This is a genomic window from Pseudomonas kielensis (genome assembly GCF_030505375.1).
In the GTDB taxonomy this organism is placed as follows: Bacteria; Pseudomonadota; Gammaproteobacteria; order Pseudomonadales; family Pseudomonadaceae; genus Aquipseudomonas; species Aquipseudomonas kielensis.
This window is the reverse complement of record NZ_CP130043.1, coordinates 4,605,003-4,718,947: the sequence shown is the minus strand read 5'-3', so window position 1 is coordinate 4,718,947 and position 113,945 is coordinate 4,605,003. Positions and strand designations below refer to the sequence as shown.

The window sequence follows — 113,945 nt, the reverse complement described above, 5'->3', positions numbered from 1 at the left end:
ACGACTGACGTGGCTACGATGGGTTCCCCCTACCGGAAGAGCCCTGCCATGGAACTGAAATTCAGTCATGTCGATGTACTGGTCAACGACCTCAAGCAAGCCTGTGACTATTACACCCAGATACTGCAGGCCAGGATCTCCCGGACTCTGGTCTGGGAGCGCGGTGGCCTGCACGTGCGTTACGCGATTGCGCTGATCGGCCAGGAACGCTTCATGTTGGTCCAACCGTTGGCGGGGAACCTGAAGGAACTGCTGGACACCGCGGGCGAGGGAATGATTTATCGCCACTGCTATTCAACACCGGACATCGAACAGGCCTATGACGACCTGCTGGCCCGCGGGGTCCAGCCAGAGGATGAAAATGGCCAACCCTTGACTCGCGCCAACCTGCAGTCCCCTTCCGGGACGCGCATCATCTGGCTGCCCAAGCGCTTTGGCCACTTTTCTATCGAGATCCTCGAAGAGCAGGCGCTGGAAGCCTTTATCGAGGCGGCCTTTGCCTAGCCGCCCGTTGCTTTTGCATACCCCCGCACCACCCGCCGGGCCGTCAGGATGCCCACCAGCGGCGCGAGGGCGAACACGCCAAACAGCCAGCTTGCGGCATTCGCTGTGCCCGCGACGCCTCCGGGATCAGTCAGGCCAGCGAGGTTCGCCACCATTCCCGCCAGCGCCGCACCGAGCGCCGTGGCGAACAATTGCACCGTGGTGATCGACGCCGACGCCAGGTCCTGTTCTCCCGCCGGGGCTACCTGGAATATCCGGGTCAGCAGATGGGGCCAGGCCAGGCCGACGCCCAGGCCGATGATGACCAGCGCCAGGCAGATCGGCAGGAGTGCCTGCCAGTCACCGCTGCTTTCGCTGCGCAGCAGAACGGCCAGGGCTGCCATGCCGGCGAATCCAAGCAACGGACCGGCGAGAATCACCCGCCCCACGGCCCGGCCACTTACGCCTGAACTGCCAATCGAACCCAGCGTCCAGCCCGCGGCCATGAGTGCCGCCAGGTAACCGGCCATCAGTGGCGACTGTTGATGGAGAACCTGGAGGAACAGCGGCACGAAGATCTCGCCACTGGTGACCGCGACCGCGAGCAACGACATCGTTGCGTAGAGCACACCGAGCGCCGACGTGATGGAAAATGCACCGGCCGGCAGCAGGCGCTGGCGGGTGCGGCTTTCGATGTAGATCAGCAGGGCGGTGAGGATCGCGGCCGCGCCAAGGCCGAGGATATTCCAGGACAGCCTCGACGCCACGCTGCCGGCCGACACGCAGAGCACCGCCGCCGTCAGCAACACCAATTGGGCCAACGGCAATGGCACGCGCGGCGGTTGGTCCGCGCTGCGTTTGGGCAGTACGCGTGCTGCCAGCACCGCGAACAGTATGGCGACCGGGATCAACGACCAGAACGCCGCCCGCCACACGCCCAGTTGCGCAAAGATCCCCCCGACGGCGGGACCGACCAGGGTGGCCACCCCCCACATGCCGGAGACCAGGGCCATCGCCCGCGGCCATAAGGCTTGGGCGAAGACCAGCCGGATCATGGCGTAGGACAGTGCGAACAACAATCCGCCACCCAGCCCCTGGATAAGCCGGCCCGTGAGCATGACGGCCATGGACGGGGCAAATGCGCAGATCAGCGCACCGCAGGCAAACACCAGTGTCGCGGCAATGTACGCGCCCCGTGGTCCCATGCCCGTCAGCCAGCGCGCCGACAGCGCCGAGCCGAGGATCGACGCCGCGACGAAGAGTGTGGTGTTCCAGGCGTAATAGTCGAGGCCGCCGATGTCCTTGACCACCGAGGGCAGGATGGTGGTGGCGATGTAGACATTGATCGCATGGAGTACCACGCCCCCAGCGAGTGCGAGCGAGCGCACGCCATTGGCCCCCGATAGCAGGTCGGCCCAGCCAGTGCCTGCCTGTGGCGCAGATTGCAAATGATCGTCAGCGGGTCCTTCACACGTGTCCATGTCAGCTCCAGTCAGTGGTCCCACACGCCACCGCGAATGGGTGCTTGCAACGACAAGCCGACCTCCTTATAAAACCTCATCCATAGATGAGGTCAAGAGAAAGCTGCCATGTCGATCGATGTTCGCGTGCCTCTTTCGGTAGGAGAAGTGTCCCGGCGCTGCGGCGTGACGGTGGCCACCGTGCACTTCTATGAAACCAAGGGCTTGATCCACGCCGAGCGCAGCGCCGGCAACCAGCGGCGTTATGCACGGGAAGTACTGCGCCGGGTAGCCATTATCAAGATCGCCCAGCGCGCGGGCATCCCCCTGGCGACCATCAAGGCGACACTGGACCAATTACCGGCCGGGCGCACCTTGACGGCGCAGGACTGGAAACACCTGTCGACGATCTGGCGGGACATGCTCAGCGTGCGAATTCATAGCCTCAGCCAGTTGCGCGATCAACTCGACGGCTGTATCGGCTGCGGGTGCCTGTCGATGGATGACTGCCCGCTGCGCAACCCCGCTGATCGCCTGGGTCAACAGGGCCGCGGTGCGGTCCTGCTCGACCAGGAGCCGCCGGCCCAGGACTGAATGCGGCAACCTGCTCCACACTTGTCACGCTCCCATAGATTTTTTTCATTACAGGCTTTTTCACCGCGGCAATTCCTGAGAGAATATTTGCTAATGATTCTCAATAGCTCTATTTATATCATTAACAATCCAGGAGCCCCCCATGTCGCGTGTTACCCCGCCGTGCTGTTTGAATGCGCCCCGAAACCTTCTGGCCATGGCCATCTGCATGGCTAGCCTGGCGCCCGCCTTTGCCGATGACAGCGGCGCGGTGCAGCAAACCTCCAGGCCGACCACCCTGGAACTGGGCGCTACCGAAATCACCAGCACCCACCTGGGCAGCACCACCGAGGGCACGAGTTCCTACACCACTGGCGCCATGTCCACGGCGACCAAGCTGCCGCTGACCATGCGTGAAACGCCCCAGGCCGTCACCGTGATCACCCGCCAGCGCATGGACGACCAGGCCATGACCAGCATCAACGATGTGGTCAATGCCACCCCAGGGTTGTTCCTCGACTATTCCAGCGGCCCCGGCCGGCAGTCCTACTCGGCGCGCGGTTTTGACATCGACAACCTGATGTATGACGGCATCCCGAGCGGCTATCAAGGCTGGATCGTCGGCGCCCAGCCAAACCTGGCGATGTTCGATCGGGTCGAAGTGGTACGCGGGGCCACCGGCCTGGTGACCGGTGCGGGCAACCCTTCGGCCGCCATCAACCTGGTACGCAAGCGGCCGCTGGACGAGCAGAAAGTCACCCTCACCGGCGCGGCCGGCACGTGGGACAACTATCGCGGCGAGGTCGATGCCTCCAGCCCGCTCAACGACAGCGGCACCTGGCGCGGCCGGGTCGTGACCTCCTACCGCGACGCCAACAGCTTCGTCGATGATGTCGACGAACAGCATGGCCTGTTCTACGCGATCACCGAAGCGGACCTGAGCGACGACACCACCCTGACCCTCGGCTTCTCCAACCAGAAGGACAAGACCAACTACTTCTGGGGCGCCTCGATGATCGGCCTGGATGGTCATCATCTGGACTTGCCGCGCTCCTACAACCCCGGCACTGACTGGGAGAACAAGGATCAGGAGATCAACACCCTGTTCGCCGAAGTCCGCCAGCAGTTGGCCAATGACTGGAAGTTGCAGTTCAACGCCAACTACTCCGAACAGAACGCACTGTTCACCGGGTCCTACCAGTCGCGCTGGGTCAACAACACCCTGGCCCGTACCGTCTACCAGTCCGCCCACGATGAAAACCAGGCCGGCGTCGACGCGTTTGTCAGTGGTCCGTTCGAGGCACTGGGGCGCAGCCATGAATTGGTGGTGGGTGCCAGCAAGCGCATCTACGACATGACCACCCACAATTACTCCCCGTACGACACCAATTGGCCGATCAATGCCGGCAAACCGGACTTCGTGCACACCGACAACAGCCGCGAAGTCACCACCCAGGACGGCCTGTACCTCACCACCCGCCTGAGCCTGGCCGACCCGTTGAAGCTGATCCTCGGCGGCCGCCTGGACTGGTACGACTATGACAACCGCGATGGCGACGGCGACTACAAGGTCACCCGTAACGTCACCCGCTACGCCGGCCTGATCTACGACCTGGACGAGCATCACTCGGTCTACGTCAGCTACAGCGACATCTTCACCCCCCAGAGTTCCAAGGGCACCTCCGGTACGCCGGTCAAGCCAATCGTCGGCAAGAACTACGAGGTCGGCATCAAGGGCGAATACTTCGACGGTGCGCTGAATGCGAGCCTGGCAGTGTTCCGCATCGACCAGGAAAACCGTGCCGTGCAGGTGTACGTGCCCAACTGCCCGCAGGCCACCTGCTATGAGGCCTCCGGCGAGATTCGCAGCCAGGGCATCGACTTCGAACTGCAAGGCGCACTGACCGAGAACTGGCAGGTGGGCGGCGGCTATACCTATGCCCGCCTGCACACCATCAAGGATGCGGCCAAACCTCAGAACGAGAACCAACGTTACGACACTGACACCCCGGAGCACCTGTTCAAGCTCACCACCCGCTACAGCTTCCAGGGCCCGCTGGAAAAACTGCGGGTCGGCGGCAACGTCTCCTGGCAGAGCCGCATGTACAACGACGTCGCCCTGCAAGATGGCAGCACCTACCGTCTCGAGCAGGGTGGCTACGCCATTACCGACCTGATGGCCGGCTACCGGGTCAACCAGAACCTGGACCTGCAACTCAACGCCAACAACATCTTCGACCGCGAGTACTACTCGTCCATCTCCAACTCCACCAGCTACGGTGGCGACACCTACGGCACTCCGCGCAACATGATGTTGACCGCCAAATACAGCTTCTAGGTGCCCCAGGCGCAGGGACGCGCACGGCTCAAACAAGCAAGGAGCCGATCTCACCGGGCTCGCTGCTTGATGTTTGAGTCGCACACTGATTCATGGCACTTCATCTCCCCACTCGCGGCCGTCGACGCAGCCTCGCGCTGCTACGCTTTTACAGAGCACCCTCCTCTGCCCAGGTGACTGCCATGAGCACGGCCGCGCTGTCAGAACTCGATGCCAGCGCCATGTGAACCATGGGCGTATTCGGCGGCAACCAACGTCCATTCAGGGGAAGCCAGATGAACGCAACCACAGTGGGCAAATGGGCGGCCTGCCTGCTCGCCCTGCCCTTGCTGCTGACGGTCGGATGCAGCAGCAAAACCAGTCGGACCACCTATGGGAGCGCCAGCCAGGCCTCCAACTGCTATGCCAAGGCGCTGCCCACTGTCGGAGAAGGCGGCCTGGCCTGGGGCTCGACCCTGGGCGTGGCGCGGCAAAAATCCCTGGCCAGTTGTCAACGCTACGCCGGTCGATCCGGGGGCACGCCGCGCACCTGCAAAGTGGTGCTGGCCGAGTGCAAAACCCGCTGACACCGGCGGCCAGCACACGGAGTGGATCGATTCTGCTGCTACGCTTTGATCTACTTCGAATGGATTAATACGATGTATGGGTGCATCCCCCTCCTCACATCATCTGCCTGGAGGCGGCCATGAGCCGCCGGCTGATGGCCGGCCTCACCGTGGCGCTTATCGGCGTGACCAGTTACGCGCTGATCCAGTGGCAGCTGGTCAACCAGCACAAACGCGAGGTGCAGTGCGCAGAGGCCCGGCACGCACTCAAGGAGGTGCAGATTCGGGCGCGGGCATTGGCCGCCGGCTTGTCGCTGGATGCCTACAGCCAGGAGGAGGAAGCCAAGGTGGCCGCGCTGATCAAGGCGCTCGACGCTGCCCGCAATGAAAGCGAGGTCAACGCCGTGATCGGCGCCCATGCGGCCGCCATCGAGGCCGAGGCGGCGGCGATCGATGCGCAGGTGGACACCCGGGGCGACCAGGTCTTCCTCGAACAGCGCCGCATGGAACAGCGCATCACCGTGGACGTGAAACAGGAACTGCAGCGCGCGGCGAAGGCCGTCAGCGTGACCTGTGACTAGCGTCAGGCCTGGCGCGGCTTGCGCCATTCAGCCAGTAGCAGGACAGCGGCCCCGACCATGATGGCGATATCGGCAATGTTGAACACCCCGGTATGCAGCGGCCCCAGGTTGAGTACCAGGTAATCGACCACGTGTCCGTCACGGTACACCCGGTCGATCAGGTTCGACGCCCCACCCAGTGCAATGCAGTACACCGCCAGCGCCTTGCCTGGCGAACTGATCCAACGCGACAAGGCCCAGCCGATCGCCCAGCACACCACAGCACCCACGCCGACGATGAAGATCAGTTGCTTGACCGCCGGTGCCAGGCCGGCCCCCAGGCTCAGGAACGCACCAGGGTTGAGGCTCAAGGCGATATCCAGCCAGGCGAAACTGCCGCCGATCTTGAAGCTCTGCGCCGACAGCGACAGCAGCGCCAGCACCTTGATCCACTGGTCGAACGCGATAAATACCAGGCCGAGCATGACGGCAAACCAGCGATTCGTTGTGACTCGTTCCATGAACAATCCTTGGGCTGACTCTCATGCCTGCACGGGAGGCACGCACCGCCGTTTTGGCAGCGGCGGCAAGATAGCGCAGCTGACGGGTGTCGTCCATTCACCACTAACCTGGCGCGGTCCGTGCTGCGGGCAGCTCAAGCCGCCGAGCCTTCGCCGGCCTTTTCCTTGAGCCAGTCGATCAGCACCTGCACCCGTGGGGGCATGGGGTCACGGTGGGGGTGGACGAGAAAATAGTCGTAGCGCCCCGGCTGGGAAAATCCACCGAACGGCAGGATCAGTTCGCCCTGGTCGATGCGGCTCTGTACCAGGCGCTGGCGGCCGATGGCGATGCCCGCGTGGTTGATGGCCGCCGTCACACACAGGTCGGAACGATCGAACGTCAGCCCGCGTTGCGGCAAGACCTCGAGCAGCCCCTGCTGCCGGGCCCAGAGTTGCCACTCGGCATCGTAGACCGCGTTGTCCCAGGCCAGGGCATCGTGCAACAGCGTGCAGTGGCGCAGGTTGTGCGGCGCCTCAAGCAGGCCGTGGCGCTCGGCATACAGCGGGCTGCAAACCGGCGCGATGGTCTCGCTCATCAAGGCATGACTGGCCAGCCCGGGGAATTCGCCGTTGGCGTACAGCAGCGCGAGGTCGACGTTTTGCGTGCGGAAATCGATGGCGTCGTTGCCGACCCGGATGTCCAGGGCAATGTTCGGGTAACGTTGGTGAAAGTCCGCCAGGCGTGGCACCAGCCAGCATTGCGCAGCCGAAGGTCGGGCATACAGCGCCACCGACCCGCAGAGCTCGGCCTGGGGCGATTGTTGCAGGGCTTCGGACAACTGCTCCATCACCCCTTCGAGGATCGCGAACACGCGCTCGCCCTCCCCGGTCAGGCGTACGCGACGGGTCAGGCGCTCGAACAGGCGCAGGTCCAGGGCTTGCTCCAGGCGGGCGATGCGGTGGCTGACGGCGCTGGGCGTGACGCACAATTCTTCGGCGGCCAGGGCAAAACTCAGGTGCCGGGCGGCGACCAGAAAGGTGTGCAGGTTGGCGAACTGGGAACTGTTGAGCCGGGAGCTCAATCGAGGAGGCAGGTTCAGCATCGGGGCGTTTTTCCGCGGGCGAGAAACCCGGGGCCGCGCGGCCCCGGGTGCAATGGCTAATGTGCGGCCAACAGTGTACGTCCCTGCTCCAGGTACGCGTCCATTTCTTGCGCCGGCACCATGCTGCCGCCCGTGCCCCACACCAGGTGCGTGGCGTTGGCCAGGCGCTGCGCGTCGAGGCCCAAGCGCTGGCGATACCCCTGTTGCTCTTGCAGCACCCGCAGGAACCCGGGCAATCCGGCCAGCGCCGAGGGCTCCAGCTTCAGGCCTTCCTCGGCATGCAGCAGGGCCAGCAGGCGGTACATCTGCTCGTCACTGAGGGTGTAGTAGCCGTCGAGCAAGCGTTGCATCGAGCGCCCGACAAACCCCGACGGTCGCCCCACTGCCAGGCCATCGGCGGCGGTGCGGTTGTCGATGCCAAAGTCATAGACACTGACCTCATCGTGCAGCCCGGTGTACACCCCCAGCAACATGCACGGCGAGTGTGTCGGCTCGGCAAACACGCAGTGCACCGCGTCGCCGAAAATCTGCTTCAGGCCAAAGGCGACGCCACCAGGGCCGCCGCCGACACCGCACGGCAGATAGACAAACAGCGGGTGTAACGCGTCGACCGTAATCCCCGCGGACACCAGTTGGTGCTGCAGGCGACGCGCCGCCACCGCATAACCAAGGAACAGATTGATCGAGTTCTCATCGTCGACAAAATGGCACTTGGGATCGCTCTCGGCCTGCTGCCGGCCCTGCTCGACGGCGACGCTGTAGTCCGATTGATACTCGACCACGGTCACCCCGCAGGCACGCAGGCGGTCTTTCTTCCATTGCCGGGCATCGGCGGACATGTGCACGGTGGCCTTGAACCCCAGGCGTGCGCTCATGATGCCGATGGACAGGCCGAGGTTGCCGGTGGAGCCGACGGCGATGCTGTACTGGCCAAAAAAGGCCCGGGCGGCATCGCTGTCCAGGGTGCTGTAGCAAGCACCCGGCTGAATCAGGCCGCCGGCCAACGCCAGGTCCTCGGCATGCTTGAGCACCTCATAGATGCCGCCCCGGGCCTTGATCGAACCGGAAATCGGCAGCAGATTGTCGGCCTTCAGCCACAATGCGCCCTGCACCGGCAGTTGCTCCTCGGCGCAGAGGGTGGCCTGCAGGCGCGGCAGCGCAATCAGCGGCGACTCGATGATGCCAGCGCTCGCCTGGGTCTCGGGGAACGCCGACTGAATGTAGCTGGCGAACCGCTCGAGCCGGGCGCTGGCGTCATCCACGTCGGCCAGGCTCAACGGCACGTCACCCAAGGCCTGCGCGGTCGGCGCCAGGGCCGGGTTGAACCAGGTGACGGGCTCGACCCGGGTCAACGGGCCAATCAGGGGGTGGCTCTGACACCAGTCAGCCAGGGATTTGTTGTGAATCATGGTTCTACTCCAGACAGTGGACAGCATCGCGGGTGTGCTCAAACCCACTGCGATACCAATAACGTCATACCCAGGGCCACGACCGAGGCCAGCAAGGTTCCAACAGTAAATTTTTCAGCGCCTCACCCAGGTACACCCCCAGGCCCGGCATCGCCCGGGTGGCCGTGAGGCGGGCGGGCGATGGACGACAGCGGCATGCCCGCGCCCGCCCCGACGACAAAACTGGCGAGCATCAGCGCCAGGAAGGAATGAACGCGAAACTTGACCACCAGCACGACAATCAAGCCGATGGCCGCCATCAAAATCAGTAGTAAACCCGCCTCTTCGTGCATGACATCCCCTTGTTATTGTAGTGAGCGCATGAGACCGCGCGGATCGCAGTCCGCGGCGATTAAGCGCCAGGGGGCGGGGGGCTTACAAAGGATGGTTGTTCAATGGATGGATGACGTGGAGTCATCTATGGACTAAGCCGAACGCCAACTGGTCTGGCCGCAGATCGAAAATTGGCTGGGCGAGTTTGGCCATTGGCGCGATATAAATCCGCCACCAAGGGTGCTGTTACCACTTGGGGTCGGCACCGAAGCGGGCAGGAAAGGCTTGGTGCATCGACATTTAACGTGAGCGTTTCCACCGCCATTAAGGATGAGCATGACAGCAGTAAAACAGGCGTTATCGATTCGCCCAGTAGAACAAAGGGACTTCGAGCAGTGGTGCGATTTTTGGGCCAAGTACCAGGCGTTTTACGAGGTAGATGTCGGTTTGGCGACGACCAAGATAACTTGGGCACGCTTCTTTGACAGTGCCGAACCTGTGCATTGCGCGGTCGCCTGCGACGGCGAACGCCTCTACGGTTTCGTCAACTTCGTCTTTCACCGCTCGACCTGGGGCCGCAATGACTTCTGCTACCTGGAAGATCTCTACGTCTGCCCAAGCGCACGGGGCCAGATGATAGGTAAACAACTTATCGAGTATGTGCAAAGGCAAGCGCAGGAAAAAAACTGTGAACGGCTTTACTGGCACACCCAGCAAACCAATCAAACCGCCCAAAGGTTATACGACTGGATTGCCGAAAAACCTGGCGTTATCGAATACCGAATGCCATTGGCTACTGGCGCGTAAAGGGTGCTCGCCTGGGTTTCTGCGGCCACAGGGGTGGTCGCAGACACTAACATCGTCATCAGTGCTCAGTGTGCGAGGCACCGACTTTTAAACAGCATCGGCAGATGACCGAACCCGCTGAGGCCATATCCGGCACTGCCGTTTATGGCCTGCCCCCAACGACGTCGCATTGATTGCGCTGATGATGACTATCAAGCGGCACGCCTGTTGAATTACCAGAACTGATTCCTATAATCGCCTCCCTTTTCCCCCCGCCTGGCTTCAGGCGACATGTCCCTCTGGAATCAACACCATGCCAAGCGCCAGCCAGGCCCCTCGCGACATCCCTGAACATAGCCAACAAAGTGTCAAACAGCAGTGGTTGGCGATTCTCTCCGTCGCCGTGGGTGCATTCGCCCTGGTCACCAGTGAGTTTCTCCCGGTGGGCGTACTCAACGATGTCGCCAGCGACCTGGGCATCAGTGCCGGTCACGCCGGCCTGATGGTGACCCTGCCCGGCATCATGGCCGCCCTGGCCGCCCCCTTGCTGTCGGTCGGGATTGGCGCCATGGACCGTCGATACCTACTGATCGGCCTGACGCTGATCATGATCATCGCCAACTCGGTCGTGGCCTTCGCCAGCGACTTCAGCCTGCTGCTGTTCGGTCGTGTTCTGTTGGGTATCAGTATCGGCGGCTTCTGGGCGACGGCGATCGCGCTGAGCGGCAGGCTGGCGCCCAAGGGCGTTGGCGTAGCACAGGCCACCTCGATCATCATGGTCGGCGTGACCTTGGCCACCGTGCTGGGCGTGCCCGTAGGCACCTGGCTCAGCGGCCTGATGGGCTGGCGCATGACCTTCCTGATCACTGCGCTGATGGGGGTACCGGTGTTACTGGCGCAGATCTTCCTTCTACCGCGCCTGACCCCGGAAAAGGCCATCCGCATCAGTGACCTGCCGGCCCTGTTTATCAATCCACAAGCGCGCGTCGGATTGATCGCGGTATTGCTGATCGGCCTGGCGCACTTTGCCGCGTACACCTACGTCGCCCCCTTCTTCAAACACAGTGCCGGGTTCGACGGACCGACCATTGGTTCGTTGCTGCTGCTCTTTGGCGTGGCCGGGGTCATGGGCAATATTTTTGCCGGCTTCGCCGCCAACCGCAGCGTACGTCATACCCTGCTGCTGGTGGCCCTGATGATCGGCACCAGCACCGCCCTATTCCCCCACTTCGCCACCGGCATGACCGGCGCTGCGATGCTGATCGCGCTCTGGGGCTTCGCCTTCGGCGCCTTCCCGGCCTGCGCCAGTATCTGGATGTTTGTCGTCGCGCCCAAGGATGTAGAACGCGGGATGCCGCTATTCGTCGCCTTGTTCCAGGTGATTATCGCGCTGGGCTCATTCTTCGGCGGGCAGATCGTCGACCAACTGGGCAGCTCGGTACTGCTGAGTCTCGCCACGGCGCTGGTCGGTTGCGGTTTTGTCACGGTGCTGGTGCTGGGGCGTAACATCACCAATAGCCTGGCGGCCCAGCCCTGCTAACCCGGGCCCATTTGCCTCCTGTATTGCCAAGGTGACGCCCTGCGCTGATGCAAGAGCCGGAGGGCGAACCGAGGTACTTGCCACAGGTTCAACCATCTCGATTGTCGGCAATCTCCAAGGTTGCCCGTAGCCCGCCCGATTCGCGGTTCTGCAGTTTGATACTCCCTCCCAAACGGACGGCAATTGCCTGCACGATAGTCAGGCCCAACCCGGCGCCCTGGTCGTTGCCATGACTGTAAAAGCGTTCGAATAACCGTTCGCGATCAGCTTCGTCGATACCTGGCCCCTCGTCTTCGACCGACAGCTCGAGGTGCTCCCCTTTTTTGGCCAGTCGAACCGTGATCGTGCCATGCGGTGGGGAGAAGTTTGCGGCATTGGTCACCAGGTTGTTCAGGGCAATATGGATGGCGGCGGGATCTGCCCTTACCGGCGACAGCGGGCCGCTGACATCGAATGCCAGTTCCAGCCCCCGGCTCAGCAGCCAGGGCGTCAACTGCACCAGCGCTTCGCGAACCGTCGCCTCCAGATCAATGCAGGGCGTTGCAGAAAGCATCGATTGCGGTTCAATTCGCGCCATGGTCAGCAACTGATTGACCAGCCGACTGGTCCGATCCACGCCTTTGATCAAATGCTCGAGGGACTCACGGCGGTCCTCATCGGAGCCCGATTCCATGAGGTTCTGCGCATGCACCCTGAGAACCGCCAACGGCGTGCGCATTTCGTGGGCCGCATCGGCGATGAACCGCCGCTCCCGACCCAGCACTTCCTGGATCTGCGCCAGCATCCGGTTCAGTGCGGCCTGCATCGGTTCCAGCTCGGTGGGCAGGGGCACCATCTGTAGGGGTTCAAGCGAGCCGGAATGCCTGGCACGCAGGGTCCTCGCCATGTTTTCCAGGGGTTTGAGCCCCCAGCCGATCGCCAGCCAGATCACCACCGCCAGCACCAGACTTCCGAGCAGGTTGGGCACCACCGTATGGCGAACGATGCGATCCACCAGGTCGGCACGCACATCGTCACGCTCACCCACCCATATTTTCAGGGCGTATTGGGGGTCATCGAGCATGAACGCTCGCCATTTGCGGCCATTGAGGTCGACCACGTCACTGAAACCGGTTGTGTCCGGGGCAGAGGTGAAGGTCGGCGCACTGGCGGTGTGCACCAACAATGTGCCCTGCGTATTCCAGACCTGGAAAGCGATCTTGCTTTCGTAAGGATGGCCGTCGATCTTAGGCACCGCCTGACTCAACGCCAGATTGAATGCCTGATAAAGCTCGGCGTGTTCCTTGCTGGCCATCGGCATGCGCATGATGCCTTGCAACAGACGAGCGTTCTGAGCCAGTTGGGCGTCATAGACCTCATCAATTTCGTGATTGCTGTCGTGCAGGTTGAACACCGTCATGATCAACAGACCGACAAACAGCAGGCCGAGAATCAGCGTCAGTGTGCGGCGCCGAATCGAGGTCATGGGCGTTCTTCTACCAGGTAGCCGACGCCACGTATGGTACGGATCAGGTTGCTGGAGAATTTCTTGCGCAGGTGATGAATATGCACCTCCAGGGTGTTGCTTTCCGCCTCTTCGCTCCAACCATAGAGCAATTGCATCAAGTGGTCGCGGGTCATCACCCGACCTGGCGGCGACAGCAATTCGTGAAGCAACTGATACTCCTTGGGCGTCAAGGGCACCGGCTCGCCCTGATAGCTGACTTGCTGGGTACCCGGGTTGAGGCTGATGCCGGCGTGTTCGATCAGGAGCTGGGCACGCCCGGCACTGCGCCGCAACAACGCACGCAAGCGGGCCTTGAGCTCGGCCAGGTCGAACGGTTTGATCAGGTAATCGTCGGCCCCGGCGTCCAGGCCCGCGATACGGTCTTCTGTGGCATCGCGGGCGGTGAGAATCAGCACCGGCAGGTTGGAGCCGCTGTCCCTGAGGCGCCGTAGCACTTCAAGACCATCCATGCGCGGCAGCCCCAGGTCCAGCACCGCCAGGTCAAAGGTTTCACTGAGTAGCGCATGCAGGGCACTGCTGCCATCGCGAATCCAGTCGACGGTATACCCTTCTCGGCCCAGGGCTTGATCGATACCTTCTCCCAGCGCCAAGTCATCCTCGATCAGCAATAGACGCACATGCAGCACTCCTGTCAGCCAAGTTTTTTATTCACGTCCAGCAGTAACGCTTCAATCTCCTGGCGCCGTCCCGCGTCAGCGGTTGCCCGCCCGGGCCGTGGTGTCGCTTGCAGGGCTTTTTGCAGCGCGGCCCTGGCTTCGGTGTAACGTTTCTGACGGTAGAGGTGATCGCCCCAGAAGTACAGACTATCGATACCGTTGGGGTTCAGTTGCAAGGCCTGTTTGAGCAACGCCTCTGCCTTGTCGGCATCGCCAAACCCGATAGGCCAGCCGGGCACCCGGTCGTACAAGGCCCCCAGGCTGGTATAGGCCGAGCCTTGCAAGGCATTGGGATCAATAGCCAGGGCTTTCTCAAGGTCGGCCTTGGCCTGTTTGACCTTGCTCAACGCACCCAGTCCACCTTGGGCGCCGGCCCAGCTACTGCTGACAATCCCGGACCATATCCAGGCCTCGGCCACCGACTGGCGCTCATGGGTGAACGCCGAGGCCTGGGCGGCCAGCTGTTCGAAAGCAGCGGTGCGCTGGTCGGCGGGCATTTGATACTGAATCTGCGCCCAGCGTTGCTGGATGCCGCTCAGACGCTGCTCATCAGCCGCATCAAGCGCCCAGACACTTTGGCTCAGGGCCCCCAGAAACAGGCAAGCGAGTAGTTTTTTCATGGTTTGAGGTTCTCGTTTTCGGTTTTCTGACTCAGGCGACGGATCAGCGGCAATTGCTTGCGCAGACCACGATCCACGAGGTTGGGCAGAAGGCTGTTGAGTCGCACGAAAAAGCGCTCCGGCCAGCCCAGGTAAAGGTCGCGTCGGTCACCGGCGATGGCATGGATGACGGCTGAGGCGACTTTTTTTGGGTCGTCGACATTCGCCTTGAGCGCATCGTTCAAGGCCTGGGCCGCGGGGCTGTTCATGCTGGTACGCGTGGCCCGGGGAGCGACGTACAGCACGGCGACCCGGGTGTCCGCCAGTTCCCGGCGCAACGCCTCGGAAAAACCGCGCAAGGCAAACTTGGTGGCGCAGTAACTGGCGTAGCCGGGATAGCCGATGGAGCCATAGGTGGAACCGACATTCACCACCATGGCACTCGTTGCCTGCTTGAGCAGCGGGAGCAGCAGTTTGGTCAGGCAGATCGGTGCGCTGATGTTGACCGCCAGCATCGCGTGGATGTCGCTGTCATCGAGCTGCTCCAACATGGCAAAGTGATTGACCCCGGCGGCGTTGATCAGCAGGTTGATGCCGCCCATCTCTTGCGCGGCGGCCTGCACTTTGCGCCGGTCGGCCAGAAACGTCAGGTCGGCAGTTATCCAGGTCAGTTGCAGGGGGTAACGCTCAAGCAGAGAGGCCAGGGGTTCCCGGTGCCTGGCCACTGCCAGTACCTGCGCGCCACTGGCGCACAGCTGCGCCGCGATGGCCAGGCCAATACCACCACTGGCCCCCGTCAGTACTACGCGAGCCTCAGACAGGCGCATGCTCAACCTCCCCGTCCCGCGGCAAACCTCGGAACATGTCCGTGTAAAGCCGATAGACCACTTTAGAGGCATGGATAACCGCAGCCTGGTCGCCCGGGTCCTCGAGGTTATCCATCAGCCGGCGGTAGGTCTGCATATGTTCGATGTCCAATGAGCCGTGCGAGCTTAGGTAGCTGAAGGCGCTTTCCGGCAAGTCCAGACGCTGGCGAATACTGCCAGCGGCATGGGTCGCCAGGGCGACACTGGTGCCTTCGAGCACATTGACCATGCCAAACAGCCCGACCGGATTGTCTCGGGCAATCAGGTCGTAGAGAAAGCTGACCATCAGTTCGATCGGCATGCACGGACGACCGTCGCGTACAGCCTCCTTGTCGCCCCCACACACAGCGATGTCATTGAGTACCCATTGTTCGTGACCGTACTCATCCTCGATGTATTCACAGACGGCTTTGCGCAGCCACTCCAGGCGCTGCGGCAAGCGCGCACCACAGGCCATCATCAAGGGGACGGTATGACGCACGTGGTAGTAGGCCTGCGCCAGGAATGCCCGATAACTGTCCAGGCTGACCTTGCCTTCGAGCGCGTCGCGGATGATCGGCAGCGCGAACAGCTCTTGACGCTCCTGTTGCGTGGCGTGTTGCAGGGTGTCGAAAAAACTCATGATGCGGATTCCTCAAAGTTGACCGACTCAGTCAGTTGCGCCCGGTAACGCTCGACGATGGCGTCACGACGCGGGCGGCCATTGGCGGTCAGCAGGCCGTTGGCGGGGGTAAACGGTTGATTCAATCGGGTCCAGTGGTGCACCTGGGCATAGTCGGGCAACGTCGCGTTGGCCTCGGACACCGCAAGAGCCAACTCGTCATCCGTACATTCGGGACGATGGGGCCAGAGCAAGGCGTGGTTGTGCGGCATGGCCTCGCCATGGACGAACGCCTGTGCAATGTCGCGCCGCTGGGTCAGCTCGGCCTCAACCCACTCGGGGTTCACATTGCGCCCGAAGCTGGTGATGAACTGGTGCTTCTTGCGCCCCCTGAGGTAGAGAAAACCCTCGGCGTCGAACTCGCCCAGATCGCCACTGGCCCACCATTGCTGGGTATGTGCAGCCTCCCCCAGGTAGCCGAGAAGCACCGAGCCGCGGATCAGCACTTCACCATCTTCGGCCAGGCGGACCTCTACATGCGGCAGCGGGCGCCCCACGCTGCCGGGGCGATGTGCATCGGGTCGGTTCAGGCATACCACCGATGCACACTCAGACAAGCCGTAGCCTTCGTAGATCGGCAGACCGACCCGCTGTGCACGATCCAGCAATGCCCGGGACACTCGCGCCCCGCCGACGGCGGCAAACCGTAGCGATCGGGGGTCGAAGACTTTTTGCTCGGCGGTGTTTGTCAGCAGCAGCAACAACTGTGGCACCAGAATCAGGCTCTGCGGCGCGCGGGCCGCCAGGCAACCAAGCAATACCGGTACATCAACGCCACTGGCACCTTGGATGCCCAGGGTTTTCTGGCTCGGCACGCTCACCGTTGCACCGGCATACAAGGCCGCGTAGCAACCGATGTTTTCCAGCAGAATGGCCAGAGGCAACAGGGCAAGATGATGCTGCGGCTTGCACGGTTCGCTGGCCCGCTCCAGTTCACGGGCAACGCTCAACAGGCTCTCGGCGCTCAGACACACGCCCTTGGGTGTGCCCGTGGTGCCCGAGGTGAACGTCAGTTTGGCCGTACCTTCAGGTAGCCGGTTTGGAGCACAGAACGTACGACGCCAGAATTTGCCAGACTGGGTGTAACCGGCTGCCTGCAGTTCGTCTGCCTGATCCTCTGCGCCAATGACCAGCTCGGCTTGGCTTTGCTCCAGGCAATGACGGCGTTGAGCCGCACTGAAAAAAGGAGCCAGCGTCAGACAGGTGAGGCCTTCAAACAGGATGGCCAGGTCCCAGAGCACTGCTTCGGTGCCGTTGTCCAATGCCAGTGCGACCACCTTGACGTGCTGATCTCGCAGGCACTGCTGACGGTACGCCACCTCAGCATTGAGCATGGCGTAGTCCAGCTTCAGGTCATCCCCCCACAAAGCAATGGTGTGAGGCTGGCTTTCGGCATAGTTACGTAGTGTCTGTTGGAAGCGCAGTGTCTCAGGCGACATGACTGGCCCCCTCGATAGATGATGGCAAGCCGAGGCGATTGAACAGTCCGATGTTGCGCAGATGGGTGAAACCGGCGCGGATGTTGCCGACGTGCACCCACGGCTGGCTCTCGTAATAGCTGCCCCAGCTAAGGCGCTCATCGCCAAGACGTGCCGGGTCGGCAGCACACAACGTCACGGGTTTGAGACCCAGGCGGTGAAAACTGTTGACCAAGCCAACATTCCCGGTAAACGCCACCCACTCCAGTCCTCCCATGGCCAGCAGGTACGTCATCGCAACAATGCTCAAGCGTGCGCTACCGGTGTCGCTAGCGGCCAGGTTGCCGACTTCGGCAATGGCAGCCCGGCCCACGGCTTGGTTGGCCGCTGCGCTGATCAGCGGATCGATGGGTTCGTCCAGATAGCGTTCCAGAAACAGCGGCTCGACACTGGCAAGCCGCACCCCCGCCACGGCACAGAGCGTGCCTGAGGGGGTGCTCATACCGAACAGTTGCGGCATGAAATGGCGAATATCAGCACCGTGAATCTTCCGAAACCGTTCCTGGATGTAGGCTTCGAAGGCAGGACGCAGCGATTCTTCGGGCAACGCTCTGGCCAGTGTCATGGGCGAATTGTCAGCTTGCCCAAGGCGCAGCGGTAAAGGGATGTTCCAGTTAAAGTCGGACATTGGCGGCACGCCTCCCGGATAAGTTAGGGAGGAGTATCGGAGAGCTTTCTTAACGAAGTCTGAAGGTGCTGAACAGACGCCTCGCAGTGCCGTTCACAAGCAGTTCATGAGTGGACGCAGAAGAAAAGCAAACGAGCCGCTCTGGGCTGTCGATTCCGCCTGTTGTCCAAGGATCATTCACCGCGTCAGCGCAACATGATTCGATGATTTGACCCGCATGCACCACACGCTCAATGGTCAGTGACGCGTGTCGACCTTCGATGTCGACGATACGCTGGCCATCCGCCGGGCCGCTTGCACCACCTGATGTGCGCGCACGACTCTAGGGATATAGGTTTTTCTTCGATGAGATCACCCAGATAGTGCGGCGACATAATTTGCACCGCGTACTCGTTGAACACGTCCTGAATATTGGCGTGCAACAGGCTGAGCAATACCGCACGCGGTCGGGGTTGACTCGCAATAGCCTGGGCCACCCGTCGATACTCGGGATAGAAGTCCGACAACTCTGTCTGGCGCGGAGGCTGGCTTATTGTGATCTACACTCTCTGGGCGTGTGAATTGGCGCATCGCCACAGGATTAATGAGTCGCGGCTTAAGTGACAGACCTGAATGCCAGTCAAGTTCATGGTGACAGCCTGCTCACAACTGACGAGGTGGACATGAACAGGAAGTCTAATCGGGGCTGGACAATGGCTGCGGCAGCCGTCGTAGCGGTTTCAACACTTTTCGCCGGGTGTGCGAGCAAGACCGATCCTATTACCCAGGCAGACCAGGCCGATGTTGCCAAGGGTGTGACCGCACCCAGTCTCGAGCAGACCCGGGCGATCGCCGAGGCAGGTTTTATCTACGGCCTGCCGCTGGTCATGAACTACGCCGTGATGAATGAGTTTGCAGTGGACTCCAGTTCCAGTCAGTTCAAGGCCCCCTTTAACCAACTGCACAATGAGCATCGGGTCGCGACGCCCGCTGACACCGCCGTCATTACGCCAAACAGCGACACCCCCTACTCGATAATGTGGGCCGACCTGCGCGCAGAGCCGCTGGTGATCACGGTGCCGGCCGTCTCCAAAAAGCGCTACTACTCGGTGCAACTGATTGACGGCAATACTTATAACTTCGGCTACATCGGCAGCCGGGCGACGGCCAGCGCCGCCGGCAGTTATCTGGTTGCAGGCCCGGACTGGAAAGGGGTGCCGCCCCCTGGGATCGATAAAGTGTTCAATTCCACAACGCCCTTTGCACTGACGTTGATCCGGACCCAGCTGTTCAACCCGGCCGACATGCCGAATGTCGAGAAGGTCCAGGCCGGTTACCAGGTCCAGCCGCTTTCCGCCTTCCTCCATCAACCCGCGCCGCCCGCTGCGCCGAAGCTCGATTTCGTACCGGCTACCACCGCTGGCATCAAGGACAACTTCTTCGAGTACCTGTCGGCCGCGTTGGCGTATGTGCCGCCATCGGCTGACGACAAGGAGATCCGGGCGAAGCTGGCCAGCATCGGCGTAGGCCCTGGCCGAAGCTTCGAATTCAAGAACCTGTCGCTCGAGCATAAAGCCGCGGTCTTGCTGGGGATGAAGGCTGGCGACAAGACAGTTGATACGTTTCTCTCGAGCGGAATGAAAAATATCAATGGCTGGAATGTCGGAGCGTTCTTCGGCGACCAGGCGTTCTACAAGGCCAACTGGTTGATGCGTGCCGGCGCCGCGAAGGGCGGACTGTACGGCAACGACGCCGTGGAGGCGATGTACCCCTATACCCGTACTGACGGCACAGGCAAGACACTCGATACCAGCAAACACAACTACACGCTGACCTTCCCCGCTGGAAAGCTGCCACCCGTCAATGCCTTCTGGTCGGTGACCCTGTACGACGGCAAAAGCCAACTGCTGATCGAGAACCCGATCAACCGTTACCTGATCAATTCGCCGATGCTCTCGGCCTTGAAGAAAAACGCGGATGGCTCACTGACGCTGTACATCCAGAAGGACTCCCCCGGCAAGGCCAAGGAAGCCAACTGGTTGCCGGCGCCTGACGACACCGTCTACCTGGTGATGCGGCTCTACTGGCCGAAGAGCACACCGCCGTCGATTCTTCCTGCGGGCGAAGGCAGCTGGCAGCCACCCGCGCTGGTGGTATCGAAGTAGGGCAACTCATGGTTCATGGCCGCGCGCTGATGGCGAAACCGGGGGGCGAGCCGAGGCACTTTCAGCCGGCTTGAACAGACCCTTTGCAAGGGAGCTTCAGATTGTCTTAAGGCTAGTCAGGCAGGGTGCTGCGGTCAGGTTCGTCGACACCCCGAACCCGGCCCCCTGGCCGCACGAACGAGTCGGCAGCCAGCACTCCAATCGACGAGGCACTGTGATGACCCCCGCCCCCCGCACACAACGTTATGCAAAGTTGTCGATCATCATGCACTGGCTGATGCTTGTGCTGTTTGTCGGTGTCTATGGTTGCATCGAACTCAAGGGGTTGCTTCCCAAAGGCCATGCGCTCAAAGGTCCGCTGTTGGGCAGTCACGCAGTGTTCGGGATGGCCATTTTTGCCTTGGTCTGGATCCGTCTTCTAGGCCGCTTGAAAGCCCGGCCACCTATTTCCCCACAGCCGCCGGCCTGGCAAACCGCACTGTCCCACATGACCCACCTACTGCTCTATGTGCTGATGATCGGCACCCCGCTTCTGGCATGGCTGATGCTCAATGCCGCCGATAAACCGGTGCCTTACTTCGCATTCCCATTGCCCTCCCTCATCGCCCCGGACCCCGACATGGCAAAGCAATTGAAGGAATGGCATGAGCTGCTGGGCAGTGCCGGCTACTGGCTGATTGGTTTGCACGCCGGCGCAGGGCTGTTTCATCACTATTGGGTTCGTGACAACTGCCTCACCCGGATGTTGCCTTGATGCTCTCTATCCTGGGTTCTGTACGAACCCTCTGACTTGCTGATCGCATTGAGCTACGCCGGTACCGCAGACAGGGGGCTTGAGGCTTCTCAAGGGCTACAAATGAAACCGAACAGGTCGCAGCCCTCCCCCTGTCGACCGATCACCATCCCCCCCTTAATTCCGGACTTCTCAAGCAATCGCGCGACCTCAGGTACTGTCTCGCGTCGGCCGCCATTGGCGGATTGTGCCCAGACATCGGTTACTTGACTGGCACTGCTCAGTGCCATCAGGCGCAGTAGTGGCTTGCCGTCCGGTTCCGTCCAGCCGACTTGGCGTTATAGAGCGCCTGATCAGCAGCCTCGATCAACCCCTGCAATTGATCCAACTCCGACCCCGTTGCAGTGGCAATCCCGATACTCACACTGACACGTCCCCATGGGCTGGTTTGGTGAGGAATATTCTCTTGGCTCAGCCGGTCCTGGATACCTTGCGCCACGACGGCTGCACCGGCACTGTCGGTATTGGGCATGACAACCACCATCTCCTCGCCACCGTACCGCGCCACCAGATCCGATGGCCGCCGTATGCATTCCTCCAGGACTTTACCTACTTTCTGCAAACACGCATCGCCCGCCACATGCCCAAGGGAGTCGTTGTAAAGCTTGAAATAGTCGATATCAATCATGAGCAACGCCAACGACAATCCATCCCGTTGCGCTCGCCGCGCTTCAATCGCAAGGGTCTCGTCAAAACAGCGCCGGTTCGCGAGGCCCGTCAGCGCGTCCTTCATCGCCAACATTTCCAGTTGCCGATTCGAACTGAGCAACTGCTGCTGGGTGACCAGCAATTCCGACTCCACGTTGATCCGCCGACGAATATGCAGGATCAACAACCAACCGATAATGCCAATGAGGCCCAAGAGGCTCGTCACCACGCCGATCGACAACATTGCCTCCTGCCGCCACCCTACCAAGGCTTCGTGTTTACCGAGTGCGACCGTGGTCACGAGCGGCAGCTTGTCACTCTTGCGAAAGGCATAGAGCCGCTCCACACCATCCAGACTGGAGGTGAACGAAGCCGTACCGACCGACTGATCAACAAGGTACTTTGCAAAGATCGGCGACTGCGAAAAGTTGCGCCCCATGTCCTGTTCGCGGAACGGATAACGAACCAGCAGCGTACCGTCGGTATAGGACAACCCGATGGCCCCCTCTTGCCCCACATCAATCTTCCCAAACAACCGTAGAAAGTTTTCAACCCCCAGCGTCACCGCAACCACCCCGGCGAACGCTCCGTGAACATCATTGAAGCGCCGGCTGATGGTGATCACCCACTCCTGGTTTGACCGGCTACGTATCGGCGGCCCGATGAAGGGTTCCCGGGCAGGACTGTCACGGTGATGAATGAAGTAGGCACGGTCACTGCTGTTGGCTCCGGCCGGAGCCATAGGGTTGGAGGACATCAACCAGCGGCCTTGGTTGTCATAGATAGTGACACCACTGAGCTGTGGCATCAGGGGCTGCTGTCGGCTGACCAGCGTGCTGAGCCGCTGTATTTGCGCAGGTCCACTGCCCTCGGTTTCAAGACGCTCGACGAGACCGAGCAAGAGCAACGAACTTTGCCGGACGATACCTTCAGAATAGGTCGCGAGCGCCTGGGTAAGGTTCAACCCGTGGACGTCCGCCTCCTCCAGCACCCTATCTCGAGAGGCGACCACCTTCCAGAGAGTCAGTGACGCCAAGGAACAGCCGATGACTAACAACAAGAGTATTACTAGGTGGATGTCACGCTTCACGTCAGTACCTGATGGAAAGTCCGGTTTCCCGTTCTGGCCGTTATTTGACCAAGGCAATAACAGCAAACGTATGTCCTGAGAGTGCTTAAGGATACAAGTTGTCCCGCAAGGACGCAGCAATAGAGTTGTGGCCCCGTCACTGACTCCTGGGCCGCAGTCGCTGAGGTAATCCAGGTCGATGGCAACCCTCTGTGCCAACCACTCGACAACATGCTCGCTCGGCTCAACGACTGGGCAGGCGCGTTATGACGCCTCAAGCACACAGATGATCCTGCCCATTTTCAACGCACAGGGCTTCGAGCAGTACCTGCTCCAAGAGCGCGAAGAAGCATTTGATGTGGGCCTGTTTCAATGCCTGAGGCCGGGTCACCAGATAGACGTCCATATCCGGAACATCGATCTGCGCAAACACCTCAATCAGGTCTTTCGCCAGAACTCGAGGCAGTACGGCTACGCCCAATCCCCCTCTCACCGACTCGAGTTGCGCGGCGAATGAACTTACGCTGATCTGCGTACGCTCCAAACCCGCCGCCTTTGCTGCACGCATTTGCGGCAACACGTCCAATGGAGGGAGCAAGGCGATATTGACTGCTGTGGCCGGGGTCAAGTCAGGAAAGCGCTCGAGGTACCCAGCATCAGCGAAGACACCATAGGCAAGCCTGCCTATGGGTCGATAAATCAGCGATGGTTCGCCCAGATGTACCGTGCGTACAGCAATGTCGGCCACGCCGCGGACGATCTTGTGAAAGTCGGCTGCAACCTGCAACTCCACCGAGCAAAGCGGATGGGCTGTGGTGAAACGACGTGCGGCCTCCAGCACCCGAGAAGAGAACCCCTCACCTGCACTGACCAGAACACTGCCAGACAGCTCTGCTTACAAGCCGGACAAATCAGCCACGGCTTGACGCCTCAAGCCTGCCTCCGCAGCGAGGGCAACCTCCACCAGAGATGAACCCCGCGAGGTCAACCGACACCCCTCAACACCCCGTTCGAGGAGTGGCTCGCCCAGCGCGGCCTCAAGTTGGCTCAGGCGACGAGACAAGGTAGACGGCGCAATCCCCAGCAACTGACCCGCTTGAAGAAAGCTGCCACGCCGCGAGACTGCCAACAACAGCCGAAGATCGTCCCAGTTTGCTTGCACCGCCATGCGCTCTTCCCTCCTTGGTTTGCAGATATGCAAATCCATTATGCAGGAGTGGTTGTTTTTCAGGAGCTATCTCAACGGTATATCTACAGGCCTTCGAAACAACGGAAATGGACTGTATGACGACTGGCCCCAACGACTATGCGCAACGCGCCGCCGAAGCCTTCAATCGCCGCGATGTCGAGTCAATGCTTGCATTGGTATGCGAAGACTTCATCTACCTCGATAGCATGGGGATTCAAATCGGTCGCCAATCCATGCGCAAACGAGAGACCGCGATTCTCGACGCACTGCCCGATGCAAAAGTGTCTCTCACCCCATTCATGGTCGCGGACGATCGTTTGGCGCTGACGGCCTTACTGACCGGTACCTTCACCGCCCCGCTGGTGCTGCCTGGCCGGGTGATTGCCCCCCCACGGCCGACCTATCACCCTCCACTATGCAGCACACTTTACCTTCAAGGATGGGCTGGCGATCCGTGAGGAGGCCTTCTTCGACAGTGCTGTGCTGATGCCGTTAGCCGAACAGGGGGTGAGTTAATCCATGCGCAACGCATTTGTTACCGGCGCAACCGGTTTGCTGGGCAACAATCTGGTCCGAGAACTGGTCGCTCGTGGCTACGCCGTCAAAGCCCTGGTCCGCTCGAGAGCCAAAGGTGAGCAGCAGTTCAATAAACTGCCGAAGGTGGAACTGGTCGTTGGGGACATGGCCGACGTGAGCGCATTCGCAACAGCGTTGCAAGGTTGCCATGTGGTGTTTCATACGGCGGCTTTCTTTCGTGACAACTACAAGGGCGGCAGCCATTGGAAAGAACTCGAAAAGGTCAATGTCATCGGTACGCAGGACCTGATTGATCAGGCCTACCGCGCCGGTATACGACGGTTTATCCACACCTCTTCGATTGCCGTGCTCGACGGTGCGCCGGGTGCCTCCATCGATGAGACGTGTCTGCGGGCCGACGCCGACGCAGACGACTACTACCGCAGCAAGATCTTCGCCGACCGTGTCGTTTTATCGTTCCTGGAAACCCATCCTGATATGCATGCCTGCATGGTCCTGCCGGGTTGGATGTGGGGCCCCGCCGACATCGGTCCGACCTCCTCGGGGCAGTTGGTACAGGATGTGGTGAACGGCAAACTGCCCGGCTTGATCCCTGGTAGCGTCTCGGTTGTCGATGCACGTGATGTGGCACGGGCGCTGATAGCCGCCGCCGAACATGGGCGACGTGGCCAACGCTATCTCGCGGCAGGCCGTCACATGACGATGCGCGAGTTGGTACCTGTTCTGGGCCGTATCGCGGGGGTCAAGACCCCCTCACGCGAACTACCGCTCTTGCTTCTATACACCCTGGCGGCTGTGCAGGAGCTCTATGCTCGTCTTACCGGCAAGCCCATTCTGTTGAGCATGGCCACCTTGCGCCTGATGATACGAGAGGAGTACCGCACCCATTTCAATCACCGCAAGAGCGAACAAGAACTGGGCCTCACTTTCCGGTCGCTGGAGCTGACAATCACTGACACCGTGGCGTGGTACCGCGATCACGGCTGGTTTGAAAACCACAGTGCGCGGGCCGCGAACAAACAACGCTCGTCCGACATAGTCGGCAAATAACTGTCAGAGCGCGCCATGACTATCAAGCCGCAAAGCCGATAGTCTCGGCACTCATTGTGCGACGTGACGCTGACACGCGAACCGTCGCGTTGAGTCCCGATACCGCACTTCTGATCTATTCACCACGCACAAGAACAAGGACGTCAATTCACGGTGAACAGGGAAATAATTCTGATGCGACATGGTCAGCCGAAAGAGGTGAACGTCGATAAAGTCTCGGCACTCGAGATGAAAGACTGGATCGAACACTACAACCGATCCGAAATTACCCAGCAGCCGGTTCCGAATGCCAGTCTGCGACTCGCCGCATCCGCCACGGTCATTGCTTCAAGCAACGCGCCTCGTGCACTGACCTCCGTACAGGCGCTCGGGCTGAAGCCTGTAAGGGTCGACGCAATTTTCTGCGAAGCACAACTACCTTTTGGGCATTGGAAACGGCCACGACTCTCGCCCTTTACCTGGGCATTTATCCTTCGAATCTTATGGCTTTGTGGCTACTCAGGCGACGTCGAACCTGCAAACACCGCGAGGATGCGCGCCCGCAAAGCAGCGGAACTATTGCAGTCCCTTTCTAGCGAAGGATCCGTTCTGCTGCTCGGTCATGGCTTCATGAATAAAATGATCGCCAAACAACTCGTGAAAGATGGTTGGGTTCGCCATCAGCGCAACGGTAGCCAGTATTGGAGCACAGCGGTATACCGGTATGTCGGTGTGTAACCAGCGCCAGAACCCCGGGTGCTGCATTGGCCGACAACAGGCGTTTACGGATGCCATTGGCAAGTGCATCTGCTTGCTAGCGCACCTCAGTCACACCTGCTCTTGCATGCACCCACTCGGTTATCGTTTCAAGGGCGCCAGGGGCGTAGGCATGACGACCTTCCATCAGGAACCTCAGCGTGGTTAGCCAGGACCATTCGCTGGTGAGTTGTGTGTTGTAGGGCACCGCCCTCAGGAGTCCATGACTTGCATCCGGTATGACTTCAATCCGGTTGGCGGGATGATTGCCCCCTACAGTCTTTCTGTAGATTTCTGCGTTGACCGCAGGATTGACATTCAGATCCTCCGCGCCCCACATCGCAAGCACTGGCACCTCGAGCTTTTTCAGATCATGGGTTGCATCTTCGTGAAGATTTCGCCGCACAAAAGCCCACCGCTCTGGGCTCATGCTGCCTAGAAGGGTCGCTGGCGGCACGTGCGAAGAGGTAAACAGACGCTCGTCATCTGCGGCCACTTGCGCCATCACTCGTTCGATATCAGGCTCAGACATCCCTGTGCGTTCCAACCGGGTTCGAGTGTAATAGTCTCCTTGCCGTTGCCAGGATACCGCGGCTCCGACAAGCACAAGAAAGTCTGCACTACCGGGCGTAAGGCGGGGTAATACCCAACCGGCTTGCGAAAACCCAAGCACACCGACAGGGATTCCTTGCAGCTTGCTGCGCAGGGCGCAAACCGCGCTGCGCACGTTCACAGAGCGGTCAGCCATGGACTGACTGAGCCAATGCCCCTGTGAGCCCCCAATGCCCGGTTTATCCCACGAAACAACCGCAATACCTGCGTCAAGAAGAGTATTGATGAGTGGATCGTAACCCTGCTGCGACGTGCGATCTTGTGGGCCATCCCCATGAGCCAGGACGACTGCCGCTGTTGCAGCGTGGTCAGGAAGCCAGAGCGTACCCGCCAGGAGCAGTCCATTTGCTTCGAATGCAAAAGGTTCACTCACCCGGCGATCCAGGCCATAAGTGTCAAGCCGCCAGAGAACAACAAACACGGTTGCCATGACCAGGCAAGCGACGGTAATCAACCCTGCGCGATAACGCTTCATCCAGATTGCTTTATGCACAGTCACTGCCTTTTCGTTTCATGAGCTCCGGCCAACTGGCCCAGGATGACGCCCGAGTGATCACACGAACGACCAAGAGCGTTGTTACCTTTTTGAGACGCTGACAAGTCGCTCGACAAAAAACTCTACATACCCTCTTGGACCGCCCAGCAATGGCCAAGCGTCGGCCTTGAGCGCAACCTCCTGAAAGGCTTTGCTGCATTTGCATCGTGGGTGTCTCTCGTAAACCGCCCGCCGTGTCTGCGCGGCATTACGTACATATTCGTCGTAAGGAATTGCTCCCGCATACTCCAGGAAAACATCCAGGAAGTGGTCCGTGAGTTTATTAAGCTTGGCAAACAAATTCTGCCCTTCTAGCGGGTTAATCTCCATGTTGGCCAACACCCTGAAGCGCTTCATTCCGTGCTCATGATTAAGTACTTTGATCAACGCGTAAGCCCCGGAGATGGAAGCCGGCTCATCGCAGACAATCACCAGGACTTCATGGGCAGCTCGAATGAAGCTGACGACCGGTTCGCCAATACCCGTGGCGGTGTCGATCACCAGCACGTCCAGGCTGTCCGCTATCTCGCTGAATGCCTGTATCAGGCCTGAATGCTGGGCCCGCGACAGGCGCACCATACTCGGGGCACCTGAACCAGATGCGACTACGCGCACTCCTCCCGGCCCTTCCATCAGGGTGTCGGAGAATTCACAGCGACCCTCGACTAGATCGACCAGCGTATACCGTGGCACAAGCCCCAATTGGACGTTGACATTCGGGAACTCAAGATTTGAATCCAGCAAAACGACTCGGCGCCCAAGCTCCGCCAGCGCCAATGCCAGATTCACAGCCACAGTAGTTTTGCCTACACCGCCCTTACCGCTGGCGATAGCGATAACTTGTACAGCGTGCACGGTATCCATACTGACTTTTCAACTCCATAGTTAACGCTGACAAGCAATTGAAATCCTTAAAGCATCAAGTTCCAAGATTAGCCCTTGACGATTGCTCAGCCGCAACCGCCGCACATAAGTTCGCCCTCGCCGACCAGACCTCCTGATCGCCGATTGGCTGGCTAATATCCAGAAAAAAACAGGCTGAAAAAGTTAAATACTGTAAAGAGTGACGCACCGGCCAAGATCAAAGCGGACACTAGTTTCTTTTTTAACAACGGTACACCTCCTTGTCGTCGATGTATAAAACTGAAACGAGGACAGCACACCCGGACATGCCCTGATAAGGCTGGATGGAAATGGCAGCGCAACGGCTTGGAGCACGCCCAACTGCGCTGCCATGACTCGCCCAGCACCTGTGTCAGGGGCCAGGCAACGTTCAAGCGCTGCGTTGAGCAGCACCTGACGTGCACAGGCGGGTTCAGGTGCTTGGGCTCAACCGCCGACCACCAGCTTGGGTGCCAGCAGCGCCTCGCCGGTCCGCCCATAGACATCCTCCAGGCGCTCGATGTCGTCCTCACCCAGGTAGCTGCCGGACTGCACCTCGATGATCTCCAGCGGGATTTTTCCAGGGTTGGCCAGGCGGTGCACCGAGGCGATCGGGATGTAGGTGGACTGGTTTTCGGCGAGCAGGAACACCTTATCGTCACACGTCACCTGGGCGATGCCGGATACCACGATCCAGTGCTCGGCACGGTGGTGGTGCTTCTGCAGCGACAGCTGCGCGCCGGGCTTGACGGTGATGCGCTTGACCTGATGGCGAATACCGTTGTCCACCGAGTCGTAGCTGCCCCAAGGACGATTGACCGCACAATGGCTCTGGGTTTCCGGGCGACCTTTCAGATCCAGGTCGTTGACCAGCGCCTTGACGTCCTGAACCGAGTTCTTGTGGGTGATCATCACCGCATCCTTGGTTTCGACCACCACCAGATCGTCCACACCGACCAAGGCCACCAGCTTGCTGCTGCTGTGTACGAAGCTGTTGCGGCTGTCGTGGATCATCACATCGCCCTTGAGCACGTTGCCGGCCTGGTCCTTCTCATGCACGTCCCACAGAGAGGACCAGCTGCCCACGTCGTTCCAGCCAGCGGCGAGCGGCACCACACAGGCGCGGGAGGTCTTCTCCATCACCGCGTAGTCGATGGAGTTGTCCGGGCAGCACTCGAAGGCGACGGTATCGATGGTCATGACATTGCCGCAGCGCTGGCTGCGCTCCAGGGCCAGCGCACAAGCGTCGTAGATGCCCGGCGCATGCGTGAGCAACTCGTCCAGATAACGGCTGGCACGGAACAGGAACATGCCGCTGTTCCAGTAATAGCCGCCCGTGCGGACGAGCTCGCGGGCCAGGTCTGCATTGGGCTTCTCGACGAAGTGGCTGACCCGGTAGACGCCGGGATGCATGCCGCCGGCGTCACCTGTACGGGTCGCCTTGATGTAGCCGAAGCCGGTCTCGGGACGTTTGACCGGGATGCCGAACAACACCATCTCCCCTTGCTCGGCCACCACGCGCGCTACTTCCAGTGCCTCGCGCAGCGCCGGTTGGTCCTCGATCACATGGTCAGCCGGCAGCACCAGCATCAGTTCATCGCGGCCGTCGGCCAGCAGTTGCAAGGCCGCCATGGCCACGGCCGGCGCGGTATTGCGGCCGAAGGGTTCGAGCAGGGTCGAGTGCCCCTCGACGCCGATCCGCTCCAGTTGCTCGTTGACGATAAAGCGGTGCTCGTGGTTGCACACGATCAGCGGGCTCTGCATGCCTTCGAAGTCCAGGCGCTGCAGGGTCTGCTGGAACAGCGAATGCTCGCCGGTCAGGGCGAGGAACTGCTTTGGATACTGCTTGCGCGAAAGGGGCCACAAACGCGAACCACTACCACCAGAAAGGATTACCGGAATCATGGGAAAAGCCTCATTAAAGTTCCATTTCAAATTGCTACTTGTCCCCGCCGAGGCCCTGCCTCGGACTACCGGGAGAGTGAATACATCGATGCGATCAAGGATTGAACAACTGGGTGATATCCCCTCCTAGCCGATAGGTCTCCAGGGGCTCCAGAGAGCGCCGCCACGCATCGGTCTCGGCCGAGCAGCGATACAGTGCGCAGTAGGGCTCCAGCCAGGCGAACTTGCCGTCCTCCTGCAAATCCTCCAGTTCCTGCGGGTAGCCAGACCGGGCCTCGAAAAAGCGCGGGTTGTGCACGCCCCCTTCGACCCGCTGGGCGAGCCGCTGCAGGGCACCATCGTTGTCGCCACGCAGATCCAGCCCGTTGGCCTCGGCGAATGCCGCGATCATCATCAGCGGCCCCAGGCTGTAGTTGTGGTAGGCAAGCGCCCGGGTTTGCCGGGACAACTCCAGCGGCAGGTAGCCCTCGGCGTCGACCTGCTCCATACCATGGCGGTACTGCTCGACCGCCCAGTCGAACAGGTCCTGGCGGTCGAGCACCACGGCGCTGGACATGACCGCCCAGGCAGCCCAGTACTGATGGTTGTTGCGTCGCTCGCGCGGTTGCTCGTTCCAATCGTGCACCACCTGGTCGGCGAGCCGGGCGAACCACTGCTCGATGGCGCGAGTCTCGGCCTCATGCCCACGCAAGGGTTTGGAGCCGGCGAACTGCAGCCGCAGATAGGCGGCAGACAGGCTGCCCAGCGCCCATTTGCGCACCGACTTGCCGGTGTGGTTGTAGGTTCGGCTGAGCAGCGCGTCGGCTTCGGCCCATGTGCTCAACCAGGTCAGAGCACAGTCGGCGTATTCCTGACGGCCATCCTCCAGATACTTGCCGACCAGCTTGCTCACCCCGCTTTCCAGCGTACGCACCTCACCGGTCAGCCGCCTGTAGCGCGCGGCGGCCTGCGGGTTGAGCTTGTCCCTGGCCGAGTCCGAGCCTTCGTACTTGCTCGGGAACAGCAGGTCGCCCGAATAGGGCGCGGGTGCCTCGGGACAGGCCGCCACCTCTTCCTTGGGGGACGGCGCGGCCAGGTAGAAGCCGCTGGGCGGCACCAGGTTGGCGCCGGCCTTGCGTTCCAGGGGCTTGCTGCAGCCGGCGGCCAGCAACAGGGCCAGGCCGGTGAGCGCCATCCGCGAACAGATCAGCCAGGGTTTCATAGCCATTCCTCAGTTGGTCGCGACCGGACGCTTGACCCAGGCCGGAGACAGATTGTCGGCGGAGCCGGTGACAAACAGGCTGACCACTTCGCCACGCTCCAGCACCAGCGGGTCGAGGTCACGAATCTTGCGCTCGCCAGCGAACAGCGTCAGGCGCACCTTGACCGGGTTGATCTCGCGCTCGCCACGGGCGTTAGCCGAGACCGGGTGGATGACCTCGGTACGACCGTCGGCGGTTTTAATCGACAGGGCGGTGTCGGATAGGTTCTGCAGGCGCAGCAAGGACTTCTGGCGATTCTTGAACGCCGGTTCCTCCACCATCTCCAGCGCCCCATCCGGCATCTGCACCAATGTGTAGTAGCGCTCGGCGTCGAGCTTCACCGCCAGGCTCTTGCCATCGGCATTGACGCTGTACTTACCGGCTGGCAGGAAGGCGAAATCGCTGCTGCTTTTGGCGCCCAGGTCATTGATGCGGACAGGGCCGAGGTTGGCGTCAAAACTGCTGTTTGCTGCGTTGAAGCCGCGCACGAAGGCCGAGCCATACGGTGCCGCCGGACCATAGAGCGCCGCTTCATCAGCCATCACCCACGGGGCAGACAGGCCCAGCAGCAGGCTGCCCAAGCGCAGGGTGTAGGACATCGAGGAAAAAAGGGACATACAGGTACTCCTAGAATTGCAGGACGGGCTCGGTGGAGGTAGAGGTGGCGGTGTGCAGCGCGCGGCTGACCGGTTCCACGCCGTTGTGCAGCTGGGCGAGCCAGGCCGCGTCGAATCCGGACAGGTCGCTGGGTAGCATCAGATAGCGCTCGGGGAACTCCCAGATCACCAGGCGCAGCCCGGCGAGTTCTTTATCCCCCTGCCGCAGCAGGTTCAGCATGGGCACCAGTGGGCCCTTGCCCTCCTCCGCGTAATTGAGCAGGTCGCTGCCCAGGGCCTGTTTCAGGGCGCCGGCGAAGTTCCAGTTGGGGTTGGCGCTGTAGCTGGTGCCGACCAGCGCGATCGATGGCTGAGCGTCGGCGAACAGCGCATCCTCGGCGCTCGCCTCCGGTCCCTCGGCGGCCCGGGTCAGACGCGGGAGCAAGCGCTCGGCCGGTGGTTGCAGGTCGGCGAAGTACGGTTCCAGGGGCAGGAAACTCAGCAGATCGCCTTTGTGCTCCCGGCTGGCGACAGCCTCGGTGACAAAGGCCTGGTCGCCATGCTGCCAGATATCCTGCCGCGCCAGATGCTCGGCCAGACTCCTGGCCGCGACTTCTGCGCCGAAGGGAGTCCAGTGGCTGTCGGTACGCAGAAACACCGGCTCCTGCACCTTCGCCTGCTGCAGGGCAGGCAACAGATCCGGTCCGTTCAACCCGGCTTGGCGCATCATGTCCAGGACCTTCGGGTACAGGCTCTGCTGAGCCAGCGCGGGTCGCTCGTCATCCAGATGCTCCGGATAGAGTCGAGCCTTGGCTGGCAGGAGCGCCAGCACCAGCGTCACCCCACGGCGCTCGAATTCCGCCCGTACGGCGTTCACCAACTGCCAGTTGTCCTGCAACTGATCGGGTTTGCTCGCCGGCTTGAACTCCTCGTCCGAGAAGAGCCAGCCGTCCTGGCCGATGACCACGCCCTGGCGACCTTCGCCGAAAAGCGTGAGGCTCGCCAGCGCCCAGAGATTGGTGCCCAGTTGCTTGACCGGGAACTCGGCGTCGTAGTGCTTCTCGAAGGCCTGCGCCATTTTGCCGTCCAGCACACTGGTTTCACTGGCTGAAGAGAAGCCGAAGACCGCGCGTAGGGACCACAGGCAGAGCACCAGCAGCAGGCTGCCGAAGAGTAGGCTGTAAAGCAGGTTCAGGGTTCTGTTCATAGTCGGTTCCCCTCAGAACTGGAAGTACAGGAAGGGCGAGAAGCTCTGCGCCGAGAGCTTCAGCACCGAGACGGTGAACAGCAGGAGCACGGCAGCGTGGAAGGCCACGGCGCCTATCCGCAGGCGCGCCACGGCGGCTCTGCCGTCGGCGTTGATCATGATGCCGTCGTCTTCGCCGGCGCCGGCCTTGGGTCCGCCGGCCAGCGGCTGGGCGTAGAACTGACGGATGCCGAAGATGGCCAGCACGACATAGGCCAGCACCAGGGTGGCGATCTGCAGGCTGGTGAGCTGGGCGCGGTTGAGCTCGGAGAGCTGCCAGTCGGCGAAGCTGAACATGGCTGCGTACATGCGCCAGGCCACGTCGAGGTTCTCGGCGCGAAAAATCACCCAGCCGATCACCACCAGCATGAAGGTGAAGGCCCACTTCAGCGGGTTGAGCACCCGTGGCGCGGCGTTCACGCCCAGGAAACGCTCAATGGCCAGCCAGACGCCGTGCCAGGCGCCCCAGAGGATGTAGGTGAAGTTGGCGCCATGCCACAGACCGCCCAACAGCATGGTCAGGAACAGGTTACGGTAGGTCTGGAAGGCGGTTCCACGGTTGCCGCCCAGGCTGATGTACAGGTAGTCGCGCAGCCAGGTGGAGAGGCTGATGTGCCAGCGTCGCCAGAACTCGGTAATGGACTGGCTGATGTACGGCTGCTTGAAGTTTTCCATGAAGCGAAAGCCCATCATCAGGCCCAGGCCGATGGCCATGTCGCTGTAGCCGGAAAAGTCGAAGTACAGTTGCGCGGTATAGGCCAGCGCGCCAAGCCAGGCATCGCCCGTGGTGGGGTCGGAAAGCGCGAAGCAATGGTCGGCGATGGGCGCGATGCTGTCGGCGATGAAGACCTTTTTGATGAAGCCTTGCATGAAGCGCGTACAGCCCTCGGCGAACTTGTCTACCGTATGGGTACGGTGGTTGAACTGGTCCACCAGGTCGCGGAAACGCAGTACCGGGCCGGCAATCAGGTGCGGGAAAATCGCCACAAAGGCCGCGAAGTCCACCAGGTTATGGGTGGCTGGGGTGTCGCCGCGGTAGACGTCGATGATGTAGCTGATGGACTCGAAGATGTAGAAAGAAATCCCGATCGGCAGCAGGATGTGCGTGAGCACGAAGGGCTCCATACCGAACGAGGTGATGATGGCGTTGAGGCTGTCGACGCCGAAATTGGCGTACTTGAAATAGCCGAGTACGCCGAGGTCCACCGCCACGCCGAGGAGCAGCCATTTCTGCGCAGTTTTCGTGCGCACTCCGGCCGCGCCGATGCGCAGTCCAATCCAGAAGTTGAACACTGTCACGACAGCGAACAGCGCCAGGAAGTCGATGCGCCACCAGGCATAGAAGATGTAGCTAGCGACCAGCAACAGCAGGTTTCGATAGCGCGTTCCGACCAGGTAGTACAAGCCGAGGAAAATCGGCAGAAACAGGAACAGGAACACGTTGGAAGAAAAAACCACGCTCTCAATCTCCTTTTGAATGATCGTCGTTGCCCTAAGGAGCCCATGCGCCAGGCGCAGCCCGGCGCAAGGCTCCATCAGGTCAATCGGCCTTGGCTTGCATCACGCTTGCTGGTTTGTCCGCCCTGCGGCAGATCTTCGCCTCGACCTTCAGCCCCGGGGGCATGTCTGCCGGCATATCGATTTCAAGGGAGAGCAGCGTCTGCCCGGCCCACTCGGCGTCCTCACGCAAGCGGAAAACAAAGCGCCCGTCCGACTCGACTTCCCGCGACCGGCTGATCAACAGGTTTTCCCGCGAGCCGCTCATGTACCAGACGGTACTGCGCAAATCACTGATCCCGGGCTCGCTGAACTGGATCTCGACGACGGCGTCCTCACTGCGGATCGGCTTGACCCCCGTGTTGACCAGCACCTCGTTCTTGCCTGGCCGCAGGGCCAGCTTCTGGTCTATGTCCGTCGTCACGTCCCGGCAACCGTTATCCAGCAGCGGCATCGCCTGGCGATAGAACGTCGCCATGGCCAGGTCGTAATAGCTGTTGACCTCCCAGATCAGTAGCTTCGGCGGTTTGTCCTGGAAGTCCTGGGTGCCGAGGTACTGCAGCATGGCACTGTGGAAGCCACCTCCTGTCACCGAGCGGTTATCCACGTCAACGTTGGCGTACTGTTTGAGGAAGCCGTCGAAGTTGTACTGTTCGGAACTGAAGCTGGTGCCGACCAGCACCACATCGGGCCGTTCGGTATCGCCAAACAGCTCATTGCTCTCTTCTTTAGGTTCCGTCACTGCGCGCGTGAAGTACTCATTGGCGTAACCACTGCCACAGATTTTGCCGAAGGCCTGGTTGAGTGAGCCGACCTTGTACAAGTTGCCTTCCGTGCGGGTGGCAAACTCCTTGCGCGCAATCCCCTTGAAAACCCCCGACTTACTCATCTCGGCGGCCAGCAACTGCGCGGTCAGCTCAGCGCCTTGCGGCGTCCAGTGGTTATCACGCTTGAAGAAAAATTTGCTGCGCACGTCGGCCGGCAGGTCCAGCAGCGCGGAGAGGTCCGGCACGCGTATCCCCAGGCTGCGCAGGCGCTCGATGGTAGCCCGGTAATTGCTGCGCGACAGTTCGGCATTGAAGCTGCTGCGCGCCTGCGGGTTGAGCATCTCAGTGACGAGCAGGCCACGCGGTGGCAGGTAGACCATCACCAGTTCCACGCCCCTGGCTTTGAGTGCATCACGCAGATCCTGCAGCAGTTTGAAACCCTCGGGCGTGGTGCCGATGTTGGTCATCAAGTCTATCTTGCTGCGGAAAAGCCAATCCTTTTGCCCTTGCACCAGTTGGGTGAAATCGCCCAGGTCACCGGTGTAGCTGCTGTCCTGCAGCGCCTGCGGGCAGATCTGGCAGCAGCGCTCGATCTTGTATTCGGGCGCCTCGGCAGCCAGGCTCAGGGAACTGGTGAAAAGCGTCGCAATAGAAGCGCACGCCAGCCACCCGTGGACAACGCGGCCCTTTGAACTCCGTTTCATTGTTTGTCACTCACTTGAAGTTGCGCCAACTTGTCGAGCGGCAGGACCAGCACGGCCTGCTTCTGTCGCACCAGCAGGTCGATGATTCGGCTCTGATCCTTGGCAAGCGCACCGAATATGCCGATGCCGCTGGGCTGGGTCGGCATCAGCATTTCCACACCGTAGAGCTTCACGCTTTGCGGCGACACGACTGAGATGGCGCCCGACTCGTTGCCGATCAGGCGACCGCCCACCACGGTCAGGGAGAGGTTCATGTCGAAGGGGTCGAGTACCAGGTCGCGGGGCGTGCCGACGAGGTCCTTGACGTGCCCGTAGATGCCGAGCAGGCCGTTGGCCACCGCGAGGTTTTCATAGAGCCCGACATTGGCGCTGTTGCGCACACGAATGCCGTGCCGCGCGTTGTTGAACGCCCGGTTGCCCCACAACAGGTTGTCGCCGCTCTCGTAGATGGTGATGCCATCGGAGCCGTTGCGATAAACCTCGTTGTTGGCCAGCACGTTATTGACGCTGGAGCGGTCGACCACGATCCCGGAGAGGGTGTTCTCGTAGGAGCGGTTGTTGAAGATCCAACTGTCGTTCACCTCGCGGGAGACGATGATGCCGTGCTTCTCGCGGGTGCCATAGGCGGTGTTCTCGGCAATGATCAAGCGCCGCGAGCGGTCGTGCGGGTCGATACCGTAGACCAGGTTATTGCGGTAGGTATTGCCCTTGAGCACCACGTCATAGGCTTCGTAACAGTAGAAGCCGTACCACATGTCGTCGAACATCGAGCCAATCAGCCAGCCGCTGGGATGGTCGCGCTGCATGGTCGGATGCATCGCCGGGCTGTACTGGGAGATGGATACGCCATAGGACTTGCTCGCGGTGTAGCCAAGACTCGATACCACCGAGTTGACGATGTAGGTCTCGGTACCGCCCCAAGCGTTGAGGAAGGGGCGGAACTTGCCCTTCTTCTTGAACCAGTCCTGCTGGTTTTCCGTCTCGCTCCAGGCCGTAAGCCGGGTGTACATGATGAACAGCTTGCCGTCGTTGATCAGGAACGCGCCGCGCTCGCTGGAGAGACGGAAGTCGCGGGTTTCGGCACCGACGTGCAGGGTCGCGCCCTGGCTGACGACGATCGGCAGGCGAGCGATGTAGATACCCGGCTCGGTCTCCTCGAAATACTTCTTCGGCAGGCTGCGGGCGAGATCCTTCAGCGTGACATAGCCACCCTCGATGAAAATCGCCTGGGGCATTTCACCCTGGCGCTTGACCCATTCACGCAGACGCTCATCGCCACCGGTGAACTCCACCAATTGGTCCGGGCCGATCATGCGCTTGAGCACCACGTTGCCAACGGGCTTGCGTACGATCCGCGCATTGGCCGCCTCGGCCGTATAGGGCGACAGATCGGGCAGCTTCGGCGGGTCAATCAGCAGCGGCTCGGCGGGAATGCTCGACACCTGGTAAGCGGGAGCGGCGTGTTCCCCGGCCGGTGCCACGACCGCCCACGCGAGGCTACCCGCGAGGACCAGGCCGGCGACCCAGCGGTGCCTGTTTCTTGTGTGTAAATACATAGCGTCCAACTCCATGGTCAGCTCGGCAGGCGGCATTCAGTAGCGCCAGACAAAATCAACGAATGCGCGGTGCATACTCGAATCCGTGCCTTTGCCGAAGGCATCGCCCGGAAGGAACAGCCCGCCCCGAAAGCGGACCAGCGCGGAGGATGCCTTCAGCCACTCCATCCCGGCCGGTATCTGCCCGCGGTTCAGGTAGCGCGTCACCACCAGGTCGACTTCTTGCCCGATATCCTTCTCGCCAGGCACCAACTGGGCCTTCAGGCCGCTGCTGCTGTCGGCCTGGTCATCCACCCGCCAGAAGCGGTGGTAGACCAGGCTGGCGTCGTAGTCCTCGCCCAACTGCCAGCCGCTGAACACGCTGGCCGCCTGCAGGTTGTTCATCTCACCGCGATAGGCTTCGCCGAAGCGGTTGATGGCACTCCCGGTGCCGGTGAATTTGGAGCGGTTGCTCTCCAGCCCGGTCTGTGTGAACTGCTCGGAGTCGTCGCCGTCGGAGCCGCCGCTGGCACGCATGTAGGTGGTACCGACGCGCCAGTTCTGGTCGATGTTCCAGCGCAGGCCAAGGTCGACCGCCCAGGCATCGACATCCTGGCTGAGCTGGCCGTCGGCCTGGCGCCGGCCGGCTACGGTGCTGGTGCGCAAGGTGTCGACGTTACCGGTCAGCCAAGTGGCGGCGACCCAGTAGCTGAGCGGTAGGTTGCTGCGCTCGTTGTAGAAATCCCCATTGAGTTCAGCCCCTAACCAGCTGAGTTCGCCGGTAGCGGTCTTGCTCAACTGATCCACAGAAGCCCCCTTGCCGGGCAGGTTGCCGCGATCATCGCTGTGATGGAGCTTCAGCCCGGCCCAGTGACCCGGCTGCCACTGCCAGGACAGGTCGGCCAGCAGGTGCAGGCGATCCTCGTCCTCGGGCGCCAGTTCATCCAGGTCAGTGCGGTAGTCACTGAAACGTTCGGCAATGCCGACGTGGGCACTGAGAAGGGTTGTCTCGAAGTTCCAGCGCAGGGCTTCGATATTGCTGTCCCACCACAGGCCGTCGGCACTGCGGATCTTCTGCCGACCGAGTCGCAAGGACTCTCCCGGATAAGCGCTCAGACCGCCATAGTCGACCCAGAACTCGTGCATGGCGAGGAACTGGTCCTCTCGCTCGCGGGCGTCGTTGGGGTCGAAGGTGTCGGATTCGCTGGTGTCCGACTCGATGGTGTCGGTGGCGAGGAACGCCTCGCCGAGCGCGAAGGTGCTCCAGTCGCCCTGACGGTTGAAGATCCAGGGCCGCACGCTGAGGCCGACGCCATTGAAGTCGCCGCCGTCGCGGGTACCCAGATCGAGGTCATCGATCGACTGCGCGGTGAGTTTGAGATTGGCGCCGTAAGACAAGCCGGGTTGCGGCTGCGCCCCAAGGACGACGGAACTGGCCAACAATCCGGCCATGCAGGCCAGCGTGGTGACTGGACGGTATTTCGAAGTCATAGCACTTCCTGCGCTTGATCAGCTTGATTCCTGGCGGTGACCTGCTGGCCACCGCGCGCCTCGATTTCACGAGCCAGCAGGCTCTCCACCTGTTGGTAGTCCTGCGCCTGCAGCCTCGGCGCCAGGCGCTCCATCAAAACCTGCCCCTGGGCCAGGCCCTGGCGCGACGCGAGCGTGGCGAAGGTGTAGCTGTAGACGGCATTGATCCGCACGCCCTTGCCCTCGCCAAACAGCTGGGCCAGCGCGATGTTGGCGCTCGGGTCGCCCGCACGGGCGGCAATCAACAGATGCTCCAGCGCCTTTTCCGGCTCGATGTCGCCCAGCGCGCCATCCCGGTACAGACGGCCCAGCAGCAGGTGTGCCTTGAGGTGGCCGGGCGCGGCCTGTAGCAGGTACTGCTCCGCCGCCCGCGGATCGGCCGGTACGACTTGGCCCTTGAGGTACAGCTGCCCGAGCATCAGCGCGGCGCGGCTGGAACCCGCCTCGATGCCTTTGTTCAGGTATCCGGTGAGTACGCCCGCATCCCCCTGGTCGGGGAAGCTCAGGACCAGCTCCGCCAAACCACACCACGCATCCGGGTAGGCCGGCGCAATACGCGTATAGAGCTCCTGGGCAGCCTTTGGATCCGCTTCGCCCAGGCTGCTGTCGGCCACGACCTTGGCAACGCCCATCACACGATCAGGCGACACCAGGCCGGCCTGGTAGGCCGACTCCAGCCGCGCCAGCAACTGCTGCTGGCTGTCTTTGTCGCCACGTCGCTGGTAGACCTCGGCCAGCTCGACATAGCATTCACTGGCCTGCTCCAGCCAGCCCTCACAGATGGCTTTGATCTCGTCCAGCTTCTGTAAGTAGTTGCCGCGCACACGGTACAGGAGCACCTTGCCGAGCCGGGCTTCGCCGATGCCTTGCGCCTGCCATTGCTCCAGCTCGCGTTCCAGCTCGCCGTCGGCAAGCTTTTGCGGATCCTGCAGCTGTAGCTGCACCAGCGGCAACAGTGTGCTGTAGTCGCCGGCCGCCAGGCTCTGGCGCAGCAGCTTCTCGGCCTCCAGGCGCTCGGCAGGGCTCGCCTGCGGCTTGCTCGCCAGCCATTTACCCAGCCGTGCTGGCGCCACCGGGGAGCGATCGAGGGCCTGGCGGTACAGCGTCTCGCCCTGCCCCCGCTGCTCGATCGAAGGACTGCGTATCAGCAGGTCGGCGAGGCCGATCTGGGCCTCGACGTACCCCTGGCTGGCGAGGACGCGGTAATTCTGTTCCGCGGTCGCGAGGTCACCACTGCCCTTGGCCGTCTTGGCCAACTGCAGGTCGGGCAACGCCACGCAACCGGCCAGCAGGCCGAGGCTGAGCGAGCTCAGCAGCCCGCATGCTAGTCCGGTGCTCTTCATTTTTCGAACACCAGGCTGTTACTGGCGAAAACGCCATTCAACGGGCGAATGCGCACGTCCACCGGACGCTTGGCCAGATCGCTGGCAAGCGGATCGTTTGGCTGGATGTGCACACGGATGTCCGAAGCCAGGCCGCCATCCTGCAGGGCGATGCTGGCGATCCGGCCGCCGCGTTCGACGGTCTCGCCGCCCACCAGGAAGCTCACCGGGGTGCCTGGTTGCAGCTTGTTGAACGCGCGGTACGGGAAGCGTGCTTCGACCGTGGCGACGCTGTCCACCGGCGCCAGCATGAACACCGGGGTGCCCTTGGGCGCTACCTGGCCATCACCCACCAGTTGGCTGACCACTTTGCAGTCACAGGGACTGGTCAGGGTGCCCTGGAAGCGTTTGTTGAACAGGCGCTCCAGGTTGTCCGGGGTCATCTCCGATTCCGGCAGGGCGCCCTTCAGGGCATCCAGCATGTTCGCCGTGAAGGTGGCCACCGGCGCGCCCTTGCTGACCGTGCTACCAACGGTGACCAGGCTTTGCACAGTGCCTTCACGCGGCATCGCGACCTGCGTGCCAGGCACGCTGACCTGGGCCGAGTCAGCGTGGGTGACGAAGTAGATGTCGTAGAACTGGTACAGCACGTAGGCGAAGGCAGCCAGGCCGGCGAGCAGGATCACCAGGGTTAAACCCATGGCGCGCAGGCGGCCGAGCAGGCTGAGCTTTTCATTGCCCTTGCCGCCACGGGCCTTGGTGAAGTTCTCGCGCTGGAGAATGCTGATCAGGCCACCGACATTCACCAGCTCGCCGCCGATCAAGGAGCTGATGATGTAGCGCAGCGCCGACATCTCGCGTGGACGCAGGTTGTGAAATTCACAGCCAACGCGCTTGCCGCCGATGATGGAGCGCACCTGGAATTCGACATCCATGGCGAAGCCGATGCCTTCCACTTTGAACATCAGCTTGCCGCGATAGAGCTTGCCCTCGACCACCGACTGACTGCCCTGCTCGAAGCTGAAGCCGCCCGCAGACAGGTCGATCAATTCGACTTCCTGGACGCCCCCCTGCTGGCCCTGGAACCGGACCTTCGCCGGCAGCTTCAGGCGCGCATGCTGACGCTGCGCCTCGGACTCATGCACCATATTGGCGTTGCCCACCGGGCTGATCACTGCACTCATAATTTTTTCCTTTCAAATTAGTAAGTTGAACCTGGCTTCAAGGTATTTCGGTCCTTTTCGCCGATCACACCACGAACATCAGCAAGGCAAGAAAGACGCTGCCCGCGGAGAAGGTCATAGCGCGTGAAGACCAGGTGTTGAACCAGCGCGAAAAGCTGGCCAGGTCCCGATTGAGCTTGGTGTTCTGGCGGGTCCAGGACTGCCGATCGAGGCGGAAAAAGACGTACACCTTCACCAGCGCGCCCATGATCTGGTTGTAATAGAGGATCAGCGGGTAGGCCGGCCCCACCTTGTGCCCCGAAGCCAGCAACAGCAGCGTCAGCGCCAGGCGAGTGAGGCCGATCCACAGCAGGTACACCATCAGGAAGGCGAAGCCGTACTTGAGGCTGGCAATGATCGCCACGGTGGGCCCCAGCAGGCTGGTCCACATGGATACGCGCTGGTCGGCCAGCACCAGGCAGGTGAACCAGCCCAAACGATTCGGACCAAGGCCCAGGGCCCGGGAGTTCTGCCGCAGGTTGTTGCCGTACCAGCGGAACATCAGCTTGCGGCTGGCCTTGATGAAGCTCTTTTCCGGCGGGTGCTCAACGGTGTTGATGGACGCGTCCGGCACATAGAATGTGTCGTAGCCCAGGCGCATCAGGCTGTACCAACTGGACTTGTCGTCGCCCGTGAGGAAGCGGAAGCGTCCGAGGCGCCAGTGCTCCAGATGGTCGCTCTCGACGTCGGCGATGAAGCCGGGATTGGTCACCACGCTGGTGCGAAATACCGACATGCGCCCGGTCATGGTCAGCACACGCTTGGACAGCGCCATGGAGCACATGTTGAGGTGGCGTTGGGCGAAGCGCAGCTTGTGCCACTCGCTCATGATGTAGCTGCCGCGCACTTCGCAGAACTCGTTGGTGGTCAGGCCACCGACATTGGGGAAAAGCTTGAACCAAGGCACGGTTTTCTTGACTACGCCCTGCTCCAGTACGGTATCGCCATCGATCACCGCCACCACCGCATCGTCGTCGGGCAGGTGCCGGGAAATGGCGCGGAAACCGTGGGCCAGGCCGTCGCGCTTGCCGGTTCCGGCGATGCGCACGAAGTCCAGACTGACCCGCTCCGGTGGGTTCATCTGCCGCCACAGGCTCTCGATCAACAGCTCGTCCGAACGCTCGACGATGGAACACACCACGGTGGTCGGGTAGCCGCAGGCGATGGCCTCGCGGATCACCGATTGATAGACCTGAGCGGTGGTTAGCGCCTCGATGCGAAAGCTGGTGACCAGCAGGAACACGTGGGACGGGGCCGCTTGCTCACCCAGCTGCCGCACTTTGCGCCGATACCAGGGGAACACCAGATAGAGGAAGATCATCCCCCGCACAAAATGCACGGCGCCCATGGAATAACGCCAGATGCCAATAACACCCAGCAGAAGAATGAAATCAACGGACTCCGGGTCGAAGGTGCTGCGTGGCAGCAGCAACGCCATCCCCATGAGCGTGGTTACCAGCAGTAACCACCCTGCGGCGCTGCGCAGGCGACTCTGAAAAACATCCATGTTTCGGACCTGTATGACTGATCGACAATATGGCAACAGGAGCGCCGCGCCTGTTGCCAGGGCGCCCCACGGGCATCACTGCAACGGCTCTACCAGCAGATACCCTCTAACCCGCTACCGCTGGACTTGCGCATAAACCCCACCAGGTCGAAGACCTGCTTGTCGGCGGGAGCCCGCTCTGCAAGGAACGCGAAGGCTTCATCGCCGTTGCCCAGGACGATCACGTCGGCATTGGCGACCACTTCGTCGAAGTTGGAGCGCAGCAACGACGATACATGGGGAATCTTCGACTCGATGTAGTCGCGGTTGGCGCCGTGAACACGGGCGTACTCGACGTTGCTGTCGTAGATGCTGAGGTCGAAGCCCTTGCCGATGAGCATCTCGGCCAGCTCCACCAGCGGGCTTTCACGCAGGTCGTCGGTACCGGCCTTGAAGGACAGACCCAGCAGCGCGACCTTGCGCTTGTCGTAACTGGCGATGATGTCGAAAGCTTTGCGCACCTGCGCGGCGTTGCTGCGCATCAGCGACTCGATCAGCGGCGACTCGACGTCCAACTGGCCGGCGCGATAGCTCAGCGCGCGCACATCTTTGGGCAGGCAGGAGCCGCCGAAGGCGAAGCCCGGGCGCATGTAGTAACTGGACAGGTTGAGCTTGCGATCCTGGCAGATCACCTCCATCACCTCACGACCGTCGACGCCGACCGCCTTGGCGATGTTGCCGATCTCGTTGGCGAAGGTGACCTTGGCCGCGTGCCAGACGTTGCAGGTGTACTTGATCATCTCCGCGACTTCGATGGTCTTGCGAATGATCGGCGCATCCAGCTCGCGGTAGATCTCTTCCAGCAGGTCGCCAGAGGTGCTGTCCAGCTCGCCGATCACCGTCATCGCCGGAAAGTCGTAGTCCTTGATCGCGGTGCTCTCGCGCAGGAACTCGGGGTTCACCGCCACGCCGAAGTCGGCGCCGGCCTTGAGCCCGGAGTACTGTTCCAGGGTTGGAATCACCACATTGCGCAGAGTGCCCGGCAGCACCGTGCTGCGTACCACGACCGTGTGACGGGTGGTCTTGAGCGGTAGAACCTGGCCAATCTGCCGGCACACCTCTTCGATGTAGGACACATCGAGGTCGCCGTTGCGCTTGCTCGGCGTCGGTGGTGCGAGGAAGGAAATATCGGTTTCGAGGACGGCCTCGCGAACATCCAGGGTGCCGCGCAGCCTTCCGCTGGCGACCCCTTGCTGCAGCAACTCGCCCAGACCCGGCTCGACAATGGGCGATTTTCCACTATTGATCATATCGATCTTCAGAGCCTGAACATCGACCCCGATAATCTGATGCCCTCTTGTCGACAAGCATCCGGCACATACCGCGCCGACATAACCCAGACCAAATATGCTGATTCGCATGCTACGAACGCTCCTTGCAACTTAAGGTCATGGAATGTCCCTATAACATTCCCGTATCCATTTACAGGCAACTTGAATCCACGACCTGCAAACAGTAGGACTGCGCAACTTGCGCCGCCCTATATACATCAACTTGATTAACTTCAATATCTCTTGTGAAAACCCACGCGGGCGCCAATTACCGCCATATAAGACAACGGTACTGGCAAGCACAAAACAGACGATAGACAACGTGAGTGCGGCGCTACTGAAGCTGCGAGATCCCGCTGAGCAGCTGTAGGCCGGGACATATGGTGAGCACTTGGACAAAGCAAAGCAATAGAGAAACTAAAAATAAATCACAAAGAATGACTTTAATTTAATGACGCCAAAACAACGACACCCCAGCCATTTAATAGTAATGGCAAAGTTAGTTGTCAGCTTTATGACGGCAGTATATTTACGCTAACCAAACTGAACTAACGCGCCGTTTTTCTTGCCATATTAATGACGACTAAAATATGACGCGCGATGCTATTTTTATGGCGCCGCTTTTTCATCAATACTTCAATGCCAAGGATTCTTGCGACGGGCAGTTGCGCGATGTCTTTGGAAAAGGGGGGCTGAAGTAGTGTGTTGCCGCTGACCGGGAATTGATCCATCAATGCCAGCAAGGGAAAAAGCGCATTCGCCATGACTAAGCCAAACTCAGAATCGCGCCGCGACCTTCAAGGGCCGGTCTGCGACTGGAAATGGTCGGCTGTTGAGTTGATGCGCGGGCGCTAGATGGCAACGGCCCTATCAGCGCTGCCACACCTATGCCTCAATGATGCTTTCTGCTGGCGAATCCAATCTGGCTGCAAAGCAACTCGAATCGATCCAGGATCATCATCTTGAAGGACATCCCGACCCATAGCGGACTCTCAGACAGTAACTATGAGTAATTTTGACCGTCTTAAGGTTTCAGATCCCATGCCTTGAGTTTTTTTGCAGCGGTTCCGAAAGGCCCCAACTGGTACACGGCCGCACCGGCTGGTGAGAAGACAAATGACTGGAATGGCTCGGCATTCATTTTGTCGAGATAGTCACGGGGAGCAACTCCCGTGCTCACATGAGGATTGAAATTCTCGCCAGACATTTTCGGGACAAATGTTGATACGTACTGGATGAGCGCCGCGTCACTGCCGGGATCGTCGTGCGCAGCAGTGAACGCTTCAATCGGGCCGGCTTCTACGGTGAACGGCTCCACGGCGGCAATCATGTCCGCTTGCAGCTTGATGATTTCCGCCGTTGGCTTCGCGCAAATGCCGGCGACCCCGAGCGCTCCAGCGGGCGCGTAGTAGTATTTGAACGCCTCCAGCTTCATTGCTTTGACGTTGGCACTGACGAGAACTTTTTCCGCAGCGGCATAGACCTTGTCGAGATCCTCCGTGCGGACGAATCGCTGAATCAGCGTTATATGTGGACGGTGCTCGGCATCCAGAGCGAAACCTTTCGGGAACACCGCGAGCAGGCGGGCGTTATTGGCGTCGGCATATTTGAGCATTGTGCTGTCTGGTTCCAGGAGGATATCGATGGCGGTGACCCTGGACTGCGCGGCCGGGAAAACTGTTTTCCAATCGTTCTTCATGCTGACCACAGTCCAACCGCTCGACTTCGCCTGCTCATCCAGTGCCACTGGGAAAGCACCCAGTTTGACGTCCGGCAATCCACGAGCCGGACCATAGGCGAATTCACGCGTCGCATCGTCGTGTAGCACAAGCAACTCGAAACGCGCACCGCTGCCGCCTTGCGTATATTCCAGCATTTCTTTGTCGCCGCGGGAGTTACCAAAGGCGGCAATAGGACGGCGGCCAATATGCTGATTGATGCCGACCGGTTTATCGCTCTTGTCATCATTGAAATTGAGTTCTGACAGGCGTTCGAGCACCGGCTTGCCGTCACGCAGTTCAAATTTCGTCTTGACGCTGCTGCCAATGATCTGTTCTGGCGGGATGTCGTACACCTGCTCGGTCCACGGCCGCATGAACTCAATGCCACCACCTGACACGATGAAGTTCTTGAAACCGTTCTCGCGCAAATAGGCGAGAAGTTCGAGCATGGGTTGATAGGTCATGTCGGTAAAGCGCTTGCCGGTCTCCGGATTTTTCGCCGTCGCGATCCAGTCCTTGACGATCTTCTCGAACTCAATCGTGGTCATGCCCGTGTGGGTGGCCATCACTATTTCAAGCAGCGCGTGGTCGCCCCCCGCCAGGGCGGTTTTCACATCCCCCTTGAGCAGCGACGCGAACGGCTCCTTGGTTTTCCACTCGGGGTGCTGAGCGCCAAGTACCTTTACGCGGTCGAGCGCGAAGTACAACTGAACAGGCAGTGGCTGCTCGCTCCAGAGCGTACCGTCGTTGTCGAAGGTGGCGATGCGTTCCGGCACCGGCACAAAGTCTGGCGAACCCGGCTGGGTGACCTTCTCGACGAAAGTCACGATGGACTGTTTGGCTTTACCATCATTCCAGGAGGGAAGTGGATCCGCGGACTGAGCGCCGAACGCGGTCAACGTCAGCGCACAAGCCAATATGGCGGCCAGAATCGTTTGTACTCGTATGGCTTTCATCAGTGCGGCACTCAAAATAGAGACCGCACCCAGTGGAACGGATGCGGCTCAGTTAGCAGGCTCAGCGCTTCATATGGCGGACATCATTAATGCTCTCCTTGCGACATCTCTTCGACCTGCCTTTGCATCTTCGATAAGTTGAACGAGCCTGGCGTCTGGCTCGGTGGGTAGTCCTTCATCGTCATCAGGAACTTGCCGACCATTTCGGTGATCGGCACGATGGCGTAAACGTGATCGATCCACCAATCGTTGTAGGTGTTGGAGTTGTGCTGGGCTTTCTCAAACGGATCGCGGCGCAGATTGAAGATCAGTGGCGCACGCAGTTCGACGAAAGGTTCGCGCCAGAGGTCCATGGTTTCTGCGCGGTTTTCCATGAAAACCACCTTCCAGTCCTGAAAGCGAGCAGCGACGATCTCACCGATGTCATTCACATAGATGAACTCGTTGCGCGCAGACTCTTTTGTCTTGCCAGTGAAGTAATCGAACTGGTTGTAGCCATCGATATAGTTCCTGTAGGTACGACCGTTAAGCGCTACGCCCTTGAGCAGCTTTTCCTTGATATCCGGCGCGCCAGCGATGGCGGCGAACGTCGGTAGCCAATCCTCGTGCGCCACGATGCCGTTAAGCGTAACCCCCGCGGGGAAATGACCTGGCCAGCGCACAAACATCGGTACCCGGTAGGCGCCTTCCCAGTTGGTGTTCTTTTCACTGCGAAAGGGCGTGGTACCTGCATCAGGCCAGCTGTTGTAGTGCGGACCGTTATCCGTTGAATACTGGACAATGGTGTTGTCGGCGAGGCCGAGATCGTCGATGACCTTGAGTAGTTCGCCGACTTGCATGTCATGCTCGACCATGCCGTCGCTGTATTCATCCTGCCCGGAAATGCCGCGATGTTCGGCCTTCACATGAGTGCGAAAGTGCATGCGTGTGCCATTCCACCACACGAAGAACGGTTTACCGGCTTTAGCCTGACGCGTAATGAAATCCTTGGCGGCCTCGACGGTTTCTTCATCGATGGTTTCCATGCGTTTCTTGGTGAGCGGGCCAGTATCCTCGATAGTCTGGCCACCCTTACCGTCCGCAAAAGTATGAAGCACACCGCGCGGACCGTATTTCTTCAGGAACGCAGGATCTTTCGGATAGTCCAGGTTCTCTGGTTCCTCTTGAGCGTTCAAGTGGTAGAGATTGCCGAAGAACTCATCGAAGCCATGCATGGTCGGCAAATGCTCATCCAGGTCGCCTTCATGGTTCTTGCCGAACTGGCCAGTGGCGTAGCCCTGACTCTTCAGGATCGTGGCCATGGTCACATCGGTCTTCTGCCAGCCTTCCTTCGCACCGGGCAGGCCAACTTTGGTCATGCCGTTGCGGATGGGGACGGAACCTCCGATGAAGGCCGCACGTCCGGCGGTACAGCTTTGCTGGGCGTAGTAGTCGGTGAAGCCCAGGCCTTCCTTGGCGATACGGTCGATGTTAGGCGTCTGGTAGCCCATCATGCCTCGATTGTTATAGCTGATGTTCTCGATGCCAATGTCATCCCCCCAGATAACGAGGATGTTGGGTTGATTGGACTGTGCAAAGGCTGTGATTGACGACAGAAAAATACTTGAGGCGGCGAGCAGCATTACCGTTCGTTTCATGGCTATTACTCCTGAGGAACAATTGCACCGAGCACGCTCATTTTTCGCAGGTTGTTGTAGTGCCGAATGCGCGGAATACCGTTGAATCGATGTTGTTTTTCGACATTGCCGGGTTGCCGGCTCATTTAGGTCGCTGCTCTACCAAACCATGTCGCCGCAGTGGGCAACCTGTTTTAACGTCGGCTGAGTTTTCACGCTGCCGCTACAGACGGATCTGATTTAAATCAACCAACCGGCTTTTACACGATTGGAGACGGGGGCCGATGTAGGTCATCGGCAAATGGTGAGCTTGACGTCGCGAGTCAGCTTCTTTGAGCTGTACTAAAACGCTACACCGATGCGATCAAGAGGTATCGTGCTTTGTGTTGCATGGGCAATTTGAATGATCACTATTGGCCGATTTCTACCTGTCGTGACCGGCTGAAAACGGCCAACAGCGACCCGCCGATTCCAGAAGAGAAATCACAGGTACATATCTTCAATCTGAAGTCAGTCAAAAGAAGGGCTGTCTTCAACCGGTATTCCGGCCAGGAATACGCCCATGAAAATCATAAATTTTATTTTTCTCTTTGGATCTCGTAGCGTGTCTCCTTCTGCATAAGGAGATGACCCTGTGAGTAATTCCCGCCTGCGCTTGTATGTTGACTCTCAATTTTCCAGCCCCTATGCCATGTCGGCTTTCGTGGTACTCCGCGAAAAGGGCATCGAATTTGAAATGAGCCCGCTAGACCTCGAAGCGTCTGAAAACCAGTCGGAGGTCTATGCCAGCCTCTCGCAGACCCAACGGGTACCCACACTTGTGCACGGGGACTTCGCCTTGTCTGAGTCGTCGGCGATCACTGAGTACCTGGAAGATGTTTTCCCCCAGGCACCGGTGTACCCACAAGACCGTTTGCTGCATGCAAAGGCACGACAAGTCCAAGCATGGGTGCGCAGTGACCTGCTGCCCATTCGGCAGGAGCGTTCCACATTAGTTGTGTTTTATGGCCTCAAATCAAAGCCCTTGTCGCCAGCTGCCGAGTCGGCAGCGCGCAAGCTGTTCGGTGCCGCGCAAACGCTGCTTGGCGACAATCCCGAGTACCTGTTCGGCCAATGGTCGATCGCCGATGTGGATCTGGCCTTGATGCTCAACCGGCTGATACTCAATGGTGACTGCGTACCACCCGTGCTGGTGGAGTACGCGCAGCGTCAATGGCAACGACCAACCGTACAGGAGTGGGTCAGATTGCAACGTCCTCCGATGTAGTCGGCACACGTATTACTTATGGACCGTGACTTATTTTTAGAGAGAGGGTGTCAGGCTCGTTTCAGAAAATAGGCCAAAATACTGCCTGTCCTTTCACCGCACACAGCTTGGGTCGATAGTGAGCCCTACACGACAGGTGGAATCGGCCCAGGTTTGTGTAAAAACAGCTTCCAAGGTCGACGGAGTACGTTTAAGGCCATGTGTTGAATGCAGCCTGGAGATTCTTGGTATGGTGCGAGAAGCTCGCTCTTTTAAGGACAAAAAATGATTTCACATGTATTCATCGGAGTGAATGACTTCAATCGAGCATTTGTGTTTTATCAAGGGGTCATGCAGATACTCGGACTTGATCTCAAGTTCACAGACCTTGAACGCCCATGGGCTGGCTGGAAACACCCCGACACGGCGCGCCCTCTTTTCGTGGTGGGCAAACCGTTCGACGGTGAATTTGCGACGCCAGGAAATGGGCAAATGATTGCGCTGCTGGCACCTAATCGGCAGATCGTACACAACGCGCATGCTTTGGCGTTGGTATTGGATGGAACATGCGAAGGCGCTCCGGGACTACGCCCCGAATACCATCCGAATTTTTATGGGGCGTACTTTCGAGACCCTGAAGGAAACAAGCTTTGCGTCTGTTGTCACGATCCGAATAGTTCAAGTGTCGGATCTATTTTTGGCTGACCTCGTGAGCAAACATTGTCGAGAGACGAAATCAAACGTCTGCTCCTGGCCGATTTCTGCCTCTCCGGAAGGGCCGCAAACCCAAAGCTGCCTCTCATGAAGCGGCAAAAATGGCTTCATTGGCGAAAGGCAGTCAGGATTGCCCGCTTCTGGAAAACCAGGCGGCGATCACTCATTGCTCATCTGGGCCAAAACGCGCTCACGCTGACAGATTTCTTCTTCCACTGCTCTCACCTCCCTCATGTAAGCCTCTACCGCCGGTGGCAGTGAGCGCTCTTTAAGGTAGATGAAGCCATAATGGGTACGCAGTGCGAGGTCATGGGTGGGTAACGGCACGATTTCTCCTGCCCTGATTTGCGGCTCAAACGTCGATAAATTCCCCAAGGCAAGGGCATTACTGCTCTCGACGAATTGAACGATTTGCATGGGCACATCTATTTCGATGGCCGGTACAAAGTCCCCCGTCAGCGCATCATAAGCGCCGGCACAGCCCAATGTTGCCGGTAGCAAATGGGTCGCCAGTCGCAGCGGTATGCGCGAGGCCACCCACGGGTAATCGAGTGTTTGCGCCAACGTTGGTGATCGTTTTTGCGAAAGCAACGGATGGCCTGGACGACAAAACAGGCGGCCCTCATGCTCGCCGAGCAACTCACAGGTGAACTCTTCCTGGCCTTGTAAGGTGCTGATTTCGGCGATCCCCAGGTCCACTGTGCCGCTGGCTACCTGATGAGCAACCTCACGCCAGCCGGCGACATGGGCAGTGATCCTGATCTGCGGATGCCGGGCATGCAGTCGCGCGATGCTGGCATAACCGCTGGTGACGCTTGGGTAGGGACCCAAAGCCACTTTCAGTGCGCCGATATCCCCGCCCGCCAACAAGGCGATGTCGCGGCGCAAATCCTCCTCAACCATCAGCATACGATGGCTTTTTTCATGCAGTAACCGACCAAACGCCGTCAGCACGACGCCCTCTGGGCGTCGGTCGAACAGCGTGACCCCGAGTTCGCTCTCCAGCAATTGGATGCTTTTGCTCAGCGCCGGTTGAGAAATGCCCAACGTTTTAGCTGCCCGACCAAAGTGCGCATGTTCAATCAGCGCCAGAAACTGGCGTAGACGGCGTGGGGTCATGTCATAACCTTTATGTTATCTAAAATCGTTAAAACTGAATTTTTCGCAATCGAATGAATATGCTATTCCTTTGCCGGAAGGGTCAAGCGGCAAACGCCTGAAAGGTTGCGCTGCCGACGCTCTTTGACACCCCCTCTTGGCGCAGGAACCTACTCATGTACAACAAGACCTTCCATCTCGCCCTAGCGATTACGCTTGGCAGCAGCTTCAGCCCTGCGATTTTTGCCGCTGATGAAAATGGCGCAGTTACCGATCCCGCTTCCATCAAGAACGGGCACTTCGACAGCAACGGTAAAGCACCTTCGTCTTACACGATCGAAGCCCAGAATGGAGTGCGCAAGACACTTCCGTTTGCGGACAAGCGTGACTTTGAAGAAGCCAGGAAAGGCTTTATCGCCGCACCGGCCTACAACAAGATCATGGCCGAGAGCGGGAACGTTGCCTGGAACATGGGCAGCTACAACTTTCTGTTGGACGGCAAGGACTACGACAGTATCAATCCGTCCCTGCAACGCCAGGCGGTACTCAACATGGCCTTCGGTCTGTATGAGGTAGTTCCGGGGAAAATTTATCAAGTGCGCGGGTTTGACCTAGCGAACATCACCTTCATCAAAGGCGATACGGGCTGGATTGTGTTCGACACCCTCCTCTCGAAGGAAACCGCCAAGGCTGCACTGGATTTCATCAATGAAAAACTAGGCACGCGGCCCGTCGTCGCGGTGGTGATTTCGCACTCCCATGCTGACCATTTTGGTGGCATTCGAGGGGTGGTCGATGAGGCTGATGTGCGCAGTGGTAAGGTACCGGTGATTGCCCCGGAAGGTTTCATGGAGCACGCCGTGGCTGAAAACGTCTATGCCGGCAACGCCATGAACCGTCGGGCGTTCTTGCAATATGGCGTGCTGTTGCCGCACAGCGCTTATGGTCATGTCGACATGGCGATTGGTAAAAATGTCTCCAATGGCAACATGGGGCTGATTGAACCCAACCGCTACATTGCGAAAGATTTCGAGACCATGACCATCGACGGTGTCGAAATGGAGTTTCAGAGCACGCCCGGCACCGAAGCGCCCGCGGAAATGAATACCTGGTTTCCACAGTTCAAGGCCTTCTGGGCGGCCGAAAACATCACGGGCACCATTCACAATATCTACACCCTGCGCGGTGCTCTGGTCCGAGACCCACTGGTCTGGTCGAAGAACATCAACAACGCCCTGTATCGCTACGGCCAGCAGGCCGAAGTCATGTTCGCCGCACACAACTGGCCACGCTGGGGCAATGAGCGTATTCAGGACGTCATGCGCGGGCAACGCGACGCCTACGCCAACCTGAACAACGCCGTGCTGCACGCGGCCAACCAGGGCGTCACTATCAACGAAATCCACAACGTCTACAAACTGCCCGACAGCCTCAAAAACAACTGGGCGACCCATAGCTATCACGGCTCCGAGGAGCACAACAGCCGCGCCGTGATCAACCGCTACCTGGGTTACTGGGATGCCAATCCGGCGACGCTGATGCCGTTGTCACCCAAGGACTCGGCACCGCTGTACGTGGAAATGATGGGGGGAGCCGACAAGATTATGGCCAAGGGTAAATCCTTGTTCGATCAGGGTAAGTACCGTGAAGCCTATGAAATCCTCAATAAACTGGTCTATGCCGAACCGCAAAACAGCAAGGCCAAGGACTTGTTGGCAGACGTCTATGAACAGGTCGGCTATCAAAAGGAGAGTGCCGGGGTGCGCAACAGCTTCCTTGCTGCGGCGTACGAATTACGCCATGGAGTGCCCAAGGGATTGCCGCCCAAAACCAGCGGGCCTGACATGATCCGCGCCATGAGTACAGAGTTATGGCTGGAATACCTCGGCATTGCCCTAGATGGCAGCAAAGTCGCTGATCAACACTTCGTGTTTAACCTGAAGACGCCCGACAACGGCGAGCAATTCGTGGTGGAGTTGAGCAATTCGACACTGACCAGTATCAAAGGGCAGCAAGCCAAAAACGCCGACCTCACCATTACCCTCGACCGCTCTGCGCTTGAGGGCGTAATGGCCAGAAAAACAGGTTTCGATCAACTTGTCGCGGCCGGCAAAGCCACCTTCGAAGGCAATCGAAAACCTTTCGAACTGTTGATGGCAGCCATGACTCCATTCACCCCAACCTTTGAGCTACTGCCTGGCACAAAGCAGTAATCGATCAGGGAGGCGTGCTTCTCCTGCCACAGGGTGATGCACGTCCGCCAACCCACCTGCATCAAAGCAATCCTCAATAAAGACTACGCAAAGGACTTCCATGAACGCTGCGCTGAAAAGTATTTCCTGATCATCTCGTTCCTGACCGTATGCAGCATCGCGCTGATCTATGGCATAAGCCCGATCGGGTTTGCCCGTACCAGCCAGACAATATCCCCCATCTGCTGATCACGTTTACATAGGCGATAAGGATCGTCAGGGCCAAGACGCAGGCTGCAAAAGGGCCTGAGTCGACCAAGACGTTAGCTGGGAGGCGCACCGTGAAGTTGCTGGCTCCGGCGCGAGAACCGTTGATCAAGCAGAAGGAGTTGACCTTCCTCGCTGGCGGCAGGGTGTTTCTCAATACAATCACCGGAGAGCCCTGGAAGCATGCCGGATACATCTACCGGGTAATCTGGATGCCAGCCATGAAGAAGTCAGGTGTTAGGTGGCGGCGACCCTATCAGAGTCGCCACCACCTATGCCTCGATGATGCTTTCTGCGGGCGAGAGTCCAATGTGGGTCGCCAAGCAGCTCGGCCACAGAGACTGGACCATGATCGCCAAGGTGTATGGTCGCTGGATGCCCTCCGCTGATGTCGGAGCCGGAGGGCGAGCCGAGGCACTTTTTGCCGGTAATGCCAGCATTATGACAACATCTCCTCTAGACGCCGCGAATTAACTCGAAACGGTCCAGGTTCATCACCTTGGTCCAGGCCGCCACGAAGTCCTTGAGGAACGCCTGCTGGCCGTCGCTGCTGGCATACACCTCAGCCAGCGCACGCAGTTGCGCGTTGGAGCCGAAGACCAGGTCGACGCGGGTGGCGGTCCATTTCACGGCCCCGCTTTTGCGGTCGCGAGCTTCGAAGGTCTCGTTGCTGTCCGAAGTGGGTTTCCACTTCACGCCCATGTCCAGCAGGTTGACAAAAAAGTCGTTGCTCAAGGTTTGCGGCCGCTGGGTAAAGACGCCGTGGGCGGTGTGGCCGACGTTGGTGTCGAGTACGCGCAGGCCGCCCACCAGGGCCGTCATTTGCGGGGCCGTGAGGCTCAGCAATTGCGCCTTGTCGATCAGTAACGCCTCGGCCGACACCCGGTATCGGGTCTTGAGGTAGTTGCGAAAGCCGTCGGCGATCGGTTCGAGGAAGGCGAACGACTCGACATCGGTCTGCTCCTGGCTGGCATCCATGCGTCCCGCCGTGAACGGCACCGTCAGGCTGTGCCCGGCGTTTTTCGCCGCCTGCTCGATGCCGGCGCTGCCGCCCAGGACGATCAGGTCCGCCAGGGAGATTTTCTTGCCCGTGGTCTGGGCGTTGTTGAACTCGCGCTGCAGCGCTTCGAGTTTGCCCAGCACCTGGGTCAGTTGCTCGGGTTGGTTGGCCTGCCAGAACACCTGTGGCGCCAGGCGCAGGCGCCCGCCGTTGGCGCCGCCGCGTTTGTCCGAGCCACGGAAGGTCGAAGCCGCGGCCCAGGCGGTGGACACCAGTTGCGCCACGCTCAGGCCCGAAGCCAGCAGTTTGCCCTTGAGCGCGGCGACATCGGCGTCGTCGACCAGGGCGTGATCAAGCGCAGGGATCGGGTCTTGCCACAGCAGCTCTTCGTTGGGCAGTTCCGGGCCGAGGTAACGCGAGAGCGGGCCCATGTCGCGATGGATCAGCTTGAACCAGGCGCGCGCGAAGGCATCGGCCAATTGCTCGGGATTGTCGAGGAACCGGCGGGCTATTTTTTCGTAGATCGGATCAAAACGCAGGGCCAGGTCCGAGGTGAGCATGGTCGGGTTGCGCCGTTTCGAGGGGTCATGGGCATCGGGTATGGTCCCGGCACCGGCTCCGTTTTTCGCCGTCCACTGGTTGGCGCCCGCCGGGCTTTTGCTTGGCTCCCAGTCGAAGGCAAACAGGTTTTCCAGGTAGTTGTTGCTCCAGCGGGTCGGCGTGGTGGTCCAGGTCACTTCCAGGCCGCTGGTGATGGTGTCGGCCCCCTTGCCGGTGCCGAAGGTGCTTTTCCAGCCCAGGCCCTGCAACTCAAGGCCGGCGGCTTCCGGTTCGGCGCCGACATGCTCGGCCGGCCCTGCACCGTGGGTCTTGCCGAAGGCGTGGCCACCGGCGATCAGGGCCACGGTTTCTTCATCATTCATGGCCATGCGCGCGAAGGTTTCGCGGATGTCCTTGGCCGATGCCAGCGGATCCGGGTTGCCCTCAGGGCCTTCCGGATTGACGTAGATCAGGCCCATTTGCACGGCGGCCAGTGGGTTCTCCAGGTTGCGCCCCTGGTCGGTGCGGCTCTCTTCCTCGCCATGCAGGTCGGGCTCGGCCACCAGGGTGCCGTCGCCGGGTGCCTGCATTGGCTCCTGCCCCTTGCCGTAGCGCGTGTCACCGCCCAGCCACTGGTTTTCCGAGCCCCAGTAGACATCTTCATCCGGCTCCCAGACGTCCGCTCGCCCGCCGGAAAAACCGAATGTCTTGAAGCCCATGGACTCCAGCGCAACGTTGCCGGTGAGCACGATCAGGTCGGCCCAGGAGATGTTCTGCCCATACTTCTGCTTGATCGGCCACAACAGGCGCCGGGCCTTGTCGAGGCTGACGTTGTCCGGCCAGCTGTTGAGCGGGGCAAACCGCTGCTGCCCGGAGCCGGCCCCGCCCCGCCCATCACCGGTGCGGTAGGTGCCTGCGGCGTGCCAGGCCATGCGCACAAACAGCGGCCCGTAGTGGCCGAAGTCCGCCGGCCACCAGTCCTGGGAGTCAGTCATCAGGGCGTTGAGGTCTTGCTTGAGGGCTGCAAAGTCGAGGCTTTTGAACGCCTGTGCGTAGTTGAATCCCGGGGCCAGCGGGTCGGACAGCGATGAGTGCTGGTGCAGGATGTTCAGGTTCAGTTGGTTCGGCCACCAGTCGCGGTTCTTCGTGCCACCGCCAGCGGCGTGATTGAACGGGCATTTCGATTCAGTTGCCATGTGTGAGCTACCTTTGGTCGAATTCATCCAGCTAACTGGCCCAGGATGGGCCCGATACAGCGACGAGCGAAATCAATGACATAGGTTGCAGGACCGAGAGTTCGATCAACCGATCGGGAGGGTCACACGGCAAAACATGAGCGCGGCAAGCAATTTGCCAGCAACGGTGACCAACGTTAGGCCTGGTAAACGTGCAACGTCTTCCTCTCTCCTAGTCAGCGCCATTCCGGCCGGCTCGCGCCAGCTCAAAATTAAGGCTAGTCCCCCGCCAAGGGCAGGGCAAATAGCGTCAGTATTGATTGGCGATAGCGATAATCTTTTATCGCCGGTCATGGAGCCGTGCAAGCATCAAGCCTGTCAGCGTTCTGCTGTCCGGACGAGGTCCCGACCATGAACACCCGCGCACGCCCCACGGCGTTCCACGAAGCGGGCCATGCCCTGGCTTTCTGGTGGAATGAGCGGCCTATCGAACGGGTCACCGTCCGCACCCAGGCCGAGGCCGCCAGCGGCCCGATGCTGGATCTGCATGGCAATCTGCAGCAGGTCGAGGGGCTGGTGGAGGCCAGCTATTTTGTCCTGCGCCCGTCCGGCGAGGCCCCCGGCGTGGCGGAATACCTGCCGTCGATGGTGGAGTGGATCGAGCGTGACCTACTCAACTGTTTTGCCGGCCCGATAGCCGAAGCGATCTACCGGCATGCCCCGCCCGAGCAGTTCTTCAAAGGCAGCGGCCGAGGGGACTGGGTGCGGGGCGAAGAGTTGATCAGCCTGCTGCCTGCGCGAAAACTGCTCGACGCCCACTCCCGCGCCATCGCCCGCTCCCACTGCCTGGTGCAGCGTTACTGGCCGGCGGTCAGCGCGCTGGCGCAACGGCTACAGACCGAGGGCACGGTCGACGGGCAAACCATCACCGCCTTGTTGTGGGAACTCAGTGAGGAATCGCCCGAGCGCCGCGATCACACCCTGGCAAGCCTCGACCGGACTGGCGCTTGACTGACCGCTTGTAGGCGCGAGCCTGCTCGCGAAGAACCCGAGGACGCCGCACAGCGCCAGGCTGGGCCTGTCTCCTGGCAGCGGACGCCAAGAAGCTGGTTATCCAGCCTTCACCTGCCCCCACCGCTCATTCCAAGCCCTCCTGCAACAGCGCCTGCCTCACCGCCGGGCGCTGGTAGACCCGGGTGTACCACGCCTCGAGATGGCTCAATCCATCGAAGTGAATATCGGCCTTGTAGAAGGAGCGCAACCACTGCGCCTGTCCCCAGCCGATGAGGGCGAACAGGTAGGCATCGGCGACCGTAAACCGCTCACCGAGTAAATACTCACGGTCCGCCAATTGCTGGTCGATCCAGGCAAAACGCAGTTCAAGCTTGGGTTTGGCGGTGTCCACATACTTGCCGGCCAGCCCGGCATACAACAGTGGAATAAAACCTTTGTGGATCTCCGAAGAGAGAAAACTCAACCACTCCTGCAACCGGTAACGCTCCAGCGTGCCATGGGCCGGCGCGAGCCCGGATTCGGGCAGCTGATCCGCCAGGTACTGCACGATCACCGGCCCCTCACGCAACCGCGTGCCGTCGTCCAACTCCAGGATCGGCACATAGCCCAGCGGGTTGACCTGCAGATAATCACCCTCGCCCGCCACGGTGTGCTGGCGGTGATCGACCTTGAGCAACCGGACGTCCAGCCCCAGTTCATTGATGACGATGTGCGGCGACAGCGAGCAACTACCGGGGATGTAATACAGCTTCATGGGCGACTTCCAAAAATGGGTGAAGCCACATTCTTGGCGATCAGGTATATAAACGGAAGAAGGCAGTTTTTTATCATCTAGGTACATAAAATATACCTGCTAGCCCCTGAGGAAGACTCGATGAAACACAACGTGACCGGCTGCTCCGTCGAAGAAGCCATGCGCCTGCTCGGTGGCCGCTGGCGGTTGCTGCTGGTGTCCTACCTGCTTGATGGCCCCAAGCGCTTCAATCAACTACGCCGTGACGTCCCCGGGATCTCTCAGCGCATGCTGACCCTGGACCTGCGTGCCCTGGAAGACGTCGGCCTGATCAAGCGCACGGTCTACCCGACTGTCCCGGTCAAAGTGGAATATGAACTGACCGAAGACGGCAACCGTCTGCGCCCCGTGGTGGCGGTGATGCAGGAATTTGGCGTATGGCTCAAGCTCAGCGGCCGCGCACGAATGCCGGTGGAGGCTGCGGGACTGGAGACACAGGGGGTGAACCAGGGTTAACCCGGGCTGTGGCAGACTGCGGCAAGACCGGCACGGCACAAGCCGCCACGCACCACCAGGACTGCTCAAGCAAGGAGAGGCAAGCCCATGCCAACCGTCAGCGTTCGCCCACTGCACATGACCGACATTCCAGCCTTGCTCAGATTTGAAATCACCAACCGTGACTGGTTCGAATCGCAGATCGATCCGCGCGCCGCGGACTTCTATTCAGTGCAGGGCATTACCGCGCACGTCGAGGACTATCTGCGCGGTTTTGCCGAAGGGACCTGGCAGCCCCTGGTGCTCGAAGAGGCCACCCAAGGCATCGTCGGGCGGGCCAACCTCAAAGACATCGACTCGACCCGGGGCTGTGCGGAAGTCGGTTATCGGATCGATCGACGCTTCTGCGGCCAGGGCCTGGCCACTCTGGCCCTGCAGCAACTGATCCACGAGGCACGGGAGCGCTGGCAGCTGCAGTACCTGGTGGCGGATGTGTACACACGCAATGTCGGCTCAAGCAAGGTGCTTGAACGCTGCGGATTTGTCCTTGAGCCGCCTCCTGCCGCAGACCCGCACAAGCTCGACTACCGCCTGGTCCTGGGGCGCTGATGGGCGGTCACTGCGCCTGGAAGGTCTGCAGGTAGGCCAGCAGGTTGTCGATTTTCTCCAGGTCGCTCAGGCCCCAGAAAATCATGCGGGTGCCCGGCACGACTTTTTTCGGTGCCTGCAGGTATGCCGTCAGGGTTTCCCGGGTCCAGACGAGGTTCGCCGCACGCATGGCGTCGGAGTACTGGTAGTCCGTGGTGCTCGCACTGGGGCGGCCGAAAATCGAGTTCAACTGCGGGCCGAACGAGGCGCGCGCCGATTCGCCGACCTGGTGGCAACCACCGCACATGCGGTTGAACAGTTTTTCGCCGGCCGGCACGTCGCCCGCGGCCCAGGCACCGGTGCTGAGCAGCCAGGCGAACGTCAGTGCTACGGTGTTCTTCATCCTGTGGATCCCATCGGTTGTGGCTGACCAGCGGTGCGGGCGCCATTGGAGCACGCAAGCCGGCCTCAGCACAGCCTCGGCTGAAATTTCTTGCGGTAGGCCGCCGGCAACAGGCCAACCCGTTGCTGGAACAGCCGGCGGAAGGAGTTGCCATCGGCGTAACCCACGGCGTAGGTGATGCTGTCCAGGGTCATGCGGGTGGATTCCAGCAATTGCTTGGCCTTTTCCAGGCGCAGGGTCTGCAGGTAGGCAATGGGCGTAGAGCCCGTGGCTTCCTTGAAGCGCCGCTTGAAGTTGCGCACCCCGAAGCCAAATTGCCGGGCGACGTCATCGATCAACAGCGGTTGGGCAAACCGCTCCTCCAGCCACTCCTGGACCCGCAGGATCTCGCCATCGCCATGGTTCTTGGGCAAGGACCACAGCGCATACACCGTTTGCTCGCGGCGCACGTTATCGATCAGCAGGTACTTGCCACAGGTGTGAGCCAGCTCCAGTGAGGCAAAACGCCGGACCAGGTGCAGCAGTAGGTCAATCGCGGCACTGGCCCCGCCACTGGTGATCAACTGCTGGTCCTCGCAGAGCATCTGGCCCTCGTCGAGATCGACCTCTCGGTAGCGTCGGCGCATGTAATCGGCAAACGCCCAATGGGTGGTGGCGCGTCGACCATCGAGCAAACCGCTCTCGGCCAGCAGGAACGACGCGGTGCAAATCGACGCCAGCACCGCCCCCTGCTGGTGTTGCTGCCGCAGCCAGGGCCCATAGACGGCGAAGGTCGGCAACGCGTCCTTGAGGGTGAAGAGGAACCCAGGAATCAACACCAGGTCAGTGTGCTGGATCTCGGCCAGCCCATGATCGACGCGCAACATCTGCCCGCCCCCCGCGGCAACAGGAGCGCCGTCGAGCGAAGCACTGACCACCTCAAACGGCGGACTGTCGCTGAACAGGTTGGCCGCACTCAGCACTTCCAGGGCAAGGGTCGCGGCGGCGGCAGAACAGTGTTCGGCCAGGAGCAGGGTGATATGCATGGAGGACTCGTTTGCGCTTTTCGCATGGTTTAAGTCATTTGTGCACCTAGCTTAGCCGATCACCCGGTTTTACAGTGCAGCGATTGTTCTCCTGGTCTCCAGGAAACACTCTCGCTGGCCAGCCAGCTCCTGCACAGGTACCCCGTATGAATCTTTGGTTTCGCTTGCTGTGCATGCTGTTCCGTCGACCCTGGCGCCAACCGGTGAGCGGCCGGGTCACCACGGTCGTGCGCATGCGCGTCTGGCCGCTGGACCTGGACCTCAACCGCCACGTCACCAACGGCCGCTATTTCAACCTGGCCGATGTCGGGCGCATGGACTACGTCCTGCGCAGCGGGGCATTTCGCGTGGCGCTGCGGCACAAGGCCGTGCCGATCGTCGGTGATGTCTGGGGCAAGTTCCGTCGCGAGTTGAAGCTGTTCGAACGCTTCGAGATCCATACGCGGATACTGGCCTGGGACGCCAAATGGAACTTTATGGAGCACCGCTTCATCAGCAACGGCCGGGTGGTCGGCGTGGTGGTGATGCGCGGGCTGTTCCGGTCCGGCAAAGGCACGGTTGCGCCGGGCGAGTTCGTCCAGGAAATGGGCCTGGCCCCGCAGTCACCGCCGCTGCCCGAGTGGCTGCGAGCCTGGGCCCAGAGCTGCGACGACCTGAGCCTGCAACTGCGCGACGAGGAACGGGTGACGGCCTGAGGTCCTTTGGGGGGAAAGGAAGAAAAACCGAATTTCGTATACCCTATAGGCACCTCATTCCGAAGATTCGCCGCCGTGACCCAATCCAGACTCAACGCCCCCGACCTAGGCAATACGCCTTCGACTTCGGAAATCATCACCCGCCATCTGCGCGACGCCATTGTCGCCGGGCATTTTGCCGAGGATGAGCCGATTCGTCAGGATGACATCGCGCGCCAGTTCAACGTCAGCAAGATCCCCGTGCGCGAGGCCCTCAAGCGCCTGGAAGCCGAAGGCCTGGTGATGTTCCAGCGCAATCGCGGGGCGATGGTCACGCGCATCTCCGATGCCGAACTGGCGCAAATGTTCGAGGTGCGCATGCTGCTCGAAGACAAGGTGCTGCGCCTGGCCATTCCCAACATGACCGAAGCCACCTTCGCCCGGGCCGAGAGCATCTGCCAGGAGTTCATCGGCGAAGATGACGTCGGGCGCTGGGCCGAGCTCAACTGGCAACTGCACGCCTGCCTCTACGAGCCGGCGCAACGGCCCTTCCTGGTGAGCCTGATCCGCTCGGTCAACGACAAGCTGGAACGCTACCTGCGCATGCAGATGAGCCTGTCGGCCGGCAAGGAACGCGCCGACCACGAACACCGGGAAATCCTCGCGGCCTGCCGGGCCGGCGACGTCGACCTGGCGGTAAAACTGCTCGACGAACACATTGCCGGGGTCTGCAAGACCTTGTTCGAGCACCTGCCCCACGCCCACTGATCTTGCGCTTCGCTGTGCCGATTTCGTCATCGGCAACGGATAAATCCATCAAGCCGGCACCCCGCTGCAAAGGCCACTCTTCTGTTCACTCATCTGAACGGACGTGGCCCCCCATGAAACGCATCACCGTGATCGACTCCCACACCGGCGGCGAACCGACCCGCCTGGTCACCGCCGGCTTTCCTGACCTGGGCCGTGGCAGCATGGCCGAGCGACGCCAGTTACTGGCCGAACACCACGATCAGTGGCGCGCCGCCTGCGTCCTCGAACCTCGGGGCAGCGATGTGCTGGTGGGCGCCCTGCTCTGCGAGCCCGTGGACCCGAGCGCCTGTGCCGGGGTGATTTTTTTCAACAACACCGGCTACCTGGGCATGTGCGGCCACGGCACCATCGGCCTGGTGGCGTCCCTGGCGCACCTGGGCAAGATCGGCCCCGGCGTGCACAGCATCGAGACCCCGGTGGGCACGGTGCAGGCGACCCTGCACGAAGACCATTCGGTGAGCGTGCGCAACGTCCCCGCCTATCGCTACCGCAAGGCGCTGGCGCTGCAGGTGCCCGGTATCGGCCAGGTGGTCGGCGATATTGCCTGGGGCGGCAACTGGTTCTTCCTCATTGCCGAACATGGCCTGGCCATCGCAGGCGACAACCTGGAAGCCCTCACCGCCTACACCTACGCCGTGCAGCAGGCGCTGGAAGTCCAGGGCATCCGCGGTGAAGACGGCGGCCTGATCGACCATGTCGAACTGTTCGCCGCTGACCCGCACGCCGACAGCCGCAACTTCGTGCTGTGCCCCGGCAAAGCCTACGACCGCTCCCCGTGCGGCACCGGCACCAGCGCCAAGCTGGCGTGCCTGGCGGCCGACGACAAACTGCCGCCCGGTCAGATCTGGCGTCAGGCCAGTGTGATCGGCAGTCAGTTCGAAGGGTCCTATGAGTGGCAGGGCGAACGCATCATCCCGACCATTCGCGGGCGGGCCTTTATCAGCGCCGAGGCCAGCCTGATCATCGAGCAGGATGACCCGTTCGCCTGGGGCATTCGCCCGTGAGCGAGGGCCAGGTCGCCGATGTAATCGTGATCGGTGCCGGTATCATCGGCGCCGCCTGTGCCCAGGCCCTGGCCCGGCGTGGCTTGCGGGTGCTGGTGCTGGACGCCGGCCTGCATGGCGCCACGGCAGCCGGCATGGGCCACCTGCTGGTGCTCGACGACAACCCGGCCGAACTGGCCCTGAGTCAGTACTCCCTGCAACGCTGGCGCGACCAGGCACCGGCCCTGCCCGACCGTTGCGCCTACCGCAGCAACGGCACCCTGTGGCTGGCGGCCAATGCCGAGGAAATGGCCGTGGCCCACAGCAAGTTCCTCAACCTGCGCGCCCAGGGCGTGGCCTGCCAACTGATCAGCGCCAGCGACCTGCGCCGGCGCGAACCGGAGTTGCGCCAGGGTCTGGAAGGCGGGCTGTTGATCAATGGCGACGGCATCCTGTATGCCCCCGCCACCGCCGAATGGATGCTGCAAACGCCGAACATCCAGCAGCGGCGGGCACGGGTCAGCGAGCTCGACGGCAACCGCGTGCGCCTCGACGACGGGCAATGGCTGAGCGCCGCAGCGGTGGTGCTGGCCAACGGCGTGCAGGCCCCCGAGCTGTGCCCGGAACTGCCGATCGAACCGAAAAAAGGCCACTTGCTGATTACCGATCGCTATCCCGGAACCGTCACCCACACCCTGGTGGAACTGGGTTACGTCACCAGTGCACACAACGCCAGCGGCCCGTCGACCGCCTGCAACATTCAGCCACGGCCGACCGGGCAACTGTTCATCGGCGCCTCCCGGCAGTTCGGCACCAGCGATCCGCAGGTCGAGGGCTGGATGCTCGCCAAAATGCTCCGGCGCGCCTGCGACTACATGCCGGGGCTGGCCCAGCTCAATGGCATTCGTGCCTGGACCGGCTTGCGCGCCGCCAGCCCGGACGGCCTGCCGCTGGTGGGCCAGCATCCACAACAGCAAGGCTTGTGGCTGGCGGTCGGGCACGAAGGCCTGGGGGTGACGACGGCCCCCGGCACCGCCGACTTGCTGGTGGCGCAACTGTTCGACGAACCCTCGCCCCTGCCCGCCCAACCCTATCTGCCACAACGTTTCCTCGGAGAGCCCGTGTATGCCTGAATTGATGCTCGACGGTCGCCGCCTGCAGGTCAGCGAAGGCACCAGCGTGGCCGCCGCACTGGCCCTGGGTGGCGATGGCTGCAGCCGCACCTCGGTCACCGGCCAACGCCGCGCGCCGGTGTGCGGCATGGGCATTTGCCAGGAATGCCGGGTGACCATCGACGGGCGCCGACGCCTGGCCTGCCAGACCCTGTGCCGGGACGGCATGCAGGTGGAGACCCGCCCATGACGCACTATGCCGACCTGCTGATCATTGGCGCCGGCCCCGCGGGCATCAGCGCTGCCCTGGCGGCCGCGCGCAGTGGTGCGCGCATCGTCCTGCTCGACGACAACCCGCTGCCGGGCGGGCAAATCTGGCGCGATGGCCCAGCGGCCCATCTGCCGCGCCAGGCCCGCAACCTGCGCCAGCGCCTGGACGCCTGCAGCAACATCCGCATTCACTCCGCCACCCGGGTGATCGCCAGTAACGGGCCAAAACAGCTGCTGGTGGAAGACCCGGAGCATGGCTGGCTGATCAGCTACGACAAGCTGATCCTGTGCACCGGCGCCCGCGAGCTGCTGCTGCCCTTCCCCGGCTGGACCCTGCCCGGTGTCACCGGGGCCGGCGGTCTGCAGGCACTGATCAAGGGTGGCCTGCCGGTGCAGGGAGAAACCCTGGTGATCGCCGGCAGCGGCCCACTGTTGCTGGCCAGTGCCGCCAGCGCCAAACAACACGGTGCCCAGGTGCTACGCATCGCCGAGCAGGCCTCGCGCAGCGCGGTGGCCGGGTTCGCCGCGCAACTGCCGCGCTGGCCGGCCAAGCTGCTGCAATCCTTGCGCCTGTTCGATCCGCAGTACCGCACCGCCAGCCACGTGCTGGCCGCGCTGGGCAGTGATCGCCTGGAAGGGGTCCGCCTGCAACAACAGGGCAAAATCGTTGAACTGCCATGCCAACGCCTGGCCTGCGGTTTTGGCCTGATCCCCAATATTCAGCTAGGCCAGGCCCTGGACTGCGCCATCGAAGGCCAGGCCATCGCCGTGGATGCCTGGCAGGCCTGCAGCCGTGCCGATCATTACGCTGCGGGGGAATGCACCGGTTTTGGTGGCAGTGAACTGGCGCTGGTGGAAGGCGCAATTGCCGGGCATGCGGCGGTGGACGAACGGCAGGCGGCCCAGCAACTTTGGCCGCGACGGGCCCGCTGGCAGGGGTTCGCCAAGGCCTTGAACACGGCGTTCGCCCTCGACCCGCAGCTCAAGACATTGGCCCAACCGGACACCCTGGTGTGCCGCTGCGAAGACGTGCCCTATGCCGCGCTGACCGAACATCACGACTGGCGTTCGGCCAAGCTGGCCACTCGCTGCGGCATGGGCGCCTGCCAGGGCCGGGTCTGCGGCGGCGCGGTGCAGCACCTGTTCGACTGGCCGGCCGCGGCACCCCGCCCCCCCTTCAGCCCGGCGCGGATCGAGACCTTGCTGTGCCTGGATGAACAGCCGGCGCCCTGAATCCCATGCCGGCCCTTTGCGTTGGGCAGCCTTGCCACTATGATCCCGAGGGTCGCCACCAGACCCTCAGCGCCATGTACCCCACCCTCAACAGCTTCAAGCCCTGCGACCTGCCGACCTTGCTCAGCAGCCTGCACGCCATAACGCCGCTGCTCGACTCCCTGACGGACGTGGTGTTTTTCATCAAGGACCGTGAGGCCCGCTACGCCTTCGTCAACCAGACCCTGGCCCGGCGCTGCGGAAAAAAACACAGTAACGAACTGCTCGGGCTGACCGCCGACAAGGTGTTCCCGGCGCGCTTCGGTCCGCTGTACACCGAGCAGGATCGACGGGTCCTGGCCAGCGGTCGGGAACTGTCCGACCAACTTGAGCTGCACCTGTATTACGGCAACCAACCGGTCTGGTGCCTGACCCACAAACTGGCCCTGCGCGACCTGCAGGGCGAAATCGTCGGCCTGGCCGGTATTTCCCGGGACCTGCAACTGCCCCAGGCCAATCATCCGGCATTCCACAAACTCGCCGCGGTGGACGCCCATATCCGCAGTCACTTCGCCCGCCCCATCAGCCTCGCCGAACTGACCGCGATCGCCGGGTTTTCCGTGGCGCAACTGGAGCGCCACTGCAAGCGGGTGTTCCAGCTCACCCCACGGCAGATGATTCACAAGGCGCGGCTCGAGGAAGCGTCGCGGCTGTTGCTGGACAAAGACCTGCCCATCACCGACATCGCCCTGCGCTGTGGCTACACCGACCACAGCGCCTTCAGCCGCCAGTTTCGTGCCCTGACGAGCCTGTCGCCCAGCCAGTATCGCGATAACCAACACTAGCAAGGCTTGAGATTACTATCGCGCGCATAGCGGGGTGTTGTGCTCACCACGTACATCGTAGGAGCAAGGCTTGCCCGCGAAAGCGTCCGCCAGGGCAGTGCAATGTTGCGCTTCATCCCAGCAGGCCCCAGTTGATCCCTATAGGCCCTTGCCGGTACTTCTCGGGCAGGGGCCAAATACGCTGTTGATAAAAACCTACGAGGCCCATAGGCATGAGCTCGCCTTGAGAGAAATGGCGGGCCACATTCCTGCCCACCAACTGATAGAACTCATGGCGACCGGCCCACATGATCTTCCAGTAGCCGCTCTGCGGGCAGGCTTCGCCGCTGAAGCAAGTGGGTCCGATGAAGTTGTTCTCGCTGAACGAGGGTGAGCCCGGCATGGGTCTGCCGGTCGCGGGGTCGAGCACCATGGCATTGGCCAGTTGCTTGATCAGTACGGCGCTGGGCTTTTCGGGCGGGACATTGGCCAGGCGCTCTTCTAGCCATTGCAGCTTACCGTTCCAGGCGGGCAGCTTGGCCGGTGGCAACGGGAGGATGTCGTTGATTTCGGGGACTTTGGGGTGGGCGTAGGAATAGTTTGCGAGCACTCGCCAGATTTTTTTGTAGCGTGCCGCGCGTTCGAGGTCTTCCTGTTGACCGAGGTAATCAAGCTCATCGGTAGGGGGCGGATTACGAAAGACTTTTCCTAATTTGTAAGCAGAAGTGCTGTCACCCCCAGCGACTCCAAGTTGAAAAGCTTCGAGCGCTTGCGCGTACTTTTTTTGGTTCTTAAGGTATATGCCCGATGCAATCGCCGCTTCGCCATTACCTTGCTCGGCTGCGCAGCGATACATCTGAAGCGCGATGGCTGGCGCGACATTGCTCGGCTCAAGCTTGTCACCCACATAATACTGAGCTTGGGCACTCCCTTTATCAGCAGCTTTTCGGAAATAGCGCAGGGCCATTTCCGGATCCTGTTTCAGCCCGGCCGAACCCTGTTGCAGGAAGATCCCGACAAAGTAATACCCCGTCGCCACACCTTCGCTGATCAGTCGTTGACTCAGACGCAAATGCTCATCGCCCCGAAGCTGGAAATGTCCGCGCATGGCGCCGTTCTGTAAATTGATATTGGCCTTGTAATGGCCGTTCTCAGCGGCAATGCGGTACAGGCGCTCGATCTCGACATCAACGCTTTTGTCCTGCTTGAGCTGATTGTTTTTCTGTAGCCAGCGGGCGTACTGAAACAGCACATCAGCCTCGGTGGAGGGCGCGGGGATTTGTTCGTGTACACAAGTAAAGGCCAGGTTGGCCTTGATCTCGGTGAGCGGATTCACATGAGGGTCCTTCTTCATATAAGTAAAGGTGCTGCGGCTGTCGCAGGCCGCCAGCAGCAGGCATGACAACAAAAGAATGAGACGCATCAGTCGAGGTCCTTCCGCGTGGCTTTGGCGTAACAAAATTCAACGAGGGGCGCGTACGGTGTCCCCATAACCTTTTCGCCCTGACGATGCCGAGCACGCCTCAGAGAGCCACAGCCCAACATTGACGCGCCTGGAAGCACGGGCAAAAGAGCGTTGCGCTTCACCCCAGCAGACCCCAGTTGATCCCTATATGCCCTTGCCGGTACTTCTCGGGCAGGGGCCAAATACGCTGTTGATAAAAACCTACGAGGCCCATAGGCATGAGTTCGCCTTGAGAGAAATGGCGGGCCACATTCCTGCCCACCAACTGATAGCGCTCATGGCGACCGGACCACATGATCTTCCAGTAGCCGCTCTGCGGGCAGGCTTCGCCGCTGTAGCAGGTGGGTCCGATGAAGTTGTTCTCGCTGAACGAGGGTGAGCCCGGCATGGGTCTGCCGGTCGCGGGATCGAGCACCATGGCATTGGCCAGTTGCTTGATCAGTACGGCGCTGGGCTTTTCCGGCGGGACATTGGCCAGGCGCTCTTCCAGCCATTGCAGCTTGCCATTCCAGGCGGGCAGTTTGGCCGGCGGCAGCGGGAGGATGTCGTTGATTTCGGGGACTTTGGGGTGGGCGTAGGAATAGTTTGCGAGTACTCGCCAGATTTTCTCGTAGCGTGCGGCGCGTTCGAGGTCTTCCTGTTGACCGAGGTAATCAAGTTCATTGGTAGGGGGCGGATTACGAAAGACTTTTCCTAACTTGTAAGCAGAAGTGCTGTCACCTGCAGCGACGCCAAGTTGAAAAGCTTCGAGCGCTATTGGGTATTGCCCTTTGCCCTGAAGATTGACACCTAATGCACGAGCAGCCTCTCCATTACCTTGTTCAGCCGCACAGCGGCGCATTTGCTGGGCAATGGCCGGGGCCATGTCGCTCGGCGCCAGTTTCTTACCCACATACGCCTGGGCTTGGGCATTGCCGCTATCGGCAGCCTTGCGGTAGTAACGCAGGGCCATTTCTGGATCCTGCTTCAGTCCAGCCGAACCCTGTTGCAGGAAGATTCCGACGAAGTAATAACCCGTTGCCACACCTTCGCTGATCAGTCGTTGACTCAAGCGCAAATGCTCGTCGCCCCGAAGCTGGAAGTGCCCGCGCATGGCACCGTTCTGTAAATTGATATTGGCCTTGTAATGGCCGTTCTCAGCGGCAATGCGGTACAGGCGCTCGATCTCGACATCGACGCTCTTGTCCTGCTTGAGCTGATTGTTTTTCTGTAGCCAACGGGCGTACTGAAACAGCACATCGGCTTCGGTGGAGGGCGCGGGGATTTGTTCGTGTACACAAGTAAAGGCCAGGTTGGCCTTGATCTCGGTGAGCGGATTCACATGAGGATCCTTCTTCATATAGGTAAAGGTGCTGCGGCTGTCGCAGGCCGCCAGCAGCAGGCATGACAACAAAAGAACGCGGCGCATCAGTCGAGGTCCTTCAGCGTGGCTTTGTCGTAATAAAATTCTACGAGAGGGGCGTACGGTGTCCCCATAACCTTGTCATCCTGGCGTTCTTTGTTTTTATCGATGATGTCCTGCCACTCCTCGAACGCCTCCCCCGGATCATCCTGCGCCCCCTTCCCATCCGTATGCAGATCCCACAACCGCCGCCGCAGCGCCTGCGTCACACTCGCCCACTCATGGGCAATATTCAGCTCACTGTCGACCTGCATGCTGCGAGTGTTGATGTTGGCCGAGCCGTGAGTGGTGAACACGTCGTCGACGATCATCAGCTTGGAGTGGATGTACACCGGCATCCAGTTGCCGGCGGGCGAGTCGGGTGCAACCAACGAACACAGGTGGACCTTCAGGCCGGGGCGCTCTTCGGGCGTAATCGTGCTGTCCTTGACCACGCGGATTTGCCTGTCGAGCTCGGCCTGCCAGTCGGCCAGTTCCCGATGCCCGACGCGGTCGCGGGGTTCAGGTCGTGGTTGAGGCGTGGCGTCTTTTTTCACCGCTTCGATGCGCTGTAGCTTGGTGACTTCGGGAATGGTCTCGGCCCTTCCGAGGCTGGCGAGCATGCGCTGGGTATTGACCGCGCCGGGCCCTACGCTGTCTTCGCTGGCATTGGTGATCACGAACAGGTGCAAGGGACCGTGGAGGCCCGGGTCGCGCCCGGCTTGGGTCTGGCCGGCTGCCACGGCCTTGATCAGCTCGGCCAGGGGTGGCCAGCGAAAGTACTGGTTCTCGATGTAGATGAACTGGGTCGCGTTATTGACGGCTTGCAGGTAGAGCTGCTCGATGTCGCGCTTTTCTTTCTGGGCCTGGGTGCGGACGATCTGCGCGATTTGTCGGGTGGCGTCCGGGGTGCATTGCAGCTGCGGTCCAAGCTGCATGGACTGGCGTGAGGCAATCAGGTTTTCACCGGTTTCCTTGCGCCAGGCCTTGGCGAAGTTGTGGTGCAGGGCTTCCAGAATCGGCCCGCTGACGCGGCTGGAAATGTCCTGGCGCGGGGTCTTGCCGCGTGGGCCCCTATTGGGTGCAGGCTTGGTGGCCTCGGAACGGTTAAGCGCCGAATGGGCGTTGTTGTCCCAGTACTCATCCAGCATGTTGTGACCCATGACGAACCCAACAGCGCGGTCCGCCAGTTCAAAGTCGACCAGCACGGTTTTTTGATGGTGCGTCGCGGTCGCTGCCAGGGTAAAGCGCGTCTTGCTGCTGACCTGCGGATCTAGACGCGCGCGCCGCACTTGATGTTCGATTTCCACTCGTTCATTGAAGTCGAAACCGCGACTGACAAACACCGGCAATTTCAGCGCGACATGCTGGGCCGCTTTACCGTCCGAGACCGCACATTCGGCAAACCACTTCCGGTCTTCGTCGTACTGCTTCTTGGAGGAGCTTTGCAGCGCCCGATCCTGGATGCGCAAGGTACCTTTGCCGGGCAAGTTAGCCTCGCCTCCGGCACCCGCGCTGTTGAACGGCATTTCCCAGCCCAGTATCCGAACCGCGACCCCGTCCTTGGCTTTGTCCATGAGTAGTTGACCAATGCTCGGCGCCTTGCCATCGCGGATGAAATACATCGACGGCTGGAATCCCCAACAGATGATGTCGATGGACTTTTTGGCTTGCGCGATAGCCAGATGCACCGCCTCGAAGGCTTCCTCTCCATTGATCAGCGGGTCGTAAGTCGCCATTGCGGGCGGGTATTCGGTGCGCTGCACGTACCAGCGCGGGATGCAGGTCACCTCTTGGGTGTGCTGGAGCGCGGCCGGAGACACGATTTCGTCTTGCCTCATGGTGTTTTCCCCTCCTGTTTACTCACTCCATTGATCACCGTGACGTACAGCGCGCGGTGATCCGTGTGCGATGTGGGTTGACTCATCTCGGGGTCCGCTTGCGAGAGGTGGTTATGCAAGCCGCGATTGGCCAGGTGGGCCTGCTCGGCGTTGCGGTAGTCCGTAGGCACCGGGATGTGGTGGCTCACCCCGTTGGCCATGACCAACCGGTAGCTCCGGGTCACGACCTGGTGGTCGATCAGCACTTGCCCGGACTCGTCCAGCACGCCCTGTTTGAGCACTGCGCCGTCGGCATAGAGTGTGTAAGGCATGCCCGCCCAGCCACGATGGGAAGCATTGGGGGCTTGCGCCACGCTGAGCCGCAGCGTTTGTTTGGTCAGACTCTGCGGATATTCAGGATGCGAAGCCCTCATACTGGCTGGTCCCAGATAGTCGAAATACGGCGACTTGATGTTGTAGTCCCCCAGCGTCCCGGACTCGATGCAGTTCTGATCAAGGGTGATGTAGCTGCCACCGGCATTGAGGGTGATTTTCTTTTTCGCGACGATGCGGATTTCATCCTCGGTGCTGGTGATCTCCAGGCCATGGCGGGCCATCAGTTGCAACCTGTCGTTCTGTGCCTGGACACTCACGGGGCCCTGGTTGGCGATCAGCTTGATGCCCAGCTTGCGCACAAACAGGCTTAACCCCTGCCCCACCCCCATGAACAGACGCTTGGCCACACTGATGTCCGCTTGCGCGCCGGCGCTGAGCATCAGGTTGTTTTGCGCGGCCAACTGCAGGTGCTGGCCACTGGTGAGGGCAACGCCCTGGGGAGCGCTGAGCAATATGACCGAGGACTTGAGTTGGTCGATCTGCTCGCGGATCAACGACATTTGCGCCTGCACATCTGCCGGATCGGCATTGGCCGTCTGGGCATCGGCCGACACCCTTTCCAGTTGATCGCCTGCCTGTTGCAACTGGCCCAGCGCGTCGCTCATGTCCAGCATCGGCCCCTGCGCTTTGGGCTGTGCATCCGCACTGATAAAAAGGCCGCTGCCGGCTCGAATAGCTCCGTGCCCATCGGTGCGCAACTCCACGCCCTGGCCCCGCGGTTGACGCTGGGCGTCAACGATATGCCCCAGGTTCAACTGGCTCTTGCCGCTGTGTTCGGTGCTGAGTTTGATGTGCTCCTCGCCACGGCTGTCGTCCATGCGCAATTTGTTGTTGGCCGGGGTGCGCAGCACGTTGCGTTTGTAATTGTGCAGGGTCACGGGGTCGGGGTGCTGGCTGTCGTGCAGGGCGTGGGCGATGTAGGGCCGGTCCGGGTCGCCTTGTTCGAAGGCGATGGCCACTTCGGTGCCGGCGATCAGCGGCAGGTGCAGGCCGTGGGTGTCGCCGGCGTACGGGCGGGCCAGGCGTAGCCACAGGCTTTCTTCGCCGGGTTTCCAGCTGTCACGGTCGAACAGCAGGTTGACCTTGTAGCGCCCTTCGAGGTCGATATGGCCGTAGGGGTCGTTGGCCCGGTTGCTGGTGACCCGCGCCGGCACGGTGCCGGCAATTTGCGGTTTGCTCGGCACCGGCGGGCGGAAGCACACGCTGTCCGAGTAGGGAATGGCCTGGAAACGGACCTCCAGGCTGCGGTCGCGGGCGGCATGCAGGCTCAGGTGAGTGATCAGCGCACCCGGGGCAAAGGCCTTGGGTGCACCGCCGGAAATGTTCAGGACCTGGCCCGGGGCCAGGGTCGCGCTGCTGCTGATGCCGCTGAGTTGCGTCTGGTCGTTGAGGTAACGCTCGTGGCGCAGGCGGGCGTAGAAAAAGCCGCTTTCGCTTTGCAGCTCTTCGTCCTGGTCGAGGGCGTCGCCCAACTGGGTATACGGTTCGGCGTACAGATAGGCCTCGCCGTAGGTGCTGCTCGCCCCGCGGCTCTGGTCCACGTCGCCCTTGAGCCACGCGTTGGCCTGGCGTGGGTCGTAGGCGCGAAAGTGAACGTGTTGCTCCACCACCTGGTGACGAGTCTCCAGTTGCCAGACGGCGTCCTGGGCGCTGCTGCTCAGGCCGGAGGTCGGTCGATAGGGCAGTTCGACGTCGAACTGATAGTGACGCTGGGCGTCATGCAACTCCAGCACGTCGATGCCCAGGCGTTCGTCGTTGGTAACGCGGTACCAGATCCCGACCTCGGCCAGCAGCCGCGAGATAAAGGCCAGGTCGCTTTCACCGAACTGCATCACCTGCTCGCGCTTGGGGTACTCGCGCAGCAGGTCGAAAAAGAAGTCCTGGCCTTCGAAGCCGTGGCGGCTGCGCAGGATGCTCTCGACGATCTGCGGCACTGATTGGTGCTGGTAGATACGAAACTGTTTGCCCCGCGCCAGCAACGCCAGGCGCGGTTGCAGGGTCAGCTCATAGCGTGCTTCATCCGCCGAGCCGGACAGGCGTCGAAAAGCTGTGACCACACCGCGCAAAGCACGCAGGGGCAGGACCACGTCGGGGGCGCTGAAGCTGAACACCGGCACGTTCGGCGCCAAGGCGTACAGGCTCAACTGCGCACGCTGGCCGAGCATCTGCGCGGCCTCGATTTCAGCGGCACTGCTGGTGAATTCGATGCGGTAGCTGAACGGCTGGCTGAGTTGCTCTTCGCCTTCGAAAGCGAGCACGTCAAGCGGCGCCTCGCCCCCCTCGACCTGTAGCTTGTGCCGGCTGTGGTCGAAAAATCTGGTCATTTGGGTGGGCACGAGGCGGGCTCCATGGCGTTTTCAGCCTGTCTTAAAACCTCGAACCCTAGTTCCATCCCACATAGCAAAACCAGCCCTCCAAGGCTGATCAGGACCGATCCTACGCAAGCCACAGACCGGCCCTACATCCAGCACTTGAGAGGATGCCTCAGCGACGTACAAGTGTTCCTTTTAGGGGCGCTCAAACAACCTTTGCTCCCATATGTAACACCTGTTCCCACCTCCCCCGACGGCCATGCTGTCACTCTGCCTCCAACCACTTCACCGCAGCACCCCTAGCGCAAGGGCCGAGAAAAAAATCTGCTTTGGCACTGGAAACAGGCACGTTGATTGCTATTGTTAATATCGTATACGAAATCCCCAATACGCTACCCAACAGCACTTCACCCATCACGAGGCCTCTATGAAAAACCCCGCATTTGCCGTAGCCCTCAGCGCTGTGCTCAGTACCTCCTTTATTGCCACCGCCCAGGCCGACAAGCTCGACGACATCATCGGTTCGGGCAAGCTGCGCTGCGCCGTGACCCTGGACTTCCCGCCCATGGGTTTCCGCGATGAAGGTAACAACCCGGCGGGTTTCGACGTGGACTATTGCCACGACCTGGCGAAGATCCTCGGGGTCGAGGCTGAAGTGGTGGAAACGCCGTTCCCCGACCGTATTCCGGCACTGGTCTCGGGCCGTGCCGACGTGATCGTCGCCTCCACCTCCGACACCCTGGAGCGGGCCAAGACCGTTGGCCTCACCGTGCCTTACTTCGCCTTCCAGATGGTGGTGCTGACCCGCGACAACACCGGCATCAACAGCTTCGACGACATCAAGGGCAAACCCGTCGGCAACACCAGCGGCACCTATGAAGCCATCGCCCTGGAAAAAGACGTGAAGAGCTGGGGCAGCGGCAGCTTCCGTGCCTACCAGTCGCAGAACGACACCTTGCTGGCGGTCGCCCAGGGTCACATCGACGCCACCATCGTGACCAACACGGTCGCCGCCGCGACCATTAAATCGGGCAAGTACAAGAACCTGAAAATCGCCGGCAACGCGCCTTACGTGATCGACTACGTGTCGCTGGGAGCCAAGCGTAACGAGTACGGCCTGCTCAACTACCTCAACCTGTTCGTCAACCAGCAGGTGCGCACCGGCCGCTACAAGGAGCTGTTCGTCAAATGGGTCGGCACCGAGATCCCGCCGACCAACCTGACCGTGCCTCAGGTCTACTACTAAGGTGTCCGGCATGCCTAGGCTCACTTCTCTGACCGGGCGCAGTCTGGTCCCGGGCGCCGCCGAGGGCGCCTTGCTGTTCGCCGATGTCGGCCTGAGTTTCTGGGGCGGGGTCGATCCGTACAGCGGTGAGGTCATTGACCGTCACCACCCCCTCAGCGGCCAATACCTGGCCGGTCGGGTGCTGGCCATTCCCAGCGGCCGCGGCTCCTGTACCGGCAGCAGCGTGCTGATGGAACTGATCAGCAACGGTCACGCGCCGGCAGCCCTGGTGCTGGCCGAACCGGATGAGATCCTGACCCTGGGCGTGCTCGTGGCGCAGACGATTTTCCAACGTTCCCTGCCGGTGCTGTGCATCGGCCAGGAGGCCTTCGCCACCCTGCGCGACATGGCGGTCGCGCGGGTCGAAGACAGCACCCTGAGCCTGTTCGAGCAACCGCCCGGCGATGCCTGGCGGGCACCCGACAACGCCCAACCAAAAGCCGACAACCCCAGCACCCTGCAACTCAGCGAACTGGATCAGGCACTGCTCGCTGGCCACCATGGCCAGGCCGCACAAGTGGCGATGCAGATCGTCCTGCGCATGGCCGAACTGCAGGGCGCACAACGCCTGGTGGATGTTACCCAGGCGCACATCGACGGCTGCATCTACACCGGCCCGGCCAGCCTGCGTTTTGCCGAACAACTGGTGCAATGGGGCGCGAAAGTGCGCGTGCCCACCACCCTCAATTCCATCTCCGTGGACCAGCGCCGCTGGCGCGAACTGGGCATCGACCCGGCCCTCGGCGTACCGGCCAGTGCCCTGGGTGATGCCTACATGGCGATGGGCGCGCAACTGAGCTTCACCTGTGCGCCCTACCTGCTCGACAGCGCCCCCCAGGCTGGCGAGCAGATTGTCTGGGCCGAATCCAATGCCGTGGTCTACGCCAACAGCGTGCTCGGCGCGCGGACCCTCAAATACCCGGACTACCTGGACATCTGCATCGCCCTCACCGGCCGTGCGCCGCTGATCGGCTGCCACCTGGACGCCCAGCGCAAGGCCAGTCTGCGGGTGCAGGTACCCGAGCTGGCTGAGTTGGACGACGCGTTCTACCCGCTGCTCGGCTACCACATCGGTGCACTGGCCGGCAGCCGCATCCCCCTGGTGCTGGGCCTGGAACAGCACCAGCCGAGCCTGGACGACCTCAAGGCCTTTGGCGCCGCGTTCGCCACCACATCGGCGGCGCCGCTGTTCCATATCGCCGGGGTCACCCCCGAGGCGCTCGACCCGCGCCAGGTGCTGGAAGCCGATGCCCTGCTCCCGCAGGAAAGTATCCGCTTGCAAGACCTGCTGGTGAGCTGGCGTGAACTCAACAGCGCCCGCGAAAGCCGGGTCGATGTGGTGTCCCTGGGCAACCCGCACTTTTCCCTGAGTGAATTTGCTCACCTGGCGCGCTTGTGTCGCGGCCGGCACAAGCACCCCGAGGTGGTCGTGGCTATCACCTGCGGCCGTGCCGTGCTGGAGCAGGCACGGGCCGCCGGGCATATCGCGACGATCGAAGCCTTCGGCGCGACCCTGGTCACCGACACCTGCTGGTGCATGCTCGGTGAGCCGGTGATCCCGCTGGCGGCCACCACCTTGATGACCAACTCGGGCAAATACGCCCACTACGCACCCGGCCTGGTGGGGCGCAAGGTGCACTTCGCCAGCCTCAAGGAATGTGTCGACGCCGCCTGCACCGCCACGGCCAGCGGGCGCCTGCCGGCCTGGCTGCAACCTGCCGCCCGCCTGGAGAATCCTGCGCATGTTTGACTACAGCTTCCAATGGCGCTCGGCCCTGCGCGCCCTGCCGGACATGCTTGCCGGCGCCCTGGTGACCTTCGAGACCGCAGCCCTGTCGATGATTTTCGGGGTGCTGATCGCCCTGGCCCTGACAGTGATGCGCGAAACCCGCAATCCGCTGCTGCGCGGGATCGGCAACGGCTGGGTGTCAATCGCCCGCAACACCCCGTCGCTGTTCCAGATCTACATCCTGTACTTCGGCCTGGGTTCGCTCGGTTTGCATGTCAGTTCCTGGTTCGCCCTGCTCGCCGGGATCACCTTCAACAACGCCGGCTACCTGGCGGAAAACTTTCGCGGGGGCCTCAAGGCGGTGCCCGACACCCAGGTGCGCGCCGCACGTTCGCTGGGCATGAGTGCGTTCCAGGCCTATCGCCTGATCATCGTCCCGCAACTGCTGCGCATCGTCTTCTACCCGCTGACCAATCAGATGGTCTGGGCGGTACTGATGACCTCGCTGGGGGTGATCGTCGGACTGAACAACGACCTGACCGGGGTGACCCAGGACTACAACGTCAAGACGTTCCGCACCTTCGAGTACTTCGCCATTGCCGCGGTCCTGTACTACCTGATTGCCAAGGCGATCGTCGCGGTGGCCCGACTGTTGTCGTGGCGGCTGTTCCGTTACTGAGGAAGTGAGCATGTTTACCACCAGCTTCTCGATCAATGACCTGCTGTTCCTGCTCAACGGTGCCTGGGTCACCCTGCAACTGACGTTCTGGTCGATCATCCTCGGCTCCGTGGCCGGGCTGCTGTTCGGCTTGCTGCGCGCCCTGTTGCCACGGGCCAGCCTGCCCCTGGCCTGGGTGCTGGACGTGTTTCGCAGCGTGCCGTTGCTGATCCAGTTCGTGCTGTTCAATTCGCTGAAAAGCATCGTCGGCCTGAACATCAGCGCCTTCACTGTCGGCTGCATCGTACTGGGGGTGTACGCCGCCGCGTACTTCACCGAAATCGTCCGTAGCGGCGTGCTCTCGGTGCCCTACACCCTGCGCCGCGCCAGTCGCTCCCTGGGCCTGAGCTACCTGCAGGACCTGCGCTGGATCGTCCTGCCGATGGCCACCCGCGTGGCCTTCCCCGGCTGGCTGAACCTGGTCCTGAGCGTGATGAAAGACACCGCGCTGGTGATGTGGATCGGCATCGTCGAACTGCTGCGCGCCTCGCAAACCATCGTCACCCGCATCCAGGAACCGTTGTTGGTGCTGTGCGTCGCGGGTCTGATCTATTACGTCATGAGCCTGGTGGTTGCCCGCCTGGGCGCTCGTCTGGAAAGAAGGTGGCAAGAAAATGATTGAGATCGACAACGTACACAAATCCTTCGGCGACCTGGAAGTGGTCAAGGGCGTCAGCCTGACGGTGAACAAGGGCGAGGTGGTGTCGATCATCGGCGGCTCCGGCTCCGGCAAGTCGACCCTGCTGATGTGCATCAACGGCCTGGAACCGATCCAGAAAGGCAGCATCCGCGTCGACGGCATCGAGGTCCACGGCAACGGCACCGACCTCAACCGCCTGCGGCAGAAAATCGGCATCGTCTTCCAGCAATGGAACGCCTTCCCGCACTTGACGGTCCTGGAAAACGTGATGCTGGCGCCGCGTAAGGTGCTGGGCAAAAGCAAGGCCGAGGCCGAGGAACTGGCGGTCAGGCAACTGACTCACGTGGGCCTGGGCGACAAGCTCAAGACCTTCCCCGGCAAGCTGTCCGGCGGCCAGCAACAGCGCATGGCCATTGCCCGCGCCCTGGCGATGTCGCCGGACTACATGCTGTTCGACGAAGCCACCTCGGCCCTCGACCCGCAGTTGGTGGGCGAAGTCCTGGACACCATGCGCATGCTCGCCGAAGACGGCATGACCATGGTCCTGGTGACCCACGAAATCCGCTTCGCCCGGGACGTTTCCGACCGCGTGGCGTTCTTTCGCAACGGCCTGGTGCACGAGATCGGCTCGCCGGACCAGGTCATCGGCAACCCGCTGCACGCGGAGACAGCGGCGTTTCTCAAATCGGTGAAATGACCCCTGGCCTCATCGCGGGCAAGCCCGCTTCCACATCAACACCCGTGTGGGAGCGAGCCTGCTCGCGATGAGGCCCAAACAGACAACAACAGGAGGACAGCATGCGTTCATCAAAAGTCATCCACGTGGTCAGTTGCCACGCCGAGGGCGAGGTCGGCGATGTGATCGTCGGTGGTGTTGCGCCGCCACCCGGCGCCACGCTGTGGGAGCAGTCGCGCTGGATCGCCCAGGACCAGACCCTGCGCAACTTCGTACTCAACGAACCACGCGGCGGGGTGTTCCGCCACGTCAACCTGCTGGTGCCGGCCAAGGACCCGCGGGCGCAGATGGGTTGGATCATCATGGAGCCGGCCGACACCCCGCCGATGTCCGGGTCCAACTCTCTGTGCGTGGCCACCGTGCTGCTGGACAGCGGCATCCTGCCGATGACCGAACCCCAAACCCGGCTGGTGCTCGAAGCCCCCGGCGGCCTGATCGAAGCGGTCGCCGACTGCCGCGATGGCAAAGTACAACGAGTGGAGGTGAAGAACGTGCCCTCCTTCGCCGATCGCCTCGACGCCTGGATCGAAGTCGAAGGCCTGGGGTCGCTGCAGGTCGATACCGCCTACGGTGGCGACAGTTTTGTGATCGCCGATGCCCAGCGCCTGGGTTTCTCGATTCGCCCCGATGAGGCGGCGGACCTGGTGGCGGCCGGGCTGAAAATCACCCGCGCGGCCAACGAGCAACTGGGTTTCGTCCACCCGCTGAATCCTGAGTGGTCGCACATTTCCTTCTGCCAGTTGGCAGCCCCGATCGTGGTGGAGAACGGCATTGCCACTGGCGCCAATGCGGTGGTGATCCAACCCGGCAAGATCGACCGCTCGCCCACCGGCACCGGCTGCTCGGCGCGCATGGCGGTGTTGCACGCCAAGGGCCTGATGCAGGTCGGCGAACGCTTTATCGGCCGCTCGATCCTCGGTTCCGAGTTCCACTGCCGCATCGATTCGCTGACCGAAGTCGCCGGCCGCGCCGCCATCTACCCGTGTATTTCCGGGCGGGCCTGGATCACCGGCACCCATCAACACCTGCTCGACCCCAGCGATCCATGGCCACAAGGCTATCGCTTGTCCGACACCTGGCCGGGCGCCTGAATCTGCCCGGACCAACGGCATCAAAACCCCTGTTTATTTTGCAAAAAGCACTAGCCGAGTTTCAGCATTTAAAATATCGTATACGAAATACAATAAACAAACCGGAGGCAACAATGAGCAAGCGCATTAACTGGAGTGGCGTCTTCCCCGCGGTGACCACCCAATTCAACGATGACTTCTCGATCAACCTTGAAAAGACCCACCAGGTGATCTCCAACGTGATCCGTGATGGCGTATCCGGCCTGGTGGTCTGCGGTTCGGTCGGTGAAAACACCTCCCTGACCGCGGAAGAAAAAATCGCCGTGACCGAGGTCGCGGTCGACGCTTCCCGCGGTCGAGTCCCGGTGATCTGCGGCGTGGCCGAGTTCACCAGCGTGCAAGCGGCCAAGGTGGCCAACGCCGTACGCCGGGTCGGGGTCGATGGCGTGATGCTGATGCCGGCACTGGTCTACGGCTCCAAGCCGTTCGAGACGGCCGAGCACTACCGCTACGTGGCGAAAAATGCCGACGTACCGCTGATGGTCTACAACAACCCGCCGATCTACAAAAACGACGTGACCCCGGACATCCTGATTTCCCTGGCCGACTGCGACAACGTGGTGTGCTTCAAGGATTCCTCCGGCGACACCCGGCGCTTCATCGACGTGCGCAATGAAGTCGGCGATCGCTTCGTGCTGTTCGCCGGCCTCGACGACGTGGTCCTGGAAAGCATCGCCGTGGGCGCCGAAGGCTGGGTCTCGGGTATGTCCAACGTGTTCCCCAAGGAAGGCGAGACCATCTTCCGCCTGGCCAAGGCCGGTCGTTTTGCCGAAGCCATGCCGATCTACGAGTGGCTGATGCCGATCCTGCACCTCGATGCCCGTGCCGACCTGGTGCAGTGCATCAAGCTGTGTGAAGCCATCGCCGGTCGCGGCAGCGCGCTGACCCGTCCGCCACGCCTGGCCCTGCCGGAAGCCGATCGGGTATTCGTCGAGCAGATCATGGCCAAGGCCCTGGCTAACCGTCCGGAGTTGCCGGACGTCGGCCTCTGAGTGAGTGCCGGGCGGACCTTCGCGGCCCCCGCCCGGCTGCCTGTTTTGCGCCCCTACAGGAAACGCCAGCATGTCCAACGCTCAACCCACTCCAAGCGCAACCACCCCCGCGGGACTCAAACGTGTCGTCGGCGCCGCCATGGCCGGTACCGTCGCCGAATGGTATGAATTCTTTCTCTACGGTACGGCTTCGGCACTGGTCTTCGGCCAGCTGTTCTTTCGCCAGACCGACAGCCCCATCGACGGCATCATCGCCGCCTTCGCCCTGTACGCCGTAGGCTTTCTCGCCCGTCCCCTGGGTGGCCTGGTGTTCGGTCACTACGGTGACAAATTCGGCCGCAAACGCCTGCTGCAACTGAGCCTGGTGGTGGTCGGCATCACCACCTTCCTCATGGGCTGCCTGCCCGGCTTCGACCAGATCGGTTATGCCGCACCCGTGTTGTTGGTGCTGTTGCGGCTGATCCAGGGGTTCGCCTTTGGCGGTGAATGGGGCGGCGCGATCCTGCTGGTCTCCGAGCACTGCCCGGACAACCGCCGTGGGTTCTGGGCCAGTTGGCCTCAAGCCGGGGTTCCGGCGGGCAACCTGGTGGCGACGGTCGCCCTGCTGCTGTTGTCGTCGAGCCTGTCGGAGGAGCAGTTCCTCGCCTGGGGCTGGCGCGTGGCGTTCTGGTTCTCGGCCGTGGTGGTTCTGATCGGCTACTGGATCCGCACCAGCGTCGACGATGCCCCGATCTTCAAGGAGGCCCAGGCTCGCCAGGCGCAGACCAAGCAGCAACAACTGGGGGTGGTGGAAGTCCTGCGCCATCACTGGCGTGCGGTGCTGGTGGGGATCGGCGCGCGGTTTGCCGAGAACATCCTCTACTACACGGTGGTGACCTTCTCCATCACCTACCTCAAGCTGGTGGTGCACAAGGACACCTCGCAAATCCTGTTCCTGATGTTCGGCGCCCACCTGCTGCATTTCTTCCTGATTCCGCTGATGGGCTACCTGTCGGATATCGTCGGACGCAAACCGGTGTACCTGACCGGGGCGGTGCTCACCGCGTTCTGGGGCTTCATCGGCTTCCCGTTGATGGACACCGGCAACAACTGGCTGATCATGGCGGCGATTACCCTGGGCCTGGCCATCGAGTCGATGACCTACGCGCCCTACTCAGCGTTGATGGCCGAGATGTTCCCGACCCATGTGCGCTACACCGCCCTGTCGCTGTGCTACCAGGTGGCGCCGATCTTCGCCGGCTCCCTGGCACCGCTGATTGCCATCACCCTGCTCAACAAGTACCACAGCTCGACACCGATCGCCTGGTACCTGGTTGGCGCCTCACTGATCTCCATCGTGGCCGTCGGCCTGACTCGGGAAACCCGTGGCAAGTCCTTGCACCTGGTGGATGCCGAATCCGCCGCACGGATCGCCGCCCTCGACCCGAGCGCCACCGACCCACGCCGCGCCGACTCACTGGCGTAACCCGACTGTCTGTAGGAGCAGGTGCCCGCTTGCGGCGCCCGCTTGCGGTGCCCGCTAGCGGCGCCGCAAGCGGGCACCGCAAGCGGGCACCGCCCCTACAAAGAAACAGCTGGGGCGTCCCAATTTTTCACAGGAGCTTTTTGATGTCCGACCTTCTCGGCCACAACTACATCGGCGGCGCCCGCAGCGCCGCTGGCAGCCAAACTTTGCGCAGTTACGACGCCAGCACCGGCGAGCCCCTGCCCTACGCTTTCAGCCAGGCCACGGAGGCTGAGGTGGACGCCGCCGCCCAGGCCGCCGCGAGTGCTTATCCGGCCTTTCGCGGCTTGACGGCCAGCCGCCGCGCCGAGTTCCTCGAGGCCATCGCCGAGCAACTGGAGGCGCTGGATGAGCAATTCGTCGCCCTGGTCAGCCGCGAGACCGCGCTGCCAACGGCGCGCATTCAGGGCGAGCGCGGACGCACCAGCGGCCAGATGCGCCTGTTCGCCCAAGTCCTGCGCCGTGGCGATTTCTACGGCGCGCGTATCGACCGCGCCCTGCCCGATCGCACGCCATTGCCCCGCGTGGACCTGCGTCAATACCGGATCGGCGTGGGTCCGGTGGCCGTGTTTGGCGCCAGCAATTTCCCCCTGGCCTTCTCCACTGCCGGTGGCGACACTGCCGCCGCCCTGGCCGCCGGTTGCCCGGTGGTGTTCAAGGCCCACAGCGGGCACATGGCGACGGCCGAACGAGTCGCCGATGCGATTATTCGCGCCGCCGAACAGACCGGGATGCCCAAAGGCGTGTTCAACATGATCTATGGCGCCGGGGTCGGTGAAGCCCTGGTCAAGCATCCGGCGATCCAGGCAGTCGGGTTTACTGGCTCCCTCAAAGGCGGTCGGGCCCTGTGCGACATGGCCGCCGCCCGCCCGCAACCGATTCCGGTGTTCGCCGAAATGAGCAGCATCAACCCGGTGGTGGTCTTGCCCGAAGCCCTGCGGCTACGGGGCGCAACAATCGCCAGTGAACTGCTGGCCTCGGTGGTGCAAGGCTGCGGGCAGTTCTGCACCAACCCGGGCCTGGTGATCGGGATCCGCTCGGACCAATTCAGCGCCTTCGTCGAACAACTCAGCGCATTGATGGCCGAGCAACCGGGGCAAACCATGCTCAACGCCGGCACGTTGGCGAGCTACACCCGGGGTGTCGAGGCATTGCACGCACATCCGCAGGTCAGCCACCTCGCCGGTCGCGAGCAACAGGGTCGCCAGGCCCAGCCACAGTTGTTCAAGGCCGACAGCCGTCTATTGCTCGAAGGTGACCCGCTGTTGCAGGAGGAAGTGTTCGGGCCGACCACGGTGCTGGTGGAAGTGGCCGACGCCGCAGAGCTACAGCGCGCGCTGCACGGCTTGCACGGACAGCTGACGGCCACGCTGATTGCCGAAGCCGCTGACTTGCAGGCCCACGGCGAGCTGTTGCCACTGCTGGAGCAGAAAGTTGGCCGGGTGCTGTTCAACGGCTACCCGACCGGGGTCGAGGTGTGTGACGCCATGGTCCACGGCGGCCCCTACCCAGCCACCTCCGACGCCCGCGGCACGTCGGTCGGCAGCCTGGCCATCGAGCGCTTCCTGCGCCCGGTGTGCTACCAGAACTGCCCCGACCACCTGCTGCCCGAGCCCCTGAAAGATGCCAACCCGCTGGGCATCAACCGTCTGGTTGACGGCAAACAGCAGCGCGAGGCCATCAGCCAGTAAGCGGCTTGCTCCTACAGGCCAGGAGTTGGGTGTGTGCGGAATCTGCAAGCACCCGCTCCGACAGGGCTATCCGCCCGTTCAGGCCAACAACGCTTTAAGGTCGTGATACAGCGCCTCGGGGATCTGCACGCCTTCGACCAGGCTGCGGGCCCGCGCTTCATAGCGACGTTGCGACGGCAGGCGCGCGCCCTGGCCTTCGATACTCTGGAACAGGGTTTCGGCACGGGCCAGGTGGTGCTCGGTGGCGTCACCGAGGAAGCGCCGAGGATCGAGGGCGATGATCAGTTCGCCATGGTACGGCGAGGATTTGCTGCCTGCGTCGTAGGCCAGGGATTCGGCACTGGTCAGGTCACCGATCAACGGCCCGGCGATCAACTCCACCATGGCCGCCAGTGCCGAGCCCTTGTGCCCACCGAAGGTCAGCATCGCGCCGCTGTCGAGCACCACGTTGGCATCGGTACTCGGCCGCCCCTGCCCATCCACGCCCCAGCCTTCGGGAATCGCCTTGCCGGCCCGGCGGTGCAACTCAATATCGCCACGGGCGATCGCACTGGTGGCGAAGTCGAAGACAAACGGCTCCTGGCCGGCGCGCGGCCAACCGAAGGCAATCGGGTTGGTGCCGAACACCGGCTGACTGCCGCCGGCCGGTGCGACCCAGGCATGGCTCGGGTTGCAGGCCAGCGCCACCAGGCCGGCCGCGGTGAGTTGCTCGATCTCCACCCACAACGCGGAAAAATGCACACAGCGATTGATCGCCAGGGCAGCAATCCCGTTGGCCCGGGTTTTCGCCGCCAGCAACGGCAACCCAGCCTGGAACGCCAGTTGGGAGAAACCGCCGGTCGCGTCGACCCGCACGATCGAGGGCGCCTGGTCGATCACCTGGGGTTCGGCATCGGCCGAGACCTTGCCAGCGCGCAGTGAATTCACGCAGCCGAGAATCCGGTACAAGCCATGGGAGGCGCAGCCATCACGCTCGCCGGCGATCACCGTGTTGCTCACTGCCTGGGCGTGGGCGGAGTTAAAACCGTTGTGCAGCAGGATCGATTCGGCCAGCTCGCGGGCTTCGGCCAGGGACAGTCGGATCATAGTCAGCTCCTTGAACAGACCGTCCAGACTCGCCCATTCCAGAGCCCCCGGCTTGATCGCTTTAGGCCCGGGCGATGACGATTTCGGCATAGCCTGGCGCAGTCGGTCAGCCGATCAGATCAATCAACTGCTCACGCTGCGCCCCGGTCAGCATCGAGCCAAACCCGGCACCGGCGTTTTCGCTCATCAAGCGTGGGTGGCGGGTGCCAGGAATCACGCACGTCACCGCGCAATGGGACAACACAAACTTCAGCGCCAGTTGCGCCCAACTGCTGACCTGCACCTGTGCCGCCCAACCCGGCAGCGGCTTGCCTTTGAGCCTGGTCAGCAAGTCACCGCCGCCAAACGGCCGGTTGCAGATCACCGCCACCCCACGCTCGCGGCACAACGGCAACAGGCGCTTCTCGGCGGCACGGTCATCGAGGGCGTAGTTGATCTGCAGGAAGTCCAGCGTCTCGGCCTTGAGCAGTGCCTCCACCTCGTCATAGGCGCTGGCGGTGTAATGGCTGACGCCGATGTAGCGAATCCGTCCGGCCGCCTTCCACTCTCGCAGCGTCGGCAGATGGCTCTGCCAGTCCAGCAGGTTGTGGATCTGCATCAGGTCGATGCGATCGGTCTGCAGCAAGCGCAAGGACTGCTCCATCTGCCGGATGCCCTCCTCGCGACCTCGGGTCCACACCTTGGTCGCCAGGAACGCCGGCGAGCGCGGCTCGTGGATCGACAGCAACTCACCGCTGGTCTGTTCGGCCCGACCGTACATCGGCGAGCTGTCGAGCAGCGTGCCGCCCTTGGCAAACAACGCACCGAGCACCGCCGGCAACTGTTGGTAGGACGCCGTTCCGGGTACGGCATCAAAACCGCGATAGGTGCCCAACCCGACGATGGGCAAGGGTTCGGAGCTGGAAGGAATGGCGCGGGTCAGCATGTTCATGCCTCCTGGTCCGATCGATGTACTAACGTTAGACGAATGTCGCGCATCCTGGTGTCCATCGTGGTTATCGCTGCAGCGCTGTACCTGGCGCTCTGTGCGGGACTGTGGGTGTTCCAGCGCGCGCTGATCTACTTCCCGCAGCCAGGTTCCGCTGACAGTGCGACGACACAGATGAGGCTGGTGGTGGATGAGGCCCAGGTGCTGGTCAGCGTCCGCCCGCGCGACGGGCCCCAGGCCTTGATCTACTTCGGTGGCAACGCCGAGGATGTCTCGGCGAACCTGCCGCAGTTTGCCCGGGCCTTTGCCGACCATGCCCTGTACCTGATGCACTACCGGGGTTTTGGCGGCAGCAGCGGCTCACCTTCGGAAGAAGCGATTGCCGCGGATGCGCTGGCACTGTTTGATCAGGTCTACGCCGACCACCGACAGGTTGTCGTGATCGGTCGCAGCCTCGGCTCCGGGGTCGCGGTGCGTCTGGCCAGCCAACGACCGGTGGCACGGCTGATCCTCATCACGCCCTACAACAGCCTGGAGGAACTGGCCGCGCGTCAGCTGCCAATCTTCCCGGTGCACTGGCTGCTGCGCGACCGCTACGACGCCTGGAAGTACGCCCGGCGTATTCAGGTGCCAACCTTGCTGCTCGCCGCCGAGCACGATGAAGTCATCCCCCGCGCCAGCACCGAACGCCTGCTACAGCAATTCGACCCTGGCGTGGCAAGGCTTGAGGTCATACCTGGCACGGGACACAACTCCATCGCCGCCAGCCCCAGGTACCTGCCGCTGCTGCGCAAAGGGATGTGACGGCTGCGTCAACGGCCGCAGGACGATCATTCAACTTGGCAACACTGGACTCAGCAACACCCGCGTCACCCGCCGCTCTTCGACCTCGACCACGGTCAGGTTCCAACCCTGGCAGGTCAGTGTGTCGCCAATCACCGGCAGACGGTCCAGCAGGCTCATGACCAGCCCCGCGAGGGTCTGGTAGTCATCCGTGGCCTTGGCCTGGAAGCCGATCTGCTGGCGAATCTGGCTCAGGTTCAGCGCGCCGCTGACCAGGAACCCATTGCCCTGGGCCACGATGTTCGGGCCTTCGATTTCGCTGGCGTCCGGCAACTCGCCGGCGATCGACTCAAGAATGTCAGTCATGGTCAGCAAGCCGATGAAGTCACCGAACTCGTTCACCACAAAGGCAATGTGCGTCGACTCCTTGCGCATCTGTTCCAGCGCATTGAGGATCGAGAAGTTCTCCAGCAGGTTGATCGACGTGCGGGCCATGGCTTCCAGGTTGGGCTGATGGCCGGCGAGCAATTCCTTGAGCAGCTCTTTCTTGTGGACGAAGCCCAGCGGCTCATCGATGCGGCCCTCGCGGATCAACGGCAACCGCGAGTACGAGGAGTGCATCAGCGTGGTCCGGATGGTCTCGGCCGAATCGGCCAGGTCAATGTAATCGACCTCGGCGCGCGGCGTCATGGCGCTGCGGATCGGCCGCTCGGCCAATTGCAGGACGCCGCTGATCATCACCCGCTCGCGACGATCGAAGACCTGATCGGCCTCAGTACCGTCGAGCATGTCGGCAATTTCCTCGCCCACTTCATCAGCGTGCAAGGTGCGCCCGCCCAGCAGACGCAACACCGCATGGGCGGTCCGCTCGCGCATTGGCCGGTGCCCTTGCAGGCTCTTCTTGCGCCGCGCCCGCGCCAGTTGGTTGAACAGCTCGATCAGGATCGAGAAGCCAATGGCCGCGTAGAGGTAGCCTTTGGGAATGTGGAAACCCAGGCCCTCGGCGGTCAGGCTGAAGCCGATCATCATCAAAAAGCCCAGGCAGAGCATGATCACGGTCGGGTGGCTGTTGACGAAGCGGGTCAGCGGCTTGCTCGCGATGATCATCAGGCCAATGGAGAACACCACGGCAATCATCATCACCGACAAGTGTTCGACCATGCCCACCGCGGTAATGACCGCGTCCAGGGAGAACACCGCATCAAGCACCACGATTTGCGCCACGATCGGCCAGAACCTGGCATAGGCGGACGTCCCGGTGTGGGTGGCAACGTGGCCTTCGAGGCGCTCGTGCAACTCCATGGTCGCCTTGAACAACAGGAACACACCACCGAACAACATGATCAGGTCGCGGCCCGAGAACACCTTGTCGAACACCTCGATCAAGGGCTCGGTGAGGGTCACCATCCACGAGATGCTGGCCAGCAGGCCCAGGCGCATCAGCAATGCCAGCGACAGGCCGATGACCCGGGCGCGGTCACGCTGCTCGGGCGGCAATTTGTCGGCCAGGATGGCAATGAACACCAGGTTGTCGATGCCGAGCACCAGCTCCAGCACAATCAGGGTCAACAGGCCAAGCCAGGCCGTGGGATCTGCAATCCATTCCATAGGGATTATTTGCTCTCTCGAATCAGCTTGAACGATTGACGCGCACGCAGGTGCGACGCCCTGCAACGCACAATGGGGGCGGTTTTGTTCGGAGTAAAGGGTGCTGCGCAACAGGCGAGGAAGGTGCCTGGGCGGTTTATCGCAACCGTGATAGGCGCGATGGACCTACGGGCGCTGACTGAGGGAAACGAGGCTGCAAGGTGAGCGAAGCGACTGGGAGGCTCCAGGAGGGTGTTCATACGGACCTGTAGAAAATTGGGTCCATGATCCTACAGTGCGGCAGGGCTTTTCTGCCGCGCAGAGTTATTACAAGATTTGACACGATCGTGCGGTGATTACACCGGGGAGATGGTGGCAAGGGCGCCGATCATGATCGTCAGCAGCAGGAATCCACCGAGAAACATCGCCATCTTGAACATCGGGCCTCCAAAAATAGGTTCAGGGTTGCGGCCCTATTGTGGCGCCCGGGCTGTATCGAAAACAGCGTCAGGTACAGATGAAAAATACGGATCAGATGCCACTTTACTGCCGGGTAGCGGGCGAGCTCGTCGAGGCGCTCGCCCTGATGAACATCAGTCGGGATCGCCTGAATGCCGACGCTTGCCCTGCGCGAGATGGCATATCAGCAGCGCCAGAACGATCAATCCGGCGGCAACCGCGAAGCACACATGCATCCCCCGGGCCAACGCGGGCGCAGACGCAGTTGACACATCCGCCGCCGTGGCGAAGGCAAACAACGCCCCCAGGCACGCTGTCCCGCTGATCAGCCCCAGGTTGCGTGACAGGCTCAGCAGGCCCGCCACCACACCCCGTTGCTGCGGGTCGATGGCGGCCATGATCGAGGTATTGTTGGCCGCCTGGAACAGCCCATAACTGGCGGTCAGCAACAGCATCGGCATGAGGTAGCCGGGCACCCCGCTGGCGCTCGGCAACAGTGCCAGCAACGTGGCGCCAAGCGCCATGCCCAGCAGCCCGGCCTGGGCCATGCGGCGCGTGCCGAAACGGTCGACCAGGCGCCCGGCCGGCACCCCGCTGAGGGCCGCGGCGGCGGGCCCCGCCGCCAGCACCAGCCCCACTGCCAGGGCATCGAGTCCCAGGCCGCGAGCCAGGTAGAAAGGCCCGACCACCAGCGTCGACATGATCACCGTCGACACCAGCAGGCTCATGGCCAGGCCTGCGCTCAGTTGCCGATCACCCAGCAGTGGCAGGCGGACCAAGGGTACCGCCGCTCGCCCCTGGCGCCAGACAAACAGCCCGGCGCCGACGGCTGCCAGCAGCAACAGCGCGCCCTGGCCCTGGGTCATGGCCAACGCATAGGCGCCCAGGGTCAACACCAGCAGCAGGCTCCCCGGCAGATCGAAACGGCGCTGTTCGCCCCGGGTGAGCGGTCCATCCGGCGGCAGGTAGCGCCAGGCCAACCCGCCATTGAGCAGACCCAGAGGCACGCTGACCAGGAAGATTGCCTGCCAGCCGAGGGCGACCAGCAACACCCCACCCAGCGCCGGTCCCAGTGTCGTGCCGATCGCCGAGAGGCTGCCCAGCAGGCCCATGGTGCTGCCCAACCGGGCCTTGGGCACGGTCTCGCCCACCAGGGCCAGGGTCAGGGCCAGCATGATCGCCGCGCCCAGCCCCTGCAGCGCCCGGGCGGCAATCAGCCAGCCAAGGCTGGGCGCCAGGCCGCAGAGCAATGAGGCCAGGGTAAACAAGGTGATGCCACACAGCAGCAGGCGTCGCCGTCCCAGGAGGTCACCGAGGCGACCGGCACTGACCAGCAAGGTGGTGATGCTCAACAGGTAAGCCAGGACAATCCACTGCACCTGGGCAAAAGAGGCCTCGAACGTGCGGGCCAGGGCCGGCAGGCCAGCATTGGCGATACTGGTATCGAGTGACGGCAACAGCATCGACAGTGACAGGCTGGCCAGTGCCCAGCGGCTCGACGGGGCCAGGGGCGGCGCTTGTGTGGCGGTTGTTGTGGGGAGTGTGTTCATGGATAAGGCCTCGCGCTCGGTGATGGATAAAAGCCTATGCCTGAGCGTGATGAGGCGGAAGACGCAGCATTTGCACTTTATAGCTGCAGCAAACGCCATCTCATGTGGACGGCGTGCTACCGTTGGCCAATGTCGACGCCCGATCTGAACCTGCTGATTACCCTGGACGCCCTGCTCGCCGAAGGCAGTGTGGCGCGCGCGGCCCAGCGTTTGCACCTGAGCCCCTCGGCGATGAGCCGGGCCTTGGCACGCTTGCGTACCACCACCGGCGACCCGTTGCTGGTGCGGGCCGGACGCTGCCTGGTGCCGACGCCACGGGCCATCGAACTGCGCGACCAGGTGCGCCAACTGGTGCAGGATGCCACCGCCGTGCTGCGTCCCGTCGAACAGCTGGACCTGGGGCATCTGGTACGCACTTTCACGCTGCGCACCAGCGACGGATTTGTCGAGAACTTCGGCCCGGCATTGATCCAGCGCCTGGCTGCAGAGGCGCCCGGCGTGCGCGTGTATTTCCTGCAAAAGCTCAGCAAGGACAGCACGCCCCTGCGCGAGGGTAGCGTCGACCTGGACACGGGCGTGGTCGAGCCTGGAACCAGCCCGCAATTGCACACTCGCCTGTTGTTCGAGGATCGTTTTGTCGGCGTGGTCCGCCACGGCCATCCCTTGAGCCAGGGTCAAATCACCGTAGCCCGCTACATGGCTGGGCAACACGTGCTGGTTTCCCGCCGTGGCCTGGACACCGGGTTGCTGGATCAAACCTTCAACAGCCAGGGCCTGCAGCGCAACATCGCGACCCTGGTCAGTGGGTTCGCCGCCGCGTTGGCGTTGACCCGCGACTCGCAACTGATCGCCACGGTGCCCGAGCGCCACACCCGGCACTTGCGCAGTGACCTGTTCAGCTTCACCTTGCCCCTGCCCACTCCGGCCATCGGCCTGTCACTGATCTGGCACCCACGAATGGACGCCGACCCGGCGCATCGCTGGCTGCGCGGCTGCATACGCGAGGTGTGTACCCAGGTGCTTGGCCAACCCGACACGTTGAGCAAGATCGTTCAAGCCTGACGCCGGCAACCCTTCTATGATTTTCGCCATCAACGTACTCAAGGACGGTGGCAGACCATGGCAACGCAAAAACTCTTCTGGCAAGACCCTTACCGAACCGAGCTGCAAACCCAGGTCACTGCGGTCGAGGGGGACGCGGTGCGTCTGGCACAAACGGTGTTCTTTGCCTTTTCCGGTGGTCAGGAGAGTGACAGCGGAACCCTCGCGGGCCTGACGGTGCTGGCGGCGGAAAAACACGGCCTGGACATTGTCTACACCCTGCCCGCCGGGCATGGCCTGCAGGTGGGCAGCGAAGTTGAGCTGCGCATTGACTGGGCACGGCGGTATCGCCTGATGCGCCTGCATTTTGCCGCGGAAATGGTGCTGCAACTGGTCTACCAGCTTGAACCGGACATCGCCCGCCTCGGTGCCCACATCTCGGCGGACAAGGCGCGAATCGACTTTGCCCGCGAGACCAGCATCGCCACCCTGTTCCCGCAGATCGAGCCCCAGGTCGTTGCCTTGTCGAGGGCCGACCTGCCCATCATCACCGCCTTCAGCGATGAGGCCGCGCAGCGCCGCTACTGGCAGGTCGAGGGGTTTGCGACCATGGCCTGCGGTGGCACTCACCCGCGCTCCACCGGAGAAATCGGCGCCCTCAAGCTCAAACGCAAGAACACCGGCAAAGGCAAGGAGCGCATCGAAATCACGTTGCTCTAGACACCCTGGCCTAGATGAACACCCCGCTCCAGGCCGACACCAGCAGCAACACCGCCAACCCACGATTCATCCGCACAAACGCCCGCGGCGAGCGCAGTACCCGGGCGCTGCCCACGCCCAACAACGCCCACAGGGTCATGCACGGCAGGCAGGTCAACAGGAACAACAATGACAACAGCAACATCCGCGACGCCTGTTCACCTTCGCCGGCAAACACACTCGCCACCGCCACCGCCATCATCCAGACTTTGGGGTTGATCACCTGCAGGGCCACGGCACCGAGCACGCCCATACCGGCGTCGCGCGTATCGGGCGAGTCCAGGGACGGCGGCGTACTGCGAAAGATCTGCCAGGCCAACCCACTCAGCCACAGCGCCCCGGCCCAGACCATCACCTGTTGTAAACGCGGGAACCGCCCCAGCGTCTCACCCAACCCGAGCCCGACGATCAACACCACCATTGCCGCTGCGACACAGGCGCCGAAAATAATCGGCAGGGTGGCAACCAACCCACGCCGGGAACCGTGACTCAGCACCAGGATATTGAGCGGCCCCGGGGTGATCGAGGCCACGAAGGCAAACAACAGAAAAGGCAGAAACGACAGCATGGCAGGGACTCCTTGATCAGACAGGGAGCCATGCTCGCGCGCCGACGGGGCTCAGTCTGGAAGGTTTGAGCAGCGCTTGCGGTAATCCGCCGGGGTGAGCCGATAGGCACGGCGGAACCAACGCCCCAGATGGCTCTGATCGGCAAAGCCCAGGGCGCTGGCAACCTGCGCCGGGGGTTCGCCCCGCGCCAGCCACAGGCGCGCCCGGGCCAGGCGCAGCTGGATCAGATAGGCATGGGGCGCCAGGCCAAACGCCGCCTTGAAAGCGCGGCTCAGGCGAAAACGATCGACGCCACAGACCTGGGCCAACTGATCCAGGCCGATGTCTTCAAAGGCGTGGGCCTGCAGGTAGTCACGCGCCACCTGGGCCACCCGTGGCAGGCGTGGATCAAAGGCCTGGCGCTGACGCCAGTCGAGGTGCCGGGTGAGCGCGGCCAACAAGTTATCGGTGGCGCTCTGGCGCACGATGCGCAACTCGCCCTGGTGCAGCGCCTGGAACGCCTGGCCAATGCACATCGCCAGGCCTGGGTCCTGGCTCAGGGTGTCGGCGAAGCCCAACTGGCTGTGCTGCGGCACATGCTCGAACAACAGGCGCAGTTGCTGCTCCAGCCACGCGGGATCGAAGTACAGCATGGAGTAAGTGAAACCTTCCTCGGTGGGTGCCTGCCCATCGTGGATTTCCCCCGGTTCCAGCATGAACACCTTGCCAGGCGTACTGAGGTGGCGCACCCGCCGACAATTGAACTGCTGCACGCCCTGCTCGGTGATCCCCACCAGGAAGCTGTCATGCCAGTGCGGGTCATAGGCGTGGCCCTGGAAATGGGCGCGGATCGACTCGATCCCGGTGTCGGGATCCTGGGACAGCTCGATCCAGTGGTGATCGTCCACGGTGCCTCCGGCGCCTGCACTGGGCAAAAAATGGGGGCGATCAACTTACCGCGCTTTGCACCGCGCTGTTTAGAAGATTTGTGCAGCCTATCCTGCTGCCGGAAAAATCCTCGCCGTGACCAGGCCAGCCATAGCCAGCAGGCAAGCCAGCCCGACCCCATAGGCCATCGTGCGCCAGGGCTGCCAGCCGCCGAGGTACATCAGGGTGTGCATCACCCGAGCGCCGGTGAACAGGCACAACAACATGGCCGTGACCTGGCCATCGGTGTCCAGGGCCAGGCACAACCCGCCCAGCACGAAGAACAGCGGAATGTTTTCCAGGTCATTGGCCCAGGCCCTGGCCGCCCGTTGTACCTGGGGCAGTTCCTGGGGTAACGCCTGGCGCTGGAAAAAACGCGCGTCCTCAGCGTTGGTGAACACCCGGTGGCGGATACGGAAAAAACCCTGGTAGCAGGAGATGAACAGCATCTTCCCGAACAACAGCAGGACGCACAGGGCATAGACGTGCAGCGTGCTGTTCATCCCTGCCCCCTGGCGCTGGGTTTGGCGCAAAAGCCATTGACGACCAGGTACAACAGCGGGCCGATCGAGACGAAGATCGCGGTGAGCAGCCAATACGGCAGCACCGAGACCAGGGAGCGCCCCCTGGCTCGGGCATCCTGGTACATCCAGACGCCGGCCATGACCGCCAGCAGGTAGAGGTCGATCACCACCTGGGCGGTGTCCGGCCGGGACAACAGGCCGAGCCCGAACGCCAGCAGCGATTGCTCGGCGATCGATAGGGTCCAGGCCGTGTACAGCGAAAATCCGCTCAAGGCGGCCAGGGCGAGATAGGGTCGGGACATGCGGTGCTTCCTGCAATCGGCGGTTGATGCACGGCAGGTTAGTGCTATCGTCGCCCGGCCCTCAATGACCTCCGAGGTCATGGACGCCTCCCCTTCGCACGGCCAGAGTCAATGTATGGATATCCGACCCTTTCCCCGCACGACGCCCCCCACCACCGCCGGCGAGCAGTTGCGCCTGCTGCGCCGCCAGGCCCGGCTGAGCCAGCTCGACCTGGCCCTGATTGCCGGGGTTTCCCAGCGCCACCTGAGTTGCATCGAAACCGGCCGCGCCCAGCCGAGCCCTGGCACCCTGCACAACCTGCTGACCGCCCTGGAAGCACCGCTGGAGCAGTGCAACCGCGTGTTCCTGGCATCCGGTTATGCGCCGCGCTACGAAGCGACACCACTGACGGCACCGCCCATGGAGGCGGTGCGCGGTGCCATCAGCCATGTCCTGCACGCCAACAACCCCGCGCCGGCGATTGTGCTGGGCAGCCACTGGGAGGTGCTGGCCGCCAACGCCAGCACGGCGGTGCTCTTTGATCTGGTGGGACTGCCGGCCGATGCGGCGACGCAGCTCAACCTGCTGGTGACGCTGCTGCAGCCGGGCGGGCTGGGCGACCATTTGCGCAACGCCGAGGAGATTCGCCGCCTGGCCTGGCAGCGCGCAACCCGCGAGGCCATGGCCAACCCGACCCTGGCGCAGCTCCTGGACACCCTGCCCGCCCCGGCCAACCCGCCGCCAATGACCGCTGAACTGCCACCGCTGGTACTGACCCGCATCGACTGCGCCCAGGGTGAACTGAATTTCCTGTCGACCTTCACCACCTTCGGCATGCCCCAGGACATCACCCTGAGCTCACTGCGCATCGAACACCTGATTCCAGCCGATGCCCAGACCTGGCAAATCATGACCCGGGCGTATGAGCAGTCGTTGCACGATTGCGCCGAGGGTTGAGGGGGGGCTCTCGAGCGTTAACTCGCTGGGCCTGCCCCGTGACGTACGGCCATCCCGGGCAAGCGGAGAGCCGCCCGGCCCGCTCCCGCAGATTGGGTGGCCGTACGCAAAATGTGTGGGCAGCCAGATTCACTGTAGGAGCGAGCTTGCTCGCGAAGAACTTGAGAGCGACAGGTTCATCCAGCAAGTGCGCGTCATCGTTGACGTCCATCGCGAGCAGGCTCGCTCCCACACAGGTTGAGTGGGCTTGCGAAATCTGCGAACGCTCGACATCAGGACTTCACTCACGCTTCTGCCCAGGCAAACCGCCACCTTGCGTGGCAGTTTTCCAGGGCAAGGGCCTTATTTGTCGGTCTTGATGCTGGTCCAGACCCGGGTACGCACCCGCTCCAGCTTTTGTGGCAACGGCTGCACCACATACAGGGTTTTCAACGCCTCGCTGGTGGGCGTCAGGTTGGGGTTGCCGGTGATTTCAGGGTTGATCAGCGCCAGCGAGTCTTTGTTGGCATTGGGGTAGCCGAGGAAGTCGCTGATGGGGGCGATGACTTTAGGGTCCAGCAGATTGTTGAGAAACTCGTGGGCCTCAGCTACGTTTTTTGCGCTCTTGGGAATGGCAAAGGTGTCGAACCAGATCGGTGCGCCTTCCTTGGGCAGGCGCCAATCGACCACCACGCCATTGCCGGACTCCTTGGCGCGGTTGCCGAACTGATAAAAACTGCCGGAGTAACCGATGGCCACGCAGATATCGCCATTGGCGATGTCGGTCATGTACTTGGCCGAGTTGAAATAGGCCACGTAGGGGCGAACCTTGAGCAGCAGGGCCTTGGCCTTTTCGTAGTCTTGCGGGTTCTGACTGTTGGGATCCAGCCCGAGGTAGTGCAGGGCCAATGGCAGGATTTCCGTCGGCGAGTCGAGCATCGCCACGCCACAGGCTTTCAGCTTCTCCATGTTCTCGGGCTTGAACACCAGGTCCCAACTGTCCACGGGGGCATTTTCACCCAGGGCAGCCTTGACCTTGGCCGGGTTGAAACCAATCAGCACCGTGCCATACATGTACGGCACACCGTACTGGTTGCCCGGGTCATTCTGGTTCAGCAGCTTGAGCAGTACCGGGTCCTGGTGCTGCCAGTTAGGCAACTTCGACTTGTCGAGTTTCTGGAACACCCCGGCCTTGATCTGGGTCTCGAGAAACTGGTTGGAGGGCACCACCAGGTCGTAACCCGAGTTGCCGGTCAGCAACTTGGCTTCCAGGGATTCGTTGGTGTCGAAGGTGTCCCAGGTGACCTTGATGCCACTTTGCTTGGCGAAATCCTTGGGCACGGAGGGCAGGATGTAGTCCGCCCAGTTGTACACCCTCAGTTCGCGCTGTTCGGCGTGCACGGCGCTGGTCAGCAGCGTCAGCCCACACAAGGTGGCGCCCAGAATGCGGTTCATCGTGACCATGAATGGTTTCCCCAAATGCGGCGTTAGTTCGACGGTTTTTATGTTCTGTAAACGGCAGCGGGTTAAACGATAGCCAAGGGCAGGCGAATCCGGATTTTAGTTAGGGTTTGAGTGCACGTTCCGGGATCGGCCAACTGTCTTCGATTTTTGCCCAGTGCCGCCGCCGAACACAGTGGGACCTTGGCCAAAAGGGGATCGTAATGGCCAAAATAAATGGCCATTTGGGTCAGCACGCCACCTAGACCTGCGGCTGGTGACTGGTCACACAGTGGATGCCTCCTCCCCCGGCGCTGATGGCGTCGATGTCCAGTTGCACCACTTCGCGGTCCGGGTAGAGCCTGGTCAGCAACTCGAGGGCCCGGCGATCGGCCGCCCGGTCACCAAATTGCGGCGCCAGCACCGCGCCGTTGATCACGAAGTAGTTGATGTAGCCGGCGGCAAAATCCGGGTTGTCTTGACTGAACCTGTTGTTGCGCGGCTTGAGCGGCGGCGACACGGTGTGCACCTGCAGCTTGCGCCCCTGGGCATCGGTGGCCTGGCGCAGAATCTCCAGGTGGGCCAGCGTCACTGGGTGGTCGTAGGACGCCGGGTCCTGGTCGAGGTTGGCAATCACCACGCCGGGTTTGACGAAACGCGCATAAAAATCGACGTGGGCATCGGTGATGTCCTTGCCCTTGATGCCCGGCAGCCAGATGATCTTGCGCAAACCCAGGCGCTGCTTGAGGGCTTGCTCAACCTCGGCCAGGCTCCAGTCCGGGTTGCGGTTGCGATTGAGCCAGCAACTCTGGGTCATGATCGCCGTGCCCTGGCCATCGACTTCGATCCCGCCCCCCTCGCCCACCAGTTCACTGCGCAGGTAATCGGCCTCGGCCAATTCGGCCACTTGCGCGGCCACCTGTGCATCTTCGCGGTGCTGCTGTTTGTTGCCCCAGCCGTTGAAGTTGAAATCCACGGCGCCCAGCCCGCCGTGTCCGTCAATCACGAAGTTGGCGCTGATATCGCGCATCCAGATGTCGTCCAGTTCGGTTTCGACATAGGTGATGTTGGCCGTGCCGCAGTGCCGTTCGGCCAGGTCCCGTTCATGCTCGCGACAGAACACGGTCAGCGGCTCATAGCGGGCGATGGTGCGCGCGATCCGGCCGAGGGCCGCTTGCACGTCGGCGGTGAAGTCCTCCCAGATGGCGTCCTGTGCGCCAAAGGCGATAAAAGCACGCTGGTGCCGATCACCTTCGTCCGGCATGTGCCAGGGACCCGCGGCAGCCGCCCGCGCGGACAACGGCAGCAGGCCCATGGACGCCCCGGCGGCCCATCCGGCAACCAGCGAAACCTGCTTGATGAATTGGCGACGGGTCGACATGAGGCGTTTCCTCAAAGAGCTGGCGGTTGTCATTGGGCGGTGGCCGTCTTGAATTTGGTCCAGACGCGCATGCGCGCACGCATATCGGCCTGGGGAATATCCTGGCCGGGAATCAGACGCTGATAGGTGGCGGCGTCGAGGTAGATGTCCGGATTATTGCGCATGCTCCCATCGACACCTTCGCGCGCCTTGGCGTTGGAGGTGGGATAACCGGTGGCGTTACTGATGGCGGCCATGTTTTCCGGGCGCATGACGAAGTTGATGAAGGTATAGGCGTAGTCCGGGTGTTTGGCATCGACCGGAATCGCCATGGTGTCCATCCACACCGTGGTGCCTTCGCGGGGCACGCGGAACTGAAAGCGAGTGTGCTTGCCGGCACTGTCCGTGGTGCGTTGCGCCTGGGTCATGTCGCCGCTGTAGCCCAGGGACAGGCACAGGTTGCCGTTGACCAGGTCGCTCACCGGCTGCGACTGGAACTTGCGGATGTACGGACGCAACTTGCCCAGCAGCTCGCTCGCCGCCGCCAGGTCCGCAGGCTTGGCGCTGCGCGGTTCGCGCCCCAGGTAATGGAGGACCACCGCCAGCACTTCGTCGGGCGAATCGATGATCGAAATGCCGCAGTCGGCAAAGCGCTGGGCCAGCTCCGGCTTGAACAGCATGTCCAGGCTGTCGACCGGGGCATCGGCCATGCGCTGCTTGATCTGCTCGGCATTGTAGGTCAGGCCGATGGTGCCCCAGGTGTAGGGCACCGTGGCCTGGCTGGAATGCACATAGTGGCTGCGCAACTGCTGCAACCCCGGCTCGATGTCGTCCAGGGCGGTGAGCCTGGCGCGGTCCAGCGGCAACAGGCTGCCGGCGCGCATCAAGCGCTCGGCCACGGTGTCGCCGGGGAAGATCAGGTCGTAGCCGCTGCCCCCGGCCAACATTTTGGCCTCCAGTGTCTCGCTGCCCTCCATGACGTCATAGATCACCTTGATCCCGGTCTCGGCGGTGAACCGCGCGAGGGTGTCCTCGGCAAAGTAGTCGGCCCAGTTGTACAGCCGCAGGGTTTTTTCTTCGGCGTGCAGTGCCGGCTGGGTCACGCTCAACGCCAGTCCCAGCACGCCGATCAACAGCGGATTGGAAATGCTCATGCCAAATCTCCCGAGGTATGCCAGCGGGCATTGAGGTGGCGTCCGTCCTGGCTCAACAGCGGCCCGTACATCTCCGGCCGGCGGTCGCGGTAGATCCCCCAGTTCAGGCGTTCCTGCGCCATAGCCGTGAGGTCCAGGTCATGCAGGAGGATGCCGGCAGTGTCGCGATCCGCCTCAACCAGCAACTGGCCCTTGTGGTCGCAGATAAAAGACGAGCCATAGAAACTCATCTCAAGGCTGCGGTCGGTGGTTGCCACTTCAACACCGATGCGATTGGCCGCCACCACCGGCAGCAGGTTGGCCGCCGCATGACCACGCATGGTCATCTGCCAGTGGTCGCGGGAGTCCAGGCTGGCACAGCCCGGCTCCGAACCAATCGCGGTCGGGAACAACAGCACTTCGGCCCCCATCAAGGCCAGGCAGCGCGCGGTTTCGGGAAACCACTGGTCCCAGCAGATGCCCACGCCGAGCCGTCCGTAGGCCGTGTCCCAGACCCGAAAACCGGTGTCGCCGGGGCTGAAGTACTCCTTCTCCTGGTAGCCGATGGCGTTGGGGATATGGGTCTTGCGATACACCCCCAACAGGCGCCCATCGGCGTCCGCCACGCTCAGGGAGTTGAAGTAGGCGTTGCCCGCCCTCTCGAACCAGCTCAGTGGCAGCACCACCGCCAACTCCCTGGCCAGCGCCGCAAAACGCCGCAGGATCGCGCTGTCGTCATACGCCTGGGCCAGTGCCAGGTGTGGGTGGTGTTGCTCGATACAGAAATAAGGCGTGGCAAACAGCTCCTGCAGCAGGATGACCTGAGCCCCCTGGGCTGCGGCCTCACGCACCCGCTGTTCGGCCTGGTCGAGGTTATGGGCCAGGTCCCAGCTGCAGGGCATCTGGATGGTAGCGATCGTCAACAGGCTCATGGCATCAACCCTCCACCGGCCAGGCCGGCTGTTGCTGGGTGATGCAATGCACACCGCCGCCGCCATGGGCCAGGTGGTTGATCCGCACGGGCACCACCGTGCGCCCCGCAAACGCGCGGGCCAACACCTCGGCCGCCGCCTGGTCTGCGCTGATGCCATAGGCCGGCATGATGATCGCGCCATTGGCGATGTAGAAGTTGGTGTAGGAGGCGCAGAACACTTCAGCACTGGCATCCACCGCCTCGCTGGCCTCATACAGTTCGATCAGTTCGAAGGGGCGTCCGCGGGCATCGCTGGCCAGTTCCAGGGCACGGCGGTTTTCCCGCACCACCTCGGCGTACACCGAGCCGCGATCGTGGGTCGCGTCCACCAGCAACACCCCGGGACGGGCAAACGCGCACACGCCATCGACGTGGCCATCGGTCATGTCGCCGGTCACCGCGTCCGGATCGCCAGGCAACCAGATGGTCTTCTTGATGCCCAGCAGGCGGGCGAAGACCTGCTCGATCTCGGCCTTGGTCATTCCCGGGTTGCGATTGGCATTGAGCAGCACCGATTCGGTGGTGATCAGCGTGCCCTCGCCATCGACATGAATGGCCCCGCCTTCGTTGCACAGTGGCGTGCCAAAACACCCAAGCCCCAGGTGATCGAGGGCCCGGCGCGCCAGGCTGGCGTCCAAGTCATGGGCCGACTTGCCACCCCAGGCATTGAAGCGCCAGCTCACCCCCGCCACACCCTGTTGCGGGTGGCAGACGAAGCTTGGGCCGGAGTCACGGCACCAACTGTCGTTGACCGCCAGTTCGATCAGCTCGATGTTCGGCCCACACCAGGCCTTGGCACTGGCGAGCGCCGAGGGGTCGACCACCATCTTCACCGGCTCGAAGCGCGCAATGGCATTGGCCACCCGGGCAAAGTCCTCTTGCACCTGGGGCAAGGTGACGCCCCAGCCGGACTCCCAGAGTGCCTGATTGTGCGGCCACACCATCCAGGTAGCCGCGTGCCGGACCCACTCGGCCGGCATCCACCAACCGTCGTTCAATTGTTCGTCGTGCTGCATGACAAGTACCTTTGAGTTAAGTCATTGTGTTCAATGAAATCGGCCTACGAGGTCTTGGCATGCATGCTACGGCTGTGAAAACGGGCAAACAAACGATGGATTTTGCGTAAAAGTGATTAGAGGAACTTATCAGTATGCTTAAGCACTGGCCGCCGCTCAGCACCCTGCGTGGCTTTGAAGCCGCCGCCCGGCTGGGCAGTTTCCACAAGGCCGCCACCGAACTGCACCTCACTCAGTCGGCCATCAGCCAGCAGATCCGCAGCCTGGAGGCGTACCTTGAACAACCGTTGTTTTTCCGCAATGGCCGCAGCGTTGCGCTGACCGATGCCGGGCATGATCTGCTCAGTACCACCCAGGCGCTGCTGCAACAATTGGCCGTGGGGATCCGCCGCCTGGGCCAGTACCAGAAGCCCAACCAACTGGTGCTCAACACCACGCCGGCGTTCGCCCGGCACTGGCTGTTGCCGCGCCTGGGGGATTTTCGTCGCCAGTACCCGGGCGTCGACCTGTGGCTCTTCAGCACCGATGAAGTCCCTGACATGAGCAGCCAGACCATCGACCTGGCGGTGCGCGATGACCTCAGCGCCCAGGCCGAGTGCAGCTTCAAGGTGTTGCACGCCGACCGCTTGTTCCCGGCATGCCACCCGAGCCTGCTGGCGATGCCCGGCGCACAGCGCAGTACCCTGCACGGCGAGCGGGAAATGGACTGGAGTCATTGGGCAGTGGAGGCTGGGATCGATGTCGGCCAGCAGGCCCAGGGGCTGAATTTTTCCGACCCCGGCTTGCTGCTGGACGCTGCCTGCGCAGGATTGGGCATGGCGTTGGTCAGCCAGTTGTTGAGCCACCAGGCCCTGGCCAATGGTTCATTGACCCCCTTGGTTGAGCAGACGATTCGGGGCCCGAACTGGGCCCTGCTGACCCATCGCGACAGCGAGAACAACCCGCTGGCGCGCAGTTTCAGCGAGTGGTTGGTGAACAATCTGCAAACGCCGCAATGATCCTTGATCAGATCAACAGGTCTTCATAGAACGCGCCAAACGGGCGCTGCGGGTGGGCGATCTGGATTTCCAGGATCCACAGACCGGTGTTGGGGTACTGGGCAAAATCGCCGAGATCACCGCCTCGGTGGATCGCGTGGGGGAAATCGCTGACCCGGTGGCCCTTGATGTCCAGGTTGAGCTTCCAGCCCATGCGCTGGGCTTCATCGGCGGCGTAACGGTACAGCTCGCTGCCGGCGACCCGCTCACTGCGCCAGTACCCTTCGACCCGCTGGAACAGCTCGCGGGCGGCCGCAGCGCAGGCGCTCATCTGTGGGTCGGAGCCGGTGGTGAAGGTGGCCCCGGCATCCCCTTCGTGGCCCTGCCAGACCACGCCCATGTCGACGAAAAAGATGTCGTCACGCCCCAGTTCCGGGTCGCCCTCGGAACGCTGCTTGAAGGTCTTGAGGGTATTGGCGCCGAAGCGGATCAGCAGTGGGTGCCAGATCCGGTCCATGCCCAGCTCTCCGAGGATCCGCTTGCCCAGCACCTGCGCGTCGGACTCGCGCATGCCCGGGGTGATTGCCGCGGCAATCTGCTCAATGGCCTGCCACGTCATCTGCTGCGCATGGCGCATGGATTGCAGTTCATAGCGCTCACCTACCGCTTCTTTGTTGCCCTGGGCCGTTGTCATCATTCATTCCCTTGGATAGAAACCGTCGATCGCTATATATTTTTATATATTGCGAAAAACTTCAACAACGGCATAGCCAAGACGCCTTACGCTTCCAGGCGCCCGCTGCCCTCACGGTCCTGCGGGTAGTGGTGGGACAGGGGAAATGCCGGCAACCAGGACTCGCGACGGATGACCCAGCTTTCGTACGTGGGCATCAACTGGTCTGGGGCATCCAGGGAACCCAGGTTGATTTCCACTTCGTCGGCGCTGCGGGCGAACACCGAGGAGCCGCAGCGCGGGCAGAAAAACCGTCCGGCGTAATCACGCGTTTCACCGGTGATGGTCACCGCTGTTTCGGGAAAAATCGCAGAGGCATGAAACAGCGCGCCGTGATGCTTGCGACACGCCAGGCAATGACACAGCCCAACCCGATAGGGCTGTCCTGCGGCTTCGATTCGGACCTCGCCGCACAGGCAACCGCCGGTAAATCGGTCCATGGTGCTGCTCCTCTGCCAGTCATCGATCAGCGCTGCCGAGTGCTACCTCGGTACGACCCTGTCGAGGGTAACAATAGCCGCTGGACAAGCGCGCCGGATCTCATCACCCCAACACTGGAATCACCCGCGAAGGCTTCACCGATTTAAACGAAAAGCTCGAATAAATCTCCTTCACCGCCGGCAAGGTCTGCAGCACTTCGCGGGCGAATTCGCCAAAGGATTCCAGATCCTTGGCCACCACCTCCAAGAGGAAATCGTAGCGTCCGGAGACGTTGTGACAGGCGACGATTTCCGGGATCTGCAGCAGCCGCTGTTCGAACGTGCGAGCCATTTCCTGGTTGTGGGATTCCATCATCACACTGACAAAAGCAGTGACGCCGTAGCCCAGGGCCTTGGGCGAGAGGATCGCCTGGTAGCCGGTGATCACCCCGCTTTCCTCGAGCATTTTCACCCGGCGCCAGCACGGCGAAGTCGTCAGGGCCACCTGGTCGGCCAGTTCGGCGGTGGTCAGGCGGGCGTTGCCTTGCAGGGCGTTCAGCAGGGCTTTGTCGGTACGATCCAGGCCGGCGGGCATATTTTGCCTCTTAATCTTGTTTTTATGGGTTTGTATTCCAATCAGGCGTTTATAAACGGGCAAGTTTGGAATTTATCGCGTTGAATTTGAGCATAGCATTGTAGGAAATCAGGGAGCGTTAACCATGAACAATAAAAACAACGAACTTGGCTTTTCTACCCGTGCGATTCACCACGGCTACAACCCGCTGGATAACCAGGGGGCGTTGATCCCGCCGATCTACCTGACGTCCACCTTCACCTTCCCCACCGCCGAATACGGCGCCGGCTGTTTTGCCGGCGAACAGCCCGGGCACTTCTACACGCGGATTTCCAACCCGACCCTGGCGCTGCTGGAGTCGCGCATGGCGACCCTGGAAAACGGCGAGGCCGCAGTGGCCTTCAGCTCCGGCATGGGGGCCATTGCCGCGACCCTCTGGACGTTGCTGCGCCCGGCGGACGAGATCATTGTCGACCGCACCCTATATGGCTGCACCTTCGCCCTGCTGCACCATGGCATCGGCGAGTTCGGGGTCAAGGTGCGGCATGTCGACCTGTCCAACCTCGACGAGTTGCGCGCAGCGATCAGCCCGGCCACCCGAATGATCTACTGCGAAACACCGGCCAACCCGACCATGCAACTGGTGGACATCGCCGCCGTGGCCAAGATCTCCCGTCAGCACTCGCAGGTCACCCTGGTGGTGGACAACACCTATTGCACGCCTTACCTGCAACGCCCACTGGAACTGGGCGCGGACGTGGTGGTGCACTCGGCCACCAAGTACCTCAGCGGCCATGGCGATATCACCGCCGGCATCGTGGTCAGCAGCCAGGCACTGGCCGACCGGATCCGCTTGCAAGGCCTCAAGGACCTGACCGGCGCGGTGATGTCGCCCCAGGACGCCTTCCTGCTGATGCGCGGACTCAAGACCCTGGCCCTGCGCATGGAGCGTCATTGCAGTAACGCCCAGGTGATCGCCGAATATTTGCAGGCACACCCGGCAGTCGAGTGGGTGACCTACCCGGGCCTGGCGTCTTTTGCCCAACACGAACTGGCCTCGCGGCAGATGAAATTGCCCGGCGGCATGATCGCCTTCGAACTCAAGGGTGGCCTGGTGGACGGCCGGCGCTTTATGAACGCCCTGCAACTGTTCAGCCGCGCGGTCAGCCTGGGGGACGCCGAGTCCCTGGCCCAGCACCCGGCGAGCATGACCCACTCCACCTACTCCCCGGAGCAACGCGCCGAACACGGCATTTCCGAAGGGCTGGTACGTTTGTCCGTGGGCCTGGAGGACATCGCCGACCTGCTGGCCGACGTCACCCAGGCCCTCGACGCTTGCGCCTGAGGGAGGCCCACGATGACTACGCCAGTTCCGCGTCATGAGGGCATCCCCTGCGCCCAGGATGACGACCCGCAAGAAACCCGCGAATGGCTCGACGCCCTGGCCTCGACCCTCGCCGCCTGTGGCCCTGAGCGCGCCCGCTACCTGCTCAAGCGCCTGGAAGAATACGCCGGCGAACACGGCATCAACCGCGACGCCCAGGCCTTTTCCGCCTACCGCAACACCCTGTCGCTGGAGCAACAGGGCACCTACCCCGGCGACCTGCTGCTGGAAGAGCGCATCACCGGCCTGCTGCGCTGGAACGCCCTGGCCATGGTGGTCCGGGCCAACCATGCCTACGGTGAACTGGGCGGCCATATCGCCAGTTACGCCTCGGCGGCGGAGATCTTCGAGGTCGGTTTCCAGCATTTTTTCCGTGGCGATGGCGACACTGGCCAGCGCAACGCCGACCTGGTGTTTTTCCAGCCGCACTCGGCACCCGGGGTCTATGCCCGGGCCTTTCTCGAAGGGCGCTTGAGCGAAGAACAACTGGCCAACTACCGCCAGGAAATCAACGGCCCCGGGCTGTGTTCCTACCCTCACCCCTGGCTGATGCCGGACTTCTGGCAGTTCCCCACCGGCTCCATGGGCATCGGTCCGATCAGCGCGGTGTACCAGGCGCGGTTCATGCGTTATCTGCAGCACCGCGAACTGCTGCAGACCGAGGGCCGGCATGTCTGGGGGGTGTTTGGCGACGGCGAGATGGACGAACCCGAGTCCATTGCCGGCCTGTCCCTGGCCGCCCGCGAGCAATTGGACAACCTGACCTTTATCGTCAACTGCAACCTGCAACGCCTGGACGGCCCGGTGCGCGGCAACGGCCAGATCATCCAGGAGCTCGAAGCGCTGTTCGCCGGTGCCGGCTGGAACGTGATCAAGGTGCTGTGGGGCTCGGAGTGGGATGCACTGTTTGCCCGCGACACCGACAACGTGCTGCTCAAGCGCCTGGCGGCCACCCCGGACGGCGAATACCAGACCCTGGGTGCCCATGACGGTGCCTACAACCTGGAGCACTTCTTCCAGAAGGACCCGCACGTGCGGCGCCTGGTGGAACACATGAGCGTCGAGGAGATCAATGGCCTCAAGCGCGGCGGCCATGACTTGCGCAAACTGCACGCCGCCTTCGCCGCCGCCAAGGCCTGCAAGGGCCGGCCGACGGTGATCCTGGCCAAGACCAAAAAGGGCTATGGCATCGGCGCGGCCGGCGAGTCGCGGATGACCGCGCACCAGGCGAAAAAACTGGATGTCGCCGCCCTGCTGGCGTTCCGCGACCGCTTCCACCTGCCGTTGTCGGACCAGGATGTCGAGCAGTTGCGCTTCTATCGTCCGCCCGAGGACAGCGCCGAAATGCGCTACCTGCGCGCCCGGCGCCAGGCCCTGGGCGGTCCGCTGCCGGCGCGCAAGAGCGCTGCGCCGCAGATCCCGGTGCCGGCGCTGGCGCTGTCCGGCGGTTTTGCCCTCAAGGCCGAAGGCAAGGAAATGTCCACCACCATGGCCGCCGTGCGCCTGCTGACCGCCTGGCTCAAGGCGCCAGAGCTGGGGCCGCGGGTGGTGCCGATCGTCGCCGATGAAGCGCGCACGTTTGGCATGGCCAGCCTGTTCCGCCAGATCGGCATCTACTCGCCCCACGGCCAGTTGTACGAACCGGAAGACAGCGGCTCGATCCTCTCCTACCGGGAGTCACGCAATGGCCAGTTGCTCGAAGAAGGCATCACCGAGGCCGGCGCCCTGTCCTCCTGGGTCGCGGCCGCGACTTCCTATTCCGTGCACGGCGTGCCGATGCTGCCGGTGTACATCTACTACTCGATGTTCGGCTTCCAGCGGGTCGGCGACCTGATCTGGGCCGCCGCCGACCAGCGCTCCCGGGGTATTCTGCTCGGCGCCACGGCCGGTCGCACCACCCTCGGTGGCGAGGGCCTGCAACACCAGGACGGCTCCAGCCTGGTGATGGCGGCGATGGTGCCCAACTGCCGCGCCTGGGACCCGTGTTTTGCCGGGGAACTGGCCGTGATCCTCGACCACGCGGCCCGGCGCCTGCTGGAACAGCAGTGCGACGAGTTCCACTACGTCGCGGTGATGAACGAAAACTACCCGCAGCCGAGCCTCGACGACAGCCTGCATGCCGATGTCCTGCGGGGCCTGTATCGCTACTCGCGCAGTTGTACCGAGGCGTCGCGCATTCGCCTGCGCCTGGTGGGCTCCGGGGCGATCTTGCGTGAAGTGCTCGCTGCCAGCGAACTGCTCGCCAATGACTGGGGCATTCACACCGAGGTGTTCAGCGCCACCAGCTTCAGCGAACTGGCGCGCGAGGCCCGCGAGATCGAGCGCGACAATCGCCTGCACACTGGCGAGCCGCGCCGCAGTCATCTGCAAGACCAACTCGGCGGTCGCCAGCCGATCATCGCCGCCAGCGACTACGTGCGTGCCTGGCCGCAACTGATCGGCCAATACCTGGAGGCGCCCTACACCACCCTGGGCACCGACGGGTTTGGCCGCAGCGACAACCGGGCCAACCTGCGGCAGTTCTTTGAGGTGGATCAGCACAGCATTGCCCTGGCCGGTTTAAAAAGTCTGGTGGACCATGATGGCCTCGACGCTGGCATACTCAGCGAGGCGATCCGCCGCTACCGCCCCGATCCATCGCGCAGCGCGCCCTGGGATCGCTGAATCAACTGCAAGACCTTTATGAGTCATTACCCACAGGAGTGGAACACCATGAGTCGTATCAATAAAAAAACCACCCAACTGCTCAGCGCCATGATCCTTGCCGGCCTGTCCTGCCATGCCCTGGCTGAGGACACCATCCGCATCGGCATCACCGGGCCGAAAACCGGCCCGGTGGCGCAATACGGTGACATGCAGTTCAGCGGTGCCCGCATGGCCATCGAGCAGATCAACGCCCGTGGCGGCGTCGACGGCAAACAGCTGGTGGCCGTGGAATACGACGATGCCTGCGACCCCAAGCAGGCGGTGGCGGTCGCCAACAAAGTGGTCAACGACGGCATCAAGTACGTGGTCGGGCACCTGTGCTCCAGCTCCACCCAGCCAGCGTCGGATATCTATGAAGACGAAGGCATCGTGATGATTACGCCAGCGGCAACCAGCCCGGAACTGACCGCCCGCGGCTACAAGATGATCTTCCGCACCATCGGCCTGGACAACGCCCAGGGCCCGGCGGCGGCGCGCTATATCGTAGGCCTGAAACCGGCCAATGTCGCGGTGCTGCACGACAAGCAGCAGTACGGTGAAGGCATCGCCACCTCGGTGCGCGATATCCTCGGCAAGGAAGGCATCAAGGTGGCGATGTTCGAAGGCATCAACGTCGGCGAACGCGACTACTCCTCGATCCTGACCAAGCTCAAGCAGGCCAATGTCGACTTCGTGTACTTCGGCGGCTACCACCCGGAAATGGGCCTGCTGTTGCGCCAGGCCAAGGAAAAAGGCCTCAGCGCCCGCTTCATGGGGCCGGAGGGCGTGGGTAACGACTCGATCTCGCAGATCGCCAAGGACGCGGCCGAAGGCATGCTGGTAACCCTGCCCAAATCCTTCGACCAGGACCCGGCCAACCAGGCGCTGGTGGCCGCATTCACCGCGAAACAGGAAAACCCCAGCGGCCCGTTTGTGCTGCCGACCTACTCGGCAGTGGACGTGATTGCCGGCGCGATCGTCGCGGCCAAGAGCGAAGACCCGGAAAAAGTTGCCGCCGCGATCCACAGCGGCACCTTCAAGACTCCTACCGGTGACCTGAGCTTCGATGAAAAAGGCGACCTCAAGGACTTCAAGTTCGTGGTCTACGAATGGCACTACGGCAAGCCGAAGACCGAAGCTGCGCAAAGCGCCGGTCTCTGACGCTATGCCGATCAGTTAAGCAATTTGCGCAGCCCTTGTAGCAACTGCTGTCGCTTGACTGATCGGCGCGCACCGCTTGCCTTAATCCGGGTCCAGCAACCCACCGTTCCAGTTGCGCGACACCTGGCTGCCGGTGAATTTCGCCACCACCATGCCCTGGGGCACCAGGCGGTCCCGATAGCGGGTGACCATCCGCCCGGCCTGCTCGGCCAGCAACACCACCTCGGAAGACGGATCCCCCGGGCGCGCGATGATCCGCGCAAACCGTTGCCCTTGCTCGACGAAATCCCCCAGCGCCTTTTCAAACACCAGCACCCCCGCACGCGGCGCCAGGATGGTTTCCATCTGGCCCATGTCCATGGCCTCCACGGGCCAGTCCGCAGGCTCACCCGCCTCATCAATGACCCCATGGCCACACAGCCAGGCATACAGGCCCTCGGCGTCCTGCGTGGCATGGTCATCGCTGACATCGCCCTGCCCGCGCAGCTCCAGGGTCGCGGCCATTTGCCGCTCGTTCACCCCCGTACGCAGCCAGGGGGTTATCAGGGTTTCTTCGAACGAACCGTCACCGCCGTCATCCCAGATGATCGCCACCTCCATGCGCATCGCCGCCGCCAGCGCGCGGCCGCGGGGCCAGAAGCTGCGGTGCAGGTAGAGGTAGGGCAAGGCTTCATCGTCGGTGTGCAGGTCCAGCACCACGTCGGCGTTGGAGGCCAATTGCACCAGGCTTTTTTGCCAGTGCTGAACCACGGTGGACGGCTGGAGCATCGCCGCCGACTGGTCGAATCCACGGTTGAAATTGTGCCCCGTGGCCTCGTGGAAACGCCCAAGAATCCGCCCCTGGCGAAACTGTCCGATGCCCAGCGGATTGGCCTGGGGCACCACCGTGACCGAGCCCTTGAGCCGGCCCGCGGCTTCGGCTCGCGCCAGCTTGGGCATCAGCAGGTGCAGCACCAGCATGCCGGCGATTTCATCGGCGTGCACCCCAGCCTGCAGGTGCACGGTCGGTCCCTGGCCATCGCCGGCGAAACGCCAGGCGCCGACCCGCACCGGGTCGCCGTTATTGTTCGGCACACTGAATGAAATATCCTCGGCCATCCCCCTGTCCTCCCCTGTTCATTGCTGCTGCTCAATGGATTGTCGGTCGCACTCGGCCTGCTCCTGCGTCACCGGCGGATACAGCGGCTGCGAGACCGAACATTCAGCACCGACCACCTCCTGGGAGCCATGCCGACCAAAGATCATCGCCAGGGTGCCGCTGACCGCGATCAACCCGGCGCCCAGGATCAGCGAGCCGTCCAGCAGCGTGCCCCAGACCAGGCTCGACAGGGCAAAGGCCCAGATCAGCCCGGTGTACTCGAAGGGGGCGAGCAAGGTCGCGGTGGCCCGCTGGAAGCTGGCGAACAGCAGGAACTGGCCGATCCCGCCCACCAGCCCCGCCGCAAGCATGCCCAGCCAGGCCGGGGTCGGTGCCGGGGTGTGGGTCCAGGGCAGCGCCACCAGCATGCACACCACAAACACCCCATTGGTGATCAGCATCTGCTCCAGCACTGAGGTCTGTTCATCGACCTGGCGTAACTGGATGTAGGTGAAGGCCCAGCACATGGCGGCCAACAGGGTCAGCACCACCGGCCAGGGGTCCTGTATCTGGGTCGGGCGGCAGGCAATCACCACTCCGACAAAACCGATGATCAGGCTCACCCACTGCCAGGCGTTGGCGCGTTCCTTGAGCATCAACGCCGCCAGCACCGTGACCATGATCGGTGCCGAGAAATACAGGGTCGTCATCTCCGCCAGCGTCAGGTCGCGGGCGGCGGTGTAATACAGCAGCCAGGCGACAATCGACAACAGGCCGCGCACCACCAGCAAACGCCGGCTCGGCGAACGCCAGGCCCGTTGCACCAGTTGCCGGCGGCCCACCATCAGGCAGGCGACGACCACCACCAGGCCGCGCCAGAACAGGATGCTGACCACCGAGTAATCGGCCACCAGCCACTTGATAGCCGCGTCCTGCAAGGCCAGGAAGGCGTAGCCCAGGGTGCACAGGCCAATGCCCTGCAATGAACGGTCGACGCGCGAACTGTTCATCACACCGACCTGCGCACAGGGGTGCCGCGGCGTTCGACGAAGGCAAACAGCGCCTCGATCAAAAACGTCAGGCAAACGTACACCAGGGCCACCAGCAGCAACGGTTCATAGACCTGCAGGGTCTGGGCCCGGACGACGTTGGCCGCGCCCAGCAGGTCGATCACCGCGATGGTCGAGGCCAGCGCCGTGGACTTGAGCAGCATCACGCACTCGCCGGCCAGGGTCGGTAACAGCAGGCGCATCGCCCGAGGCAGGCGCACCCGCAGCAGCGCCTGGCGCGCGGTCATACCAAAGGCCGAGGCCGCTTCCATCTCGCCCTTGGGCACGGCCAGCAGGCCACCGCGAATCACTTCACCGACATAGGCCCCCACCGACAGCACCAGGGCGAACACGATGTACCAGTAGCCATCGCGCAGGTAGGGCCAGAGGAAGCTGGCGCGCAGCAGCGGGAACTGGGCAAACAGGCTGCCCAGGCCGTAGTAGAAGATGTAGATCTGGATCAGCAGCGGCGTTCCGCGCCACAGGCTGGTGTAGAACAGACTGGCCTTGGCCAGCAGGCGGTTTTTCGAGATCCGCGCCAGGGCCACCAGCACCGCCAGGACGAAGCCCAGCACGCTGGCGATCAACAGCAGGCTGATGGTGGTCTGCAACCCTCGGCCCAACAGGGCCGCGTACTCGGTTATCCACGCTGCAATCATGTCATTCACTCAGCCAATGGCATCCAGCGACGAATGCGTCGCTCCAGCCGTCCCGACAGGTAGTTGGACAGTAGCGTCACCGCGTAATACAGCGCGGCGGCGGTGAGGTAGAACAGTAGGTAGTGACGGGTCGAACCCGCGCCCTGCTTGGCGGTGTACAGCAACTCGTTGGTGCCGACCACGCTGATCAGGGCGCTGTCCTTGATCAGGTTGATCCACAGGTTGGCCATGCCGGCCATCGCATAGGGCGCCATGATCGGCAGGGTGACGCGCCGGAACAGGCCAAAGCCGCTGAGGCCGAAGGCTCTTCCCGCCTCGATCAGGCCGAAAGGTATTGCCTGGATTGCCGCGCGGAAAATCTCCGAAGCGTACGCCCCCTGCACCAACCCCAGGACGAGGATCGCCGCCAGTGGCCCGCTGACGTCGAGCGCGTCGTAGCCCATGCGCGCCATAAGGGCGTTGAGCAGCATGGAACCGACGTAGTACAGCAGCAGGATCAACAGCAGTTCCGGGACCGCGCGGAACAAGGTGGTGTAGCCGCGCATCAGGGCGGCGATCGGTTTCGGCGCGCCCAGCTTGAGGCAGGCCACCACCAGGCCGATCAGCAGCCCGACCACGAAGGCCCCGGCGGATATCTGCAGGGTCATCCACAACCCGCGCAACAAAGCCCCACCCCAGCCTTGTTCGCTGAAGCCGATCAATTCGAACATTGCAGGCATTTCACTCTCCGGTTACCGACCGCCAACCCCCTGTGGGTCTTGCTCGCGAACGACTCAAGAACGCCGCGTTGAATCAGGCTCGGCGCGTTATCGTTAACGACCATCGCGAGCAGGCTCGCTCCCACAG

The 113,945-nt window shown here is 61.9% G+C and carries 99 protein-coding genes and 5 pseudogenes; 43 read left to right on the top strand and 61 right to left on the bottom strand.

The window, feature by feature from the left end:
• Positions 1-48 precede the first annotated feature (48 nt).
• Positions 49-504 carry a VOC family protein gene (locus tag Q1W70_RS22065; RefSeq protein ID WP_182340573.1) on the top strand — a complete coding sequence of 152 codons (456 nt, stop codon included), beginning with the start codon at positions 49-51 and terminating at the stop codon, positions 502-504.
• On the opposite strand, the gene Q1W70_RS22060 is transcribed toward Q1W70_RS22065, so the two are convergent.
• Complete coding sequence (locus tag Q1W70_RS22060; RefSeq protein ID WP_302097940.1) at positions 501-1,964, bottom strand: MFS transporter; 1,464 nt, start codon at positions 1,962-1,964, stop codon at positions 501-503. The two genes, Q1W70_RS22065 and Q1W70_RS22060, sit on opposite strands and share 4 nt — an antisense overlap.
• Positions 1,965-2,072: 108 nt before the next feature.
• Between Q1W70_RS22060 and soxR the strand changes: the two genes are divergently transcribed.
• The 4 genes from soxR (at position 2,073) to Q1W70_RS22040 (ending at position 5,980) form a co-directional block, all read left to right on the top strand.
• Positions 2,073-2,537, top strand: coding sequence for a redox-sensitive transcriptional activator SoxR (gene soxR / locus Q1W70_RS22055; protein ID WP_166591119.1), 465 nt, complete (start codon positions 2,073-2,075; stop codon positions 2,535-2,537).
• Positions 2,538-2,679: 142 nt separating this feature from the next.
• Positions 2,680-4,854 (top strand): TonB-dependent siderophore receptor, encoded by a 2,175-nt coding sequence (locus tag Q1W70_RS22050; RefSeq protein ID WP_166591118.1) that lies wholly within the window; start codon positions 2,680-2,682, stop codon positions 4,852-4,854.
• A 275-nt stretch (positions 4,855-5,129) separates the two neighbouring features.
• Complete coding sequence (locus tag Q1W70_RS22045; RefSeq protein WP_166591117.1) at positions 5,130-5,420, top strand: hypothetical protein; 291 nt, start codon at positions 5,130-5,132, stop codon at positions 5,418-5,420.
• 80 nt (positions 5,421-5,500) lie between these two features.
• The gene (locus Q1W70_RS22040; RefSeq protein WP_302097939.1) at positions 5,501-5,980 is read left to right on the top strand and encodes a hypothetical protein; all 480 of its coding nucleotides are present in this window, start codon (positions 5,501-5,503) and stop codon (positions 5,978-5,980) included.
• Between the two features lie 2 nt (positions 5,981-5,982).
• Here the strand turns inward: Q1W70_RS22040 and Q1W70_RS22035 are convergent, their stop codons facing one another.
• From Q1W70_RS22035 to Q1W70_RS22020, 4 genes are all read right to left on the bottom strand, one after another.
• Entirely contained in the window at positions 5,983-6,480 is a 498-nt protein-coding gene (locus Q1W70_RS22035; protein WP_166591115.1) for a signal peptidase II, read from the bottom strand.
• A 134-nt stretch (positions 6,481-6,614) separates the two neighbouring features.
• Positions 6,615-7,562 (bottom strand): DNA-binding transcriptional regulator DsdC, encoded by a 948-nt coding sequence (dsdC, locus tag Q1W70_RS22030; protein WP_166591114.1) that lies wholly within the window; start codon positions 7,560-7,562, stop codon positions 6,615-6,617.
• 56 nt (positions 7,563-7,618) lie between these two features.
• Complete coding sequence (gene dsdA, locus Q1W70_RS22025; RefSeq protein WP_166591113.1) at positions 7,619-8,971, bottom strand: D-serine ammonia-lyase; 1,353 nt, start codon at positions 8,969-8,971, stop codon at positions 7,619-7,621.
• A 122-nt stretch (positions 8,972-9,093) separates the two neighbouring features.
• Entirely contained in the window at positions 9,094-9,303 is a 210-nt protein-coding gene (locus Q1W70_RS22020; RefSeq protein ID WP_166591112.1) for a GntT/GntP/DsdX family permease, read from the bottom strand.
• A 316-nt stretch (positions 9,304-9,619) separates the two neighbouring features.
• On the opposite strand from Q1W70_RS22020, the gene Q1W70_RS22015 reads away from it, so the two are divergent.
• Entirely contained in the window at positions 9,620-10,090 is a 471-nt protein-coding gene (locus tag Q1W70_RS22015; protein ID WP_166591111.1) for a GNAT family N-acetyltransferase, read from the top strand.
• 292 nt (positions 10,091-10,382) lie between these two features.
• On the top strand, positions 10,383-11,609 hold the full coding sequence (locus Q1W70_RS22010; RefSeq protein ID WP_166591110.1) for an MFS transporter: 1,227 nt from the start codon (positions 10,383-10,385) through the stop codon (positions 11,607-11,609).
• 88 nt (positions 11,610-11,697) lie between these two features.
• Here the strand turns inward: Q1W70_RS22010 and Q1W70_RS22005 are convergent, their stop codons facing one another.
• From Q1W70_RS22005 to Q1W70_RS21970, 8 genes and pseudogenes are all read right to left on the bottom strand, one after another.
• On the bottom strand, positions 11,698-13,074 hold the full coding sequence (locus Q1W70_RS22005; RefSeq protein ID WP_166591109.1) for a sensor histidine kinase: 1,377 nt from the start codon (positions 13,072-13,074) through the stop codon (positions 11,698-11,700).
• Positions 13,071-13,733 carry a response regulator gene (locus Q1W70_RS22000; protein WP_166591108.1) on the bottom strand — a complete coding sequence of 221 codons (663 nt, stop codon included), beginning with the start codon at positions 13,731-13,733 and terminating at the stop codon, positions 13,071-13,073. Before Q1W70_RS22000 ends, Q1W70_RS22005 begins: the two co-directional genes overlap by 4 nt.
• A gap of 14 nt (positions 13,734-13,747) precedes the next feature.
• Positions 13,748-14,392, bottom strand: a complete 645-nt coding sequence (locus Q1W70_RS21995; RefSeq protein ID WP_166591107.1) for a tetratricopeptide repeat protein — start codon at positions 14,390-14,392, stop codon at positions 13,748-13,750.
• Complete coding sequence (locus tag Q1W70_RS21990) at positions 14,389-15,198, bottom strand: SDR family oxidoreductase (RefSeq protein ID WP_166591106.1); 810 nt, start codon at positions 15,196-15,198, stop codon at positions 14,389-14,391. Before Q1W70_RS21990 ends, Q1W70_RS21995 begins: the two co-directional genes overlap by 4 nt.
• Positions 15,185-15,859 (bottom strand): iron-containing redox enzyme family protein, encoded by a 675-nt coding sequence (locus tag Q1W70_RS21985; RefSeq protein ID WP_166591105.1) that lies wholly within the window; start codon positions 15,857-15,859, stop codon positions 15,185-15,187. The genes Q1W70_RS21990 and Q1W70_RS21985 overlap by 14 nt, the downstream gene beginning before the upstream one ends.
• Positions 15,856-17,337, bottom strand: a complete 1,482-nt coding sequence (locus tag Q1W70_RS21980) for an AMP-binding protein (protein ID WP_166591104.1) — start codon at positions 17,335-17,337, stop codon at positions 15,856-15,858. The genes Q1W70_RS21985 and Q1W70_RS21980 overlap by 4 nt, the downstream gene beginning before the upstream one ends.
• The gene (locus Q1W70_RS21975) at positions 17,327-18,004 is read right to left on the bottom strand and encodes a thermostable hemolysin (protein ID WP_166591103.1); all 678 of its coding nucleotides are present in this window, start codon (positions 18,002-18,004) and stop codon (positions 17,327-17,329) included. Before Q1W70_RS21975 ends, Q1W70_RS21980 begins: the two co-directional genes overlap by 11 nt.
• A 230-nt stretch (positions 18,005-18,234) precedes the next feature.
• Positions 18,235-18,519 (bottom strand): annotated as a pseudogene (locus tag Q1W70_RS21970) (hypothetical protein); the annotation flags it as partial.
• A 147-nt stretch (positions 18,520-18,666) separates the two neighbouring features.
• Here Q1W70_RS21970 and Q1W70_RS21965 point away from each other — a divergent pair.
• On the top strand, positions 18,667-20,148 hold the full coding sequence (locus Q1W70_RS21965; protein ID WP_218585206.1) for a DUF1254 domain-containing protein: 1,482 nt from the start codon (positions 18,667-18,669) through the stop codon (positions 20,146-20,148).
• A gap of 217 nt (positions 20,149-20,365) precedes the next feature.
• Complete coding sequence (locus Q1W70_RS21960; protein WP_166591102.1) at positions 20,366-20,902, top strand: cytochrome b; 537 nt, start codon at positions 20,366-20,368, stop codon at positions 20,900-20,902.
• A gap of 268 nt (positions 20,903-21,170) precedes the next feature.
• Here Q1W70_RS21960 and Q1W70_RS21955 read toward each other — a convergent pair whose 3' ends face one another.
• On the bottom strand, positions 21,171-22,679 hold the full coding sequence (locus Q1W70_RS21955) for a sensor domain-containing diguanylate cyclase (RefSeq protein WP_302097937.1): 1,509 nt from the start codon (positions 22,677-22,679) through the stop codon (positions 21,171-21,173).
• Between the two features lie 253 nt (positions 22,680-22,932).
• Positions 22,933-23,826: pseudogene (locus Q1W70_RS21950) on the bottom strand (LysR family transcriptional regulator).
• 116 nt (positions 23,827-23,942) lie between these two features.
• On the opposite strand from Q1W70_RS21950, the pseudogene Q1W70_RS21945 reads away from it, so the two are divergent.
• The 3 genes and pseudogenes from Q1W70_RS21945 to Q1W70_RS21935 all read left to right on the top strand — a co-directional run bounded on the left by Q1W70_RS21945 (position 23,943) and on the right by Q1W70_RS21935 (position 26,151).
• Positions 23,943-24,363 (top strand): annotated as a pseudogene (locus tag Q1W70_RS21945) (ester cyclase).
• A gap of 3 nt (positions 24,364-24,366) precedes the next feature.
• On the top strand, positions 24,367-25,434 hold the full coding sequence (locus Q1W70_RS21940; protein ID WP_302097936.1) for an SDR family oxidoreductase: 1,068 nt from the start codon (positions 24,367-24,369) through the stop codon (positions 25,432-25,434).
• A gap of 174 nt (positions 25,435-25,608) precedes the next feature.
• Positions 25,609-26,151: a histidine phosphatase family protein gene (locus tag Q1W70_RS21935; protein ID WP_302097935.1), complete on the top strand. Its 543-nt coding sequence runs from the start codon at positions 25,609-25,611 to the stop codon at positions 26,149-26,151.
• 76 nt (positions 26,152-26,227) lie between these two features.
• Here the strand turns inward: Q1W70_RS21935 and Q1W70_RS21930 are convergent, their stop codons facing one another.
• The 17 genes from Q1W70_RS21930 to Q1W70_RS21845 form a co-directional block, all read right to left on the bottom strand.
• Positions 26,228-27,256 (bottom strand): alpha/beta hydrolase family protein, encoded by a 1,029-nt coding sequence (locus tag Q1W70_RS21930; protein ID WP_302097934.1) that lies wholly within the window; start codon positions 27,254-27,256, stop codon positions 26,228-26,230.
• Between the two features lie 102 nt (positions 27,257-27,358).
• Complete coding sequence (locus Q1W70_RS21925) at positions 27,359-28,180, bottom strand: MinD/ParA family protein (protein WP_166591095.1); 822 nt, start codon at positions 28,178-28,180, stop codon at positions 27,359-27,361.
• A gap of 465 nt (positions 28,181-28,645) precedes the next feature.
• Positions 28,646-30,103, bottom strand: a complete 1,458-nt coding sequence (locus Q1W70_RS21920; protein ID WP_166591094.1) for a mannose-1-phosphate guanylyltransferase/mannose-6-phosphate isomerase — start codon at positions 30,101-30,103, stop codon at positions 28,646-28,648.
• Positions 30,104-30,197: 94 nt separating this feature from the next.
• Positions 30,198-31,304 (bottom strand): mannuronate-specific alginate lyase, encoded by a 1,107-nt coding sequence (locus tag Q1W70_RS21915; RefSeq protein WP_166591093.1) that lies wholly within the window; start codon positions 31,302-31,304, stop codon positions 30,198-30,200.
• 9 nt (positions 31,305-31,313) lie between these two features.
• Positions 31,314-31,961, bottom strand: coding sequence for an alginate O-acetyltransferase AlgF (locus Q1W70_RS21910; RefSeq protein WP_166591092.1), 648 nt, complete (start codon positions 31,959-31,961; stop codon positions 31,314-31,316).
• 10 nt (positions 31,962-31,971) lie between these two features.
• On the bottom strand, positions 31,972-33,147 hold the full coding sequence (locus tag Q1W70_RS21905) for an alginate O-acetyltransferase (RefSeq protein ID WP_166591091.1): 1,176 nt from the start codon (positions 33,145-33,147) through the stop codon (positions 31,972-31,974).
• 12 nt (positions 33,148-33,159) lie between these two features.
• Positions 33,160-34,644 carry an MBOAT family O-acyltransferase gene (locus Q1W70_RS21900; protein ID WP_166591090.1) on the bottom strand — a complete coding sequence of 495 codons (1,485 nt, stop codon included), beginning with the start codon at positions 34,642-34,644 and terminating at the stop codon, positions 33,160-33,162.
• Between the two features lie 82 nt (positions 34,645-34,726).
• Positions 34,727-36,154 (bottom strand): alginate O-acetyltransferase, encoded by a 1,428-nt coding sequence (locus Q1W70_RS21895; RefSeq protein WP_166591089.1) that lies wholly within the window; start codon positions 36,152-36,154, stop codon positions 34,727-34,729.
• On the bottom strand, positions 36,151-37,710 hold the full coding sequence (algG, locus tag Q1W70_RS21890; RefSeq protein ID WP_185817877.1) for a mannuronan 5-epimerase AlgG: 1,560 nt from the start codon (positions 37,708-37,710) through the stop codon (positions 36,151-36,153). Before algG ends, Q1W70_RS21895 begins: the two co-directional genes overlap by 4 nt.
• 36 nt (positions 37,711-37,746) lie before the next feature.
• Positions 37,747-39,180: an alginate export family protein gene (locus Q1W70_RS21885; RefSeq protein ID WP_166591087.1), complete on the bottom strand. Its 1,434-nt coding sequence runs from the start codon at positions 39,178-39,180 to the stop codon at positions 37,747-37,749.
• Positions 39,177-40,562, bottom strand: coding sequence for an SEL1-like repeat protein (locus tag Q1W70_RS21880; protein ID WP_166591086.1), 1,386 nt, complete (start codon positions 40,560-40,562; stop codon positions 39,177-39,179). Before Q1W70_RS21880 ends, Q1W70_RS21885 begins: the two co-directional genes overlap by 4 nt.
• Positions 40,559-41,725, bottom strand: coding sequence for an alginate biosynthesis protein Alg44 (locus Q1W70_RS21875; RefSeq protein WP_206684445.1), 1,167 nt, complete (start codon positions 41,723-41,725; stop codon positions 40,559-40,561). Before Q1W70_RS21875 ends, Q1W70_RS21880 begins: the two co-directional genes overlap by 4 nt.
• Before the next feature lie 64 nt (positions 41,726-41,789).
• On the bottom strand, positions 41,790-43,271 hold the full coding sequence (alg8, locus tag Q1W70_RS21870) for a mannuronan synthase (RefSeq protein WP_166591085.1): 1,482 nt from the start codon (positions 43,269-43,271) through the stop codon (positions 41,790-41,792).
• An 89-nt stretch (positions 43,272-43,360) separates the two neighbouring features.
• On the bottom strand, positions 43,361-44,671 hold the full coding sequence (locus Q1W70_RS21865) for a nucleotide sugar dehydrogenase (RefSeq protein ID WP_166591084.1): 1,311 nt from the start codon (positions 44,669-44,671) through the stop codon (positions 43,361-43,363).
• 458 nt (positions 44,672-45,129) lie between these two features.
• Positions 45,130-45,345: a hypothetical protein gene (locus tag Q1W70_RS21860; RefSeq protein ID WP_302097932.1), complete on the bottom strand. Its 216-nt coding sequence runs from the start codon at positions 45,343-45,345 to the stop codon at positions 45,130-45,132.
• 260 nt (positions 45,346-45,605) lie between these two features.
• Positions 45,606-47,273 carry an HAD family hydrolase gene (locus Q1W70_RS21850; RefSeq protein WP_302097931.1) on the bottom strand — a complete coding sequence of 556 codons (1,668 nt, stop codon included), beginning with the start codon at positions 47,271-47,273 and terminating at the stop codon, positions 45,606-45,608.
• 71 nt (positions 47,274-47,344) lie between these two features.
• On the bottom strand, positions 47,345-48,895 hold the full coding sequence (locus Q1W70_RS21845; RefSeq protein WP_265537849.1) for an arylsulfatase: 1,551 nt from the start codon (positions 48,893-48,895) through the stop codon (positions 47,345-47,347).
• Between the two features lie 613 nt (positions 48,896-49,508).
• Between Q1W70_RS21845 and yfcF the strand changes: the two genes are divergently transcribed.
• On the top strand, positions 49,509-50,141 hold the full coding sequence (yfcF, locus tag Q1W70_RS21840; protein ID WP_166591081.1) for a glutathione transferase: 633 nt from the start codon (positions 49,509-49,511) through the stop codon (positions 50,139-50,141).
• A gap of 264 nt (positions 50,142-50,405) precedes the next feature.
• Positions 50,406-50,825 (top strand): VOC family protein, encoded by a 420-nt coding sequence (locus Q1W70_RS21835; RefSeq protein ID WP_166591080.1) that lies wholly within the window; start codon positions 50,406-50,408, stop codon positions 50,823-50,825.
• 168 nt (positions 50,826-50,993) lie between these two features.
• On the opposite strand, the gene Q1W70_RS21830 is transcribed toward Q1W70_RS21835, so the two are convergent.
• Positions 50,994-51,953: a LysR family transcriptional regulator gene (locus Q1W70_RS21830; protein ID WP_166591079.1), complete on the bottom strand. Its 960-nt coding sequence runs from the start codon at positions 51,951-51,953 to the stop codon at positions 50,994-50,996.
• 155 nt (positions 51,954-52,108) lie between these two features.
• Here Q1W70_RS21830 and Q1W70_RS21825 point away from each other — a divergent pair, with 155 nt between their 5' ends.
• Positions 52,109-54,145, top strand: coding sequence for an alkyl/aryl-sulfatase (locus Q1W70_RS21825; protein ID WP_302097929.1), 2,037 nt, complete (start codon positions 52,109-52,111; stop codon positions 54,143-54,145).
• A 245-nt stretch (positions 54,146-54,390) separates the two neighbouring features.
• A pseudogene (locus Q1W70_RS27415) lies at positions 54,391-54,865 on the top strand (site-specific integrase); the annotation flags it as partial.
• Here the strand turns inward: Q1W70_RS27415 and katG are convergent.
• Positions 54,848-57,127, bottom strand: a complete 2,280-nt coding sequence (gene katG / locus Q1W70_RS21815) for a catalase/peroxidase HPI (protein ID WP_302097928.1) — start codon at positions 57,125-57,127, stop codon at positions 54,848-54,850. The pseudogene Q1W70_RS27415 and the gene katG sit on opposite strands and share 18 nt — an antisense overlap.
• 390 nt (positions 57,128-57,517) lie before the next feature.
• Between katG and Q1W70_RS21810 the strand changes: the two genes are divergently transcribed.
• A complete protein-coding gene (locus Q1W70_RS21810; RefSeq protein WP_166591076.1) occupies positions 57,518-58,117 on the top strand; it encodes a hypothetical protein in 600 nt (199 codons plus the stop codon).
• Between the two features lie 127 nt (positions 58,118-58,244).
• Here the strand turns inward: Q1W70_RS21810 and gstA are convergent, their stop codons facing one another.
• Positions 58,245-58,874 (bottom strand): glutathione transferase GstA, encoded by a 630-nt coding sequence (gene gstA / locus Q1W70_RS21805; RefSeq protein WP_182340630.1) that lies wholly within the window; start codon positions 58,872-58,874, stop codon positions 58,245-58,247.
• A 120-nt stretch (positions 58,875-58,994) separates the two neighbouring features.
• On the opposite strand from gstA, the gene Q1W70_RS21800 reads away from it, so the two are divergent.
• The gene (locus Q1W70_RS21800) at positions 58,995-59,369 is read left to right on the top strand and encodes a winged helix-turn-helix transcriptional regulator (protein WP_166591074.1); all 375 of its coding nucleotides are present in this window, start codon (positions 58,995-58,997) and stop codon (positions 59,367-59,369) included.
• A gap of 87 nt (positions 59,370-59,456) precedes the next feature.
• A complete protein-coding gene (locus Q1W70_RS21795) occupies positions 59,457-59,957 on the top strand; it encodes a GNAT family N-acetyltransferase (RefSeq protein WP_302097927.1) in 501 nt (166 codons plus the stop codon).
• Between the two features lie 7 nt (positions 59,958-59,964).
• On the opposite strand, the gene Q1W70_RS21790 is transcribed toward Q1W70_RS21795, so the two are convergent.
• Both Q1W70_RS21790 and Q1W70_RS21785 read right to left on the bottom strand, forming a co-directional pair.
• Positions 59,965-60,339 carry a c-type cytochrome gene (locus tag Q1W70_RS21790; protein ID WP_166591072.1) on the bottom strand — a complete coding sequence of 125 codons (375 nt, stop codon included), beginning with the start codon at positions 60,337-60,339 and terminating at the stop codon, positions 59,965-59,967.
• 65 nt (positions 60,340-60,404) lie between these two features.
• On the bottom strand, positions 60,405-61,364 hold the full coding sequence (locus Q1W70_RS21785; RefSeq protein WP_302097926.1) for a GlxA family transcriptional regulator: 960 nt from the start codon (positions 61,362-61,364) through the stop codon (positions 60,405-60,407).
• Between the two features lie 146 nt (positions 61,365-61,510).
• Between Q1W70_RS21785 and Q1W70_RS21780 the strand changes: the two genes are divergently transcribed.
• The 7 genes from Q1W70_RS21780 (at position 61,511) to Q1W70_RS21750 (ending at position 67,270) form a co-directional block, all read left to right on the top strand.
• Positions 61,511-62,059, top strand: a complete 549-nt coding sequence (locus Q1W70_RS21780; RefSeq protein ID WP_166591070.1) for an acyl-CoA thioesterase — start codon at positions 61,511-61,513, stop codon at positions 62,057-62,059.
• 75 nt (positions 62,060-62,134) lie between these two features.
• Positions 62,135-62,806: a GntR family transcriptional regulator gene (locus Q1W70_RS21775; protein WP_166591069.1), complete on the top strand. Its 672-nt coding sequence runs from the start codon at positions 62,135-62,137 to the stop codon at positions 62,804-62,806.
• 113 nt (positions 62,807-62,919) lie between these two features.
• Positions 62,920-63,852, top strand: a complete 933-nt coding sequence (locus Q1W70_RS21770) for a 4-hydroxyproline epimerase (protein WP_182340640.1) — start codon at positions 62,920-62,922, stop codon at positions 63,850-63,852.
• Positions 63,849-64,964, top strand: a complete 1,116-nt coding sequence (locus Q1W70_RS21765; RefSeq protein WP_302097923.1) for an NAD(P)/FAD-dependent oxidoreductase — start codon at positions 63,849-63,851, stop codon at positions 64,962-64,964. The genes Q1W70_RS21770 and Q1W70_RS21765 overlap by 4 nt, the downstream gene beginning before the upstream one ends.
• The gene (locus Q1W70_RS21760; RefSeq protein ID WP_166593145.1) at positions 64,957-65,193 is read left to right on the top strand and encodes a (2Fe-2S)-binding protein; all 237 of its coding nucleotides are present in this window, start codon (positions 64,957-64,959) and stop codon (positions 65,191-65,193) included. The genes Q1W70_RS21765 and Q1W70_RS21760 overlap by 8 nt, the downstream gene beginning before the upstream one ends.
• Positions 65,190-66,446 carry an NAD(P)/FAD-dependent oxidoreductase gene (locus Q1W70_RS21755; protein ID WP_302097921.1) on the top strand — a complete coding sequence of 419 codons (1,257 nt, stop codon included), beginning with the start codon at positions 65,190-65,192 and terminating at the stop codon, positions 66,444-66,446. The genes Q1W70_RS21760 and Q1W70_RS21755 overlap by 4 nt, the downstream gene beginning before the upstream one ends.
• 74 nt (positions 66,447-66,520) lie before the next feature.
• The gene (locus tag Q1W70_RS21750; RefSeq protein WP_265538309.1) at positions 66,521-67,270 is read left to right on the top strand and encodes an AraC family transcriptional regulator; all 750 of its coding nucleotides are present in this window, start codon (positions 66,521-66,523) and stop codon (positions 67,268-67,270) included.
• Positions 67,271-67,382: 112 nt separating this feature from the next.
• On the opposite strand, the gene Q1W70_RS21745 is transcribed toward Q1W70_RS21750, so the two are convergent.
• From Q1W70_RS21745 to Q1W70_RS21730, 4 genes are all read right to left on the bottom strand, one after another.
• Positions 67,383-68,672 carry an SEL1-like repeat protein gene (locus Q1W70_RS21745; protein WP_302097920.1) on the bottom strand — a complete coding sequence of 430 codons (1,290 nt, stop codon included), beginning with the start codon at positions 68,670-68,672 and terminating at the stop codon, positions 67,383-67,385.
• A 160-nt stretch (positions 68,673-68,832) separates the two neighbouring features.
• On the bottom strand, positions 68,833-70,122 hold the full coding sequence (locus tag Q1W70_RS21740) for an SEL1-like repeat protein (RefSeq protein ID WP_302097918.1): 1,290 nt from the start codon (positions 70,120-70,122) through the stop codon (positions 68,833-68,835).
• The gene (locus tag Q1W70_RS21735) at positions 70,122-71,936 is read right to left on the bottom strand and encodes a phospholipase D-like domain-containing protein (protein WP_302097916.1); all 1,815 of its coding nucleotides are present in this window, start codon (positions 71,934-71,936) and stop codon (positions 70,122-70,124) included. Before Q1W70_RS21735 ends, Q1W70_RS21740 begins: the two co-directional genes overlap by 1 nt.
• Positions 71,933-74,647 carry a type VI secretion system Vgr family protein gene (locus Q1W70_RS21730; RefSeq protein ID WP_302097914.1) on the bottom strand — a complete coding sequence of 905 codons (2,715 nt, stop codon included), beginning with the start codon at positions 74,645-74,647 and terminating at the stop codon, positions 71,933-71,935. The genes Q1W70_RS21735 and Q1W70_RS21730 overlap by 4 nt, the downstream gene beginning before the upstream one ends.
• Before the next feature lie 403 nt (positions 74,648-75,050).
• Between Q1W70_RS21730 and Q1W70_RS21725 the strand changes: the two genes are divergently transcribed.
• From Q1W70_RS21725 to Q1W70_RS21685, 9 genes are all read left to right on the top strand, one after another.
• On the top strand, positions 75,051-75,869 hold the full coding sequence (locus Q1W70_RS21725; protein ID WP_166591824.1) for an ABC transporter substrate-binding protein: 819 nt from the start codon (positions 75,051-75,053) through the stop codon (positions 75,867-75,869).
• A 10-nt stretch (positions 75,870-75,879) separates the two neighbouring features.
• Complete coding sequence (gene lhpI / locus Q1W70_RS21720; RefSeq protein ID WP_166591823.1) at positions 75,880-77,658, top strand: cis-3-hydroxy-L-proline dehydratase; 1,779 nt, start codon at positions 75,880-75,882, stop codon at positions 77,656-77,658.
• Positions 77,651-78,316 carry an amino acid ABC transporter permease gene (locus Q1W70_RS21715; RefSeq protein ID WP_166591822.1) on the top strand — a complete coding sequence of 222 codons (666 nt, stop codon included), beginning with the start codon at positions 77,651-77,653 and terminating at the stop codon, positions 78,314-78,316. The genes lhpI and Q1W70_RS21715 overlap by 8 nt, the downstream gene beginning before the upstream one ends.
• A 10-nt stretch (positions 78,317-78,326) precedes the next feature.
• Complete coding sequence (locus tag Q1W70_RS21710) at positions 78,327-78,977, top strand: amino acid ABC transporter permease (protein WP_166591821.1); 651 nt, start codon at positions 78,327-78,329, stop codon at positions 78,975-78,977.
• The gene (locus Q1W70_RS21705; protein ID WP_166591820.1) at positions 78,970-79,692 is read left to right on the top strand and encodes an amino acid ABC transporter ATP-binding protein; all 723 of its coding nucleotides are present in this window, start codon (positions 78,970-78,972) and stop codon (positions 79,690-79,692) included. Before Q1W70_RS21710 ends, Q1W70_RS21705 begins: the two co-directional genes overlap by 8 nt.
• Positions 79,693-79,793: 101 nt before the next feature.
• Complete coding sequence (locus tag Q1W70_RS21700) at positions 79,794-80,822, top strand: trans-3-hydroxy-L-proline dehydratase (protein ID WP_166591819.1); 1,029 nt, start codon at positions 79,794-79,796, stop codon at positions 80,820-80,822.
• A 113-nt stretch (positions 80,823-80,935) separates the two neighbouring features.
• The gene (locus tag Q1W70_RS21695; protein WP_007903713.1) at positions 80,936-81,853 is read left to right on the top strand and encodes a dihydrodipicolinate synthase family protein; all 918 of its coding nucleotides are present in this window, start codon (positions 80,936-80,938) and stop codon (positions 81,851-81,853) included.
• A gap of 70 nt (positions 81,854-81,923) precedes the next feature.
• Positions 81,924-83,318 carry a fosfomycin efflux MFS transporter AbaF gene (gene abaF, locus Q1W70_RS21690; RefSeq protein ID WP_166591818.1) on the top strand — a complete coding sequence of 465 codons (1,395 nt, stop codon included), beginning with the start codon at positions 81,924-81,926 and terminating at the stop codon, positions 83,316-83,318.
• Positions 83,319-83,461: 143 nt separating this feature from the next.
• On the top strand, positions 83,462-85,048 hold the full coding sequence (locus Q1W70_RS21685; protein WP_302097910.1) for an aldehyde dehydrogenase (NADP(+)): 1,587 nt from the start codon (positions 83,462-83,464) through the stop codon (positions 85,046-85,048).
• 78 nt (positions 85,049-85,126) lie between these two features.
• On the opposite strand, the gene Q1W70_RS21680 is transcribed toward Q1W70_RS21685, so the two are convergent.
• Positions 85,127-86,134 carry an Ldh family oxidoreductase gene (locus Q1W70_RS21680; RefSeq protein ID WP_302097909.1) on the bottom strand — a complete coding sequence of 336 codons (1,008 nt, stop codon included), beginning with the start codon at positions 86,132-86,134 and terminating at the stop codon, positions 85,127-85,129.
• A 106-nt stretch (positions 86,135-86,240) separates the two neighbouring features.
• Positions 86,241-87,071: pseudogene (locus Q1W70_RS21675) on the bottom strand (aldo/keto reductase); the annotation flags it as partial.
• 30 nt (positions 87,072-87,101) lie between these two features.
• Here Q1W70_RS21675 and Q1W70_RS21670 point away from each other — a divergent pair.
• Positions 87,102-87,866, top strand: coding sequence for an alpha/beta hydrolase (locus tag Q1W70_RS21670; RefSeq protein WP_166591814.1), 765 nt, complete (start codon positions 87,102-87,104; stop codon positions 87,864-87,866).
• Positions 87,867-87,896: 30 nt separating this feature from the next.
• Here Q1W70_RS21670 and Q1W70_RS21665 read toward each other — a convergent pair whose 3' ends face one another.
• The gene (locus Q1W70_RS21665; protein ID WP_166591813.1) at positions 87,897-89,453 is read right to left on the bottom strand and encodes a TerC family protein; all 1,557 of its coding nucleotides are present in this window, start codon (positions 89,451-89,453) and stop codon (positions 87,897-87,899) included.
• Positions 89,454-90,025: 572 nt separating this feature from the next.
• Entirely contained in the window at positions 90,026-91,441 is a 1,416-nt protein-coding gene (locus Q1W70_RS21660; RefSeq protein ID WP_206684595.1) for an MFS transporter, read from the bottom strand.
• A gap of 129 nt (positions 91,442-91,570) precedes the next feature.
• Between Q1W70_RS21660 and Q1W70_RS21655 the strand changes: the two genes are divergently transcribed.
• Both Q1W70_RS21655 and Q1W70_RS21650 read left to right on the top strand, forming a co-directional pair.
• Positions 91,571-92,503 carry a LysR family transcriptional regulator gene (locus tag Q1W70_RS21655; protein ID WP_166591811.1) on the top strand — a complete coding sequence of 311 codons (933 nt, stop codon included), beginning with the start codon at positions 91,571-91,573 and terminating at the stop codon, positions 92,501-92,503.
• A 57-nt stretch (positions 92,504-92,560) separates the two neighbouring features.
• Positions 92,561-93,202 carry an alanyl-tRNA editing protein gene (locus tag Q1W70_RS21650; protein ID WP_302097899.1) on the top strand — a complete coding sequence of 214 codons (642 nt, stop codon included), beginning with the start codon at positions 92,561-92,563 and terminating at the stop codon, positions 93,200-93,202.
• A 10-nt stretch (positions 93,203-93,212) separates the two neighbouring features.
• Here Q1W70_RS21650 and Q1W70_RS21645 read toward each other — a convergent pair whose 3' ends face one another.
• The 4 genes from Q1W70_RS21645 to Q1W70_RS21630 all read right to left on the bottom strand — a co-directional run bounded on the left by Q1W70_RS21645 (position 93,213) and on the right by Q1W70_RS21630 (position 95,542).
• The gene (locus tag Q1W70_RS21645) at positions 93,213-93,809 is read right to left on the bottom strand and encodes a LysE family translocator (protein WP_302097898.1); all 597 of its coding nucleotides are present in this window, start codon (positions 93,807-93,809) and stop codon (positions 93,213-93,215) included.
• Positions 93,810-93,860: 51 nt separating this feature from the next.
• Positions 93,861-94,697, bottom strand: coding sequence for an AraC family transcriptional regulator (locus Q1W70_RS21640; RefSeq protein WP_302097897.1), 837 nt, complete (start codon positions 94,695-94,697; stop codon positions 93,861-93,863).
• Positions 94,698-94,784: 87 nt separating this feature from the next.
• Positions 94,785-95,219, bottom strand: coding sequence for an MAPEG family protein (locus tag Q1W70_RS21635; RefSeq protein ID WP_166591807.1), 435 nt, complete (start codon positions 95,217-95,219; stop codon positions 94,785-94,787).
• Complete coding sequence (locus tag Q1W70_RS21630) at positions 95,216-95,542, bottom strand: DUF2834 domain-containing protein (RefSeq protein ID WP_166591806.1); 327 nt, start codon at positions 95,540-95,542, stop codon at positions 95,216-95,218. The genes Q1W70_RS21635 and Q1W70_RS21630 overlap by 4 nt, the downstream gene beginning before the upstream one ends.
• A 115-nt stretch (positions 95,543-95,657) precedes the next feature.
• Here Q1W70_RS21630 and Q1W70_RS21625 point away from each other — a divergent pair, with 115 nt between their 5' ends.
• A complete protein-coding gene (locus tag Q1W70_RS21625; protein WP_265537861.1) occupies positions 95,658-96,479 on the top strand; it encodes a helix-turn-helix domain-containing protein in 822 nt (273 codons plus the stop codon).
• 342 nt (positions 96,480-96,821) lie between these two features.
• Here Q1W70_RS21625 and Q1W70_RS21620 read toward each other — a convergent pair whose 3' ends face one another.
• The 5 genes from Q1W70_RS21620 to Q1W70_RS21600 all read right to left on the bottom strand — a co-directional run bounded on the left by Q1W70_RS21620 (position 96,822) and on the right by Q1W70_RS21600 (position 102,380).
• Complete coding sequence (locus Q1W70_RS21620; protein ID WP_265537862.1) at positions 96,822-97,922, bottom strand: polyamine ABC transporter substrate-binding protein; 1,101 nt, start codon at positions 97,920-97,922, stop codon at positions 96,822-96,824.
• A 238-nt stretch (positions 97,923-98,160) separates the two neighbouring features.
• Positions 98,161-99,279 carry an agmatine deiminase family protein gene (locus Q1W70_RS21615; protein ID WP_265537863.1) on the bottom strand — a complete coding sequence of 373 codons (1,119 nt, stop codon included), beginning with the start codon at positions 99,277-99,279 and terminating at the stop codon, positions 98,161-98,163.
• Positions 99,280-99,308: 29 nt separating this feature from the next.
• The gene (locus Q1W70_RS21610) at positions 99,309-100,412 is read right to left on the bottom strand and encodes an extracellular solute-binding protein (RefSeq protein ID WP_182340673.1); all 1,104 of its coding nucleotides are present in this window, start codon (positions 100,410-100,412) and stop codon (positions 99,309-99,311) included.
• The gene (gene aguB, locus Q1W70_RS21605; protein ID WP_265537864.1) at positions 100,409-101,323 is read right to left on the bottom strand and encodes an N-carbamoylputrescine amidase; all 915 of its coding nucleotides are present in this window, start codon (positions 101,321-101,323) and stop codon (positions 100,409-100,411) included. Before aguB ends, Q1W70_RS21610 begins: the two co-directional genes overlap by 4 nt.
• A 4-nt stretch (positions 101,324-101,327) precedes the next feature.
• Entirely contained in the window at positions 101,328-102,380 is a 1,053-nt protein-coding gene (locus Q1W70_RS21600) for an agmatine deiminase family protein (protein WP_166591800.1), read from the bottom strand.
• A gap of 134 nt (positions 102,381-102,514) precedes the next feature.
• Between Q1W70_RS21600 and Q1W70_RS21595 the strand changes: the two genes are divergently transcribed.
• A complete protein-coding gene (locus tag Q1W70_RS21595) occupies positions 102,515-103,378 on the top strand; it encodes a LysR substrate-binding domain-containing protein (protein WP_166591799.1) in 864 nt (287 codons plus the stop codon).
• Between the two features lie 7 nt (positions 103,379-103,385).
• Here Q1W70_RS21595 and Q1W70_RS21590 read toward each other — a convergent pair whose 3' ends face one another.
• The 3 genes from Q1W70_RS21590 to Q1W70_RS21580 form a co-directional block, all read right to left on the bottom strand.
• Positions 103,386-104,051 (bottom strand): M24 family metallopeptidase, encoded by a 666-nt coding sequence (locus Q1W70_RS21590; protein WP_166591798.1) that lies wholly within the window; start codon positions 104,049-104,051, stop codon positions 103,386-103,388.
• 86 nt (positions 104,052-104,137) lie between these two features.
• Positions 104,138-104,530 (bottom strand): GFA family protein, encoded by a 393-nt coding sequence (locus tag Q1W70_RS21585; protein WP_182340682.1) that lies wholly within the window; start codon positions 104,528-104,530, stop codon positions 104,138-104,140.
• A 103-nt stretch (positions 104,531-104,633) separates the two neighbouring features.
• On the bottom strand, positions 104,634-105,104 hold the full coding sequence (locus Q1W70_RS21580; RefSeq protein ID WP_166591796.1) for an Lrp/AsnC family transcriptional regulator: 471 nt from the start codon (positions 105,102-105,104) through the stop codon (positions 104,634-104,636).
• Between the two features lie 124 nt (positions 105,105-105,228).
• On the opposite strand from Q1W70_RS21580, the gene Q1W70_RS21575 reads away from it, so the two are divergent.
• Genes Q1W70_RS21575 through Q1W70_RS21565 form a run of 3 tightly spaced genes read left to right on the top strand, consistent with a single transcriptional unit; the run spans position 105,229 to position 110,313 of the window.
• Positions 105,229-106,428: a methionine gamma-lyase gene (locus Q1W70_RS21575; RefSeq protein WP_166591795.1), complete on the top strand. Its 1,200-nt coding sequence runs from the start codon at positions 105,229-105,231 to the stop codon at positions 106,426-106,428.
• 12 nt (positions 106,429-106,440) lie between these two features.
• The gene (gene mdeB / locus Q1W70_RS21570; protein WP_302097893.1) at positions 106,441-109,131 is read left to right on the top strand and encodes an alpha-ketoglutarate dehydrogenase; all 2,691 of its coding nucleotides are present in this window, start codon (positions 106,441-106,443) and stop codon (positions 109,129-109,131) included.
• Positions 109,132-109,179: 48 nt separating this feature from the next.
• Positions 109,180-110,313, top strand: a complete 1,134-nt coding sequence (locus Q1W70_RS21565; RefSeq protein ID WP_302097892.1) for a branched-chain amino acid ABC transporter substrate-binding protein — start codon at positions 109,180-109,182, stop codon at positions 110,311-110,313.
• Positions 110,314-110,394: 81 nt separating this feature from the next.
• Here the strand turns inward: Q1W70_RS21565 and Q1W70_RS21560 are convergent, their stop codons facing one another.
• The 4 genes from Q1W70_RS21560 to Q1W70_RS21545 are packed head-to-tail and all read right to left on the bottom strand — an operon-like array spanning position 110,395 to position 113,818.
• On the bottom strand, positions 110,395-111,411 hold the full coding sequence (locus Q1W70_RS21560; RefSeq protein WP_302097891.1) for a M14 family metallopeptidase: 1,017 nt from the start codon (positions 111,409-111,411) through the stop codon (positions 110,395-110,397).
• A gap of 18 nt (positions 111,412-111,429) precedes the next feature.
• Positions 111,430-112,401 (bottom strand): DMT family transporter, encoded by a 972-nt coding sequence (locus Q1W70_RS21555; RefSeq protein ID WP_302097890.1) that lies wholly within the window; start codon positions 112,399-112,401, stop codon positions 111,430-111,432.
• Complete coding sequence (locus Q1W70_RS21550; RefSeq protein WP_166591790.1) at positions 112,401-113,099, bottom strand: ABC transporter permease; 699 nt, start codon at positions 113,097-113,099, stop codon at positions 112,401-112,403. The genes Q1W70_RS21555 and Q1W70_RS21550 overlap by 1 nt, the downstream gene beginning before the upstream one ends.
• Before the next feature lie 5 nt (positions 113,100-113,104).
• Positions 113,105-113,818 carry an ABC transporter permease gene (locus Q1W70_RS21545; RefSeq protein WP_166591789.1) on the bottom strand — a complete coding sequence of 238 codons (714 nt, stop codon included), beginning with the start codon at positions 113,816-113,818 and terminating at the stop codon, positions 113,105-113,107.
• Between the last annotated feature and the right edge of the window lie 127 nt (positions 113,819-113,945).

Excerpts from the sequence above, each read along its gene's own strand:
- Q1W70_RS21555 (WP_302097890.1), bottom strand. The coding sequence starts at position 112,401 with ATGAACAGTTCGCGCGTCGACCGTTCATTGCAGGGCATTGGCCTGTGC.
- Q1W70_RS21745 (WP_302097920.1), bottom strand. The coding sequence starts at position 68,672 with ATGCGTCTCATTCTTTTGTTGTCATGCCTGCTGCTGGCGGCCTGCGAC.
- Q1W70_RS21750 (WP_265538309.1), top strand. The coding sequence starts at position 66,521 with ATGTACCCCACCCTCAACAGCTTCAAGCCCTGCGACCTGCCGACCTTG.
- Q1W70_RS21560 (WP_302097891.1), bottom strand. The coding sequence starts at position 111,411 with ATGGCCGAGGATATTTCATTCAGTGTGCCGAACAATAACGGCGACCCG.
- Q1W70_RS21590 (WP_166591798.1), bottom strand. The coding sequence starts at position 104,051 with ATGACAACGGCCCAGGGCAACAAAGAAGCGGTAGGTGAGCGCTATGAA.
- Q1W70_RS21885 (WP_166591087.1), bottom strand. The coding sequence starts at position 39,180 with ATGACTTCGAAATACCGTCCAGTCACCACGCTGGCCTGCATGGCCGGA.
- Q1W70_RS21600 (WP_166591800.1), bottom strand. The coding sequence starts at position 102,380 with ATGCAGCACGACGAACAATTGAACGACGGTTGGTGGATGCCGGCCGAG.
- katG (WP_302097928.1), bottom strand. The coding sequence starts at position 57,127 with ATGGCAACTGAATCGAAATGCCCGTTCAATCACGCCGCTGGCGGTGGC.
- Q1W70_RS21585 (WP_182340682.1), bottom strand. The coding sequence starts at position 104,530 with ATGGACCGATTTACCGGCGGTTGCCTGTGCGGCGAGGTCCGAATCGAA.
- Q1W70_RS22005 (WP_166591109.1), bottom strand. The coding sequence starts at position 13,074 with ATGACCTCGATTCGGCGCCGCACACTGACGCTGATTCTCGGCCTGCTG.
- Q1W70_RS21685 (WP_302097910.1), top strand. The coding sequence starts at position 83,462 with ATGTCCGACCTTCTCGGCCACAACTACATCGGCGGCGCCCGCAGCGCC.
- Q1W70_RS21875 (WP_206684445.1), bottom strand. The coding sequence starts at position 41,725 with ATGAGTGCAGTGATCAGCCCGGTGGGCAACGCCAATATGGTGCATGAG.
- Q1W70_RS21930 (WP_302097934.1), bottom strand. The coding sequence starts at position 27,256 with ATGAAGCGTTATCGCGCAGGGTTGATTACCGTCGCTTGCCTGGTCATG.
- Q1W70_RS21630 (WP_166591806.1), bottom strand. The coding sequence starts at position 95,542 with ATGTCCCGACCCTATCTCGCCCTGGCCGCCTTGAGCGGATTTTCGCTG.
- soxR (WP_166591119.1), top strand. The coding sequence starts at position 2,073 with ATGTCGATCGATGTTCGCGTGCCTCTTTCGGTAGGAGAAGTGTCCCGG.
- Q1W70_RS21835 (WP_166591080.1), top strand. The coding sequence starts at position 50,406 with ATGATTTCACATGTATTCATCGGAGTGAATGACTTCAATCGAGCATTT.
- Q1W70_RS21770 (WP_182340640.1), top strand. The coding sequence starts at position 62,920 with ATGAAACGCATCACCGTGATCGACTCCCACACCGGCGGCGAACCGACC.
- Q1W70_RS21635 (WP_166591807.1), bottom strand. The coding sequence starts at position 95,219 with ATGAACAGCACGCTGCACGTCTATGCCCTGTGCGTCCTGCTGTTGTTC.
- Q1W70_RS22035 (WP_166591115.1), bottom strand. The coding sequence starts at position 6,480 with ATGGAACGAGTCACAACGAATCGCTGGTTTGCCGTCATGCTCGGCCTG.
- Q1W70_RS21645 (WP_302097898.1), bottom strand. The coding sequence starts at position 93,809 with ATGCTGTCGTTTCTGCCTTTTCTGTTGTTTGCCTTCGTGGCCTCGATC.
- Q1W70_RS21620 (WP_265537862.1), bottom strand. The coding sequence starts at position 97,922 with ATGGTCACGATGAACCGCATTCTGGGCGCCACCTTGTGTGGGCTGACG.
- Q1W70_RS21905 (WP_166591091.1), bottom strand. The coding sequence starts at position 33,147 with ATGAACAGAACCCTGAACCTGCTTTACAGCCTACTCTTCGGCAGCCTG.
- Q1W70_RS21910 (WP_166591092.1), bottom strand. The coding sequence starts at position 31,961 with ATGTCCCTTTTTTCCTCGATGTCCTACACCCTGCGCTTGGGCAGCCTG.
- Q1W70_RS21655 (WP_166591811.1), top strand. The coding sequence starts at position 91,571 with ATGTCGACGCCCGATCTGAACCTGCTGATTACCCTGGACGCCCTGCTC.
- Q1W70_RS21985 (WP_166591105.1), bottom strand. The coding sequence starts at position 15,859 with ATGAGTTTTTTCGACACCCTGCAACACGCCACGCAACAGGAGCGTCAA.
- Q1W70_RS21680 (WP_302097909.1), bottom strand. The coding sequence starts at position 86,134 with ATGATCCGACTGTCCCTGGCCGAAGCCCGCGAGCTGGCCGAATCGATC.
- Q1W70_RS21825 (WP_302097929.1), top strand. The coding sequence starts at position 52,109 with ATGTACAACAAGACCTTCCATCTCGCCCTAGCGATTACGCTTGGCAGC.
- Q1W70_RS21860 (WP_302097932.1), bottom strand. The coding sequence starts at position 45,345 with ATGGCGAATGCGCTTTTTCCCTTGCTGGCATTGATGGATCAATTCCCG.
- Q1W70_RS21615 (WP_265537863.1), bottom strand. The coding sequence starts at position 99,279 with ATGTCGACCCGTCGCCAATTCATCAAGCAGGTTTCGCTGGTTGCCGGA.
- Q1W70_RS22010 (WP_166591110.1), top strand. The coding sequence starts at position 10,383 with ATGCCAAGCGCCAGCCAGGCCCCTCGCGACATCCCTGAACATAGCCAA.
- Q1W70_RS21710 (WP_166591821.1), top strand. The coding sequence starts at position 78,327 with ATGTTTACCACCAGCTTCTCGATCAATGACCTGCTGTTCCTGCTCAAC.
- Q1W70_RS21925 (WP_166591095.1), bottom strand. The coding sequence starts at position 28,180 with ATGGATACCGTGCACGCTGTACAAGTTATCGCTATCGCCAGCGGTAAG.
- Q1W70_RS21865 (WP_166591084.1), bottom strand. The coding sequence starts at position 44,671 with ATGCGAATCAGCATATTTGGTCTGGGTTATGTCGGCGCGGTATGTGCC.
- Q1W70_RS21920 (WP_166591094.1), bottom strand. The coding sequence starts at position 30,103 with ATGATTCCGGTAATCCTTTCTGGTGGTAGTGGTTCGCGTTTGTGGCCC.
- Q1W70_RS21810 (WP_166591076.1), top strand. The coding sequence starts at position 57,518 with ATGAACACCCGCGCACGCCCCACGGCGTTCCACGAAGCGGGCCATGCC.
- Q1W70_RS22045 (WP_166591117.1), top strand. The coding sequence starts at position 5,130 with ATGAACGCAACCACAGTGGGCAAATGGGCGGCCTGCCTGCTCGCCCTG.
- Q1W70_RS21800 (WP_166591074.1), top strand. The coding sequence starts at position 58,995 with ATGAAACACAACGTGACCGGCTGCTCCGTCGAAGAAGCCATGCGCCTG.
- Q1W70_RS21705 (WP_166591820.1), top strand. The coding sequence starts at position 78,970 with ATGATTGAGATCGACAACGTACACAAATCCTTCGGCGACCTGGAAGTG.
- Q1W70_RS22020 (WP_166591112.1), bottom strand. The coding sequence starts at position 9,303 with ATGCACGAAGAGGCGGGTTTACTACTGATTTTGATGGCGGCCATCGGC.
- Q1W70_RS21980 (WP_166591104.1), bottom strand. The coding sequence starts at position 17,337 with ATGTCGCCTGAGACACTGCGCTTCCAACAGACACTACGTAACTATGCC.
- Q1W70_RS21935 (WP_302097935.1), top strand. The coding sequence starts at position 25,609 with ATGCGACATGGTCAGCCGAAAGAGGTGAACGTCGATAAAGTCTCGGCA.
- Q1W70_RS21735 (WP_302097916.1), bottom strand. The coding sequence starts at position 71,936 with ATGAGGCAAGACGAAATCGTGTCTCCGGCCGCGCTCCAGCACACCCAA.
- Q1W70_RS22050 (WP_166591118.1), top strand. The coding sequence starts at position 2,680 with ATGTCGCGTGTTACCCCGCCGTGCTGTTTGAATGCGCCCCGAAACCTT.
- Q1W70_RS21755 (WP_302097921.1), top strand. The coding sequence starts at position 65,190 with ATGACGCACTATGCCGACCTGCTGATCATTGGCGCCGGCCCCGCGGGC.
- Q1W70_RS21660 (WP_206684595.1), bottom strand. The coding sequence starts at position 91,441 with ATGAACACACTCCCCACAACAACCGCCACACAAGCGCCGCCCCTGGCC.
- Q1W70_RS21625 (WP_265537861.1), top strand. The coding sequence starts at position 95,658 with ATGGATATCCGACCCTTTCCCCGCACGACGCCCCCCACCACCGCCGGC.
- algG (WP_185817877.1), bottom strand. The coding sequence starts at position 37,710 with ATGTATTTACACACAAGAAACAGGCACCGCTGGGTCGCCGGCCTGGTC.
- Q1W70_RS21695 (WP_007903713.1), top strand. The coding sequence starts at position 80,936 with ATGAGCAAGCGCATTAACTGGAGTGGCGTCTTCCCCGCGGTGACCACC.
- Q1W70_RS21990 (WP_166591106.1), bottom strand. The coding sequence starts at position 15,198 with ATGCGCCTGTCTGAGGCTCGCGTAGTACTGACGGGGGCCAGTGGTGGT.
- Q1W70_RS21845 (WP_265537849.1), bottom strand. The coding sequence starts at position 48,895 with ATGAAACGAACGGTAATGCTGCTCGCCGCCTCAAGTATTTTTCTGTCG.
- alg8 (WP_166591085.1), bottom strand. The coding sequence starts at position 43,271 with ATGGATGTTTTTCAGAGTCGCCTGCGCAGCGCCGCAGGGTGGTTACTG.
- aguB (WP_265537864.1), bottom strand. The coding sequence starts at position 101,323 with ATGAGCCTGTTGACGATCGCTACCATCCAGATGCCCTGCAGCTGGGAC.
- Q1W70_RS21965 (WP_218585206.1), top strand. The coding sequence starts at position 18,667 with ATGAACAGGAAGTCTAATCGGGGCTGGACAATGGCTGCGGCAGCCGTC.
- Q1W70_RS21760 (WP_166593145.1), top strand. The coding sequence starts at position 64,957 with ATGCCTGAATTGATGCTCGACGGTCGCCGCCTGCAGGTCAGCGAAGGC.
- Q1W70_RS21740 (WP_302097918.1), bottom strand. The coding sequence starts at position 70,122 with ATGCGCCGCGTTCTTTTGTTGTCATGCCTGCTGCTGGCGGCCTGCGAC.
- Q1W70_RS22065 (WP_182340573.1), top strand. The coding sequence starts at position 49 with ATGGAACTGAAATTCAGTCATGTCGATGTACTGGTCAACGACCTCAAG.
- lhpI (WP_166591823.1), top strand. The coding sequence starts at position 75,880 with ATGCCTAGGCTCACTTCTCTGACCGGGCGCAGTCTGGTCCCGGGCGCC.
- Q1W70_RS21895 (WP_166591089.1), bottom strand. The coding sequence starts at position 36,154 with ATGAAACGGAGTTCAAAGGGCCGCGTTGTCCACGGGTGGCTGGCGTGC.
- Q1W70_RS21880 (WP_166591086.1), bottom strand. The coding sequence starts at position 40,562 with ATGAAGAGCACCGGACTAGCATGCGGGCTGCTGAGCTCGCTCAGCCTC.
- Q1W70_RS21960 (WP_166591102.1), top strand. The coding sequence starts at position 20,366 with ATGACCCCCGCCCCCCGCACACAACGTTATGCAAAGTTGTCGATCATC.
- Q1W70_RS21780 (WP_166591070.1), top strand. The coding sequence starts at position 61,511 with ATGAATCTTTGGTTTCGCTTGCTGTGCATGCTGTTCCGTCGACCCTGG.
- Q1W70_RS21575 (WP_166591795.1), top strand. The coding sequence starts at position 105,229 with ATGAACAATAAAAACAACGAACTTGGCTTTTCTACCCGTGCGATTCAC.
- Q1W70_RS21650 (WP_302097899.1), top strand. The coding sequence starts at position 92,561 with ATGGCAACGCAAAAACTCTTCTGGCAAGACCCTTACCGAACCGAGCTG.
- Q1W70_RS21550 (WP_166591790.1), bottom strand. The coding sequence starts at position 113,099 with ATGATTGCAGCGTGGATAACCGAGTACGCGGCCCTGTTGGGCCGAGGG.
- Q1W70_RS21610 (WP_182340673.1), bottom strand. The coding sequence starts at position 100,412 with ATGAGCATTTCCAATCCGCTGTTGATCGGCGTGCTGGGACTGGCGTTG.
- abaF (WP_166591818.1), top strand. The coding sequence starts at position 81,924 with ATGTCCAACGCTCAACCCACTCCAAGCGCAACCACCCCCGCGGGACTC.
- Q1W70_RS21830 (WP_166591079.1), bottom strand. The coding sequence starts at position 51,953 with ATGACCCCACGCCGTCTACGCCAGTTTCTGGCGCTGATTGAACATGCG.
- Q1W70_RS21700 (WP_166591819.1), top strand. The coding sequence starts at position 79,794 with ATGCGTTCATCAAAAGTCATCCACGTGGTCAGTTGCCACGCCGAGGGC.
- Q1W70_RS22015 (WP_166591111.1), top strand. The coding sequence starts at position 9,620 with ATGACAGCAGTAAAACAGGCGTTATCGATTCGCCCAGTAGAACAAAGG.
- mdeB (WP_302097893.1), top strand. The coding sequence starts at position 106,441 with ATGACTACGCCAGTTCCGCGTCATGAGGGCATCCCCTGCGCCCAGGAT.
- dsdC (WP_166591114.1), bottom strand. The coding sequence starts at position 7,562 with ATGCTGAACCTGCCTCCTCGATTGAGCTCCCGGCTCAACAGTTCCCAG.
- Q1W70_RS21565 (WP_302097892.1), top strand. The coding sequence starts at position 109,180 with ATGAGTCGTATCAATAAAAAAACCACCCAACTGCTCAGCGCCATGATC.
- Q1W70_RS21670 (WP_166591814.1), top strand. The coding sequence starts at position 87,102 with ATGTCGCGCATCCTGGTGTCCATCGTGGTTATCGCTGCAGCGCTGTAC.
- Q1W70_RS21915 (WP_166591093.1), bottom strand. The coding sequence starts at position 31,304 with ATGAAACCCTGGCTGATCTGTTCGCGGATGGCGCTCACCGGCCTGGCC.
- Q1W70_RS21545 (WP_166591789.1), bottom strand. The coding sequence starts at position 113,818 with ATGCCTGCAATGTTCGAATTGATCGGCTTCAGCGAACAAGGCTGGGGT.
- Q1W70_RS21995 (WP_166591107.1), bottom strand. The coding sequence starts at position 14,392 with ATGAAAAAACTACTCGCTTGCCTGTTTCTGGGGGCCCTGAGCCAAAGT.
- Q1W70_RS21665 (WP_166591813.1), bottom strand. The coding sequence starts at position 89,453 with ATGGAATGGATTGCAGATCCCACGGCCTGGCTTGGCCTGTTGACCCTG.
- Q1W70_RS21785 (WP_302097926.1), bottom strand. The coding sequence starts at position 61,364 with ATGCATATCACCCTGCTCCTGGCCGAACACTGTTCTGCCGCCGCCGCG.
- Q1W70_RS21715 (WP_166591822.1), top strand. The coding sequence starts at position 77,651 with ATGTTTGACTACAGCTTCCAATGGCGCTCGGCCCTGCGCGCCCTGCCG.
- Q1W70_RS21725 (WP_166591824.1), top strand. The coding sequence starts at position 75,051 with ATGAAAAACCCCGCATTTGCCGTAGCCCTCAGCGCTGTGCTCAGTACC.
- Q1W70_RS21975 (WP_166591103.1), bottom strand. The coding sequence starts at position 18,004 with ATGTCCGACTTTAACTGGAACATCCCTTTACCGCTGCGCCTTGGGCAA.
- dsdA (WP_166591113.1), bottom strand. The coding sequence starts at position 8,971 with ATGATTCACAACAAATCCCTGGCTGACTGGTGTCAGAGCCACCCCCTG.
- Q1W70_RS21790 (WP_166591072.1), bottom strand. The coding sequence starts at position 60,339 with ATGAAGAACACCGTAGCACTGACGTTCGCCTGGCTGCTCAGCACCGGT.
- Q1W70_RS21940 (WP_302097936.1), top strand. The coding sequence starts at position 24,367 with ATGCGCAACGCATTTGTTACCGGCGCAACCGGTTTGCTGGGCAACAAT.
- Q1W70_RS21795 (WP_302097927.1), top strand. The coding sequence starts at position 59,457 with ATGCCAACCGTCAGCGTTCGCCCACTGCACATGACCGACATTCCAGCC.
- Q1W70_RS21580 (WP_166591796.1), bottom strand. The coding sequence starts at position 105,104 with ATGCCCGCCGGCCTGGATCGTACCGACAAAGCCCTGCTGAACGCCCTG.
- gstA (WP_182340630.1), bottom strand. The coding sequence starts at position 58,874 with ATGAAGCTGTATTACATCCCCGGTAGTTGCTCGCTGTCGCCGCACATC.
- Q1W70_RS22060 (WP_302097940.1), bottom strand. The coding sequence starts at position 1,964 with ATGGACACGTGTGAAGGACCCGCTGACGATCATTTGCAATCTGCGCCA.
- Q1W70_RS21595 (WP_166591799.1), top strand. The coding sequence starts at position 102,515 with ATGCTTAAGCACTGGCCGCCGCTCAGCACCCTGCGTGGCTTTGAAGCC.